The 115,343-nt window shown below is 72.3% G+C and carries 89 protein-coding genes, 2 tRNA genes and 3 pseudogenes (2 of these 94 cut by a window edge); 65 read left to right on the top strand and 29 right to left on the bottom strand.

Annotated features, from left to right (window positions below; genetic code table 11):
- Together IH48_RS0130235 and IH48_RS0130230 are read right to left on the bottom strand one after the other, a co-directional pair.
- Positions 1-1,299, bottom strand: partial view of an FtsX-like permease family protein gene (locus tag IH48_RS0130235; protein WP_051840875.1) — the 5' portion only. It extends 1,515 nt beyond the left edge of the window; the window shows 1,299 of its 2,814 coding nt (coding positions 1-1,299); its start codon is at positions 1,297-1,299; its stop codon lies off the left edge, out of view.
- Positions 1,300-1,312: 13 nt separating this feature from the next.
- Positions 1,313-4,648 (bottom strand): FtsX-like permease family protein, encoded by a 3,336-nt coding sequence (locus tag IH48_RS0130230; RefSeq protein ID WP_030911732.1) that lies wholly within the window; start codon positions 4,646-4,648, stop codon positions 1,313-1,315.
- A 410-nt stretch (positions 4,649-5,058) separates the two neighbouring features.
- Between IH48_RS0130230 and IH48_RS0130225 the strand changes: the two genes are divergently transcribed.
- The 7 genes from IH48_RS0130225 (at position 5,059) to IH48_RS0130190 (ending at position 15,915) form a co-directional block, all read left to right on the top strand.
- Positions 5,059-6,465, top strand: coding sequence for a hypothetical protein (locus tag IH48_RS0130225; RefSeq protein ID WP_030911728.1), 1,407 nt, complete (start codon positions 5,059-5,061; stop codon positions 6,463-6,465).
- Positions 6,466-6,476: 11 nt separating this feature from the next.
- Positions 6,477-7,574 carry a glutamate ABC transporter substrate-binding protein gene (locus tag IH48_RS0130220; protein ID WP_030911725.1) on the top strand — a complete coding sequence of 366 codons (1,098 nt, stop codon included), beginning with the start codon at positions 6,477-6,479 and terminating at the stop codon, positions 7,572-7,574.
- A gap of 66 nt (positions 7,575-7,640) precedes the next feature.
- Positions 7,641-8,918, top strand: a complete 1,278-nt coding sequence (locus IH48_RS0130215) for a hypothetical protein (RefSeq protein WP_030911722.1) — start codon at positions 7,641-7,643, stop codon at positions 8,916-8,918.
- Positions 8,915-11,473: a serine/threonine-protein kinase gene (locus IH48_RS0130210; protein WP_030911719.1), complete on the top strand. Its 2,559-nt coding sequence runs from the start codon at positions 8,915-8,917 to the stop codon at positions 11,471-11,473. The genes IH48_RS0130215 and IH48_RS0130210 overlap by 4 nt, the downstream gene beginning before the upstream one ends.
- A 273-nt stretch (positions 11,474-11,746) precedes the next feature.
- Positions 11,747-13,312: a PP2C family protein-serine/threonine phosphatase gene (locus IH48_RS35400; RefSeq protein WP_420705556.1), complete on the top strand. Its 1,566-nt coding sequence runs from the start codon at positions 11,747-11,749 to the stop codon at positions 13,310-13,312.
- Positions 13,313-13,336: 24 nt separating this feature from the next.
- A complete protein-coding gene (locus IH48_RS0130195) occupies positions 13,337-14,683 on the top strand; it encodes a VWA domain-containing protein (protein ID WP_030911712.1) in 1,347 nt (448 codons plus the stop codon).
- A gap of 80 nt (positions 14,684-14,763) precedes the next feature.
- Positions 14,764-15,915 carry an FHA domain-containing protein gene (locus tag IH48_RS0130190; protein WP_030911710.1) on the top strand — a complete coding sequence of 384 codons (1,152 nt, stop codon included), beginning with the start codon at positions 14,764-14,766 and terminating at the stop codon, positions 15,913-15,915.
- A gap of 31 nt (positions 15,916-15,946) precedes the next feature.
- Here IH48_RS0130190 and IH48_RS0130185 read toward each other — a convergent pair whose 3' ends face one another.
- Positions 15,947-16,879 (bottom strand): methyltransferase domain-containing protein, encoded by a 933-nt coding sequence (locus tag IH48_RS0130185; RefSeq protein WP_051840900.1) that lies wholly within the window; start codon positions 16,877-16,879, stop codon positions 15,947-15,949.
- A 154-nt stretch (positions 16,880-17,033) separates the two neighbouring features.
- Between IH48_RS0130185 and IH48_RS0130180 the strand changes: the two genes are divergently transcribed.
- Positions 17,034-17,438 (top strand): globin, encoded by a 405-nt coding sequence (locus IH48_RS0130180; protein ID WP_030911704.1) that lies wholly within the window; start codon positions 17,034-17,036, stop codon positions 17,436-17,438.
- Positions 17,439-17,680: 242 nt separating this feature from the next.
- Here IH48_RS0130180 and IH48_RS0130175 read toward each other — a convergent pair whose 3' ends face one another.
- From IH48_RS0130175 to IH48_RS0130145, 7 genes are all read right to left on the bottom strand, one after another.
- Positions 17,681-18,712, bottom strand: a complete 1,032-nt coding sequence (locus IH48_RS0130175; RefSeq protein ID WP_107059410.1) for an N-acetylglucosamine kinase — start codon at positions 18,710-18,712, stop codon at positions 17,681-17,683.
- Complete coding sequence (locus tag IH48_RS0130170; protein ID WP_030911698.1) at positions 18,709-19,974, bottom strand: 6-phospho-beta-glucosidase; 1,266 nt, start codon at positions 19,972-19,974, stop codon at positions 18,709-18,711. The genes IH48_RS0130175 and IH48_RS0130170 overlap by 4 nt, the downstream gene beginning before the upstream one ends.
- 6 nt (positions 19,975-19,980) lie before the next feature.
- Positions 19,981-20,883, bottom strand: coding sequence for a carbohydrate ABC transporter permease (locus IH48_RS0130165; RefSeq protein ID WP_030911695.1), 903 nt, complete (start codon positions 20,881-20,883; stop codon positions 19,981-19,983).
- A gap of 3 nt (positions 20,884-20,886) precedes the next feature.
- Entirely contained in the window at positions 20,887-21,819 is a 933-nt protein-coding gene (locus IH48_RS0130160; protein WP_030911692.1) for a carbohydrate ABC transporter permease, read from the bottom strand.
- Between the two features lie 76 nt (positions 21,820-21,895).
- Positions 21,896-23,239: an ABC transporter substrate-binding protein gene (locus IH48_RS0130155; RefSeq protein ID WP_030911690.1), complete on the bottom strand. Its 1,344-nt coding sequence runs from the start codon at positions 23,237-23,239 to the stop codon at positions 21,896-21,898.
- A 110-nt stretch (positions 23,240-23,349) separates the two neighbouring features.
- A complete protein-coding gene (locus IH48_RS0130150) occupies positions 23,350-24,486 on the bottom strand; it encodes an ROK family transcriptional regulator (protein WP_078850139.1) in 1,137 nt (378 codons plus the stop codon).
- A 191-nt stretch (positions 24,487-24,677) separates the two neighbouring features.
- Complete coding sequence (locus IH48_RS0130145) at positions 24,678-25,754, bottom strand: mechanosensitive ion channel family protein (RefSeq protein WP_030911686.1); 1,077 nt, start codon at positions 25,752-25,754, stop codon at positions 24,678-24,680.
- A gap of 239 nt (positions 25,755-25,993) precedes the next feature.
- Between IH48_RS0130145 and IH48_RS0130140 the strand changes: the two genes are divergently transcribed.
- The 4 genes from IH48_RS0130140 (at position 25,994) to IH48_RS0130130 (ending at position 29,660) form a co-directional block, all read left to right on the top strand.
- Positions 25,994-26,530, top strand: a complete 537-nt coding sequence (locus IH48_RS0130140) for an HNH endonuclease (protein ID WP_030911684.1) — start codon at positions 25,994-25,996, stop codon at positions 26,528-26,530.
- A gap of 485 nt (positions 26,531-27,015) precedes the next feature.
- The gene (locus IH48_RS35395; RefSeq protein WP_078850151.1) at positions 27,016-27,219 is read left to right on the top strand and encodes a hypothetical protein; all 204 of its coding nucleotides are present in this window, start codon (positions 27,016-27,018) and stop codon (positions 27,217-27,219) included.
- Complete coding sequence (gene malQ, locus IH48_RS0130135) at positions 27,220-29,361, top strand: 4-alpha-glucanotransferase (RefSeq protein WP_030911683.1); 2,142 nt, start codon at positions 27,220-27,222, stop codon at positions 29,359-29,361.
- A gap of 20 nt (positions 29,362-29,381) precedes the next feature.
- The gene (locus IH48_RS0130130) at positions 29,382-29,660 is read left to right on the top strand and encodes a hypothetical protein (RefSeq protein WP_030911681.1); all 279 of its coding nucleotides are present in this window, start codon (positions 29,382-29,384) and stop codon (positions 29,658-29,660) included.
- 126 nt (positions 29,661-29,786) lie between these two features.
- Here IH48_RS0130130 and IH48_RS0130125 read toward each other — a convergent pair whose 3' ends face one another.
- The 3 genes from IH48_RS0130125 to pepN (IH48_RS0130115) all read right to left on the bottom strand — a co-directional run bounded on the left by IH48_RS0130125 (position 29,787) and on the right by pepN (IH48_RS0130115) (position 34,353).
- A complete protein-coding gene (locus IH48_RS0130125) occupies positions 29,787-30,596 on the bottom strand; it encodes a helix-turn-helix domain-containing protein (protein ID WP_037843713.1) in 810 nt (269 codons plus the stop codon).
- Positions 30,593-31,408, bottom strand: a complete 816-nt coding sequence (locus IH48_RS0130120; protein ID WP_030911677.1) for a helix-turn-helix domain-containing protein — start codon at positions 31,406-31,408, stop codon at positions 30,593-30,595. The genes IH48_RS0130125 and IH48_RS0130120 overlap by 4 nt, the downstream gene beginning before the upstream one ends.
- Before the next feature lie 365 nt (positions 31,409-31,773).
- Positions 31,774-34,353, bottom strand: a complete 2,580-nt coding sequence (pepN, locus tag IH48_RS0130115; RefSeq protein ID WP_030911673.1) for an aminopeptidase N — start codon at positions 34,351-34,353, stop codon at positions 31,774-31,776.
- Between the two features lie 117 nt (positions 34,354-34,470).
- Between pepN (IH48_RS0130115) and IH48_RS0130110 the strand changes: the two genes are divergently transcribed.
- The gene (locus tag IH48_RS0130110; RefSeq protein ID WP_030911670.1) at positions 34,471-34,992 is read left to right on the top strand and encodes a DUF1203 domain-containing protein; all 522 of its coding nucleotides are present in this window, start codon (positions 34,471-34,473) and stop codon (positions 34,990-34,992) included.
- Between the two features lie 59 nt (positions 34,993-35,051).
- Here the strand turns inward: IH48_RS0130110 and IH48_RS0130105 are convergent, their stop codons facing one another.
- Entirely contained in the window at positions 35,052-36,086 is a 1,035-nt protein-coding gene (locus tag IH48_RS0130105; protein WP_030911667.1) for an aspartate-semialdehyde dehydrogenase, read from the bottom strand.
- A gap of 302 nt (positions 36,087-36,388) precedes the next feature.
- Here IH48_RS0130105 and IH48_RS0130100 point away from each other — a divergent pair, with 302 nt between their 5' ends.
- A complete protein-coding gene (locus IH48_RS0130100) occupies positions 36,389-37,141 on the top strand; it encodes a putative protein N(5)-glutamine methyltransferase (RefSeq protein WP_030911665.1) in 753 nt (250 codons plus the stop codon).
- 40 nt (positions 37,142-37,181) lie between these two features.
- Here the strand turns inward: IH48_RS0130100 and IH48_RS0130095 are convergent, their stop codons facing one another.
- From IH48_RS0130095 to IH48_RS0130085, 3 genes are all read right to left on the bottom strand, one after another.
- Positions 37,182-37,604: a hypothetical protein gene (locus IH48_RS0130095; RefSeq protein WP_030911662.1), complete on the bottom strand. Its 423-nt coding sequence runs from the start codon at positions 37,602-37,604 to the stop codon at positions 37,182-37,184.
- Positions 37,605-37,673: 69 nt separating this feature from the next.
- Positions 37,674-38,495 (bottom strand): Fpg/Nei family DNA glycosylase, encoded by an 822-nt coding sequence (locus tag IH48_RS0130090; RefSeq protein WP_030911658.1) that lies wholly within the window; start codon positions 38,493-38,495, stop codon positions 37,674-37,676.
- A gap of 12 nt (positions 38,496-38,507) precedes the next feature.
- The gene (locus IH48_RS0130085; protein ID WP_030911655.1) at positions 38,508-38,996 is read right to left on the bottom strand and encodes a ribose-5-phosphate isomerase; all 489 of its coding nucleotides are present in this window, start codon (positions 38,994-38,996) and stop codon (positions 38,508-38,510) included.
- 152 nt (positions 38,997-39,148) lie between these two features.
- On the opposite strand from IH48_RS0130085, the gene IH48_RS0130080 reads away from it, so the two are divergent.
- A complete protein-coding gene (locus tag IH48_RS0130080; protein ID WP_051840869.1) occupies positions 39,149-40,654 on the top strand; it encodes an amino acid permease in 1,506 nt (501 codons plus the stop codon).
- A gap of 69 nt (positions 40,655-40,723) precedes the next feature.
- Here the strand turns inward: IH48_RS0130080 and IH48_RS33760 are convergent, their stop codons facing one another.
- The 3 genes from IH48_RS33760 to IH48_RS0130065 form a co-directional block, all read right to left on the bottom strand.
- The gene (locus IH48_RS33760) at positions 40,724-41,512 is read right to left on the bottom strand and encodes a hypothetical protein (protein ID WP_234434429.1); all 789 of its coding nucleotides are present in this window, start codon (positions 41,510-41,512) and stop codon (positions 40,724-40,726) included.
- A 97-nt stretch (positions 41,513-41,609) separates the two neighbouring features.
- Entirely contained in the window at positions 41,610-42,200 is a 591-nt protein-coding gene (locus IH48_RS0130070) for a biotin transporter BioY (RefSeq protein ID WP_030911646.1), read from the bottom strand.
- Between the two features lie 574 nt (positions 42,201-42,774).
- Complete coding sequence (locus IH48_RS0130065; protein WP_030911643.1) at positions 42,775-43,404, bottom strand: DsbA family protein; 630 nt, start codon at positions 43,402-43,404, stop codon at positions 42,775-42,777.
- A gap of 156 nt (positions 43,405-43,560) precedes the next feature.
- Between IH48_RS0130065 and pepN (IH48_RS0130060) the strand changes: the two genes are divergently transcribed.
- Together pepN (IH48_RS0130060) and IH48_RS0130055 are read left to right on the top strand one after the other, a co-directional pair.
- Positions 43,561-46,137 (top strand): aminopeptidase N, encoded by a 2,577-nt coding sequence (gene pepN / locus IH48_RS0130060; protein WP_030911639.1) that lies wholly within the window; start codon positions 43,561-43,563, stop codon positions 46,135-46,137.
- A gap of 149 nt (positions 46,138-46,286) precedes the next feature.
- Positions 46,287-47,366, top strand: coding sequence for a hypothetical protein (locus tag IH48_RS0130055; RefSeq protein ID WP_030911636.1), 1,080 nt, complete (start codon positions 46,287-46,289; stop codon positions 47,364-47,366).
- Here IH48_RS0130055 and IH48_RS0130050 read toward each other — a convergent pair.
- Both IH48_RS0130050 and IH48_RS0130045 read right to left on the bottom strand, forming a co-directional pair.
- The gene (locus IH48_RS0130050; protein WP_030911633.1) at positions 47,355-47,801 is read right to left on the bottom strand and encodes an NUDIX hydrolase; all 447 of its coding nucleotides are present in this window, start codon (positions 47,799-47,801) and stop codon (positions 47,355-47,357) included. The two genes, IH48_RS0130055 and IH48_RS0130050, sit on opposite strands and share 12 nt — an antisense overlap.
- 86 nt (positions 47,802-47,887) lie before the next feature.
- A complete protein-coding gene (locus IH48_RS0130045) occupies positions 47,888-49,123 on the bottom strand; it encodes a GNAT family N-acetyltransferase (RefSeq protein WP_030911630.1) in 1,236 nt (411 codons plus the stop codon).
- A gap of 100 nt (positions 49,124-49,223) precedes the next feature.
- Here IH48_RS0130045 and IH48_RS0130040 point away from each other — a divergent pair, with 100 nt between their 5' ends.
- On the top strand, positions 49,224-50,381 hold the full coding sequence (locus IH48_RS0130040) for a PP2C family protein-serine/threonine phosphatase (protein ID WP_030911627.1): 1,158 nt from the start codon (positions 49,224-49,226) through the stop codon (positions 50,379-50,381).
- Positions 50,378-50,908, top strand: a complete 531-nt coding sequence (locus tag IH48_RS36420) for a DinB family protein (RefSeq protein WP_051840867.1) — start codon at positions 50,378-50,380, stop codon at positions 50,906-50,908. The genes IH48_RS0130040 and IH48_RS36420 overlap by 4 nt, the downstream gene beginning before the upstream one ends.
- 24 nt (positions 50,909-50,932) lie before the next feature.
- Here IH48_RS36420 and IH48_RS0130030 read toward each other — a convergent pair whose 3' ends face one another.
- Positions 50,933-51,691 carry a hypothetical protein gene (locus IH48_RS0130030; RefSeq protein WP_030911620.1) on the bottom strand — a complete coding sequence of 253 codons (759 nt, stop codon included), beginning with the start codon at positions 51,689-51,691 and terminating at the stop codon, positions 50,933-50,935.
- Positions 51,692-51,745: 54 nt separating this feature from the next.
- Complete coding sequence (locus tag IH48_RS0130025) at positions 51,746-52,891, bottom strand: acyltransferase family protein (protein WP_030911617.1); 1,146 nt, start codon at positions 52,889-52,891, stop codon at positions 51,746-51,748.
- A gap of 565 nt (positions 52,892-53,456) precedes the next feature.
- On the opposite strand from IH48_RS0130025, the gene IH48_RS0130020 reads away from it, so the two are divergent.
- On the top strand, positions 53,457-53,651 hold the full coding sequence (locus tag IH48_RS0130020) for a hypothetical protein (protein ID WP_030911614.1): 195 nt from the start codon (positions 53,457-53,459) through the stop codon (positions 53,649-53,651).
- A gap of 114 nt (positions 53,652-53,765) precedes the next feature.
- Here IH48_RS0130020 and IH48_RS0130015 read toward each other — a convergent pair.
- Positions 53,766-53,836: transfer RNA gene (locus tag IH48_RS0130015), tRNA-Gly, on the bottom strand.
- A 160-nt stretch (positions 53,837-53,996) separates the two neighbouring features.
- On the opposite strand from IH48_RS0130015, the gene IH48_RS0130010 reads away from it, so the two are divergent.
- The 5 genes and pseudogenes from IH48_RS0130010 to clpX all read left to right on the top strand — a co-directional run bounded on the left by IH48_RS0130010 (position 53,997) and on the right by clpX (position 59,528).
- A tRNA-Pro gene (locus IH48_RS0130010) sits at positions 53,997-54,073 on the top strand.
- A gap of 190 nt (positions 54,074-54,263) precedes the next feature.
- Entirely contained in the window at positions 54,264-55,685 is a 1,422-nt protein-coding gene (tig, locus tag IH48_RS0130005) for a trigger factor (protein ID WP_030911611.1), read from the top strand.
- A 918-nt stretch (positions 55,686-56,603) separates the two neighbouring features.
- Complete coding sequence (locus tag IH48_RS0130000; RefSeq protein WP_030911608.1) at positions 56,604-57,209, top strand: ATP-dependent Clp protease proteolytic subunit; 606 nt, start codon at positions 56,604-56,606, stop codon at positions 57,207-57,209.
- 58 nt (positions 57,210-57,267) lie between these two features.
- A pseudogene (locus IH48_RS0129995) lies at positions 57,268-57,933 on the top strand (ATP-dependent Clp protease proteolytic subunit); the annotation flags it as partial.
- Between the two features lie 302 nt (positions 57,934-58,235).
- Positions 58,236-59,528: an ATP-dependent Clp protease ATP-binding subunit ClpX gene (gene clpX / locus IH48_RS0129990; RefSeq protein WP_030911602.1), complete on the top strand. Its 1,293-nt coding sequence runs from the start codon at positions 58,236-58,238 to the stop codon at positions 59,526-59,528.
- A gap of 49 nt (positions 59,529-59,577) precedes the next feature.
- Here the strand turns inward: clpX and IH48_RS0129985 are convergent, their stop codons facing one another.
- Positions 59,578-60,633, bottom strand: coding sequence for a hypothetical protein (locus tag IH48_RS0129985; RefSeq protein ID WP_030911599.1), 1,056 nt, complete (start codon positions 60,631-60,633; stop codon positions 59,578-59,580).
- A 147-nt stretch (positions 60,634-60,780) separates the two neighbouring features.
- On the opposite strand from IH48_RS0129985, the gene IH48_RS0129980 reads away from it, so the two are divergent.
- The 11 genes and pseudogenes from IH48_RS0129980 (at position 60,781) to IH48_RS0129930 (ending at position 76,945) form a co-directional block, all read left to right on the top strand.
- The gene (locus IH48_RS0129980) at positions 60,781-63,405 is read left to right on the top strand and encodes a valine--tRNA ligase (protein WP_030911596.1); all 2,625 of its coding nucleotides are present in this window, start codon (positions 60,781-60,783) and stop codon (positions 63,403-63,405) included.
- Between the two features lie 100 nt (positions 63,406-63,505).
- Positions 63,506-65,014 carry a bifunctional tetrahydrofolate synthase/dihydrofolate synthase gene (folC, locus tag IH48_RS0129975; protein WP_030911593.1) on the top strand — a complete coding sequence of 503 codons (1,509 nt, stop codon included), beginning with the start codon at positions 63,506-63,508 and terminating at the stop codon, positions 65,012-65,014.
- 9 nt (positions 65,015-65,023) lie between these two features.
- Positions 65,024-65,377 (top strand): annotated as a pseudogene (locus IH48_RS0129970) (DUF4233 domain-containing protein); the annotation flags it as partial.
- An 803-nt stretch (positions 65,378-66,180) separates the two neighbouring features.
- Positions 66,181-66,597: a nucleoside-diphosphate kinase gene (gene ndk / locus IH48_RS0129965; RefSeq protein WP_030911587.1), complete on the top strand. Its 417-nt coding sequence runs from the start codon at positions 66,181-66,183 to the stop codon at positions 66,595-66,597.
- Positions 66,598-66,871: 274 nt separating this feature from the next.
- Complete coding sequence (locus IH48_RS0129960; RefSeq protein ID WP_030911584.1) at positions 66,872-67,891, top strand: rod shape-determining protein; 1,020 nt, start codon at positions 66,872-66,874, stop codon at positions 67,889-67,891.
- A gap of 121 nt (positions 67,892-68,012) precedes the next feature.
- Positions 68,013-69,062, top strand: coding sequence for a rod shape-determining protein MreC (mreC, locus tag IH48_RS0129955; RefSeq protein WP_078850136.1), 1,050 nt, complete (start codon positions 68,013-68,015; stop codon positions 69,060-69,062).
- A gap of 16 nt (positions 69,063-69,078) precedes the next feature.
- A complete protein-coding gene (gene mreD / locus IH48_RS0129950; RefSeq protein ID WP_030911577.1) occupies positions 69,079-69,759 on the top strand; it encodes a rod shape-determining protein MreD in 681 nt (226 codons plus the stop codon).
- Entirely contained in the window at positions 69,756-72,026 is a 2,271-nt protein-coding gene (gene mrdA / locus IH48_RS0129945) for a penicillin-binding protein 2 (RefSeq protein ID WP_078850135.1), read from the top strand. Before mreD ends, mrdA begins: the two co-directional genes overlap by 4 nt.
- A 2-nt stretch (positions 72,027-72,028) precedes the next feature.
- Entirely contained in the window at positions 72,029-73,228 is a 1,200-nt protein-coding gene (gene rodA / locus IH48_RS0129940) for a rod shape-determining protein RodA (RefSeq protein WP_030911571.1), read from the top strand.
- A gap of 66 nt (positions 73,229-73,294) precedes the next feature.
- Positions 73,295-74,881 (top strand): CYTH and CHAD domain-containing protein, encoded by a 1,587-nt coding sequence (locus IH48_RS0129935; protein WP_030911569.1) that lies wholly within the window; start codon positions 73,295-73,297, stop codon positions 74,879-74,881.
- Positions 74,882-75,022: 141 nt separating this feature from the next.
- Complete coding sequence (locus IH48_RS0129930; protein WP_030911566.1) at positions 75,023-76,945, top strand: TIGR03960 family B12-binding radical SAM protein; 1,923 nt, start codon at positions 75,023-75,025, stop codon at positions 76,943-76,945.
- 31 nt (positions 76,946-76,976) lie between these two features.
- Here the strand turns inward: IH48_RS0129930 and IH48_RS0129925 are convergent, their stop codons facing one another.
- Positions 76,977-78,200, bottom strand: coding sequence for an FAD-dependent monooxygenase (locus IH48_RS0129925; RefSeq protein WP_030911563.1), 1,224 nt, complete (start codon positions 78,198-78,200; stop codon positions 76,977-76,979).
- Between the two features lie 132 nt (positions 78,201-78,332).
- Here IH48_RS0129925 and IH48_RS0129920 point away from each other — a divergent pair, with 132 nt between their 5' ends.
- From IH48_RS0129920 to IH48_RS37215, 3 genes and pseudogenes are all read left to right on the top strand, one after another.
- A complete protein-coding gene (locus IH48_RS0129920; RefSeq protein ID WP_030911560.1) occupies positions 78,333-78,845 on the top strand; it encodes a MarR family winged helix-turn-helix transcriptional regulator in 513 nt (170 codons plus the stop codon).
- A 75-nt stretch (positions 78,846-78,920) separates the two neighbouring features.
- Positions 78,921-79,514, top strand: coding sequence for a hypothetical protein (locus tag IH48_RS0129915; protein WP_158710372.1), 594 nt, complete (start codon positions 78,921-78,923; stop codon positions 79,512-79,514).
- 68 nt (positions 79,515-79,582) lie between these two features.
- Positions 79,583-79,747 (top strand): annotated as a pseudogene (locus IH48_RS37215) (IS256 family transposase); the annotation flags it as partial.
- A gap of 503 nt (positions 79,748-80,250) precedes the next feature.
- Here IH48_RS37215 and IH48_RS37545 read toward each other — a convergent pair.
- On the bottom strand, positions 80,251-80,523 hold the full coding sequence (locus tag IH48_RS37545; protein ID WP_324604338.1) for an ATP-binding protein: 273 nt from the start codon (positions 80,521-80,523) through the stop codon (positions 80,251-80,253).
- A 194-nt stretch (positions 80,524-80,717) separates the two neighbouring features.
- Between IH48_RS37545 and IH48_RS0129895 the strand changes: the two genes are divergently transcribed.
- The 26 genes from IH48_RS0129895 to IH48_RS0129770 all read left to right on the top strand — a co-directional run bounded on the left by IH48_RS0129895 (position 80,718) and on the right by IH48_RS0129770 (position 114,673).
- Complete coding sequence (locus IH48_RS0129895; RefSeq protein ID WP_078850133.1) at positions 80,718-81,602, top strand: helix-turn-helix domain-containing protein; 885 nt, start codon at positions 80,718-80,720, stop codon at positions 81,600-81,602.
- On the top strand, positions 81,603-81,827 hold the full coding sequence (locus tag IH48_RS0129890) for a DUF397 domain-containing protein (protein ID WP_030911552.1): 225 nt from the start codon (positions 81,603-81,605) through the stop codon (positions 81,825-81,827).
- 116 nt (positions 81,828-81,943) lie between these two features.
- Positions 81,944-82,858 (top strand): glutaminase, encoded by a 915-nt coding sequence (locus IH48_RS0129885; RefSeq protein WP_030911549.1) that lies wholly within the window; start codon positions 81,944-81,946, stop codon positions 82,856-82,858.
- Between the two features lie 133 nt (positions 82,859-82,991).
- Positions 82,992-83,981 (top strand): hypothetical protein, encoded by a 990-nt coding sequence (locus tag IH48_RS0129880; RefSeq protein ID WP_234434427.1) that lies wholly within the window; start codon positions 82,992-82,994, stop codon positions 83,979-83,981.
- A gap of 110 nt (positions 83,982-84,091) precedes the next feature.
- Complete coding sequence (locus tag IH48_RS0129875) at positions 84,092-84,883, top strand: TIGR03936 family radical SAM-associated protein (RefSeq protein WP_030911544.1); 792 nt, start codon at positions 84,092-84,094, stop codon at positions 84,881-84,883.
- A gap of 233 nt (positions 84,884-85,116) precedes the next feature.
- Positions 85,117-88,902 carry a ribonuclease E/G gene (locus tag IH48_RS0129870; protein WP_030911543.1) on the top strand — a complete coding sequence of 1,262 codons (3,786 nt, stop codon included), beginning with the start codon at positions 85,117-85,119 and terminating at the stop codon, positions 88,900-88,902.
- Between the two features lie 264 nt (positions 88,903-89,166).
- Complete coding sequence (gene rplU, locus IH48_RS0129865; RefSeq protein WP_030911540.1) at positions 89,167-89,487, top strand: 50S ribosomal protein L21; 321 nt, start codon at positions 89,167-89,169, stop codon at positions 89,485-89,487.
- 14 nt (positions 89,488-89,501) lie between these two features.
- Positions 89,502-89,756: a 50S ribosomal protein L27 gene (gene rpmA, locus IH48_RS0129860; RefSeq protein ID WP_030911538.1), complete on the top strand. Its 255-nt coding sequence runs from the start codon at positions 89,502-89,504 to the stop codon at positions 89,754-89,756.
- A 127-nt stretch (positions 89,757-89,883) separates the two neighbouring features.
- Complete coding sequence (obgE, locus tag IH48_RS0129855) at positions 89,884-91,323, top strand: GTPase ObgE (protein WP_030911535.1); 1,440 nt, start codon at positions 89,884-89,886, stop codon at positions 91,321-91,323.
- Between the two features lie 196 nt (positions 91,324-91,519).
- Positions 91,520-93,277, top strand: a complete 1,758-nt coding sequence (locus IH48_RS0129850; RefSeq protein WP_030911532.1) for a stealth family protein — start codon at positions 91,520-91,522, stop codon at positions 93,275-93,277.
- Complete coding sequence (locus tag IH48_RS0129845; RefSeq protein ID WP_030911529.1) at positions 93,274-94,266, top strand: hypothetical protein; 993 nt, start codon at positions 93,274-93,276, stop codon at positions 94,264-94,266. Before IH48_RS0129850 ends, IH48_RS0129845 begins: the two co-directional genes overlap by 4 nt.
- The gene (locus tag IH48_RS0129840) at positions 94,263-97,088 is read left to right on the top strand and encodes a stealth conserved region 3 domain-containing protein (RefSeq protein ID WP_030911526.1); all 2,826 of its coding nucleotides are present in this window, start codon (positions 94,263-94,265) and stop codon (positions 97,086-97,088) included. The genes IH48_RS0129845 and IH48_RS0129840 overlap by 4 nt, the downstream gene beginning before the upstream one ends.
- A 181-nt stretch (positions 97,089-97,269) precedes the next feature.
- Positions 97,270-98,238: a UDP-glucose 4-epimerase GalE gene (gene galE, locus IH48_RS0129835; RefSeq protein WP_030911523.1), complete on the top strand. Its 969-nt coding sequence runs from the start codon at positions 97,270-97,272 to the stop codon at positions 98,236-98,238.
- A 405-nt stretch (positions 98,239-98,643) separates the two neighbouring features.
- A complete protein-coding gene (locus tag IH48_RS0129830) occupies positions 98,644-100,137 on the top strand; it encodes an SDR family NAD(P)-dependent oxidoreductase (protein ID WP_420705554.1) in 1,494 nt (497 codons plus the stop codon).
- Between the two features lie 135 nt (positions 100,138-100,272).
- On the top strand, positions 100,273-102,408 hold the full coding sequence (locus IH48_RS0129825; protein WP_078850132.1) for a hypothetical protein: 2,136 nt from the start codon (positions 100,273-100,275) through the stop codon (positions 102,406-102,408).
- A 171-nt stretch (positions 102,409-102,579) separates the two neighbouring features.
- Positions 102,580-103,647 carry a glucose-1-phosphate thymidylyltransferase gene (locus IH48_RS0129820; RefSeq protein ID WP_030911513.1) on the top strand — a complete coding sequence of 356 codons (1,068 nt, stop codon included), beginning with the start codon at positions 102,580-102,582 and terminating at the stop codon, positions 103,645-103,647.
- A complete protein-coding gene (gene rfbB, locus IH48_RS0129815; RefSeq protein ID WP_030911510.1) occupies positions 103,644-104,630 on the top strand; it encodes a dTDP-glucose 4,6-dehydratase in 987 nt (328 codons plus the stop codon). Before IH48_RS0129820 ends, rfbB begins: the two co-directional genes overlap by 4 nt.
- A gap of 107 nt (positions 104,631-104,737) precedes the next feature.
- A complete protein-coding gene (gene rfbD, locus IH48_RS0129810) occupies positions 104,738-105,640 on the top strand; it encodes a dTDP-4-dehydrorhamnose reductase (RefSeq protein WP_030911507.1) in 903 nt (300 codons plus the stop codon).
- A gap of 93 nt (positions 105,641-105,733) precedes the next feature.
- Positions 105,734-106,528, top strand: coding sequence for a methyltransferase type 11 (locus IH48_RS0129805; RefSeq protein WP_030911505.1), 795 nt, complete (start codon positions 105,734-105,736; stop codon positions 106,526-106,528).
- 190 nt (positions 106,529-106,718) lie between these two features.
- Positions 106,719-108,686 carry a glycosyltransferase family 2 protein gene (locus IH48_RS0129800; protein WP_030911502.1) on the top strand — a complete coding sequence of 656 codons (1,968 nt, stop codon included), beginning with the start codon at positions 106,719-106,721 and terminating at the stop codon, positions 108,684-108,686.
- A gap of 47 nt (positions 108,687-108,733) precedes the next feature.
- On the top strand, positions 108,734-109,336 hold the full coding sequence (gene rfbC, locus IH48_RS0129795; RefSeq protein ID WP_030911499.1) for a dTDP-4-dehydrorhamnose 3,5-epimerase: 603 nt from the start codon (positions 108,734-108,736) through the stop codon (positions 109,334-109,336).
- A 191-nt stretch (positions 109,337-109,527) separates the two neighbouring features.
- Positions 109,528-110,631, top strand: a complete 1,104-nt coding sequence (gene proB, locus IH48_RS0129790; RefSeq protein ID WP_030911497.1) for a glutamate 5-kinase — start codon at positions 109,528-109,530, stop codon at positions 110,629-110,631.
- Positions 110,632-110,781: 150 nt separating this feature from the next.
- The gene (locus IH48_RS0129785; protein ID WP_030911494.1) at positions 110,782-111,300 is read left to right on the top strand and encodes a hypothetical protein; all 519 of its coding nucleotides are present in this window, start codon (positions 110,782-110,784) and stop codon (positions 111,298-111,300) included.
- 115 nt (positions 111,301-111,415) lie between these two features.
- Positions 111,416-112,699, top strand: a complete 1,284-nt coding sequence (locus tag IH48_RS0129780; protein ID WP_030911491.1) for a glutamate-5-semialdehyde dehydrogenase — start codon at positions 111,416-111,418, stop codon at positions 112,697-112,699.
- An 82-nt stretch (positions 112,700-112,781) separates the two neighbouring features.
- A complete protein-coding gene (locus IH48_RS0129775) occupies positions 112,782-113,399 on the top strand; it encodes a hypothetical protein (RefSeq protein ID WP_030911488.1) in 618 nt (205 codons plus the stop codon).
- 134 nt (positions 113,400-113,533) lie between these two features.
- Positions 113,534-114,673 carry a hypothetical protein gene (locus IH48_RS0129770; protein WP_051840860.1) on the top strand — a complete coding sequence of 380 codons (1,140 nt, stop codon included), beginning with the start codon at positions 113,534-113,536 and terminating at the stop codon, positions 114,671-114,673.
- 6 nt (positions 114,674-114,679) lie between these two features.
- Here IH48_RS0129770 and IH48_RS0129765 read toward each other — a convergent pair whose 3' ends face one another.
- Positions 114,680-115,343 carry the 3' portion of a M48 family metallopeptidase gene (locus IH48_RS0129765; RefSeq protein WP_030911481.1) on the bottom strand. It continues 434 nt past the right edge of the window, so 664 of the gene's 1,098 nt are visible here — the last part of the coding sequence; its start codon lies off the right edge, out of view; it ends in the stop codon at positions 114,680-114,682.

The raw sequence follows: 115,343 nt of genomic DNA, 5'->3' as shown, positions 1-115,343 counted from the left end.
CGCCGCGAGCAGGCACGGCGTCAACCGGGTGCCCGGCACCAGTGCGACGGCCAGGGCGCAGCCGATCGCGGCGGCCAGCACCGCCGGCACGGCGGTCTCGGCCAGCAGCCGGCCGGCGATCCCGCGCACCGAGGCGCCGCGCGCCCGCAGCAGCGACAGTTCGCCGTGCCTGCGTTCGGCGGCGAGGCCGCCCGCCATCAGCAGCACCACGGCGCCGACGGCGGCCACGCCGAACGCCCCCACGGCCACCACGGGCGTCACGGAGCCGAGCAGGGAGGTGAAGTCGTCGAAAACGGTGTCGAGCCCGGTGACCACGGACACGTCCGGGTTGACGGCCCGCCCGAGCGCGGTCAGCCCGGGGCCGTGCGTGATCGAGCCGACCGCGGATCGCAGCGGCCCGAGGTCGTCCGAGGTCAGCCCCGAGGTGTCGGGCGACAGGCGCCAGAACAGCTCGCAGTCGACGACGGCGGGCAGGACGGGCCCCGCCTCCGGGGGCAGCACGACCGCCGCGTGCCAGTAGCGGGGGCCGACGCCGCTGGGAGACGGGTCGCCGAACAGCTCGGGCGCCGCGAGGTCGGGCTCGCCCTTCCAGTACGAGAGCGACGGGTGCAGCGGCGTGACGATGCCCGTGACGCGGACGGCCACTTCGGCGCCGAGGCGCTGCCTGGAGGGGAAGTGCAGCACGGAGCCCACCCTGATGTGCAGGTGCTTGGCGGTGGCCTCGGAGACGGCGCCCTCCACCTCGTGCGTGCGGTAGGTGACGGAGTCGCGCGCGGCGCGCGGCAGCCGCCCCGCGGCGAGGCGGGAGTGCGGGCCGAGATCGTCCTGGGTGGTGAGCGTGAACACGGGCGCCTTGCCCTCGGGCCGAGCCAGGTAGGTGTCGCGTGCGGACACCTGTCCCCTCGTGCGCACCCCGTAGGACGACTGGTCGCGGCGGGCTCGCAGCGGCGCCGGGAGCGTGGCGATCGCCCGGCGGTAGCGCGGTTCGATGTAGCCGGGCCGCAGCATCTCGGCGACGCGCTGCGCGTCGCCGTCCGTCGCGCCGCCGTACGCGACGGACAGCGAGACGGCGCTGCGGTCGATCGACGCGGTGTTCACGGCGTGCCGCAGCGCGTCGGTCTCGTACGAGGCGGTCGCCCGGGGGAAGGCGGCGGCCAGGAACGCGGTCACCAGCACCAGCAGGCCGAGCCCGAACGGCAGTCCTGGCGCGGCGCGCAACCGGGTGCGCACCCACGGCGCGGGGGCGCGCCGCGCCGCCCGGCCGCGCGGGGTCTCGGCCTCACCGTGCCGTCGTGCCACGCCACTCACCTCGCTACTCGCCTCCCTGGGCCCGCAGCGAACTCGCCGGGTCCGTGCGGTGCAGCGCGAGCGCCGCCACGATGACGGCCGGCGCCACCGCCACGCCGGCGAGCAGCAGCACGACCTCGCCGGCAGGCAGCAGGATGTGCACGGCGGGCACCGGCTGGGTCGCCTTGCCCGTCAGGACGATCAGCGGGACGACGGCGCGGGTCAGCACCACGCCGAGCACCACGCCCACGGCGAGTCCGATGCCGAGCAGCAGGGAGTGCTCCGCCGCGAGGAGCCTGGCCAGCTGGCGGCGGGGCGCGCCGAGCGCCCGCAGCACCGCGAACTCCCGCGAGCGCTCGCGCAGGGCCGCGACCGTGCCGACGGCGAAGCCGACCGCGGCGAGCGCGGCCGCGGCGATCGCGGCGGCCAGCAGGGCGGCCTGCGGGCCCGCGCCCAGCGGGTCCCGGTGCAGCCGGCCGGAGATCTCCGTGCGGACGAGGATCTGGCCCGGGTCGATGTCGGTGCGCTCGCGCAGCGCGGCCGCCACCTGCCCGGCCTTGCCGGGCGCCGGGTAGAACCACCACTCGGTCGGGGCCGGCGTCTGCGCGTCCTTCACCGCGAACGCCCGGTCGACGGCGCGCAGGTCGAGCAGTACGGCGCCGCTGTCGGTGGCCGCGGGCACGCCCTGGCCGTCCACCGCGGCGCTCGGGCCCGTCGTCGGGATCTGCCTGACCGTGCCGGCGACGCGTACGGAGAGCGTGTCGTTGCCGAGCGGCACCCGGATCACGGATCCCTTCTTCGCGCCGGTCGCCGACGCGAACGAGTCCGTCACCAGCGCCGCCGGCAGCGGCGCCGCCTGCGCGGGCGTGGTGACGCGGATGTCGTCAAGGGCCTGCGGCCCGTACGGCTGCCCGTGGTACGAGCTGGCGTCGTACGTGAGCGAGAGGGGTGTGTGCGTGTCACCCCGTACGCCGGTCACCTTGGCGGGGGAGGCGTTCGGCTGGGCGGAGAGGTCGGCGCCCGAGGTGGTCACCGAGGTCCCCCAGTGCGGGGACGGCAGGGACACCGGGCGGTCGCCGTGCGGGGTGTGGGCCGTGACGGAGGCGATGGTCAGCTCGTAGCGCTGCGCGTGCGCGGGCGAGGCCGGGGTGTCGAACTCGAAGCCGGTGATCCGCAGCGGCCCGGCCGGCTCGCCGTCGGGCGCGCCGGCCGCGCCCGCCAGGTCGACGCCGAGGGTGTGGGTGGCGCCGTCGGCGTGTATCTGGTCGAGCTGCATCGGGTAGCGCACCCCGTAGCGGTCCTCAAGCGTGACGAAGCCGAGCGCCGCGTCGTCGGCCGACGACGGCGCCGGGTCGGCCGTCAGCCGTATCGCCAGGTCGAGCCGGGTCGTGCCGTCGGGCACCGGCAGCCCGGTCGCCCGCACGTCGGCGGGGTGCAGCGCGGCGACCTCGCGGGCGGCGTCCCCGCCGGCCAGATCGTCGCGCATGCCGATGCCGGGTGCCGCGTCGCCCGTGTCGAGGGCGAGCACCGTCGCCTCCCTGCTGCCCGACAGGCTCATGGTGTCGCGCACGGCCGGCGCGAGCCCGCGCACGCCGGGGATCGCCGCGAAGGCGCCGCCCTGGCCGAACACGGGCGTGCGGCTGCCGACCACGCGCACCGGCGCCCCGGCCTCAAAGCCGGCCTGGTCGCTCTGCGAGGCGTCCCAGGAGGCGCCCTGCCCGATGGCGAGCACGCCCATGGCGACGGCGAGCACCAGCAGCAGTACGGGGCCCGCGCCCCGCAGCGGCCTGCGGCTGAGCTGCCAGCCCGCGAGCGCGGCAGGCAGCCCGCGGCCCCTGGCGGCCCGTCGCTCGGCGAGCCGCGCGACGGGCGGCAGCAGGCGCAGCGTCAGGACCGTGCCGGCCAGCAGCGCGAGCGCGGGCGCCACGACGAGCAGCGGGTCGATGGACAGCCCGCCCGAGCCGCCGGCGCTGAGCGCGCCGCTGCCGGACGTCTGCCGGTCGAGCTGCCAGTACGCGACGCCCGCGATCACGAGCAGCCCGAGGTCCGCGCCCGCGCGCACAGGTCCCGGCAGCGACGCGGCACGCCCCGGCCGCCCGTACCCGCGCGCGGTCAGCGCGGGCAGCGCGACGGCCAGCGCGCACGCCAGCGCGGCGGCGCCGCCCGCGAGCCACACGGAGCCGGTCGGACGGTCGTCGAGGCGCAGCCCGAGACCCGCGAGCGCGCCCTGCCCGCCCAGCATGCGCGTGAGCGGCCCCGCGAGGAGCGGCGCGACGACCGCGGCGGGCACCGCGAGCAGCAGCGCCTCCAGAGCGGACAGCGCGGCGATTCGGCCGCGCGAGCCGCCGCGCGCCAGCAGCAGCCGGGTCTCCTCGGTGCGGTCGGTCGCGAGCAGCCTGGCCACGAGGAGCAGCGCGTACCCGGCGAGCAGCACCAGTTGCAGCGCGACGATCAGCAGCGTCGAGCGGGCCACGAGCAGTGCCCGGTGCGCCGAGTCGAGCAGGTCGGGCAGGGAGGTGCGGCTGAGGACGCTGCCCTTGAAGACGGGTTCGGCGGCGAGGAAGTGCTTGGCGCGCGCGGACGTCGCGCGCAGCGCGCCGATCCGGCCGGCGGTGAAGTGCGAGAAGTCGGCGGTCGCCAGCCAGGACACGTCACCGCGGGAGACCTTGCCGCTCTCCAGCAGCGCCGGGTCAGCGACGAGCGGGCCGTACGTCGTGAAGGAGTCGGTGCGCACACCGCGGCCGCGGAGCTGGTCGAGCTGCCAGTACGGGTCGGTGGTGTCGGCGGGGCGGTAGACGCCGGTGACGCGGATCTTGAGGTGCCCGCCGTTCAGCCGGTCGGCGAGGGTGAGGACGGCGGGCCCCGGCTTGAGCTTGAGGCGCTCGGCCGCCACCTGGGGCACGGCGACCTCGGCGACACCACGCGCGTCCGTGGCCTGCCCCTTGGCGGGCCACGAGCCCTTCACGAGCCGCACGCGCGAGCGGTCGAGGGCCGCCAGCTGCGTCAGGTCGGGGTCGCCCTTGCGTGCGGCGGGCGGCTGGAGGCCGCGCGGCAGGCCGTAGGGTCCTGAGGCGTCGAGGGCCCGCATGCGCACAGGCAGCCCGTCGTACGTGCGCGAGGCCGCGCGGCGCGCGGCCGCGTCCAGCGCGGGGCGGCCCGCGTCGGGGGTCTGCGCCGTGATGACGAGCGAGGCGGAGGCCGAGTCGTCCGAGCTCAGGGCATGCCTGAGGCCCGCGTCGCCGATGGCGCCCGCGAACGCGGTGAGCGTGGCGAGCACGGCGGTGGTCAGCACCACCGCGAGCAGCGCGGCAGCGAGCAGCAACCGGTGCGCACGCACACGCAGAAACAGGAACCTCGTCAAGCCTCCCCCTGGCACCGCCTGCACGGAGGCCCCCTGCGCCCCCGGCGTTCCCCTGATGTTCCACGGCGTTCCCCCGAACGCCGATTCGGATGCTGTCAGGATGAGCGCCGGGAGAAAACGCTTGCAGAAGGAAGTGACGAGATCGTGACCGGAAATCGACCGCGCCGCACCCGGTAGCGGACGCTCCGCATCCGTGCCGCTACCGGCCCCGGCGCGGAGGGGAACCACCCGGCGCCCGACGGCGTATCCAACTACGGGAGGGTGCCGTACGCTTCACCGGACGCCGGGCGGGCAAGATCGCGACCGAACGCCGGGCAGACGCCGAAGCCGCGCCGAGACCAGGGCCCGTACGCCCACGTCACGACGTGCGGGGCCCGTACACCGACGTCACGACCTGAGGGGGAGGTCGAGTGACCCATCCGCCGAACGTGCGCGAGACGCGCTCGCCCGCTCCCGTACCCGCGCGCCCGCAAGGGCCGCCGCAGGCGGGCGCGCCGGACGAGGGACGCCGGAAGGCGTGGCGCGAGGGCGCCGAGCGGCTGCGGCACGCGGCACGCACGGAGCCCGGCAGGCTCCGCCTCATCGGCGCGGCGCTCGCGCTCGCCGTGGTCGTCTTCGGCGCCGTCACCGCGTGGCAGGGCTCGGACCGGTACGCCTCCGCGGACGACGTGGTGGGCCGCGGGCAGACCGTCAAGGACACCGCCGACCTGTACGACGCGCTCGCCGACGCCGACACGCAGGCGGCCACCGGCTTCCTCGCGGGACCCACCGAGCCGTCCGACGTGCAGAGCGCGTACCGCGGCGACATCGCGCGCGCCGCGACGCTGCTTTCCGGCCTCGCGGAGAACGTGGCGCCCGGCAGCCGCTCGGCCGGCCTCATCGCCCGTATCAACGGCCGGCTCCCCGTGTACACCGGCCTCATCGAGCGGGCGCGCGCGGCCAACCGCCGCGACCTCCCGCTCGGCGGCGCCTACCTGCGCTACGCCAACGAGCGGATGGCCGGCTCCGACGGCATCCTCCCGGCCGCGGAGGACCTCTACACCGCGCAGAGCGCCCGGCTGAACGCGGACTCGGGCAGCGCGCGCACCTGGCCCCGCGCGGCCGTCGCGCTCGGCATACTCGCGCTCCTGCTCCTCGCCGCCGCGCAGTACCGCAACTACCGCATGACGAACCGGGTGTTCAACCGCGGAATGCTCTGCGCGACCGTCGCCTGCACGGCCGTAATGCTGTGGCTCGTCGCGGCCCAGACGGCGGGTGACATCGGCCTGCACAGGGCCGACCGCGACGGCCAGCAGTCGCTGATCGTGCTCAACGACGCCCGCGTCAACGCCCTGAAGGCGCGCGCCGACGAGAACCTGACGCTGATCTCGCGCGGCTCCGTCGTCGCCGCCGACGGCAGGACCGACCTGTACGAGGTCGACTTCGGCGCCAAGACGGCGAAGCTGTGGGCCGACCTCGACGGCGCCCGAGAGCTCGCGGACGACGCCGCCGGCCGCAGGCCCGTGCTCGCCGCCATCGACGCCGTCACCACGTGGCGGGAGCGCCACGCGGCGGGCAGCAGGGCCAGTGCGGACGGCGAGTTCGCCCGTGCGCGCAAGGAGGTCAACGGCCGCGGGCAGACCAGCGAGCAGGCGTTCGCGCGCGTCAACACCGCGCTCACCACGGCCATCGCGCACGAGCAGGACGAGTTCACGGCCTCCGCGAAGAACGGCCGCGGCGCGCTCGCGTGGCTCTGGCTCGGCGCGGCCGTGCTCGCCGTGCTCGCGGCGGTGAGCGCCATCCTCGGCGTGGGCCGCAGGCTTTCGGAGTACCGGTGAGAGGGGCGGCCATGGGTCACGCGTCCGGCAGGCTGTCCGGAAGGCTCCGCGGCTGGGGCGGCGTCACGGCCATGGGCGCCGCCTGCGCCGTGACCGCCGCGCTCACCCTCGTACCCCTGTCCCAGCACGGCACCGGGTCCGCGGGCCGGTCCGCCGGGCCACCCGTCCACCGGGTCGAGGCAGCCGCACGCGAGAGCGCGGACGCGGGCACAAAGGCCCCATGCCCGTCCACGGGCAGGCCCGCCGAGGCCAGCCTGCCCCCGTCGAGCGGCAGCGGCCGCACCATCGACAAGATGCTCGGGCGCAAGGGCGACGAGCGGAAACTGATCGTCGGCGTCGACCAGAACAGCTACCGGTGGGGCTATCTCAACCCGGCCACCGACGCCTTCGAGGGCTTCGACATCGACCTCGCGCACGCCATCGCCAAGAGCATCTTCGGCGACGCGGACGCCATCACCTTCAAGCCCGTCTCCACGAAGGAGCGGACCACGGAGCTCGCCAACGGCTCGGTCGACATAGTCGTCAGGACGATGACGATCTCCTGCGACCGTCTCAAGGAGGCCGAGTTCTCCACCGCCTACTTCACGGCGGGCCAGCAGGTGCTCGCCCCGCGCTCCTCCACGATCACCGGTTACAACAGGACGCTCGCGCACAAGCGCGTCTGCACCGCCACGGGTTCGACGGGCGTCCAGGAACTGGAGAAGGACAACCCCTACGGGGCGTATTTCTGGGATGCGAGCCGGAACGTGGGCCACAACCCCGATCATGTGGACGTCGACGACCTCAGCGTGCCCAACCAGCTCGACTGCCTGGTCAGGCTCCAACTGGGGCTCGTCGACGCGGTCATCACGGACAACGCGCTGGCCGCCGCGCAGGCCGCGCAGGACCCGGCGGTGGAGCTGAAGGGAAAGCCGTTCACGACGGAGTACTACGGTGTCGCGGCCAGGCGGGGTGCCGACGACCTGGTCGCCAGGATCAACTACGTACTGGAGCAGTACCGTTCAGGAGGAGCGGACAGCGCCTGGCAGAAGTCGTACGACAAGTGGCTGAAGGCCGAACTCGGGCCGACGACGGGCCCGCCCGCGCCGCGCTACCTGCCCGGTCCATGAGCGGGAGCGGCACGGTGACAGGAGCCGGCACGGCGTCGGGTGCCGGCAACAGCGGAGAGGTGATCGATGGGCGCCACGGGCTCCTTCCCCGACCCTGCGGGGACACCGCCAGGACCGGTGTTCGACCGGGACGAGGCGGACCGCGCCCTCGCGCGCATGCGGGCCGAGCACGAGGCGATCGAGACGTCACTGCTCTCGCTCCAGGACCACGCGGGGCGCAGGCTGCTCGAAGGCGCCGAGCTCACCGGCGTCACCAAGAGCCGCTGGGCCGCTACGGAAGCGTCGATCACCGAGCTGTGGACGTACTACGACGCGTACACCAAGGAGCTCGACGCCGCACTCGAAGTGCGCGCAAGGCGCCGCTCGCCCTCGCGGGACGAACTGGTGTCGCTGACGGACCGGCTGCGCGGCGCCTCCGTCGCGGTCGGTGCCGTCGGTGACAGGCCCGCCGAGCGGTTCACCCTCGCACAGCTCGTGGACCGGATGAACGACCTGTACGCGACGTCGCTCGACACGATCGTGGCGGCCGACGCCGTCTGGTCCGCGCTCCCCGCCAGGATCGACCTGCTCGCCGCCGAACTGCGCCGCACCCGCTCGCTCGCGAACTCGGCCGGGGTGCGGCCCGGCCAGCACCCGGCGGGCGACGACCTCGACGACATCACGGACGAGCTGGCCACGCTGCGCGCCGAGGTCGTCTCCGACCCGCTCGCCTACTGGCGCCCGGCGCGCGGCAGTTCGGCACCGGGCGGCGGCGCGCCCGACACCGGTCGCTACGACAGGGCGGCCCGCGCCCTGGAGGACGTACGGCGGGAGATCGAGGCGGTCCTTGAGGTGCGCAAGGACGCGGAGGACCGCCTGCTGCGGCTGCGCGACGTCATCTCGCGTGCCGACCGCACGCTCGACGAGGCGCGCGCGGCACGCGGCGAGGTACTCGCGAAGATCGCCGCCACGGAGGTGCCGGCCGTCAGCGGTCCTTCCGCCGTCCTGCACGAGCGGCTGGCCACGGCCGCCGGGTACCGCAGGAACGCGCAGTGGCACCGGCTGTCCCCGCTGCTCGACTCGCTGGAAAGGGAAGCCGAGGACGAACTGCTCAAGGCGCGCGAGTCGTTGACGGCCGTGACGGCGCCGCTCGCGGTCCGCGCCGAGCTGCGCGGCAGGCTCGACGCGTACCGGGCGAAAGTGTCACGTCTCGGCCTCGCGGGGGACCCGTTCCTCACCGAGCGCTACGACGCGGCGCGCCGGATGCTGTGGAGCGCGCCGTGCGACCTGCGGGTCGCGGAGCAGGCCGTGCTGCGCTACCAGCGGTTGGCCGCCGAGCTGCTCGACCGTGGGAGCGGCGCATGACGGGCCCCGCACGCATGGCGCCGTGCCAGCGCCCCGACTGCGAGGGCGCGTACGAGGACGTCGGCGACGGAGAGCTGTACTGCGACATGTGCGGACTCGCGCCCGTCGTCGGTCCCGACGGCGCCATCTCCTCGCCGCCGACGGGGCTGGCCGCCGGCCGGAAGGGACGTTCGTCGACGGCCTCGTCGACGTCGCCCTCTTCCCCACCGTCGCACTCGGCGCCGTCGCGCTCGCCCGCGTCGCGGCGCTCCGTCTCAGGGCGGCTGACGCGGGAACGCGGCGTGGCCACCTCCGCCGCGTCGGTGTCCGTGCGCAGCTCCGGGTCCTCGGAGTCGTCGTCGGGGCGCGGCAGGCTCGGCGCGGGGCTCGTCTCCGTCCCGGACGTGCCGAAGCCCGACCCGCGCGAGGCGGTGATGGTCCACGCGGAGGTGCCCGAGCGCAAGCGGTTCTGCTCGCGCTCCGACTGCGGCGCGCCGGTGGGCCGTTCGCGCGGCGGCCGGCCGGGCCGCACCGAGGGGTACTGCACCAAGTGCGGCCACCCCTACTCCTTCGTGCCGAAGCTCGGCGAGGGCGACGTGGTGCACGACCAGTACGAGATCGCGGGGTGCCTCGCCCACGGCGGCCTCGGCTGGGTCTACCTGGCCGTCGACCTCGCGGTGGACGGCCGCTGGGTCGTCCTCAAGGGCCTGCTCGACACGGGCGACGCGGACGCGATGGCGGCGGCCATGGCGGAGCGCCGCTTCCTCGCCGAGATCGAGCACGCGAACATCGTCCGCATCTACAACTTCGTCGAGCACCTCGACCGGCGCACCGGCTCCATGGACGGCTACATCGTCATGGAGTACGTCGGCGGCAAGTCGCTGAAGCAGATCGCCAACGACCGCCGCGAGGCGGACACCGGCAGGCGCGACCCGCTGCCCGTCGAGCAGGCGTGCGCCTACGGCATCGAGGCGCTCGAGGCGCTCGGCCACCTGCACAGCCGGCACCTGCTGTACTGCGACTTCAAGGTCGACAACGCCATCCAGAGCGAGGACCGCTTCAAGCTGATCGACATGGGCGCCGTCCGCCGGATGGACGACGACGTGTCACCCACCTACGGCACGGTGGGCTACCAGGCGCCCGAGGTCGCCGAACTCGGCCCGTCCGTCGCGTCCGACCTCTACACGGTGGCACGCGCGCTCGCGGTGCTGACGTTCGATTTCCAGGGCTACACCACCGTGTTCGCGGACTCGCTGCCCGACCCCGCCCATATCGAGGTCTTCCGCAGGTACGAGTCCTTCTACCGCCTCCTGGTGCGCGCGACGGACCCCGACCCCGCGCGCAGGTTCGCCTCGGCCGACGAGATGGCGGAGCAGCTGACGGGCGTGCTGCGCGAGGTGGTCGCGCTGGGCTCGGGACGGCCGAGGCCCGCGCTGTCGACGGTGTTCGGGCCCGAGGTGCGCGTCACGGACGGCCGCCTCTTCGCCGACCTCGACGACGACGTCTCGCTGCTCGGCGCCCGGGGCAAGGGCGCGTCCGCGCCGCGCGTGCCCGTGCCGCGCAGCCCCGAGGCGTACGGCGCCGCGCCGGGGCCTTCCGGCGGGATGTCCGCGCTGCGGCTCCTGCCCGTCGACGTGCCGGCCGCGGCCCTCGCCCTGCCTGTTCCGCGCATCGACGCGCACGACCCCCATGCGGGCTTCCTCGCGGGGCTGCTCGCCTCCTCCGCGTACGACGAGCTGATCGCCGCCCTCAGGGCGGCCGAGAGCCACGAGCCGGGCGCGACCACGGAGCTGCGGCTGCGCGAGGTGCGCGCCCACCTGGACCACGGCGTTCACGCGGCGGCCACCACCGCCCTGGAGGACCTGCGGGCCCGCCACCCGGACGTGTGGCGTGTCGTCTGGTACCGCGGCCTCGTGGGGCTCGTCACCGGCGACCATCCCTCGGCCGCCATGGCGTTCGACGCGGTCTACGACGCGTTCCCCGGGGAGCCCGCGCCGAAGCTGGCGCTCGGCCTGTGCGCCGAGGTGCTGGGGCAGTTCGACAACGCTGAGGAGTACTACCACCTCGTGTGGGTGACGGACCCGAGCTATGTGAGCGCGGCCTTCGGCCTCGCGCGCGTCCGGCTCGCGGCGGGCGACAGGACCGGCGCCGTCGCGGCCCTCGAGTCGGTGCCCGAGGCGTCCATCCACTACACGGCCGCGCGCGTCGCCGCCGTACGGGCGCGGCTTCGGCGACGCGCCGCCTCCGAGCCGCTGCTGCCCGACCTGGCGGCCGCCGCCGTGCAGGTGGAGGCGTTGCGCAGGCTCGGCCTCGACGCGGTGCGCGGGCAGCGGTTGTCGACCGAAGTACTCGGGACGGCCCTCGACTGGGTAATCTCCGGGGGCCGGGGCGGTCGGGCAACAGCTCCTCAGGAAGCAGCCGCCACGACCCTGCTCGGCAGCCGTCTCGACGAGCGGAGCCTGCGCTTCGCACTGGAGCGCTCGTACCGGGCACTCGCCCGGCTCGCCCAGCGCGGCGAGGAGAGGATCGAACTGGTGGAGCGGGCCAACCGCTTCCGCCCCCGGACGTGGGTGTGATTGATGGCGCACGAGCACCAGCGGGACAGCGGCCCCTCGCCCTGCCCCAACCCGGAGTGCGGCGAGCCGGTCGAGCGCGGTGACCTGTTCTGCGGCGCCTGCGGCTACGACCTGACGGCCGCCCCGCCGCGCGGCGCCGGCACGGACGTGCCGACGGTCGCGCTGAGCGTGCCGGGGACCGAAGGCGCGACGAGGACGGTCCGGCCGGACACGGCGCGTGCGGCCGTACGGGAGCCCGGCGAGCTGCCGGGCGGGGACGCGCCGGGTGACCGCATCCCCGCGCAGGAGGGCGACTTCACGCTGGAGCCGCCGCAGGCCGGGCCGTACGCGGGCGCGCCCGGGGGCGCGGCCCCCGCCGGCCACGGCGGCCGGCCGGCCGGGCCCGAGCACGCGGCGCAGCACCCGGCAGAGCCGGCCCCGTCCGACCCCCGGCAGCCCACCCCCACCGAAGCGCCGCCCGCGCAGGCACCGCCCGCCGGGGCGTCGCCCGCGCCTGCCGCATCCGGCCCCGCGCCCGTCGGGGCGCAACCCGCGCCTGCCGGATCCGGGCCCGCGTCTGCCGGGGCGCAAGCCGCGCCTGCGGGATCTGGACCCGCGTCCGCCGGGGCGTCATCCGCGCAGGCAGGGCCTGCCGGACCGCCGCCGGCACCCGGGTCTGCCGGGGCGCAACCCGCGCCTGCCGGATCTGGACCCGCGTCCGCCGGGGCATCACCCGTGTCTGCGGGGCCCGGACCCGCGCCCGCCGAGGCGCAACCCGCGCAGGCAGGGCCTGCCGGACCGCCGCCCTCGGCACCCGCGTCCGCCGGGGCGTCACCCGTGTCTGCGGGGCCCGGACCCGCGCCCGCCGGGGCGCAACCCGCGCCTGCCGCACCCGGACCCGCGTCCGCCGGGGTGCAACCCGTGCCGGGTGCCGTCTGCGTGGCGTGTCGGGCCGGCCGGGTCGACACCGACGGCTACTGCGAGCGCTGCGGCCACGCCCAGCCGCGCGAACGCGACCACATGGAGCAGGAGTCGGGCACGGCCGCCGCCGTCAGCGACCGGGGCCTGCGCCACCACCGCAACGAGGACGCCTTCGCCCTGTCGACGGCGACGGTCGCGGACGGCGCACCCGCGACCGTCGCCGTGGTGTGCGACGGGGTGTCGTCGGCGGCGCGGCCCGACGAGGCGTCGGCCGCCGCGTCGGCCGCCGCGAACCAGTCGCTCCTCGCGGCGCTGCCGCGCGGCACGCACCCCCAGCAGGCCATGCACGACGCGATCGTCACGGCCGCCCACGCCGTCAACGCGCTGGCGGCCGAAGGACACGGCGCGCAGGAGCACGATTCCCAGCGTCGGCGCAACGCGCCCGCCTGCACGTTCGTCGGGGCCGTCGCCACCGGCGGACTCCTCGTCATCGGCTGGGTCGGCGACAGCCGCGCCTACTGGGTGCCCGACGACCGTGCCACGCCCGGCGCGCGGCTGACGGAGGACGACTCGTGGGCCGCGCAGATGGTCGCCGCGGGGCTGATGAACGAGGCGCAGGCGTACGCGGACGAGCGTGCCCACGCGATCACCGGCTGGCTCGGCGCGGACTCGTACGAACTGGAGCCGCACACCGCCTCGTTCGAGCCCGAGCAGCCCGGTGTCGTCATCGTCTGCACCGACGGCCTGTGGAACTACGCGGAGAGCGTGCGGGAGATGGCACGCGCGGTGCCCGCCGACGCGGCGGGAAGACCGCTGCACGCGGCGCAGGTCCTGGTCGGGCACGCGCTGGACGGCGGGGGCCACGACAACGTAACAGTGGCGGTCGTCCCGTTCGCCCCGCCGTCGGCGGGGGCAGGATCCGCGTACACCGCGCCCTGACCCTCCGTGTCGAGGAGCCGACCCATGGCGAACTTCTCCAAGTCGAACGTGCCGCACTTCTGCGTCGACGTGTACCAGAACGAGTACCTGGCCGAGGGCGCCCGCGAGGTCAACGCGATCGTGACGGTGACGTCGACGGGCGGCGGCACGGGTGTCTCGGGCGGATCGGGCGGATCGGGCGGCGCCGGGCCGGGGGCTGCCGTGGTCGTCATGGTGGACTGCTCGGGCTCCATGGACCAGCCGCCGGCGAAGATGCGCGGCGCGCGCGAGGCGACGGCCGCCGCCGTCGACACCCTGCGCGACGGGGTCTCGTTCGCCGTGGTCGCCGGGACGCACGTGGCCCGGGAGGTGTACCCGGGCGGCGGCGCGCTCGCCGTGGCGGACGAGCGGACACGCTCGGAGGCCAAGCGGGCGCTGCGGGCGCTGAGCGCGGGCGGCGGAACCGCCGTGTCCACCTGGCTGCGGCTGGCAGGCAGGCTGCTCGCCACGGCCACCGAGCCGATCAGGCACGCCGTCCTGCTGACCGACGGGCGCAACGAGCACGAGTCGCCCGAGGACCTGCGTGCCGCGCTCGGCGCGTGCGCGGGCCACTTCACCTGCGACGCGCGCGGCGTGGGCACGGACTGGGCGGTCGGGGAGGTCACCGCCGTCGCCTCCGCGCTCCTCGGCACGGCGGACATCGTGGCGGAGCCCGAGAACCTCGCCGCGGACTTCACCGCCATGATGGACACCGCGATGGGCAAGGAGATCGCCGGAGTGTCGCTGCGGGTGTGGACGCCGACGGGCGCCGCCATCCGCTTCGTCAAACAGGTGGCACCGGCCGTCGAGGACCTGACCGGGCGGCGTACGGACGCCGGCCCGCGCGCCGGCGACTACCCGACCGGGTCGTGGGGTGACGAATCTCGCGATTACCACATCTGTGTAGAGGTGCCCGCGACGGCGGTCGGCCGGGAGATGCTGGCCGCCCGGGTCCTGCCCGTGCTGCCCGCGGCGGACGGCGGCACGGCGGAAGTGCTTGCGCAGGGCCTGGTCAGGGCCGTGTGGACGGACGACACGGCGGCGTCGGCCGCGATCGATCCGCAGGTCGCGCACTACACGGGGCAGGCCGAGCTGGCCCGCGCCATCCAGCAGGGGATGGATGCGCGTAAAGCGGGTGAAATGGACATCGCCACGGCCAAGTTGGGGCGGGCGGTGCAGCTGGCGGAGTCGTCGGGGAACGCGGATACTGCGAAACTCCTTTCGAAGGTGGTGGACGTGGTCGACGCGGTGGCAGGTACTGTGCGACTCAAGGCGAAGGTCGCGGAAGCGGACGAGATGACCCTCGAGACCCGCTCCACCAAGACCGTCCGCGTCAAGAAGCAGCACCACTGAGCAGCACCACCGAGTAGCACCACTGAGCAGCACCGAGCACGACGGCCGTGAGGCCGGACGAGGAGAGGGGGAACGAAGCCATGCCGACCTGCCCCAACGGACACCAGTCGGGCTCCGACGACTGGTGCGAGGTCTGCGGCCACCGCATGGGCGGTCCCGCCGTGCCACCTCCCCCCGCGCAGCCCGGCCCCGGCTACGGCTACCACCCGCAGGGCCAGGAACCGGCGCGGCAGCCCGAGCTCTGCCCGCAGTGCCGCACTCCGCGGGAGGCCAACGCGCCCTACTGCGAGGAGTGCCGGTGGAACTTCCTGACGAACACCGCCACCTCGTACACGCCGCTGGCGCCGCCGCAGCGCACCCCGCAGGGCCCGGGCCCGCGCGGCGCGGTGAACCTGCCGCCCGGCTTCCAGAACCAGCCGCCCGCACCGCCGCAGGTGCCGGGCCCCGCCGAGCCGTACGAGCCCACGGGCACGCGCCCCTCGCAGATCAACCGGCCCGCCGAGCCGCTGATGTCCGAGCAGGCGCCCGGGCCTTCGGGCGCGGTTGACGACGGGTGGGGCGCGCCGCCGCCCCCGCCGCCGTTCGAGCGCGTCTCGCCGCCCCCGCCGCCCTTCGAGCGGGTGTCGCCGCCCCCGTCGCCCACCGCCGACGGCTGGGCGCAGGGGACGCCTGCCGCGCCGCCGTTCGAGCAGGCGTCCGCGCCGGCCCACCAGGGCCCCGGCCCCGCCGCCGACTGGGGGTCCCCCCGGCCGGAGGTCGGGGGAGACTGGACGCTCCCGCCGCCGTCCGAAGCCGAGCACCAGCAGCAGCCGCGGTTCCCCGGCACCGCACGGTGGAGCGTCGTGATCGGCCCCGACCCCATCTATTTCCAGGCGATGATGCAGCGCAGCGGGCCGGAGGCCGCGGGGCTCAACCTGCCCGCGTACTCCCCGGAGCAGCAGATGCCGCTCACCGGCAACCAGGTCTCCATCGGCCGCCACAGGCACTCCACGGGCGAGGCGCCCGACATCGACCTGTCGCTGCCGCCCGAGGACCCCGGGGTGTCGCACCAGCACGCGATCCTCGTGCAGCAGCCGGACGGCGGCTGGGCGGTGGTCGACCAGAACTCGACCAACGGCACGACGGTCAACGGCGGCGAGGAGCCGATCCAGCCCTTCGTGCCGGTCCCCCTGGACGACGGCGACCGGGTGCACGTGGGCGCCTGGACGACGCTCAGGGTCGTACGGGACTGAGCGGGACTGAGCCCGCGAGCCCGCCCCGGCGTCAGGCGCACGGCAGCGGCCAGGTGTGCGGGCCGCCCGGGTCGTCGAGCCAGGCCCACTGGGCGTCCGGCATGACCGTCACGCCGTAGCGCTCCCTGCCCGGGCGGTGCTCCCGGCGCCACAGCGCGTACGCCTGCTCGGGTTCGAGCGCGCCGGCGCTCAGCACCAGCAGGAACTGGAACAGGTCGTTGCGCAGCGCGTGCCTGGGCACCCCGCCGATCCCGTCCTCCGGGTCGCCGCCGGCCGCCACCGCCCCGCGCAGCGCGACGAAGTACGCCGCGGTGTGCAGGAACCGCCCCTGCGCGACGCGGCCGTGCACGCCGTCCGCCACGCGCAGGGACAGCAGCCCGGTCGCGAGCGGCGTCAGGATACGGGCGCCGCTCGCGCACTGGTCGACCCAGGCGTGCGGCACCGAGGACAGCGCGCACGTGGCGATGATCCGGTCGAACGGCGCCCGTTCCCGGCAGCCGCGCGCGCCGTCACCGGTGACGACGGTGGGCCGGTGGCCGGACGCCGCGAGGTGGGCGCGGGCCGACTCGGTGATCTCCGGGTCGAGGTCGACGGTCGTCACCAGGCCGTCGCCGAGGCGGTGGGCGAGCAGCGCCGCGTTGTAGCCGGTGCCCGCGCCAATCTCGAGGACGCGGTCGCCGTCGCGCACGTCCAGTTCGTCGAGCATCCCCGCCATCAGCGACGGCTGGCTGCTGGACGAGACGAGCCGCCCGTCCCGCATCCGGGTGGCGAGCGCGGTGTCGGCGTACGCGCCGCGCAGCCAGCGCCCGCGCGCCTCGGGGTCGGTATCGCCCGACCACAGCAGCCGCCCGCCGCCGCCGTCCGCGTAGTAGTAGGGCACGAAGAGATGGCGCGGCACCTCCGCGAACGCCGCGCGCCAGGCGGGATCGGCGGGCACGCCGATCGCGGCCATGCCCCGCACCATCTCGGCCCGCGCCTCGGCGGCACGTGCGTCCTCGTCCTCTGCGGCCACACCCCCACTGTCCCGCCCGAGCGGTCCCGGGGCGAACCTGGCTGGAGAGCGGGGGAGAGGTCCTAGGCCCAGGGGCCTGGGCCCAGGCGTCTGAGACCATGGACGGGTGACAGAGATCCCGCGCGGCACGCTGAGCGAGCAGACGTTCTACGAGCAGGTCGGCGGCGAGGAGACGTTCCGCCGCCTGGTGCACCGCTTCTACGAGGGCGTCGCCGAGGACCCGCTGCTGCGGCCGATGTACCCGGAGGAGGACCTCGGCCCGGCCGAGGAGCGCTTCCGGCTGTTCCTGATGCAGTACTGGGGCGGCCCGCACACCTACAGCGAGCAGCGGGGGCACCCGAGGCTGCGGATGCGCCACGCGCCGTTCGCGGTCGACAGCGCGGCGCGGGACGCGTGGCTGGCGTGCATGCGGGTGGCCGTGGACGATCTCGGCCTGGCGCCCGAGCACGCGCAGCAGCTCTGGAACTACTTCACGTTCGCCGCCGAGTCGATGATCAACACCCCCGGCTGAGCGCGGGTGGCCGCGCCTCCCGGCTCGCGCGGCCCAGCCGACAGGGCCGGGCCCCGACCGGGAGACGGCCGGGGGCGCCCGCACTGCCGCACGGCGCATCAGCGGGCCGTCCGGCGGTGCCAGGAGGTGGGATGCGGGTCCATGTACGCGACCTGGCACCGCCTGAGTCGGCCTGCGCTCGCCTGTACCGGCCCGTGCGCGGGCCCGCCCTGGCCGACGCCCCCGCGCGGGCGGAAGTGACCTTACGAGCCCGCAGCGTCCGGGCGCGGGCGGCCGGCGGCGTCCGCGTACTGCGCCGCGAGGCGCACGTGCGCCTCGGGCGGTGCGCCCAGGTGGTCGAGGCCGAGCAGCCCGGAGCCCAGCACGGGCGGGGCCGTCACGACGTCCGCGACGGCCTTCGGGGCCCGCACGGCAAGACGCTCGGTGATCATGGCGTCGAGCTGCGGATGGCGTGCCGCGAGCACGCCGCCGCCGAGCAGCACCGGGGCGGGCTCGTCCAGCAGGCCGAGCTTGCCGAGTGCCACCGCGGCCATCACGACGACCTCCTCGGCGAGCCGCTCCACGACCGAGGTGGCGACCGCGTCTCCGGCCGCCGCGACCTCGAAGAGCACGGGCGTCAGCTCGTGGCGGCGCCGCGGCTCCACCCGGCCGAGGTGCAGCGCCTCGATCAGCTCGTACATGGTGCTCAGGCCGAAGTGGGCGGGCAGCGCCCGTACCAGCTCCGTGCGGCCGCCCCTGCCGTCCTCGGCGCGTGCCGCGTGCCACAGCGCCTCCGTCGCGAGGTGGCTGCCGCCGCCCCAGTCGCCGGAGATCTGGCCGATGGCGGGGAACCGCGCGGTGCGGCCGTCGGGCAGCATGCCCACGCAGTTGATGCCCGCACCGCACACGACGGCCACCCCGCGCGGCGCGTCGCCGCTCGGCAGGCCCGCACGCAGTATCGCGAACGTGTCGTTGCGCACGTCGGTGGTGGTGCCCCAGCCCCGTTCCTGCACCGCCTGTGCCAACTGCCGCTCCTCGACGGGCAGGTCGGCGTTGGCGAGGCACGCCGACACGTGCGAGGCCACGCCCGACGCGGGCAGCCCCGCGTCCGCGGCGGCGGCGGCCACCGCCACCGCGAGGGTGTCGATGGCCGCCTGGACGCCGACGATCGGCGGCTGGAAGCCGCCTCCGCGTGCCGCGCCGAGCACCGAGCCGTCGGCGCCGATCACGGCCACGTCGGTCTTGCTGTTCCCCGCGTCGACCGCGAGCACGGCCGACGGGGGAGTGTCGCTCATGCCCACGCCAGGTACTCCCGGTTGTGGGCGATCAGCTCGTCGGTCAGCTTCTCGGCGTACTCGAACTGGCCGACCAGCGGGTTCGCGAGCAGCGCGTCGTACACGCGGTCGCGGCCGCCGCGCAGCGCCGCGTCGAGCGCCAGGTTCTCGTACGCGGTGGCGTGCGCGATCAGCCCCGCGTACAGCGGCTCGACCGGCGCGACGGCGAGCGGCTCGGCGCCCGCGGTGGTGACCTTCGCCTGCACCTCGATCACCGCGTCGTCCGGCAGGAACGGCAGCGTCCCCCTGTTGAACGTGTTGACGACCTGCACGGGGCTCCCCTGCCCCCGCAGCAGTGAGGCGGCGAGGTCCACGGCCGCCTCCGAGTAGTACGCGCCCCCTCGCTTGGCGAGCAGCGCGGGCTTCTCGTCCAGCTCGGGGTCGCCGTACATCTCCAGCAGCTGCTTCTCCATCGCCGCCACCTCGGAGGCACGGGACGGCTTCGTCCGCAGCTCCCGCACCACCTCGTCGTGCGCGTAGTAGTACCGCAGGTAGTACGAGGGGACGACGCCGAGCCGTTCGACGACGGCGCGCGGCATGTGCAGGTCCTCGGCGATCGCCGCGCCGTGCTCGGCGAGCAGCTTCGGCAGCACGTCCTCGCCCTCGGGGCCGCCGACGCGCACCCCGCGCTCCCACGTGAGGTGGTTGAGGCCGACGTGGTCCAGGTGGACGTCGGACGGCGAGACGCCCAGGCGCTCGGCGAACTTGCGCTGGAAGCCGATGGCGACGTTGCACAGCCCGACGGCCTTGTGCCCGGCAGTGAGCAGCGCCCGCGTCACGATGCCCACCGGGTTGGTGAAGTCGATGATCCAGGCGTCCGGGTTGGCGCGCCGCACCCGCTCGGCGATGTCCAGCACCACGGGCACGGTGCGCAGCGCCTTCGCGAGCCCGCCGGCGCCCGTCGTCTCCTGGCCGACGCAGCCGCACTCCAGCGGCCACGTCTCGTCCTGGTTCCTCGCGGCCTGGCCGCCGACGCGCAGCTGGAGCAGCACCGCGTCGGCTCCGTCCACGCCCGCGTCCAGGTCGGCTGTGGTGACGATGCGTCCGGGGTGGCCCTGCTTGGCGAAGATGCGCCGGGCGAGGCCGCCCACCAGATCGAGGCGTTCGGCCGACGGGTCGACGAGCACCAGCTCCTCGATCGGCAGGGTGTCCCTCAGCCGCGCGAATCCGTCGATGAGTTCAGGTGTGTAGGTGGATCCTCCGCCTACCACTGCGAGCTTCATGGTTCCTTAGCCCTTTACTCCGGTGAGGGTGACGCCTTCCACGAAGGCCTTCTGTGCGAAGAAGAACACCAGGATGACGGGTGCCATGACGAGCAGGGTCGCCGCCATCGTGATGTTCCAGTTGACGCTGTGCGCGCTCTTGAAGGATTCCAGCCCGTAGCTCAGTGTCCAGGCGGCGGGGTTCTGCGAGGCGTAGATCTGCGGTCCGAAGTAGTCGTTCCAGCAGTAGAAGAACTGGAACAGCGCGACGGCCGCGATGCCCGGCTTCGCCATCGGCACGACCACCCGCAGCAGCGTGCGCAGCTCGCCGCAGCCGTCGACCTTCGCCGACTCGATGTACTCGTTCGGGATGGTCAGCAGGAACTGCCGCAGCAGGAAGATCGAGTACGCGTCGCCGAACGCCATGGGGATGATCAGCGGCCACAGCGAGCCGGACAGGTGGAACTGCTGCGCCCACACCAGGTACATGGGGATCACGATGACCTGCGGCGGCAGCATCATCGTGGAGATGACGAGGATCATCGCCGTACGGCGGCCCTTGAAGCGGAACTTGGCGAGCGCGTAGGCGACGGGCGTCGACGAGACGACCGTGAACACCGTGCCGAGCACCGCGTACATCAGGGAGTTCTTCCACCAGGTGAGGAACCCGGGGGTGTGGAAGACGGTCGAGTAGTTCGACCAGTGCCACGACCTCGGCCACAGGTCGCTGGTGAGGGCCTGCTGGTCGCTCATCACCGAGGTGAGGAAGACGAACACGAACGGCAGGACGAAGAACAGCGCGGCGGCGATCGCCAGCGCGTGCACCGCGACCCAGTGGAGGAACCTCCTCCTGCGGTGCGCTCCCGCGTCGCGCCCGCCGGAGGCCGGCGCCCGGACGGAGCGTGGCGGATTCAGGGTGGAAGTGGCCATCTGTCAGTCCTCCGCCGGGATCAGGCCCGCGCCCTTGCGCATCAGCAGCAGGGTCACGGCCATCGCGATGACGAACAGCACGAGCGAGAGCACGCACGCCGCACCGGTGTTGAAGTTCTGGAAGCCCAGCTGGTAGACGAGCTGGGGCACGGTCAGGGTCGAGTGGTCGGGATAGCCGGGCTGCACCACGGAACCCGGGCCGATCGAGACGCCGGAGGCGATCTTCCCCGCCACGAGCGCCTGCGTGTAGTACTGCATGGTCTGCACGACCCCGGTCACCACCGCGAACAGCACGATCGGGGTGATCGACGGCCAGGTGACGAAGCGGAACTTGGTCCAGGCTCCCGCGCCGTCCAGGTCGGCCGCCTCGTACTGCTCCTTCGGCACGTCGAGCAGCGAAGCCATGAAGATCACCATCAGGTCGCCGATGCCCCACAGGCTCAGCAGCACCAGCGAGGGTTTCGCCCAGTGCGGGTCGTTGAACCAGGTCGGGCCGTGGATGCCGACCCAGCCGAGCACCTGGTCGACGGGGCCGGTCGACGGGTTCAGCAGGAAGACGAACGCGACGGTCGCGGCCACCGGCGGCGCCAGGTAGGGCAGGTAGAACGCCGTGCGGAAGAATCCGACACCGGTCTTGATCTTCGTGACGAGCAGGCCGATGCCGAGGCCGAACACGACACGCAGCGCCACCATCACGACGACGAGCCAGATCGTGTTCCACAGCGCGGGGCCGAACAGCGGCATCTGCTCCAGCACGTACTTCCAGTTCTTCAGCCCCACGAACGTCGGGGACTTGATCTGGTTGTAGTGCATGAAGGAGAAGTAGACGGTCGCGATCAGCGGGTATCCGAAGAACACGGAGAACCCGATGAGCCAGGGGGAGAGGAACCCGAGTACCTTCCACCGGTGCCTGACCCGCTTGCGCTTGAGCGACATGTCAGGACGGGTGTCCTGGCCGGTACGCGCGGACGCGCCGGCCGAGGACGAGATCGACAGTGCCATGCCCTGCTCCTCAGCTCTCCGACTGGAGGTTGTCGGCGTCTATCTGCTTGTCGAGCTTCTTGAGGCCCGCGTGGAGGTTCTTCTCGCCGCCCTCCTCCTCGGAGTAGGCGAAGTCCTGGAAGGACGTGATGTACATGCCGCCGTTCTCGGACGGCGGGATCGCCGAGCTGTACTTGTTCTGGGCGATCTTGATGAAGGCGCGGAAGTTCGGGTCGGGCGTCAGCTTCGGTGACGCGAGCGCCGCCTTCGTCGACGGCACGTTGTGGATGTCGTTGGCGAAGTCCACGACCTGATCGGTGTTGGTGGTCAGGTACTTGACGAGCTCCCAGGCCGCGTTCTGGTGCTTGCTGCTGTGCGCGATGCCGGTGACCGTGCCGGTCAGGTAGCCACGCCCGTACGTGTCGGCCTGGTCGTCGGGGACGGGCAGCGGGGCCACGCCCCAGTGGAACTTCGCCCCGGCGTCCTTGAGCATGAGGCCGCGCCACTCGCCGTCCATGTGCATCGCGAGCTTGCCCTGCAAGAACGCGTTGCCGTCCGAGTACTCGTCGCCGAAGCCCGACCGCAGCTTCTCCAGCTTGCCGTGGCCGCCCTCGGCCGACGAGATGGCGTTCATCTCCTTGAAGAACGCGGTGACCTTGGGGTCGTCGGCGAGCCGCGCCTTGCCGTTCTCGTCGAAGTACTTCGGGCCCCACTGCGCCAGCATGCGGTCGGGACTGTTCTGGTACAGGCGGAAGTTCGGCATGAAGCCCGCGCGGGTGATCGAGCCGTCCTTGCCGTGTCGCGTCAGCTTGACGGCGTCGGCCTTGAACTCGGACATCGTCCTGGGCGGCGAGGCGATCCCGGCGGCCTTGAAGTCGTCCTTGTTGTAGTAGAGCCCGTACGCGTCGGCGAGCAGCGGCAGGGCGCACTGGTCGCCCTTGTACTGCGTGTAGTCGAGCAGCGTCTTCGGGAAGACGGTGTGCTTGTCGATCCCGTCCTTCTTCATGAAGGGGTCCAGGTCCACCCACATGCCGGACGAGCAGTACTGGCCGACGTTGTTCGTCGTGAACGACGTCACCACGTCGGGGGTGTCGCCGCCGCCCGCGCGCAAGGCCTGGTTGATGGTCGCGTCGGTGACGTTGCCGGTGGAGCGCACCTTGATGTTCGGGTGCAGCTTCTCGAAGCGGGCGATGCTCGCGTTGATCGCCTTGACCTCGTTGGGATCCGACCAGCCGTGCCAGAACTTCAGCGTGACCGGCTTCGTCGGGTCGTCGTTGGCGCTGCCGGTGCTCGGATTCGCGCATCCGGCGAGCAGCAGTGCCGTGGCGGCGCCCAGGGCCACGGGCACGCAGGAGCGTATACGCCGACCTGCCATGGCGGACTTCCTTTACGAGGAGGAGGACAGGGATGGGAGGCACGTGCGTGCGGCCGTGCCGGCGCGCAGCGCAGTGCGGTGTGGTGTGGCGTGTTCTTCGGCCTGTTCGGCTACTTGGCCGTGTCGAAGCGTGTGGTGTCGAAGACCGCGTCCCGTGCCTGCGTGAGCGCCGTGCGCAGCGCCCCCGTCAGGATCGGGTCGCCGTCGATGTCGCTGATCCGCAGCAGGGGTCTCGGCAGCGCGAGGCCGGACAGTTCCGCGTGTACCCTGGCGCGCAGCGCCTCGCCGCCCGCCTGGGCCACCGACCCCGACAGCACGACGAGTTCGGGGTCCACGACCGCGACGACCGCCGCGATCCCGGTCGCGAGCCGCTCGGCGACCGCGCCGAGTACGCCCTCGTCCGCCAGCGCCTCGCCGAGCGGCGCGCCGCCCGCGAGGGCCCGTACGGCCGTCGCCGACACCTGGCTCTGGAAGCCGCCGCCCGCGTCGTCGCCCGCCCACGCGGCGGAGCCGCCCCGGGCCAGCGGCGCGCCCGGCAGCGGCATGTACCCGATCTCGCCCGCGCCGCCCGTGGCACCGCGCAGCAGGGTGCCGCCCAGCACGATCGCGGCGCCGACGCCCCGGTCGAGCCAGGTCAGCACGTAGTCGTCGTAGTCCTGCGCCGCGCCCTCGTACTGCTCGGCGATCGCCGCGAGGTTCACGTCGTTCTCGATGACGACCGGCGCGCCGAGCACCTCGGCGAGGTCCGCGAGCAGGGTGCGCGAGTGCCAGCCGGGCAGGTGCGGGGCGTAGCGCAGTTCGCCGGTGGCCCGGTCGATGGCTCCCGGCGTGCCGATGACCGCGCAGTGCAGGTCGTCGTGGCCGAGCCCGGCCTCGGCGAGCGCGCCGTCCACCGCCTCCGCGACGAGTTGCGCCGTCCTGCCGCGCACGTCCTCGTCCACCGCGTCCGCCTCGACCCGGCAGGAGCCGACGACGGCGCCGGTGATGTCGGCGACCTGGGCGCTGATGCCCGTGTGCCCGACGGCCAGGGCGGCGACGTGCGCGGCCTGCGGGTGGATCTCGTAGAGCGCCGCGTTCGGTCCCGGCCGGCCGCTGACCCTGCCGGTGGTCCGCACCAGTCCCGCGGCCTCCAGGCGGGCCAGCAGCTGGGACGCGGTGGGCTTGGAAAGACCGGTCAGCTCACCGATCCGGGTCCTGGTCAGCGGGCCGTGGGCGACGAGCAGGTCGAGCGCGGCGCGGTCGTTCATCGCCCGCAGCACCCTGGGTGTGCCAGGTGAAGGTGGTGTCGTGCTCACGCCCGGTCCCGTTTCCTCGACATCATTGTTAGGAAGGTTTCCTAACCGGCTGCGAGGAAGGTATGACCCGCGCAAGGGAGCCGTCAATACCCGAAAGCGTCCTTTTCCCGCCGGGCGGCCGAACCGTTACGCGCCCGCAGGGGCTACTTGTGCCGATCCGGCTGCGACGGCGGCGGGGACGCCTGGACGGACCGCCGGGAGGCGGGGGCGGACAGCGCGTACGGGGCGGCGCCCCCGGCCGACGTGTCGGGCGCGAAGTCCTCGGCCAACAGCGGCAGCGTGCCGCCCACGATCTGGACGCCCGCCTCGTCGAGCGCCCGCTTGACCCGCCAGCGCAGCTCGCGCTCCACGCCGGCCGACTGACCCGGCATGGTCTTGGCGGACAGCCGCAGCGTCATCGAGTCGAGCCGCACCGAGTCGAGGCCCAGCACCTCGACGGGCCCCCACAGCCGTTCGTTCCACGGGTCCTCCTCGGCCATCCCCTCCGCCGCGCGCGCGATGGCCGCCTTCACCTCGCCCAGGTCCTCCGACGGCCGCACGGTCACGTCGAGCGCCGCCGTGGCCCAGCCCTGGCTGAGGTTGCCGATCCGCTTGATCTCGCCGTTGCGCACGTACCAGATCGCGCCGTTGTCGCCGCGCAGCTTCGTGACGCGCAGGCCGACCTCGATCACCTCGCCCGACGCGACGCCCGCGTCGATCGAGTCGCCCACGCCGTACTGGTCCTCCAGGATCATGAAGACGCCGGAGAGGAAGTCCATCACGAGGTTGCGCGCCCCGAAGCCGAGCGCGACGCCGGCCACCCCCGCCGACGCGAGCAGCGGCGCGAGGTTGATCTTCAGCGCGCCGAGCACCATGAGCGCGGCCGTCCCGAGCACCAGGAACGAGGTCACGGACCGCAGCACGGAGCCGATCGCCTCCGACCGCTGCCTGCGCCGTTCCGCGTTGACCAGCAGCCCGCCGAGCGCCGTGCCCTCCACCGCCTGCACACCGCGGTTCATGTGGGCGATCAGCCGGGTCAGCGCCTTGCGTATCAGGTGCCGCAGCACCAGCGCGATCACGATGATCACGATGATGCGCAGCCCGATCGACAGCCATGTGGACCAGTTCTGCCCCACCCAGCTCGCCGCGTCGCTCGCCCGGTCCGTGGCGTCGCCGACGGTGAGGGGCGTCGGGTGCGGTGCGGGTGAGGGCGAGGCGGCCTGCAGGGCGGACCAGGACACGGCGGGGACCTCCAGGATGCGCCGGGCGGGTCCACCACACTACGGCCGGCGGAAGGGGGCGAGGCGCCGTTCGGGGGTGCGAGAGACGGGGCTCACGCGGCGCCGCGGCCGGGGCTGTGGCCGAAAACACCAGGAGCCCGTTACCCGGCCGTGGTGGCGTTTCGACCAGGCATGAGGAGAGACTGAGAGCAGATCGTCCCGGCGCGAGCCACGCGTCGCCGGCGTAATAGGAGGCATCCGTGCCGCATGTCCTGGTCCTGAACGCGTCGTACGAGCCGCTCGGCGTCGTACCGCTCCGCCGCGCGCTCGTCCTCGTCCTGGAGAACAAGGCGATCTCCCTCGAGGACTCCGGCGCCTTCCTGCACAGCGCCACACGGGTCGTGTCCGCGCCCAGCGTGATCCGGCTCAAGCGCTTCGTGCGGGTCCCCTACCGGGGGCCCGTACCGCTGACCCGCCGTGCCCTGTTCGCCAGGGACGGCGGACGCTGCATGTACTGCGGTGGCGTCGCGACCAGCGTCGACCACGTCGTTCCACGCAGCCGGGGCGGGCAGCACGCGTGGGAGAACGTGGTGGCCGCCTGCCGCCGCTGCAACCACGTCAAGGCCGACCGCCACCTGCGCGAGCTGGGCTGGCGGCTGCACCAGCAACCCGCCCCGCCGTCCGGTCTCGCGTGGCGGATCATCGGGACAGGGCACAGGGATCCGCGCTGGCTGCCCTATTTGCAGCCGTACGGCGCGGAGGACGCGATGGCCCGGATCGACGGCGTTTCAGCCTGACACCGGGTCATCGTCGTAAGCCGCGGTCCCCGCCGGCCCGGCGGGGCGGTGCGCAGCCGTAAGCCGCCACTGGACGGCCACTCGCCCACCCGACGGACCACGGCGCCCTCGCGTACCCGGCCGCGCCGGGCCTTCCCGTCCCGTCCTTCAGTCCCTGGCGGATTCCGTTCCCGGCCGGGAGCGCCGCGCGTGGCCCCGTGTCCAGGGAGAGCGGTATCCGGCCCGCGCCGGCGCGGGCATGCGCGGCAGTGCGTGACCGCACGCGTGCGCCGGCGTTGTGGTAGGCAGGACGTCCATCCGGCGGCCCACCCCTCAGGACCCGTACGCCGGCCGGCGGCGCACGCCGCCGGATGCCCCGCGTCACGTTCTCGCACCGGCAGGTCTGCGAACGTCCGCGCTGGGTAGGGCTGACTGGGTCCGGATTCCTCATGCTGGGAGACAGAGCCGTGACCGCTACCATCCGTGAACACTCCAAACGACGGGCACTGTGTGCACCGGCCGTACCGGTACAGGCGCACACAGTGCCGACGTTCGCCCCGGCCTTTGTGCCGGCTCCCCTCACCAGTGAGCCACCCCTCGCCGACGCCGCCCCGCTGACGAGCGAGCCGCCGCTCGCGGAGACGGCACCCTTGACCAGCGAACCGACCGCGCCCCTGACGGCCGTCGGCCCGGAGTCCCCAGGAGTCTGAATGGGCCTCGCCCGCCTCGCCGAGCTGCACGGTGTCGCCACGACGTACGCGCCCTCGCCGGCGACGGAGGTCCACGTCGACGACGCCACGGTCGTGGCGGTGCTCGCCGCACTCGGGGTCGACGCCTCGACCCCGGCGGCGATCGCGTCGGCGACCGGCGCGGCGGAGCGCGAGGCCGCGGCCCGCCTGCTGCCCCCGACCGTGGTGTGGTGGGCGGGCGAGCCGCCGCCCGCCTGGTCGGCGCGGCTCCCGGCGGGCACGGTGCTCGGCGTCGACCTGGAGGACGGCGGCCAGGCGCGACTGCGTGCCGACGCGGGCACCCTCGGCCTCGCCGCCGCGGAGGACGGCCCCCCGCTCGGCGTGCACCGGCTGCGCGCCGAGGCCCCCGGCGGCCGCACCGCAGAAGCCACCCTGATCGTCGCGCCGCCGCGCGCGCCGCAGCCGCCGGGCCGGTGCCACGGGTTCCTCGTCCAGCTCTACTCGCTGCTGTCCTCCCGATCCTGGGGCATGGGGGACCTGGGGGACCTCGCCGAGACGGCCTCCTGGGCCGGACGCACGCTCGGCGCGGGATTCGTGCAGATCAACCCGGTGCACGCCGCCGTGCCCACCGTGCCGAGCGACCCGTCCCCCTACCGTCCCTCGTCGCGCCGCTTCCCCGACCCCGTGCACCTGCGCGTGGAGGCGGTCCCCGAGTACGCGTACGTGACGGGCCCCGACCGCGGGCGCCTCGACGCGCTGGGCGAGCGCGCCGCGGCGCTGCGGGCGGCCGTGCTCCACGAGGACGCGCACATCGACCGCGACGCCGTCTGGGCGCTCAAGCGCGAAGCCCTGGAGATCGTCCTCGCCGTCCCGCTCGGCCCCGGCAGGCGCGCCGAGTACTGCGACTACCTCGCCTCCCAGGGCAGGGCACTCGACGACCACGCGACCTGGTACGCGCTCGCCGAGGTCCACGGCCCCGACTGGCACGCGTGGCCCGAGGGCCTGCGCGACCCGCGGTCGGCCGAGACCGCCGCCGCGCGGGGCGAGCTGCTCGACCGCGTCGAGTTCCACAGCCGCGCCGCGTTCCTCACCGACCAGCAGCTCGGCGCCGCGAGCCACGCCGCCGCCGAGGCGGGGATGGCCGTCGGCATCGTCCACGACCTGGCCGTCGGGGTGCACCCGGACGGCGCCGACACCTGGGCGCAGCAGGGGGTGTTCGCCGACTCCATCTCCGTCGGCGCGCCACCCGACGCGTTCAACTCGCTCGGGCAGGACTGGGGCCTGCCGCCCTGGCGTCCCGACGCGCTCGCCGCCACCGGCTACGCGGCCTACCGCGGCCTGCTGCGCGGCCTCCTGAGGCACGCGGGCGCGCTGCGCATGGACCACGTGATGGGGCTCTTCCGCCTCTGGTGGATCCCGCGTGACGCCGAGGGCGGCGACCCCACCCGGGGAACGTATGTGCGCTACGACGCCGAGGCGATGCTCGCCGTCCTCGTGCTGGAGGCGCACCGCGCGGGCGCGCCGGTGGTGGGGGAGGACCTCGGGACCGTCGAGCCCGGCGTGCGCGAGGCGCTCGCGCGGCGCGGCATCCTCGGCACGTCCGTCCTCTGGTTCGAACGCCACTGGGACAAGGACGGGCAGCCGCCCCTCGACCCCGCCGAGTGGCGGCCAGGCTGCGTCGCGACGGCCACCACGCACGACCTGCCGTCCACCGCCGCCCGCCTGACGGGCGAGCACGTCGCCCTGCGCCACCGGCTCGGCCTGCTCTCCCGCCCGCTCGCCGAGGAACAGGCCGAGGACCGCGCGGAGGTGTCGGCCTGGCTGCGCGACCTGGCTGTACTCGGCCTGCTGCCCGACCGGGCGCTCGGGCACGGCGCGGACGACGAGGAGGACGAGATCGGGGCCGTCCACCGCTTCCTGCTGGCCACCCCCGCGGCGATGGTCGGCGTCTGGCTGCCCGACACGGTCGGCGACAGGCGCCCGCAGAACCTGCCGGGCACGTCGGACGAGTACCCCAACTGGCGGCTGCCGCTCGCTGACGCGGCGGGTCGTCCCGTGACGCTGGAGGAACTGGCCGCCTCGCCCCGCCTGCTCCGCCTGATGGAGGTGGTGGAACCCCACCTTCCGGCGCGTACACCACCCCCGCCCGCGCGTCCCGCGTAGGCGTTCGCTACGTTTGCACCGTGGACAACAAGAACGCTCTGCGCGCCGGCGCCGTCGCGGCCGGTACGACGCTGATGATCCTGCTGATGTCGTCCCCGGCGCTGGCCGTGACCAAGCCCCAGGGCAGCGACCCGGGCCCGGGCCTGAGCGCGATCCAGACCGTCGGCCTCTTCGTACTGTGCCCGCTGGCGCTCTTCGCGATCATCGCGGGTCTCGTCACGGTCCTCGACCGCGGCAGGAAGGCCGACGCGCTGACCACGGTCACCAAGCCGAAGAAGCGGGCCAAGGCCGGGGTCTGACCCCGCAAAGGGCGCGAACCGCACCGACGCGCCGGCGCACAGCGACACCGATGCACCGCCCTGACCACCGGGCGGTGCATCGTCGTGTCCGCGCCCGGTACCGGGGCCCGTGCGCCGTGCTGCCGGTCAGGGACGGAAGCACTCCCGTGGCCCGGCGCCCACCGGGTCGAAGCACACCCGCAGGCCGGTGAGGTCGCTCGCGTCGACCATGTGCGTGAAGAGGTAACTCTTCGTGTCGCCGCCGCCCGTGGCCTCGGCTCGCCGGGGTGGGCCGCCGGGAGCGGAGACCTCGATCGCGTCCCCGATCCGCGCGTGCCAGAAACGGCCCCAGGCCGCGGCGCACGCCTTGCTGTACCTCAGTTGCACGAACGCGCCCGTCCGGGTGCGGTGCCGCGGCCCCAGCACCTCCGAGCGGTCGGGCAGTGCGCACGACATGGGTCCGGGGTCCTTCCCCTCGCACGTCCTTCCGCGGCATCCCGGAGTGGGGCTCAGCGCCGGAGACACCACGGTCCGATGGCCGGTGTCCGCGCCGCTCAAGGACAGTGCTGTCAGCGCCGCGACCGCGGCCAGCGCGGCCGCCCCGGCGCCGATGAGCAGCGGGCGCCTGTGCCCGGCCCGGCGCGGCAACTCCGCGGCTTCCGCGGTGCCGGCTGCCGGTGGGGCAGCCGCCGCCGGAGCGGCACTCGAACGCCCGCTCCACTGCGCGTCCGCCAGTTCCCACAGGGCGATCAGCGGCCCGGAGTCCTCTCCCGCCAGCGCGCACAGTGCCTGCACGGCCTGCCGGGGCGCCGGCTTCTTCCCGCCCAGATAGCGGTCCCACGAGGACTTGCTGTACGCGGTGCGCTCGGCCAGTGCCGCCAGGCTCAGGCCCGTACGGGCCCGCAGCTCCCGCAGGCGTTCGGCCAGCAGAGCGCATTCTGCCGCCGTCCCGGTCACCTGCGCAGCACCCGCCAGGTGTCCGGGCCCGCCACGCCGTCGACCGGCAGCCCTGCCTTCTCCTGTAACCGCGCCACGGCCGCGATGGTCTGCTGCCCGTACACGCCGTCGACGGCGCCCGGATCCATCTTGTGGTACCTGAGCAGGCACTGGGCCTCCACCACGTTCCAGCCGGGACCCGCGAGGATGGCGGTGCGTGTCGCGCTGTAGCCCGCCTCCAGACCCCCCTGCTTCCCGTGTGCCCTCGTGACCTCGCAGGGGTACGTCTTGCCCAGCTTGTAGACGTACGGCCCCGGACCGCCGGCAGCCGTGCTGCCCGGATGGGGGCTGCTCACGGCTGTCCGCGCGCTGCCGCCCGTTCCCTCGTGGCGCGGCCAGGACGAGACGATCAGCATCCCGGCACCCAGACCCACGAGCGCGGCGGCCACGACGGCGGCCAGGACGACGGACCCCCGCACCTCGGCCGGGCGCACGGCGCCCACCGCGTTCACTGCCTCCTGCTCGCCGCCTTCGCCCACGCCGGGCGAAAGGGACGGAGCAGCCCGCTCCTCCCTGGCGCGGGCGGCCACCTCGTGCAGCACCAGCAGCCTGGCGGGGTCGGTGCCGGCGACGTGCGCCAGTGCCTCGACCGCCTGCCTCGGGGGCACGGCCCTCCCATTGAGATAGCGCTCCCACGACGAGCGGCTGTACGCGGTCTTCGCCGCGAGGGAGGCCAGGCTCAGCCCGCTGCGGTCCTTGAGCCTCCTCAGCTGCACGACGAGCTGCTGATCCCTGTGGTCCAGCGTGTCCGGCAGTCGCTTCCAAGCTGCCACGGTCCACCCCCGGTACGCGTGCCTTCTGCCAATGCGTTGGTACACCCCGGCGCACGGTCCCGTGGCCGCACCCGGACGTTGCCGTCCGCGTTTTCGGCCAGGGCAGGACCCGGCGGGCGTCCCGGGAACGCCTCATCCCGGGCCACGCCCCAGCAGGTCAACGCGGTGTCGTCCCGTCCCGTCCGCACATCGCCGCCGCCGACGGCGGCCCGTCAGATTGGCCTGCATTCTCTGTAGGCAGCAGCACGGCACCACGAGAGCCGGAGGTCAGGACGTGCCGACTTGAGGCACACATGGACGGCCGGAACGGCCGAGCGGCCGTGGGCCGGCCCCCCCGCCGGGGAGGGGGCCGGCCCACGGTCCGGTCAGGCGCGGGCCGCCGACTCGTCCGCGCGCCTCGCGCCCAGCGCGCGGGCGATGCCCGACCTGGACTCCGTCATCAGGCGGCGCAGCGCCGCGTTGGGTCCGGCCTCGGCGAGCCACGCGTCCGTCGCGTCCAGCGTCTCCTGGGAGACTTGCAGCGCGGGGTACAGGCCGATCGCGACCTGCTGCGCCATCTCGTGGGAGCGGGTGTCCCACACGTCGGCCACCGCCGCGAAGTACTTCTCCGTGTACGGCGCGAGCAGCTCGCGCTGATCCGTCTGGACGAACCCGGCGATCACCGCTTCCTGTACCGCGTTCGGCAGCTTGTCGCCCTCGACGACCGATTCCCAGGCCTCCGCCTTCGCGTCCGGCGTCGGCCTGGCCGAGCGGGCCGCCGCCGCGTGGCGCTCGCCCGCCGCGGTGCGGTCGCGCTGGTACTCCGTGTCGATCTCGTCCTCGTCGAAGTCGCCCGTGGCCGCGAGGCGCTGCACGAACGCCCAGCGCAGCTCCGTGTCGACCGCGAGGCCCTCAATCGCCTCCGTGCCGTCGAGCAGGGCGCGCAGCAGCTGCAGCTGCTGCGGCGTGCGCGCCGTCGCCGCGAACGCGCGCGCCCACGCGAGCTGGTGGTCGCTGCCCGGCTCCGCGGCCCTGAGGTGCGCCAGCGTCGCCTCCGTCCACTGCGTCAGGCCCGCCTCGCGCCACGAGGGCGCCGCGTACTGGTCGAGCGCCAGCTTCGCCTGCCGGTGCAGCGACTGCACCACGCCGATGTCGCTCTCCTTGCCGATCCCCGAGAGCACCAGCTTCAGATAGTCGCGGGTGGCCAGCTCGCCGTCACGCGTCATGTCCCACGCCGACGCCCAGCACAGCGCGCGCGGCAGCGACTCGGTGAAGTCGGCGAGGTGCTCCGTGACGACCCGCAGCGACTCCTCGTCCAGCCGGACCTTCGCGTACGACAGGTCGTCGTCGTTGAGAAGGATCACCGCGGGCCGCGCACGGCCGGCCGGGAAGGGCACCTCGGTGCGCTCGCCGTCCACGTCCAGCTCGACGCGGTCGGTACGCACCAGCGCGCCCTCGCCGTCGAAGTCGTAGAAGCCGACCGCGATGCGGTGCGGCCGCAGCACCGGCTCGCCCTTCGCGCCCTCGGGGAGGGCCGGCGCCTCCTGCCGCACGGCGAACGACGTGACCGCGCCGGACGCGTCCGTCTCGATCTGAGGGCGCAGGACGTTGATGCCCGCCGTCTCGAGCCACGCCTTCGACCAGGCCTTCAGGTCGCGGCCCGAGGTGCGCTCCAGCGCTCCCAGCAGGTCGGCCAGGCGCGTGTTGCCGAACGCGTGCGCCTTGAAGTACGCCTGCACGCCCCGGAAGAACTCGTCCTCGCCGACGTACGCGACGAGCTGCTTGAGCACCGAGGCGCCCTTGGCGTACGTGATGCCGTCGAAGTTGACGAGCACGTCGTCGAGGTCGCGGATCTCCGCCATGATCGGGTGCGTGGAGGGCAGCTGGTCCTGGCGGTAGGCCCAGGTCTTCTCCGAGTTGGCGAACGTCGTCCACGAGTGCGGCCAGCGGCTGCCCGGCGCGGCGGCCTGGCAGGCGACCGACGTGAACGTGGCGAACGACTCGTTCAGCCACAGGTCGTTCCACCACTCCATGGTGACGAGGTCGCCGAACCACATGTGCGCGAGCTCGTGCAGGATGGTCTCCGCACGCCGCTCGTACGCCGCGTCCGTCACCTTCGAGCGGAACACGTACTGGTCGCGGATCGTCACCGCGCCCGCGTTCTCCATCGCGCCCGCGTTGAACTCCGGCACGAAGAGCTGGTCGTACTTCGCGAACGGGTAGGCGTGGTCGAACTTCTCCTGGAACCAGTCGAAGCCCTGCCGCGTCACGTCGAAGATCGCGTCGGCGTCGAGGTACTCGGCGAGTGAGGGGCGGCAGTAGATGGCGAGCGGTACCGTGCGGCCGTCCTTCTCGTACGTGCTGTGCACGCCGTGGTACGGGCCGGCGATCAGCGCCGTGATGTACGAGGAGATGCGCGGCGTCGCCTCGAAGCGGTGCACGCCCTCCGCGTCCGCCTCGGGCGTCGGCGAGTTGGAGATCACGGTCCAGCCCTCGGGCGCGCGCACCGTGAACCGGAACGTCGCCTTCAGGTCGGGCTGCTCGAACACCGCGAACACCCGCCGCGAGTCCGCCACCTCGAACTGCGTGTACAGGTAGGCCTGCTGGTCGACCGGGTCGACGAACCGGTGCAGGCCCTCGCCGGTGTTGGTGTACGCGCAGTCCGCGACCACGCGCAGCTCGTTGCGCCCCTGGCGCAGGCCGCGCAGGGCGATCCGCGAGTCCTCGAACACCTCGCCCGCGTCCAGCGAGGCGCCGTTCAGCACGACCTCGCGGACGGCGGGCGCCACCAGGTCGATGAAGGTGCCGGCGCCGTCCTCCGCGCTGTCGAACACCACCGTCGTGACGGACGCGAAGGTGCCACCCTCCTGTGCGCCGCCGAGATCGAGGTCGATCTCGTAGCTGTCCACGCTGAGCAGGCGAGCCCGCTGCCGGGCCTCGTCGCGTGTCAGGTTCGTACCAGGCACCCGGGTCATCTCCTCGTTGAGTCTCGCTGTACGAGTGCCATCCTTCCACGCGGGTACGACAGCACGCCGTCGTATATCCGCCGGTGACGGGCTCCGCGCACGTCCAGCATCGTGGGCATGGCATCCACCACGCGCGCGGCAGCGCGCCACACGCCCTCGCCCATCGACGCCGCGACCTTGCGCGAGCTGCGCGTCCGCGACGACGCGGGCGCCGCGATGACACCGTTCACCGACGAGGAAGGCGGCGCCCCGCTGCGCTGCTGCCTGCGGCGCAGCGAGACCGGCGAGCGCATCGCCCTCGTCTCGTACGCACCGCTGCGCCGGTGGGCGGCCCGCACCGGCGCGCGCCCCGGCGCCTACGACGAGCAGGGTCCGGTCTTCGTCCACGCCGGCGCCTGCGGGGGGCCGGCGGCCACCGTGCGGCGCTACCCGTTCGCGCGCCCCGGCGCCCTGCGCACGCTGCGCCGCTACGACGCACGCGGGCACATCGCGGGCGGCCGGCTCTTCGAGGTCCCCGGCGACGCGGACGCCGGCTTCGACGCGGCGCTCGCCGAGGCGTTCGCCGACCCGGACGTCGTGCTCGTGCACGTGCGCGCGTTGGAGTACGGCTGCTTCCAGTTCGAGGTGCGGCGGCCCTGATGCCGGGAACGGTGCGGGCCGCGGGGCACGTGCCCCGCGGCCCGCACCGTCAGCCGCGGCTACGCCGCGAGCTCCCGGGCGACGAGCTCCGCGATCTGCACCGCGTTGAGCGCCGCGCCCTTGCGCAGGTTGTCGTTGGAGACGAACAGGGCGAGGCCGCGGCCGTCCGCCACCGTCTCGTCCACCCGGATGCGGCCCACGTACGACGGGTCCTGCCCGGCCGCCTGCAGCGGCGTCGGGATCTCGGCGATCTCCACGCCGGGCGCCTGCGCCAGCAGCTCGTACGCGCGCTCCACGCTCAGCGGCCGCGCGAACCGCGCGTTCACCTGGATCGAGTGGCCCGTGAAGACCGGCACCCGCACGCAGGTGCCGGACACCGGCAGCTCCGGGATCTCCAGGATCTTGCGCGACTCGTTGCGGAGCTTCTGCTCCTCGTCCGTCTCGTGCGAACCGTCGTCGACGATGCTCCCGGCCAGCGGCAGCACGTTGAACGCGATCGGCCGCTTGTACACGGACGGCTCGGGGAAGTCGACCGCGCCGCCGTCGTGGGTGAGGCCGTCCGCCTCCGCGGCCACCTTCTGCACCTGGCCGTGCAGCTCCGCCACGCCCTTCAGGCCCGAGCCCGACACCGCCTGGTACGTCGTCGCGACCAGCGCTTCGAGGCCGGCCTCCGCGTGCAGCGGCTTGAGCACCGGCATCGCGGCCATCGTCGTGCAGTTCGGGTTGGCGATGATGCCCTTGGGCCGGTTCGCCACCGCGTGCGGGTTGACCTCGCTGACCACCAGCGGCACGTCGGGGTCGCGGCGCCAGGCCGACGAGTTGTCGATCACGACCGCGCCCTGCCCCGCGACCTTCTCGGCGATCGCCTTCGACGTGGCGCCGCCCGCGGAGAACAGCACGATGTCGAGGCCGGTGAAGTCGGCCGTCGCGGCGTCCTCGACGGTGACCTGCTCGCCCTTCCACTCCAGCGTCGTGCCGGCCGACCGGGCGGAGGCGAACAGCCGCAGTCCGGTGACCGGGAAGTCGCGCTCCGCGAGGATCCTGCGCATGACCGTGCCGACCTGACCGGTGGCTCCGACGATTCCGACCTTCACGGGGTCTCCTTAGCTGTGACGTGCGTACGGATCGTTCCGCGCGTACGTACGGCGCTGTGCGTACGACGGTGGTGAGAGGCTGCCCATCATGCGGGCCCCACACCTCACGTTGTCCACCCCATTGTCCGACAGGTCACAGAGATGCCCAACCGTGGTGATAGCGTTACACGCCCGTCGACCGAGGAGGTGAGTCCCGTTACCGCCGTCGTGCCGCAGTGTTCCACCGGACTCACCCGGTCCCGCTGATCCTTCCCCCGGGACGGGGACGTCCGGTCCTCCCGGAAGGTCAAGGCATCACACCGATGTCCATCGTCGCCACGCTCCGCGCCGCGGGGTGCGTGTTCGCGGAAGAAGAAGCCGAGCTCATCCTGTCCACCGCCGACGGTCCGGGCGAAGCCGCCGCCATGGCCGGGCGCCGTGCCTCCGGGCTGCCGCTCGAACACGTGCTCGGCTGGGCCGGCTTCTGCGGCCTGCGGATCGCCGTCGGCCCCGGCGTCTTCGTGCCGCGCCGCCGCACCGAGCTGCTCGCGGCCCATGCCGTCCGCCTCCTGCCGCCCGACGGCACGGCCGTGGACCTGTGCTGCGGCTCGGGCGCGCTCGGCGCCGTGCTCGCCACCCGCACCAGCGGCGAGGTGCACGCCGCCGACCTCGACCCCGGCGCGATCGCCTGGGCGCGCCGCAACCTCGAACCCCTCGGCGGCCACGTCCACCAGGGCGACCTCTACGCCGCGCTCCCACCAGGGCTGCGCGGCCGCGTCGACGTGCTCGCCGCCAACGTCCCGTACGTACCGACGGACGAGGTGCCGCTGCTGCCCGCCGAGGCGCGCGAGCACGAGCCGCTGCTCTCCCTCGACGGCGGCGGCGACGGCCTCGGCGTCCTGCGGCGGGTGGCCGCGGGCGCGCCCGGCTGGCTCGCCCCCGGCGGGACCCTGCTCAGCGAGACCGGCGAGCACCAGGCGGCGGCCGCCCTCGCCGCGTTCGCGGCCGCGGGCCTCGACGCGCGCCTTGCCGAGGACGACGAGACGGGCGCGACCGTCGTCATGGGCACGCGGTAAAGCCCGGCTCCGGGCCCGGCCCCGGGAGACGCCGCGTGCCTCACTCGTCCGCTGTCAGCGCGCGCTCCCAGGGGGCCGGTGGCGCCGCCCCCTCCTCCGGGAGCCGCTTCGTGGCGGAGTAGCGGGCACGTCCGGCGCGCACACGCAGCACACGCACCGGCAGGACGAGGAGCGCGCGGCCCCTGCGGATCTCCGCGCCGCCGTCCGGGCCCGGCGCCCCGGAGAACACCGCCGTGAGGACGTCGCCGACATGTCCGACGGCGACGTCCTCGAGGATCCAGTCGTCCAGGACGAGCCGCACCTTGCGCGCGGACGCCGACTTGCCCATGACCGCGATGTACACGTCCGAACCCGCCAGCCCGCCCGACCAGTCGGCGAACCAGTGCCCGCGCCCCGCGGGCCGCTCGTCCAGGGTCGCGCGGCCGGCCCCGAGTCCGCGCAGCGCCGCCTGGGCACCGCTCACCGCCGGGAGTGGATCGCCATCGCCTCGCGCCATGGCCCCGACGATCTCACAGCGACGAGGCCGTGGCCGTCACCGCGCGGCCTGGCAGCCCGGGCACCAGAACAGGTTGCGCGCCGCGAGCGGAGCGGTGCGGATCGGCGTTCCGCACACGTGGCACGGCAGGTTGGCCCGCCGGTACACGTACACCTCGCCGCCGTGGTCGTCCACGCGCGGCGGGCGGCCCATCGCCTCGGGCTCGTGCTCGGGGCGCACCGTGTCGATGCGGCCCGCGCGCACGCCCGTGCGCATCAGCCCCACCAGATCGGCCCAGAGCGCGTCCCACTCCTCGCGGGCGAGGTCTTTCCCGGGCAGGTACGGGTCGATGCCGTGCCGGAACAGGACCTCGGCGCGGTACACGTTGCCCACGCCGGCGACCACTTTCTGGTCCATCAGCAGCGTCGCGACCGGCGTGCGCGAGCGCGAGACACGGGGCCACGCGCTGTCCGCGTCGTTGCCGGGCTCCTGCGGGCGCAGCGGGTCCGCGCCCAGCCGCTCGTGTATCGCCTTCTTCTCGCCTTCCGTGATCAGCGCGCACGTCGTGGGACCCCGCAGGTCCACGTACGCCGTGTCGTTGACCAGGCGCAGCCGCACGGTGTCCGCCGGGGCCGGCGCGGGCGGCCGACCGAAGGCGACCTTCCCGAACAGGCCGAGGTGGACGTGGATCCACCCGGTGGCCTCGAAGGCGAGGAACAGGTGCTTGCCGTGGGCGTCCACGCCGTCCAGCACCCGGCCGTCGAGGAGCGCCGCGCTGTCGGCGAACCTGCCCTGCGGGCTGGCCACCCGTACCGTCCGGCCGCCGAAGCGGTCCAGGTGGTCGAGGGCCAGCCGGTGGATGGTGTGACCTTCTGGCACAGGGGCGGCCGATCAGTCCTGCCGCGGGTGGTGCGCGGGGACCGGCGGCAGCTCGCCCGTCTCCTCGTACGCCGTGAGCATGTCGATGCGGCGGGTGTGCCGCGCCTCGCCCGAGTAGGGCGTCTTGAGGAAGACCTCGACGAACGACGTCGCCTCGTCGCGGCTGTGCATCCGCGCGCCCACCGACACCACGTTCGCGTTGTTGTGCTCGCGGCCGAGCCGCGCGGTCTCCTCGCTCCACGCGAGGGCCGCCCGCACGCCCTTCACCTTGTTCGCGGCGATCTGCTCGCCGTTGCCCGAGCCGCCGATCACGATGCCGAGGCCGTCGGGGTCGGCCGCCGTGCGCTCCGCGGCGCGCAGGCAGAACGGCGGGTAGTCGTCCTGGTCGTCGAGGATGTGGGGGCCGCAGTCGACCGGTTCGTGGCCGTGCGAGGTGAGCCACTGGACGAGGTGGTTCTTCAGTTCGTAGCCCGCGTGGTCGGAGCCGAGGTAGACGCGCATGGACCGAGTGTGGCACGGGAACAGGCGGGTATCGGACGGGGGCTCGCCTCATGTTGATCTGAGCCCGACAATGCCGTCAGCAGTCAGCACGCCGAGGGCGGACCGGCCCAGTCCCGGCGCCGTCCCACGACAACAGAACCCGAGGTTGCCCTATGACTCGCCCCCCCACCCTCACCGCGGAAGGCGGAGATCCCGCCAAGTCCGGGCCCGAGGCCCCGCCGCCGGGCCCCGAGGGCGGTCTGCGCCCCGGACTCAGGAGCCGCCACCTTTCGATGATCGCGATCGGCGGCATCATCGGCGCGGGCCTCTTCGTCGGCTCGGGCTCGGGCATCGCCGCCACGGGCCCCGCGATCCTCGTCTCGTACGCGCTGGTCGGCCTGATCGTCGTCCTCGTCATGCGGATGCTCGGCGAGATGGCCGCCGCCAACCCCACGTCGGGGTCGTTCTCCGCGTACGCCGACCGGGCGCTCGGCCGCTGGGCGGGGTTCTCGATCGGCTGGCTCTACTGGTTCTTCTGGGTCGTCGTGCTCGCCGTCGAGGGGACGGCCGGCGCCACGATCCTCAACGGCTGGCTGCCCGCGGTCCCGCAGTGGGCGTGGGCGCTGATCGTCATGTGCGTGCTCACGGTGTCGAACCTGTCGTCCGTGTCGTCCTACGGTGAGTTCGAGTTCTGGTTCGCCAGCATCAAGGTGGTGGCGATCGGCGCGTTCATCGTCATAGGCCTGCTCGCCGTGTTCGGCGTGCTGCCCGGCTCCGACAACCCGGGAGACGGCTTCGGCCACCTCACGGACGCGGGCGGGTTCCTGCCGAAGGGGCCCGGCGCCATCCTCACCGGCGTGCTGCTGACGGTGTTCTCCTTCATGGGCAGCGAGATCGTCACCCTCGCGGCCGGCGAGTCCGCCGACCCGCGCCGCGCCGTGTCCCGGGCGACCAACAGCGTGATCTGGCGCATCTGCATCTTCTACCTGGGCTCGGTGTTCGTCGTGCTGTGCCTGGTGCCGTGGAACGACAAGTCGATCACCGACGACGGCAGCTACGTCGCCGCGCTCAACACGATCGGGATCCCGCACGTCGGCACCGCGATGGACGTGATCGTGCTGACCGCCGTGATGTCCTGCCTCAACTCCGGCCTGTACACGGCCTCCCGCATGGCGTTCTCGCTGGGCCTGCGCGGCGACGCGCCCCGCGCCTTCCACCGCACCAGCGGGCGCGGCGTGCCGCACGTGGCGATCCTGTGCTCGGTGGCGTTCGGCTTCCTCGCGGTGTGGTTCAACTACCAGTGGCCCGACACGGTCTTCCAGTTCCTGCTCAACTCGTCCGGCGCGGTCGCGCTGTTCGTCTGGCTCGTGATCTGCCTCGCCCAGCTGCGCATGCGCCGGGTCATCCTGCGCGAGTCGCCGGACAAGCTGGTGGTGCGCATGTGGCTGTTCCCGTACCTGACGTGGGCGACGGCCGCGGTGATCGTGTTCATCGTCGGCTACATGCTGACCGACGACTCCGCGCGCAGCCAGATGCTGCTCTCGCTGCTGGTCGCCGCGATCGTGGTGGCGGTGGCGCTGGTTCGTCGCGCGATGGGCAAGGAGACGCCGGCGGCGCCGGCCGTCGAGCCGGCCGGGGCCGCCCGGGCGGCGGGCGCCGCGCCGGACGACCGGCCGTAGGGGAACGGGCCGTGAGGCGCGTCGGCCGTCGTCAGGACGCGCCTCACGGCATGCCCCGGCGGCGTGCCCTCACGCCCCGGGCGCGGGCACCCGCCGCCTGGCTCGGCGCAGCAGCGCCGCGAGGGCGAGCGCCGCGACGACGGTCACGGCGGGCGGCACGGCCCACCACGGGGCGCCGGTCGCCACCGCGAGCAGCCCCACCACGGCGCAGCCGGTGAAGATGGCGCTGAGCGTCCTCGCGCCGTACGGCCTCCACGCGAACAGCGGGGAACGGGGCCTGAGGAGGCGGACAGCGCCGAACGCGAACGCCTCGGCCGCCAGGAGCCCGGCGAACGTGCCGACGGCGGCGTCCACCTGTAGCCCTTCATGCGGCACGTCGCTGGTGTTCTGCCGGACGCCGTCCTTGCCGAGCACCATGATCTGGCCGCGCCACGCGGTGGCGGTGACCCTGTCACCCGCCTTCAGCCGGTCGAACAGCGGCTCTGAGCCGCCGAAGTACACCTCTCCGCGCCAGGAGTGCCTGCGTCTCAGGGTCGCCCTGTAGGTGTTGCCCTCGCCGTTGTGCTTGGTCACTGCCTCCACGACGGTGAGGTGCCAGGTACTCAGGCACTCCTGGCGCGGCCGGTGCGGCTGGACGCGGCAGGGCAGGGCCGCTCGGTAGTCCTGGTAGCGCGCCCCGTCGTAGGGCAGCCACTGGGTGAACACGACGTAGGATCCCGCGGCCAGTGCCAGCGACAACAGGATCAGCAGCCCGCCGGCGAACCGCGTCAGCCCCGGTGACCGACGGCCGTGACCGCCGCCGGCCCATTGCCCGGCCGCACTGTGTCCCGTTGCCCTGGCCCGCGTCGACTTCGCCATAACAGCCCCCATACCCATGCTTCCATGGGCGAGACCCCGCCCGCCGCGCGTTACGCGGGGAGCGGGGCCTCGACGGAGGTCCTGCGGGGGCAGCCGATCAGCCGCGGCGGCCCGCCAGCCTCCAGGCGCCGGGCAGCGCACCCATCGCCAGGGCGGCCTTGAGCGCGTCGCCGAGCAGGAACGGCACAAGGCCGGCCGCGATCGCGGCGCTCGCCGACATGCCGGCGGACAGGGCGAGGTACGGCACGCCTATCGCGTACACGACGGCGGAGCCCACCACCATCGTGCCCGCCGTGCGCAGCACGGAGCGGTCGCCGCCGCGCTTGGCCAGCGCGCCGACGACGGCGGACGCGGCGAGCATGCCGAGCACGTAACCGAACGACGAGCCGCCGGGACCCGAGGTGCCGCCGGAGAACCACGGCAGGCCCGCCATGCCGAGCACCGTGTACAGCGCGAGCGACAGGAACCCGCGGCGCGCGCCGAGCGCGGTGCCGACGAGCAGTGCCGCGAAGGTCTGCCCCGTGACCGGCACGGGGGAGCCCGGCACCGGCACGGACAGCTGCGCGGCCAGCCCGGTGAGCACGGCGCCGCCGGCGACGAGCGCGATGTCGCGGGTACGGCTTGCGGGGATCAGGTCGGCGAGTACGCCGGCGCGGGACGCGACCGCTGTGGGCGCGACGGTGCTCATGGGGACTCCGCGGGGGGTCGGGGACGGACGGTCGGCAATCGTCTCGACGTTAACCCACGGCGCACGGCCGCCTGCTCGTCGGAGCCCCACAAATGCGGGGGCACGGCGTTGTGGACCGCGCGCCCCGCGCCCGCGCCGGCCCGTACGGACCCGCTGGTCCCGCGGCCGCGGCAAGCCCCCGGGACACCTCGCGCGGAGGGCGCCACGCCTCGCGCACATGCCGCGCCGCCCGGACGCCCTCCGTCGCAGGCGCCGCGTGCCGCATGCGGCCGACGCCGAAGACGCACCGCGTCGCGGACAGCCCGCACCGGAGGCACCACATGCTGGGGGGCGCCAGGCGCCCCCGGTGCCACGCTCCAGGCGCAGCCCGTGCCGCGTGCACCGTGTGTCACGGAGGGTCAGCGCCGGGGACGGGCGCGTCGCGGGTCATGCGTTCCGCGGGTCATGCGTTCCGCGGGTCATGCGTTCCGCGGGTCATGCGTTCCGCGGGTCATGCGTTCCGCGGGTCATGCGTTCCGCGCGTCATGCGTCCCGCGCCGGGGCGCTGCGTGCCCGGCGCGGGGCGGCGGCCGTGTCAGTCGAAGATCGGGCCCTGCGTCCTCGTCCGCTTGATCTCGTAGAAGCCCTTCACCGACGCCACCATGAGCGTCCCGTCCCACAGCTTCAGCGCCTCTTCGCCCTTGGGCGCCGGCGTCACCACGGGCCCGAAGAAGGCGATCTGCCCGCCGTCCTCGCCCGGCACCGCGATGACCGGTGTGCCGACCTCCTGGCCCACCTTGTCGATGCCCTCCTTGTGCGAGGCGCGCAGCTGCGTGTCGTACGTGTCCTTGTCCGCGTACTCGATCAGCTCGGCCGGCAGGCCCGTGTCCGCGAGCGCCCCGGCGATGGCCTCGCGCGTCGGGCCCTCGCCCTTGTTGTGGAAGCGCGTGCCGAGTGCCGTGTACAGCCTGCCGACCACCTCGTCGCCGAACTGCTGCTGCGCCGCGATGACGACGCGCACCGGCGCCCACGCCTTGCCCATCGTCTCGCGGTACGACTCGGACATGTCGTCGAGCCGCGGCTCGTTCAGCACCGCCAGGCTCATCACGTGCCACCTGATGTCCAGGTCGCGGGCGCTCTGCACCTCCAGGACCCAGCGCGAGGTCATCCAGGCCCAGGGGCACAGCGGGTCGAACCAGAAATCGACGGGCGTTTTCTCCGGCATGTCTCTCCTCGAAAGTGACACCTCTTACTACGGCAACGCGCTCGGCCGCTTCCCCCATTCCCCCGCCCCCGGTGCCCGCATGCCGGTCACCCGGCACCGACATGCGAGGATCGACCCCGTTCCAAGACGTCCGCGAGCTGCGAAGGAGCTGCCCCCGTGCCTGGAGAGAACCTGTCCCGCGACGAGGCCCGTGAGCGGGGAGAACTGCTCTCCGTCACGGAGTACGAGGTCGCCCTCGACCTCACGTCGGCGATCGGGGAGTGGCAGGGCGCAGGCGCCCGCACGTTCCGCTCCGTCACCACCATCCGCTTCGCCTGCGCACGCCCGGGCGCCGCGACCTTCGTGGACCTGATCGCCCCGTCCGTGTCCGCGGTGACGCTCAACGGCCGCGCCCTCGACCCCGCCGCCGTCTTCGACGGGGCGCGCATCGCCGTCGACGGCCTCCAGGCGGAGAACACGCTCGTCGTGGACGCGCAGTGCGCCTACAGCAGGACCGGCGAGGGCATGCACCGCTTCGTCGACCCCGAGGACGGCGAGGTCTACCTCTACACGCAGTACGAGCCCGCCGACGCCCGCCGCGTGTACGCGAACTTCGAGCAGCCCGACCTCAAGGCGCCCTACACGTTCGAGGTGACCGCGCCCGACGGCTGGCAGGTGTGGAACAACGGCGCGGGCGAGCGCGGCGCCGACGGCGTGTGGCGCTTCGCGCGGACCAAGCCCATCTCCACGTACATCACGGCCGTCGTCGCCGGCCCCTACCACTACGTCACCGACACCTACCGGCGCGCCCTGCCGGACGGCGGCGAGCTGGAGATCCCCCTCGGCGCGATGTGCCGCAAGGGCCTGGCCAGGCACTTCGACGCGGACGACATCTTCCTCGTCACCAAGCAGGGCCTGGACTTCTTCCACGACAACTTCGACTTCCCCTACCCCTTCGGGAAGTACGACCAGGCGTTCGTGCCCGAGTACAACCTCGGCGCCATGGAGAACCCGGGCCTCGTCACCTTCCGCGAGGAGTTCATCTACCGCGGCAAGGTGACCGAGGCGTCGTACGAGCGCAGGGCCAACGTCATCCTGCACGAGATGGCGCACATGTGGTTCGGCGACCTCGTCACCATGCGGTGGTGGGACGACCTGTGGCTGAAGGAGTCGTTCGCGGACTTCATGGGCTGCTTCTCCATGGTCGAGGCGACCCGCTTCAAGAACGGCTGGATCACCTTCGCCAACAACCGCAAGGCGTGGGCGTACCGCGCCGACCAGCTGCCCTCCACGCACCCGATCACCGCCGACATCCGCGATCTGGAAGACGCGAAGCTCAACTTCGACGGCATCACCTACGCCAAGGGCGCGGCCGTGCTCAAGCAGTTGGTGGCGTACGTCGGCAGGGACGCGTTCCTCGAAGGCGCGCGGCGCTACTTCAAGCGGCACGCCTACAAGAACACCGAACTGGGCGACCTGCTGGCCGTCCTCGCGGAGACCTCCGGCCGCGACATGGCGGGCTGGGCGCGCTCGTGGCTGCAGACCGCAGGCGTCAACTCCCTGACCCCGCAGGTGGTGTACGGCGAGGACGGCCGCGTCGCGGAGCTCGCCGTCGTCCAGGACGCCCCCGAGTCGCACCCCGAACTGCGGCCGCACCGGGTGGCCGTGGCGCTCTACCGGCTCACCCCGGAGGGCGGGCTGACCAAGTACGCGAGCACCGGCGCCGACGTGACCGGGCCGCGCACCGTCATCGCCGAGCTCGCCGGAGCCGAACGCCCCGACCTGGTGCTCGTCAACGACGAGGACCTCACCTACTGCAAGACCCGCCTCGACGCCACGTCCCTCGACACGCTCCGCGCCCACCTCGGCGCCCTGGCCGACCCGATGGCGCGTGCGCTGTGCTGGTCAGCGCTGTGGAACATGACGCGCGACGCGCTGCTGCCCGCACGGGACTTCGTGGCGCTGGTCCTCGCGCACGCGGGCCGCGAGAGCGACATCGGCGTGCTGCAGATGGTGCACGCCTGGGCGCGTTCGGCGCTGAACCACTACGCGGCGCCCGCCTGGCGCGCCGAGGGCGGGCGGATGCTCGCCGAGGGCGCGCTGCGCGAACTGCGGGACGCCGAGCCCGCGGGCCCGCACCAGCTCACCTGGGCCCGGTTCTTCGCCCAGGTCGCCGAGTCCGACGCGGACCTGGCGCTCGTCGAGGGCCTGCTGTCCGGCAACGAGGACGTGCCGGGGCTCGACGTGGACCAGGAGCTGCGGTGGGCCCTGCTCGCCGCGCTGGCCGCGCACGGCCACGCCGACGAGAAGGCCATCGAGGCCGAACTCGCCCGTGACGACACGGCGTCGGGGGAGCGGCACAAGGTGCGCTGCCTCGCCTCGCGCCCGTCGGCCGAGGTGAAGGCGGCCGCCTGGGACGCGGTCGTCGAGTCGGACGCGCTGTCCAACGCGCTCGTGGAGGCGACGATCGCCGGGTTCGCCCAGCCGGGGCAGCGCGAACTGCTCGCGCCGTATGCGGAGAAGTACTTCGCCGCCGTCGAACGCGTGTGGGCCGAGCGCTCCATCCAGATCGGCGTCCTCGTCGTGAGAGGCCTGTTCCCCGACCTGCAAGACGATCCGGCGACCCTCGAAGCCGCGCGTGCCTGGCTCGCCGCACACCAGGAGGCTGCGCCCGCGCTGCGCCGCCTCGTGCTGGAGGCGCAGGACGACCTGGCGCGTGCGCTGCGCGCACAGGAGTGCGACGCCACCGCCTGACGCCCCGGTGCGACCTCGTCGTGTGTAGGCCGAACGTGGCAGCCTGCTCGGCACTCGAACGCCCGTACTTTAGGACGGTCTTGTCCGGTTTGGGCTACACGCTTGTAACAGCGGTTAGCGCGGTGGCGGGCAGCGGGGAGACCCGGGACATGAACAACAACAGCGCCCCGCTCTCCCCCTCCCACCGCCCGGGTTGCGACGCCCACGGCGCCCACGCTGCGGCAGCGCACGCGGACGTCGCCGACGCCGCGGTCCCGGACCTGCTGACCGCGGCGCAGCTGCGCGAGCGCGGCCTGACCTCGGCGAGGGCCGCGGCCTACTGCCGTCCCGGCGGCCCGTGGCAGCACCTGCTGCCCGGCGTCTACCTGCTGCACCGGGGCCCGGCCTCCGGCCAGGAGCGGCTGCGCGCGGCGCTGTTGTACGCGGGGCGTGCCGTGCCCGCCCAGTCGCGCGGCACCTCGGGTGCCGTGCCACCGGCCGCGGCGGTGACGGGGCTCGCCGCGCTCGCCGTCCACGGGTTCGAATCGGCGCCGCCCGCGGCGTCACTCGACGCCGTCGACGTCCTGGTGCCGCGCACCAGGAGGCTGCGCTCCGCCGGGTTCGCGCGGCTGATCAGGACGGCCGCGATGCCGGAGCCCGAGCGCGTCGGCGGCATCGCCGTGGCGCCGGTCGCACGCGCACTCGCCGACGCGGTGGCCGCACTCGCCGACGCCGGCCGCGTGCGGCTGCTGCTGACCGAGGCCGTGCGCGACGGCTACTGCGAACCGGGCCCGGTCGTCAAGGAACTGGCCGAGGCGCGGCTGCTGTCCAGGCCCCATGTGGTGGGCGCGGTCGACGCGCTGCTCGCCGAGGGACGTGCGCGCGCCGAGGAGCGGCTGTACGCCCTCGTGCGGCAGGGCGGCCTGCCCGAGCCGTTGTGGAACGTCGAACTGCGGCTGCCCGGCGGCCCCTGCCTCGGCGGTGTGGACGCCTTCTGGCCCGAGCAGGGCGTCGCCGTCGAACTCGACACGCGCGCACCGCGGTTCTGCGGCAGCTTCGACGACGACGCACGGTGGGAGGCGTGCGCGGCCAAACGCGAACACCTGGAGCGGCTCGGGATCACCGTCGTCCACCTCACACCGAAGAAGCTCCGCGAGACGCCGGGACAGCAGGCCACCGTGGTGCGTACGGCCCTCACCGCGGCGGCCGAGCGCGAACCCGCCGCCTACCTGGTCGTGCTACCGAGGTGACGCCGCCCGCACACTCCCCAGCGCGGGCCGCTCCCGCCACAACCGCAGCGCCGTGTCGACCTGCTGGACGTGCGGGAGGTCCGCGACCGCGTCGAGCGGGTGCCAGGCCGCCAGGTCGGTCGACCCGTCGGCCTCCGGGCGCAGCACGCCGCCCGTCACCTCGCCCGCGTAGAAGACGCGCACCTCGTGGAAGCCGTCCCGCGTGTGCGAGTCGATCCCGAGGAGCGCGGTCATCCTGGACGCGTGACCGGTCTCCTCGCCGACCTCGCGCACGACGGTGTCCAGCGGGTCCTCGCCGTGGTCCATCCCGCCACCGGGCAGCGTCCACCGCCCGGCGGCCGACCCGTCCCTGAGGTGGGGGACGAGACGGGACAGGAGTATCCGCCCGTCGTCCACCAGCACGGCATACGCGGCGACGCGAAGTGAGGTACGCACGGCCGCAGCGTACCCAGGCCCCCGGCACGGCCGCCCGCCCTTTTCGGCCGCGCGGCTCGACGGCTCGTACGACCCGCGGCCGCCCGTCAGAAGCCGTGCGGCAGCCAGGGCGCCACGTCGGAGCCGAACGCGAGCGACGCCTCGGCGAGCGCGCCGGGACGCAGTTCCGTCACCCGCCCCGCGTCCGCCAGCGCGCGCAGCGTCACGCCGCCCAGGTAGGCGGAGCCCAGCTCCCGCACGCTCAGCGCCAGGTCGGCCGCGTCCCCGGTGCGCGCGCAGGCCGCGCCCTCCGCGTCGCCGCTCAGCCGCCAGCGCCCCTCGTTCCACGGGCAGAAGGCGTCGCGTACGTCGAGCACCACGTCGACGGGCGCACGGTAGGCGCGCGCCGCGAGCGCGCCGCCCACGTCGACCGGCCGCGCGTACGCGACGTCGCGCACCCGCAGCCCGCAGCGCCGCACGTCCGACAGCAGGTGCAGCACCGGATCGTCCACCGGGCGGCTGCCCACCGACACCGTCCACGTCAGGTCGATCTCGCACAGGAAACGCCACAGCGCCGCGTACGAGGCGGGGTCCCCCGTGTACACGTCACGGACCCGCACCACGCACTTCGCGCCCGCCATGTCCGCCTCGCCCGTCATGTGGAAGAGGGCGAAGCCGGCGACCTCGCCGCCGCGCCGCGCGAGCACGCACCGGAGCGGCGAGGCGCCCTCGCGCTCCTGCGGCGGGTCGAGCAGCGGCAGCCGCTCCCAGCCGGGCTGCCGGGCGAGCATCCCCGGGCGCGCCGGCACGGCGCGGGCGTAGACGTCCTCGATCGCGCGCCCCACTTCCGGGTCGGTGGGCGAGGCGTACCGCAGCTCCACCGCGTCCGCGCCCTCGGGAAGCGACGCGACGCGCACGCGCGTGGTGTCGATCTCCATCGCCAGCTTCGTCGTCGCCAGCCCGTATCCGAACCGTCCGTAGATGTCCGGTTCCGACGCGGTCAGGACGGCCATCGGCTCGCCGCGCTCGCGCACGTCGTCCAACTGCCGCCGCATCATGGACCGCAGCAGCCCGCGCCGCCGGTGCGTGGCCGCGACGGAGACCATGGTGACGCCCGCGGCCGGCACGAGCGAGCCGCCCGGGACGGACAGGCGGAACGAGAACGCGCCGGCCGTACCGACGCAATCCGCACCGTCCCAGACGCCCAGGGAACGGTCCTGCTCGGTCAGTTCGTTCAGCAGGGCACGCCTCTTCGGAGCCTCGCCCGCCCCGCCGAACGCACGGTCCAACGTCTCGTCCCAGCGGTCCCAGTCGTCCTTGCACAGCACCCGCAGCTCTGTCATGCACCCATCCCTACCAGCCGTCCGCCGCCGTGACGATCCGATATCGAACACACGGGGGCCCTCTGCACGGCGGCCGGACAGATCGATAGGGTCCACTCCAATGGCCGGTGTCGCGGAAGCGGAGTCGTCGACCGCCCGGATGCGCAGGAGACTGCACCGGGTGCGCATCTCCGTGCGCCGGGCCGGTGTCGACTGGTTCCGCGGCGAGGGATCCGACCTGATCGCCATGGTCGGCCTGCTGGCGCTCGTGCCCGCGATCACCGTGACGACGCTCGCCGTCCCGATGTGGTGCGCGCCGGCCGCGCTCGCCGTGCCGATCGTCGCGGGCGGCCTGCTGCTGCGGCCCGCCAGCCTGCTCGGCCTGTACGCGGCGTCCGCGGCGGCCCTGATCGTCGAGGCGATCGTGCTCGGCCCCTACCAGCACGGCCCCGCGCGCGTAACGCCTGGCACGGTACTCGTGGTGGCCGCTTGCGGCCTCTTCGGCCTGCTGCTCGCCCAGTTCAGGGCGCGCGTCGGGGTGCCGTGGCGGCGTGGCGGCACCATGCTCTTCGACCTGCGTGAACGCATCCGGGTGCAGAGCGCGCTGCCGAGCCTGCCGGGCGGCTGGTACCGGGAGTGGTCGCTGCGGCCCGCGGGCGGCCAGTCCTTCTCCGGCGACTTCGTCGTCGCGGCCCGCACGGGCGGCGGCCGGACGCTGGAGATCGTCCTGACCGACGTGTCGGGCAAGGGCATGGACGCGGGTTCGCGCGCCCTGCTGCTCTCGGGCGCGTTCGGCGGGCTGCTCGGCTCGCTGCCGCCGCACGGCTTCCTGCCCGCGGCCAACGGCTACCTGCTGCGCCAGAACTGGGAAGAGGGGTTCGCGACCTCGATCCACCTGGTGCTCGACCTCGAATCCGGCGACTACGAACTCCTGTCCGCAGGCCACCTCCCGGCACTCCAGCTGCACGCGGGTACCGGCAGGTGGGAGGAGAAGTCCGGCGAGGGACCGCTCCTCGGGGTCTACGACGGCGCCCAGTTCGACCCGGCGAAGGGCGCGCTGCGCCCCGGCGACGTGCTGATGCTCTTCACCGACGGCCTGGTGGAGGCGCCGGGCCGCGACCTGAGCGAGGGCATCGACCGCCTGACGGGCGCCGCCGACCGCTACGTGAAGGGGGGCTTCGAGGGCGCGTCCTGGCACCTGATCGAAACGGTCGCGAAGGACGTCAACGACGACCGCGCGCTGCTCCTGCTCGCCCGAGACGCCGACACGGCCCCGTGACACCGGGCGACTGGCGCACCCTGGCCGCGCGGCAGTTCGCGCTCCTGCACGCCGACCTGACCGTGCTGTACACGGACGCCGTGGACGACTGGCTGCACGCCGCGCCACCGTACCCCCCAGGCGCCAACACGCCCGCGTGGCTGATCTGGCACATCGCACGCGGCCAGGACCGCAACATCTCCGAACTCCTCGGCCGCGCCCAGCTGTGGACGGCGGACGGCTGGGCGGACCGCTTCCAGCGCCCGCGCGACCCCGCCGACACCGGGCTCGGCCACACGACCGCGCAGGCCGCCGCCTTCCGCGTCCCGCCGGCGTCCGGCGAGAACCTCGCCGCGTACGCGGCGGCGGCGCACGCCCGCACCCTCGGCTACCTTGCGGCCGCCCCGCCGAGCGACGCGGCGCGCCCCGTGACGAGCCCCACACTCCGCAACACCCACACCGTGGAGGAGCGCCTGGCCGCCCTGGTGCGCGACGGATTCGAGCATGCGGGCCAACTCGGCCTGTGTGCCGCGGCGGTCCGCCGCTGAAGGAGGGCGCGGCCGGCCGCGCCCTCAGCTCTCGCGCGTCCGCCTGCGCTGCCGCTCGCCCACCTGAAGGAGTACGTCCGCGACGGTGAAGTTCTCCAGCAGCGCGGCGCGCAGGGTTTCGACCGCCTCACGTATCCCCGCCAGCTGCTCGCGCGGCTCCCGCGCCCGCAGGAACCACCTGGCGAAGTCCGCCGTCGGCGCGGTCCCGGCCCTCTCGCCCGAGCGGAACCACTCGCCCTCCGAGGCGTCGACGACATCGTCGCCCGCTGCCAGGACCATGTCCGTCGCGATCCGGCCGCGAGAACCCGTGCGGCGGGCGAGGTCGACCGCCCATGCGTCCACCTCGGCCTGGGTCGGCCTGGTGGGGAAGCCGCCTCCCGACATCACCGTGCCGACCGCGGCCAGCGCGCCGGACTTGAAGCCGATGAGCGGCACGAGCCGGTTGTAGGCGCGGGGCTCGATGATCTGGAGGAGAACCGAGTTCTCGTCCAGCAGCTCCGAGGCGCGCCGCAGCTGGTCGCCCTGGTGCAGGACGAGTTGCCGCACCGCCTCCTGGGAAGGCGGAACGCGCGCGAAGGCGTCGGGCCCGCCGGACGCGTACCCGGCCAGCCCCTCGAAGGCCCGCACGATGTCCTCGGCCGTGACCAGGATCTGGTTGATGTGCGTGTACAGCAGGAAGAGCTCGGCCGCCACCTCGCGCCGCCTGCGTTCCTCGCGGAGCTGGACCGCTCCCGTCCAACTGCCGGCCAGCGCCTCGATCAGGGACTTGATCACCTCGAGCACTCGCTCAGCGTAGAGCCTGCGGCGGCCGTCAGGGAGGGGCCGGGCGGCCCCCGCTCACTCCTGCGTGCGGAACGCCCAGGCCATGTCGGGCTCCACGGCCCAGCGGAAGGCCCGCCGCACCGGCGGGCTGCACAGCAGCGTCACCGCCACCGCCGCCAGCAACGTGACGACGACCTCACCGGCAGGTGCGCTCAGCCACGGGTGGTCGTCGAAGACGCCCGCGAAACCGGCGCCCTTGATCAGGAAGCCGTGCAGCAGGTAGCCGCAGATGGTGCCCGCGCCGAGCACGGTGAACCACATGGGCCGGCTCGGCACCCACGAAAGGAAGCACGCGGTCAGCGCCAGCGAGCAGGCGAAGAGCCCGAGCTGCATCGCGGGCCCCGTCCACCAGGCCTGGCCGAGATCCTCCGCACTGGTGTTGTGGTAGAGCCAGCCGGACGCGAACCTCGGCGCGATCCCGTACGAGAAGGCCACCGCGCACAGGAAGACGGGCGCGCTCAGCAGCCGTACCTCGCGCCGCCGCACCAGCCGGAAGTGCTCGGGCTTCAGGCAGAGGCCGAGCACGAAGTACGGCAGGAACTGCAGCACGCGCGGGAGCGCGAGGTCGCCGCTGATCGACGGGCAGAACGACGCGAGCATCGCGACGACGAGCGCCACCGGCAGCGGATGCCGGATCGCCCGCCACAGCGGCGTCGTCAGCCGCCAGACGAACAGCGCGATCAGGAACCAGGTCAGGAACCACGGGTCCTGGAGGCTGACGCTCAGGTGATGCGGCTTCTCGCCGGCCCAGCGCAGCAGCGAGTACGCCGTCTCGAAGACGATGTAGGGCACGGCGACGCCGGTCACCAGGCGCTTCAGTTGGCGCGGGGTCGCGGTGAAGCTGCGCGAGAAGTAGCCGGAGATGATGATGAAGGCCGGCATGTGGAACGTGTAGACGACCATGTACAGCGCCTTGGTCGCCCGGCTGCCGTCCATGAGGGGCTCCCACGAGTGGGCCACGGCCACGAGCACGATCGCCAGGTACTTGGCGTTGTCGAAGAATGCCTCGCGCCGCTTCGGCCGCGCCGCCGCCTGCTGCCCGGAGCCGGCCTCCGGGCTCGCCTCCGAGCCGGTCTTCGCGGCCGGGACGGACTTCTCCGCGGTGTCGGCGACAGCCGTTCGCGCGGCAGGACCGTTCGGATCCGGCGGCGTGTCGGCCACCGCTCCCGATGCGTTCGCGACGGCCGGATTCGCCGATTCCCGCCTGCCGTTACGTGACCCGGAAGCCTTCTCATATCCCTGTGACGCCTGAACCATTCGACGCACCCTAGACGGGTCCCAGGCAATCGGTAAAACCACCCTGCCGCCCGGCAAGGTGGAAAAGGAAACGAGTCGTGACCGCACCAAATGCCCCGATTAATCCGCATTGAATCGGGCAAATCGTCACCGAATCGAAGGCCTGGCGACGTGCATGCATTCCTGTTTCGGATGCCCGTGCGCTTACCGTTCACGCCTCCTGTGAATTATCTGTGTGACCCACGAAACGATTGCGCGAGGCCATTGGCGATTCCCCTACGCATTGATCATGCGTGTTCGGCGGGCAACGGCGGTTCGTTGCGGATGCGACGGTTTGCGGCGCCTCGGGGTTGGCGCGTTCTGGTCGTCGATGATGCGTCACCCGGCAGCGCGCACACAGAGGTTGATGGCACCATGGTGACCAGCGGGAAGCGGGATGGCACGCGGTCCCGCGGCCGGCTAGGCGGACCGACCGAGGGTGTGATCAGTTATGGCCGTTTCAGTGTCCGTGGCGGTGGTGTTGGCGATCATCCTTGTGCTGATGATCCGCGGTAAGTCCATCAAGGCCGGGCCCGCCATCGTGGCGATCCTGTTCGGCTTCTTCCTTGCCTCGACGAACATCGCCCCGTCCGTGAACAGGTTCATGAACTCGGTGGCCGACACCATCAGCCAGATCCACTTCTGAGGCGGATCGGGACCGTCACGACAACAGCCCGGTCGGCGAGGAAATCGCCGGCCGGGCCGTGGTCGTACGTACCGGGCGCGTGAGGAGCGCACCTGGGAGGCAGCGGCCTCCGAGAGCGGGCGACGGGAATCGAACCCGCGTAGCTAGTTTGGAAGACTAGGGCTCTACCATTGAGCTACGCCCGCGCGAGCCCGGGAATCCCGCAGGGGGACCGAGCGCGTACGCAGAGCATCGTAGCGGTTCCGGCGCCCCGTCCGCACACGGGTGTGCGCGCCGCTCCCGCCCACCCCGCGAAACGGGGTCCGACGCAGTGCCTTCGGGCATGTACCCTACGTGTCGCACCGACGGGGTGTGGCGCAGCTTGGTAGCGCGTCCGCTTTGGGAGCGGAAGGTCGTCGGTTCGAATCCGGCCACCCCGACCAGCCGCGCACGCGCGCGCACCGGAAGATCGCGTTGTGGGCCTGTTCATGCTTGCGGTTACTATGCAAGCTGCGTGCCCGCGTGTCTGACGAGTCTCCGAGGACCCCAAGAGCCGGGCCGATGTGCAGGCCGACGCCGATCATGAGCGCGCGGCATGCGAACCCCAGAATCAGCCACCAAGGAGACCGAACCGTGAAGAGCGCCGTGGAGACCCTGAACCCGACCCGGGTTCGGCTCACTGTCGAGGTGCCCTTCGAGGAGCTCAAGGACAGCCTCGACGCGGCGTACAAGAAGATCAACCAGCAGGTCACGGTGAAGGGCTTCCGCAAGGGCAAGATCCCGGCCCGCGTCATCGACCAGCGGTTCGGCCGCGGTGCTGTGCTGGAGGAGGCCGTCAACGACGCCCTTCCGAAGTTCTACACCGACGCGGTCAACGAGGGTGAGCTGAACGTGCTCGGCCAGCCCGAGGTCGACATCAAGGAGCTGAAGGACGGCGAACTGCTCTCCTTCACCGCCGAGGTCGACGTCCGCCCCGAGATCACGATCCCCGACTACTCCGGCATCGAGGTCACCGTCGACGCCGCCGAGGTCAGCGACGAGGACGTGGACAAGTCGGTCGAGCAGCTGCGCGACCGCTTCGCCTCGACCAGCGCCGTCGAGCGCGCCGCCGCCGACGGCGACGTCGTGACGGTCGACCTGGAGGCCAGGATCGACGGCGAGGTCCTGGAGGACGGCGTCGCGAACGGCATCGACTACGTGATCGGCTCGGGTGACCTGCTCGACGGCATCGACGCCGCCGTCACCGGCCTTGAGGCCGGCGGCGAGGCCACCTTCACGTCCGAGCTGAAGGGCGGCTCCGCCGAGGGCAAGGCGGCCGAGGTCACCGTCAAGGTCAGCGAGGTCAAGGCCCGCGAGCTGCCCGAGCTCGACGACGACTTCGCGCAGACCGCCAGCGAGTTCGACACGCTGGAGGAGCTCAGGGCGGACAGCCGCAAGCGCCTGGTGTCGATGAAGCAGTACGACCAGGCCACGCAGGCGCAGGAGCGCGTGCTCGACGAGCTGGTCAAGCTCGTCGAGGTGCCGGTCCCCGAGAAGCTGCTCGCGGACGAGATCGAGACCCGCACGCACAACCTGGAGAACCACCAGCTGCCGCAGATGGGCATGGACCTCGCGCAGTACCTCCAGATCCAGGGCAAGACCCGGGAGGAGTTCGACTCCGAGACCGAGGAGCAGGCGGTCAAGGGGATCAAGACCCAGTTCATCCTGGACGAGCTCGTCAACCGGGAGAAGCTGAACGTGAACCAGGAGGAGCTCACCGAGCACCTCATGCGCCGCGCGCAGTCCTCCGGCATGAGCCCCGACCAGTTCGCGCAGGCGGTCGTCGAGGGCGGCCAGGTGCCGATGCTGGTCGGCGAGGTCGCCCGCGGCAAGGCGCTCGCCGCGGTCGTGGAGGCGGCGAAGGTCGTCGACACGAACGGCGAGACGGTCGACCTGGACGACGAGGAAGGCGACGCCGAGGCCACCGAGGCGGCCACGGAGACGGTCGAGGCGGCGGAGTCCGCCGAGGCCCCCGCCGCCGAGTCCGGCGATGACGAGGCCAAGCCCACCGCCTGACCGCACCGCACGCAGGACGGGCCCCGGACGCACCAGCGTCCGGGGCCCGCCGCGTCCGCCCCGGCCACCCGGCGCAGCCCCGCCCCGGACCGCTGCCGAGCCATGGCCGTGAGGAGCCACCGCTCGTGCCCCCGTCCGATCCGGCCCGCCGCCCGCCGCCCGCCGCCCGCCGTACCCGCCCGCGGGCGCGCCCCGCACGGCCTGCCGTCTGTCGCCCGCTGGGCCCCTCCGGCGGCATGGCGCGGATCGACTGCCGCCGGGCACAACAGCCTGCGGCACCCGTCGGTCCCGCCGCGCGGCCGGTCCGTCGGCTCACCGCCGCCGGGTCACGGCCCGGCCGGCCCGCCGCCCGGCGGCCGCCGACGGGGCACCGTACTGCCTGCCGCCTGCCGCCTGCCGCCTGCCGCCTGCCGCCTGCCGCCCGCTCCGGCCCGCGGCCGCCGCGTGGACTGCCTCGTCCGGCCTGCCTCGCATACCCTCGCGGCCGTCCCGTCCCGCCATCGGGCGCCGCGTCGCACGCCGGTCGGGCAAGCGCCGGTTGCTCGGCCGGGATCCGCCGAGACCATGCCCCGCGGGCCGAGCCGCCGCGTGACCGTGCCCGCGCATCGGGGCGTCACCGGGCCGCACAGGCGTGCGGGGCATCGCGCGTCCGGGCCGGTGGCCGGGGGGTGTGCGCGGGGCGGGACGCCCCGCGATACGGTCGGCGGCACCGCGCGCACGCGGGCCAACTACCTTGCGCTCCGAGCGAACAGCTACGGAACCGGGATGGCGCCCGCCGACCAGGGGGTTAGGGTCCATGAGTACGAGAGCCGGAGAAGCCGTCCGGGAGCAGACCGGCCGGCCTTTCGGATCTCGGGACGAAGACGCTGAGACGGCCGAGGCCGTCAGAGACGAGCAGGTGGACACGTGACGAATCTGATGCCGCATGCCGCAGGAGAGCCGTCCATCGGTGGGGGCCTCGGCGACCAGGTCTACAGTCGGCTGCTCGGCGAGCGGATCATCTTCCTCGGCCAGCAGGTCGACGATGACATCGCCAACAAGATCACCGCGCAGCTCCTCCTCCTCGCGGCCGAGCCCGAGAAGGACATCTACCTCTACATCAACAGCCCGGGTGGCTCCGTCACGGCGGGCATGGCCGTCTACGACACCATGCAGTACATCCCGAACGACGTCGTGACGATCGGCATGGGCCTCGCGGCGTCCATGGGCCAGTTCCTGCTGACCGGCGGCACCGCGGGCAAGCGGTTCGCGCTGCCGAACACCGACATCCTCATGCACCAGGGCTCGGCCGGGCTCGGCGGTACCGCGTCCGACATCAAGATCCAGGCCCAGCAGCTGCTGCGCACCAAGAAGCGCATGGCCGAGATCACGGCGCGGCACACCGGCCAGACCGAGGAGACGATCATCCGCGACGGTGACCGCGACCGCTGGTTCTCCGCCGAGGAGGCCAGGGAGTACGGCATCATCGACGAGATCATCACCGCTGCTTCGGGTGTCCCGGGCGGCGGCGGCACCGGGGCCTGAGGGCCCCGTCCTCCCCGTCATCAAGCCCGTCCTCCGCAGGTCACCCAAGGTCACAGGAATGGTGAACACCCAGATGAACGACTACTCCGCGAGCGGCCTCCACACGGGCCCGCAGGTGGACAACCGTTACGTCGTCCCGCGCTTCGTCGAGCGCACCTCGCAGGGCGTCCGCGAGTACGACCCGTACGCCAAGCTGTTCGAGGAGCGCGTGATCTTCCTCGGCGTGCAGATCGACGACGCGTCCGCCAACGACGTCATGGCGCAGCTGCTGTGCCTGGAGTCGATGGACCCGGACCGCGACATCTCCATCTACATCAACAGCCCCGGCGGCTCGATGACGGCGCTCACCGCCATCTACGACACGATGCAGTTCGTGAAGCCGGACATCCAGACGGTCTGCATGGGCCAGGCGGCCTCCGCCGCCGCCGTGCTGCTGGCCGCCGGCACGCCGGGCAAGCGTCTCGCGCTGCCCAACGCGCGCGTGCTGATCCACCAGCCGTCCAGCCAGACGGGGCGCGAGCAGCTCTCCGACCTGGAGATCGCGGCCAACGAGATCCTGCGCATGCGCTCGCAGCTCGAGGAGCTGCTGGCGAAGCACTCCACGACCCCGATCGAGAAGATCAGGGACGACATCGAGCGCGACAAGATCCTCACCGCTGAGGAGTCGCTCGCGTACGGTCTGGTCGACCAGATCGTGTCGACCCGCAATGTCAGATCCAAGGCGGAGGAGGGAGTCGACGCGGAGCGTCGGCGACTGACGACAACGCCGGAGATGGCTGTGCCAGGCGACTCGGGCCCCGCAGGGGGCAAGACAACAGCTTCCGGCCCGGCGCGCACCCTTGGCGCGGCTGGTCACAGGCGCCCCGCAGGTCCCGCAAGGGCCGCGTACCGCGCCGCGAGGCCGGGCGGGGAGTGTGGTGAACCGCGCCAAGGGGGGCCCGAACACGGGGCCGGGCAAGGTACCGTCGGGTATGAGGCACAGGAGCCGCTGAACCAGGCTGCTCCCAGGCGAAGGGGATCCACCTCGTGGCACGCATCGGTGATGGCGGCGACCTGCTCAAGTGCTCGTTCTGCGGCAAGAGCCAGAAGCAGGTGAAGAAGCTCATCGCAGGGCCCGGTGTGTACATCTGCGACGAGTGCATCGACCTCTGCAACGAGATCATCGAGGAGGAGCTCGCCGAGACCTCCGAGGTGCGGTGGGAGGAACTGCCCAAGCCGCGCGAGATCTACGAGTTCCTCGAGGGGTACGTCGTCGGGCAGGAGCCCGCGAAGAAGGCCCTGTCGGTGGCGGTCTACAACCATTACAAGCGGGTGCAGGCCGGCGAGAACGGCGGCGGCTCGGGCCGTGAGGACGCGATCGAGCTCGGCAAGTCGAACATCCTGCTGCTCGGGCCGACCGGCTCGGGCAAGACGCACCTCGCCCAGACACTCGCCCGCATGCTCAACGTGCCGTTCGCGATCGCCGACGCGACCGCGCTGACGGAGGCCGGGTACGTCGGCGAGGACGTCGAGAACATCCTGCTCAAGCTCATCCAGGCCGCCGACTACGACGTCAAGAAGGCCGAGACCGGCATCGTCTACATCGACGAGATCGACAAGGTCGCGCGCAAGAGCGAGAACCCGTCGATCACGCGCGACGTGTCGGGCGAGGGCGTGCAGCAGGCGCTGCTGAAGATCCTTGAGGGCACCACCGCCTCCGTCCCGCCGCAGGGCGGACGCAAGCATCCGCACCAGGAGTTCATCCAGATCGACACGACGAACGTGCTGTTCATCGTGGGCGGCGCCTTCGCGGGCCTGGAGAAGATCATCGAGGCGCGGGCCGGCGCCAAGGGCATCGGGTTCGGCGCGACGATCCGCTCCAAGCGCGAGATCGAGGAGCGCGACCTGTTCCAGGAGGTCATGCCGGAGGACCTGGTGAAGTTCGGGATGATCCCCGAGTTCATCGGCCGCCTCCCCGTCATCACCTCCGTGCACAACCTGGACCGCGAGGCGCTCAAGCGCATCCTGGTCGAGCCGCGCCACGCCCTGGTCAAGCAGTACCAGCGGCTGTTCGAACTCGACGGCGCCGAGCTGGAGTTCGACGAGTCGGCGCTCGAAGCCATCGCGGACCAGGCGATCCTGCGCGGCACCGGCGCGCGCGGACTGCGGGCGATCCTCGAAGAGGTGCTCCAGTCGGTGATGTACGAGGTGCCGTCGCGCAAGGACGTGGCACGCGTGGTCATCACGGAGGAGGTCGTGCACTCGCACGTCAACCCGACGCTGGTACCGCGCGAGCCGAGGATCGTCAAGAACGACGGACGGCACGAGAAGTCCGCCTGAGAGGCGCCCGGCCGGCCGGCTCATGGCCGGACCGGCCGGACGCCCGGCGTCAGGCCTTGACGCGCACGTCGCCCCGGAGCTTCGCCGCGAGGTCCGCGACGTCCGAGACCGGCTCCGACTTGCCCGTCGCGAGCGACGCGATGTCGAAGTGGACGACGAAGCCGAGCGTGCTGTGGTCGGCCCACACGCAGATCGGCGTCGTGAACTCCTTGGGCCCCGACGCCGCGCCGCTGCCGGCGTCCGAGTTGGTGCTCTTGACGTTCTGGCACTTCATGACCGCGTCCTTGAGGCCGGCCGGCTTGACCTCCTTGGGCTGCCCGACCAGCCGGCTCTCCTTGTCGCCCTTCGACTCCTTGTTCGCCGAGGCGAAGAACGCGTCCAGCGTCTTGCGGGGATCGTCGATCTGCCCGTAGACGCCGCCGAACTCCAGGAGCGACTGGGCGAGCGGGTTCGACTCGTCGCCCTTCATGTACGCGGAGGAGACGTCCTTGGGGTTCTTCACCCCTGCCTTCTTCGCGTCGTCCAGGTCGCTCGACGTCGAGGACGAGTCGGTGTCCTTGGCGTCCTTCTTGTACTGGCCGCCCAGCACCGAGGCCGGCGTGATGAGCTTGTGCGGGCCGTCGTCCGCGACGTCGGAGCCGCTGCCGCCTGACGTCAGGAAGTACGCGCCGCCGGCGATCACGGCGCACGCCACGACCACGGCCGTGACGATGAGGCCTGTCCGCTTCTTCTTCGGCGGGCCGCCGGCCGGGCCGCCCGCGTACGGGCCGGCGCCGTACGGCGGCTGCCCCGGCTGGCCGTACGGGTTCTGCCCGTACGGCGGCTGCTGCGGCTGCGCGTACGGGTTGGGCCCGCCCTGCACGCCCTGCTGCGGCGGCGGTCCGTACGGTCCTGGCGCGGCCGGCGGCTGCTGCGGGTGGCCGTAGCCGGGCTGTGCCGGGACGCCCGGCTGCTGCGGGTAGCCGTACCCCGGCTGCGGTCCGCCCTGGGGCGGCTGTCCGCCCTGCGGGGGCTGCCCGTAGGGGCCGGACTGGCCGTAGGGCCCGGGCTGCTGCGGCTGCTGAGGCTGCGGCCCCCCGTAAGGCCCGGGCTGATCGTTGCTCATGTCGTCGGTTCCCCTCCGAATGGATGTGACTCGGGACATCCTGTCGGATGTGAGCACGACACGTGCCCCCCGGGGCCGGACCTTTACGCCCGCAGACGCCCCGCAATCGGTTTCGGGACGCGCCCGTGACACCTCTAAACTGAACCGGTGACCGAGAACTCAGCGCAGCAGCCACCAGCAGGCCCCCGTGAATTGCCGACGCAGTACGCGCCGGCGGAGGTAGAGGGGCCGCTGTACGAGCGCTGGGTGGAGCGGGGTTACTTCGAGGCGGACGCGTCGAGCGACAAGCCCCCGTACACGATCGTCATCCCCCCGCCGAACGTCACAGGATCCCTGCACCTCGGCCACGCCTTCCAGCACACGCTGATGGACGCGCTCACGCGCCGCAAGCGCATGCAGGGCTACGAGGCGCTGTGGCTGCCCGGCATGGACCACGCGGGCATCGCCACGCAGAACAAGGTCGAGCAGCAACTCGCCGAGGAGGGCAAGTCGCGCCACGACATCGGGCGCGAGGAGTTCGTCAGGCGCACGTGGCAGTGGAAGGACGAGTACGGCGGTCGGATCCTCGGGCAGATGCGCCGCCTCGGCGACGGCGTCGACTGGTCGCGCGAGCGCTTCACGATGGACGAGGGCCTGTCGAAGGCCGTCCTGACCATCTTCAAGAAGCTCTACGACGACGGGCTGATCTACCGCGCCGAGCGCATCATCAACTGGTGCCCCCGCTGCCTCACCGCCATCTCCGACATCGAGGTGGACTACCAGGACGACGAGGGCGAACTGGTCTCCCTCAAGTACGGCGAGGGGGACGAGACGGTCGTCGTCGCGACGACCCGCGTCGAGACGATGCTCGGCGACACCGCCGTCGCCGTCCACCCGGACGACGAGCGGTACGCGCACCTCATCGGCAAGCGCATCAAGCTCCCGCTGACGGACCGTACGATCCCCGTCGTCGCGGACGCGCACGTCGACCCCGAGTTCGGCACGGGCGCCGTCAAGGTGACCCCGGCGCACGACCCCAACGACTTCGCGATCGGCCGCCGCCACGGCCTGGAGTCGCTGACGGTCATGGACGAGCGCGCGGTGATCACCGTGCCGGGTCCTTTCCAGGGCCTCGACCGCTTCGAGGCGCGCGCCGCGATCGTCGAGGCGCTGCGCGAGCAGGGCAGGATCGTCGCCGAGAAGCGCCCCTACGTGCACAGCGTCGGCCACTGCTCGCGGTGCCGCACGACCATCGAGCCGCGCCTGTCGCTGCAGTGGTGGGTCAAGGTCGAGCCGCTGGCGAAGGCCGCGGGCGACGCGGTGCGCGACGGCCGGGTGAGGATCCACCCGGAGGAGCTGTCGAAGCGCTACTTCGACTGGGTCGACAACATGCACGACTGGACGATCTCGCGCCAGCTGTGGTGGGGCCACCGCATCCCCGTCTGGTACGGGCCGAACGGCGAGACGGTCTGCGTCGGCCCCGACGACGAGGCACCCGCGGGCGAGGGGTGGACGCAGGACCCGGACGTCCTCGACACCTGGTTCTCGTCCGGCCTGTGGCCGTTCTCGACGCTCGGCTGGCCGGACGAGACCGCGTCGCTGGAGAAGTTCTACCCGACGGACGTCCTGCTCACGGGACACGACATCATCTTCTTCTGGGTCGCCAGGATGATGATGTTCGGCCTGTACGCGATGGACGGCGTCCCGCCGTTCCACACGATCGCGCTGACGGGCCTCGTCCGCGACGAGCACGGCAAGAAGATGTCCAAGTCCAACCCCAACTCGGTCGACCCGCTCGACTGGATGGACGCGTACGGCGCCGACGCCGTCCGCTTCACGCTCGCCAGGGGCGCCAACCCCGGTGCGGACGTGCCGATCGGCGAGGACTGGGTCCAGGCGTCCAGGAACTTCGCCAACAAGGTGTGGAACGCGACGCGTTTCGCGCTGATGAACGGCGCGACCGTCGAGGGCGAACTGCCGCACGCCGAGACGCTGTCCGCGACGGACCGGTGGATCCTCTCCCGGCTGAACCGCACCGTCGGGGCCGTCGACGCGTACTACGACGACTACCAGTTCGCCAAGGTCAGCGACGCCCTCTACCACTTCGCGTGGGACGAGGTCTTCGACTGGTACGTCGAGCTGTCCAAGACGACGTTCGCCGCCGGGGGCGACGGCGCCGCCGCCTCGCGCCGTGTCCTAGGCGAGGTCCTCGACGTCACGTTGCGCCTGCTGCACCCGGTGATGCCGTTCGTGACGGACACCCTGTGGACGACGCTGACCGGCCGCGAGTCTGTGGTCGTCGCCGAATGGCCCGCCGACAGCGGCTTCCGCGACGAGGCGGCCGAGCGGGAGATCCAGCTGCTCCAGGAGGTCACGACGGAGGTCCGCCGCTTCCGCGCCGACCAGGGCCTGCAGCCCGGCCAGCGCGTCCCGGCCCGCCTCGACCTGTCGGGGACGTCCCTTGCGGCGCACGAGCCGGCGATCCGGCAGCTGCTGCGCCTCCAGCCGGAGGGCGACGGCTTCCAGGCGACGGCGACGCTCCCGATCGCCGGCGCGACGGTGGCGCTCGACCTGTCGGGCACCATCGACGTGGCGGCGGAGCGCAAGCGCCTCACCAAGGACCTGGGCGCGGCGGAGAAGGAGAAGTCGCAGGCCACGGCGAAGCTCGGCAACGAGGCGTTCCTCGCGAAGGCGCCCGACCAGGTGGTCGGCAAGATCCGGGGCCGCCTCGCCAAGGCGGAGGAGGACATCGCCCGCATCACCGCGCAACTGGCGAACCTCCCGGCCGCCTAGCGGCGCGGGGCCGCACGACGCGAGCCGCGCCACCGGGCCGCGCTTCCCACGGGCAGAGCCGTGGGAAGTGCGGCGCCGGGCGGTCCGTAGACTGGACGGCGTGAGTGAGACCCCCCAGCACGGCGACGACGGCGACGACGGCTTCGAGGACATCGTCGCGAACGAGACCACGCGCGACCCCGACCTCGCCGCCATCGAGGCCGGCAGCCGCACCCTCAGGGCGCAGGCCGGCCCTCCTGCGGGCGACATCCCGGCACGCCCCGAGGACCCCGAGGTCGACGCGGCGCTGCGCGCCGTGGAGCAGGAGCTCGCGGGCCGCTGGGGCGAGACGAAGCTCGACCCGTCGGTCGAGCGGATCAAGGCGCTGATGGACGTGCTGGGCGACCCCCAGCGCGGCTACCCGTCCATCCACATCACCGGCACCAACGGCAAGACGTCCACGGCCCGGATGATCGAGGCCCTGCTGGGCGCCTTCGACCTGCGCACCGGCCGCTACACCAGCCCGCACGTCCAGTCCATCACCGAGCGCATCAGCCTGGACGGCGCCCCGATCTCCGCCGAGCGCTTCATCGAGACGTACGCGGACATCAAGCCGTACGTCGAGATGGTCGACGCGGCCAAGGAGTACCGGCTGTCGTTCTTCGAGGTGCTGACGGGCATGGCGTACGCCGCGTTCGCCGACGCGCCCGTCGACGCCGCCGTCGTCGAGGTCGGCATGGGCGGCACCTGGGACGCGACGAACGTCATCGACGCCGGCGTCGCCGTCGTCACCCCCATCGACCTGGACCACACCGACCGGCTCGGCTCGACGCCCGGCGAGATCGCGGGGGAGAAGTCCGGGATCATCAAGCGGGACGCGACGGTGGTGCTCGCGCAGCAGCCCGTCGACGCGGCGCAGGTCCTGCTGCGCAAGGCCACCGACCTCGACGCGACCGTGGCCCGCGAGGGCCTGGAGTTCGGCGTGCTCGCGCGCGAGGTCGCCGTCGGCGGGCAGCTGCTCACGCTGCGCGGCCTCGGCGGCGAGTACGGCGAGGTCTTCCTGCCGCTGTACGGCGCACACCAGGCGCACAACGCGGCGGTGGCGCTCGCCGCCGTCGAGGCGTTCTTCGGCGTCGGCGCCCAGCGGCCCGGGCCGCTCGACGCGGACACGGTGCGCAAGGCGTTCGCGTCGGTCGCCTCACCCGGACGCCTCGAGGTCGTGCGGCGCTCGCCCACGGTCGTCCTGGACGCCGCGCACAACCCGGCGGGCGCACGCGCCGCCGCCGACGCCGTCACCGAGGCGTTCGGCTTCAACCGGCTGATCGGCGTGGTCGGCGCGAGCGCGGGCAAGGACGTCAAGGGCATCCTTGAGGCGCTTGAACCGATCTGCGCCGAGCTCGTCGTCACCCGCAACTCCAGCCACCGCGCGATGGACGCCGACGAGCTCGCCGGCGTCGCGGTCGAGGTGTTCGGCGACGAGCGCGTCCAGGTCGAGCCGCGGCTCGACGACGCGATCGAGGCGGCGATCACGCTCGCGGAGGAAGAGGGCGGGTTCGCGGGCGCGGGTGTGCTCGTGACCGGCTCGGTCATCACGGTCGGCGAGGCCCGGCTGCTGCTCAGGAGGGGCTGACACAAGGCCATGCGTACGCTCTGCTCGTCGACGCTGCTCGCCGAGTTCTTCGTCATCGGATTCGCGGGCCTGGTCGCGATGAAGTCGGACTCGCTGACCATGACGGCCGTCTGGACCGTGTGCGGCGCCGCGATGCTGCTGTCGCTGCTGCTGTGCGGGGTGATCACCCGCCCGGGCGCGGTGCAGCTCGGCTGGGTGCTCCAGGTGGCGCTGCTGCTGAGCGGCTTCGTGGTCCCGGTGATGTTCATCCTGGGCGCCGCGTTCTGCGCGCTGTGGTGGGCGTCCGTGCACTACGGGCGCATCGTCGACGTCCACAAGGCGCGCTGGGCCGAACTCGCCAGGTCCCAGGAGGCCGAGGCGGCGTCGGGCGCGCCCGCCGCAACCCCGTCGGGCTCCGCCCCCGCTCCCGCCGCCGACCACACGCCCCCACCCGCCGAGTAGCCCCGCCCCCGGGCGCCCGGCCCGCGCCCCGACCTGTCCGCTCCGCCATGCCCGGGCCTCGCCACGTACAGTCCGCCCCCGCGGGCCGGGGGCATGCTCGTCGCGCCGCCGCTGTGGCGCCCTGGCGTGCCCGTCGGCGCGACTCGCCGCCTTGGGCGGATCCGGCCCGTGCCGCGCGTCCGCCATACCGCTCTCACGTCCATGAGGGCGCCACCGCTGTCGCGGATCGGCCCGCCAGGGCCGAGACCGCCCGCGCCCGCGCGGTGCCACCCCCCGCCGGACATGCTGCGGCGCCGCCGGCGCCACCCGCGGCCGCCGCCGCACCGCCCAGACCGCGCCCGCCCGGGTTCGCCGGTGCCGTGCCCGCCTGGAGCAACCGCGCTTGCGCCGCGCCCGCCTGCGCCGTGCGCCGGGCTCGCGTCGAGCCGGGTCCCACGCCGCGGGCCGGTGTTGCACGGGCCCGCCGCGCTGCCGGCCCCCCGCCCGCACCCGCCGGTGCCGTGGCTGCCCGGGGTCCTCGGCCCGCGCACCGGTTGCGAGCGGGCCGTTCGCCGAGCCCCGCCCTGCCCGGTCGCCGGCCGGGTGCCGTGCGCCGGGCCGGCCCGCATGCCGGGGGCGCGGGCCGCATGCCGGGGTGCGGGCGCGTGCCGGGCCGCGCGGCAGCCCCGGTAACCTCGCAGCACTGTTCCGCTCAGCGTCACCCCGTTACCCAAGGAGCCGCACCCATGACGACCCAGCGCACCCTCGTCCTCCTCAAGCCGGACGCCGTGCGGCGCCACCTCGTCGGCGAGGTCATCGGACGTATCGAGCGCAAGGCCGGCTGGAGCATCGCCGCCATGGACCTGCGCTCGCTCGACCAGGACACCCTTGAGCAGCACTACGGCGAGCACAAGGGGAAGCCGTTCTACGAGCCGCTGGTGGAGTTCATGGCGTCCGGGCCCGTCGTGGCGCTCGTCGTCGAGGGCGAGCGGGTCATCGAGGGCGTGCGCGCCCTCGCCGGGCCCACCGACCCGATCGCCGCTGCGCCCGGGTCCATCCGGGGGGACTTCGGCACCATTGTCCGGGAGAACCTGATCCACGCCTCCGACTCGGAGGAGTCCGCCATTCGGGAACTGAAGATTTTCTTTCCCGGCCTTTCCTGACCGGCTGTCAGCCGAATAGCCTGTTGGCCTGGGGCGACCGGAGGAATTCGGTCGCCCGAGGGAATGTCTTCCGTCCGCGCGGGAACGCGTCGCGAAGACACTTCGTCACCCATACTGAGGTGGGCCAGCGCGCAGATCCGGGGTCGTCGGCACTACGATGAGCTCCACGCCACGCAAGCCTTCGGCTTCGAGCGCTCCACCACCCACCTCGCCATCCTGAAAAGCCATCAATGCTCGATTTGGGAAGGCCAGACGCATCCTCATGGGGAACAACATGTCGTTCATCGGCCGTGACATGGCTGTCGACCTCGGGACCGCCAACACGCTGGTGTACGTCAGAGGCCGGGGGATCGTACTCAACGAGCCGTCCGTCGTCGCCATCAACACCAACACAGGCGGCATTCTCGCGGTAGGCGCCGAGGCCAAGAAGATGATCGGCCGGACACCGGGCAACATCGTCGCCGTCCGGCCGCTGAAGGACGGTGTGATCGCCGACTTCGAGATCACCGAGCGCATGCTCAGGTACTTCATCCTGAAGATCCACAAGCGCCGCTACCTCGCCAGGCCCCGCGTCGTCATCTGCGTGCCCTCGGGCATCACCGGCGTCGAGCGCCGCGCCGTCATCGAGGCGTCCACCCAGGCGGGCGCGCGCCAGGTGCACATCATCGAGGAGCCGATGGCCGCGGCGATCGGCTCCGGGCTGCCGGTGCACGAGGCCACCGGCAACATGGTGGTCGACATCGGCGGCGGCACGACCGAGGTCGCCGTGATCTCGCTCGGCGGCATCGTCACGGCGCAGTCCATCCGGGTCGCGGGCGACGAACTCGACAACGCGATCATCCAGCACATCAAGAAGGAGTACTCGCTCCTCCTCGGCGAGCGCACCGCCGAGAGCATCAAGATCACCATCGGCTCCGCGTACGACCTGGAGAAGGACGAGCACACCGAGATCCGCGGCCGCGACCTGGTCTCCGGGCTGCCCAAGACCGTGGTCATCTCCGCGGCCGAGGTGCGCAAGGCCATCGAGGAGCCGGTCAACGCGATCGTCGACGCCGTCAAGACGACGCTCGACAAGTGCCCGCCCGAGCTGTCGGGCGACGTGATGGACCGCGGCATCGTCCTCACCGGCGGCGGCGCGCTGCTGCGCGGCCTCGACGAGCGGCTGCGCCGCGAGACGGGCATGCCGATCCACATCGCCGAGGACCCCCTGGACTCGGTGGCGCTCGGTTCCGGCAAGTGCGTCGAGGAGTTCGAGGCGCTCCAGCAGGTACTGGACGCGCAGCCACGCCGCTGACCCCTGCGGCGCGGTGACCCGACCCGGGCGGCGACCCGCCGTTCGCACGTTGCCCTGCCGCACGGCGGGTCGTTGATACACAGGCAGAGACATTCCTACGAGGAAGGCACGGCCGCCGCACGTGAGGGACACAAAGGAGAGCCGGCTGCTCCTGGTGCTGCTGATTGTCGTCGCGTTCGCCCTGATCACCGTCGACATCCGCGGCGGGGAGAACTCGCCGGTGCAAGGTGCGCGCCGCGCGGCCGCCGCCGCGTTCGGCCCCGTCGAGAACGGCGTGGCGGGCGCCGTCGACCCGGTGGGCAACGCCATCGCGGCGGTACGGGACTCGAACACCCGTCACAACCGCATCACCGCGCTCGAACACCAGAACGCCAAGCTGAAGCGTGAGCTCGGCACCGGCGATGCCAACCGCGCGAAGGCCCAGGAGCTCGACAAGATCCTGCGGACGGCGGGCGCGGGGCAGTACGGCGTGAAGGGGGCGCAGGTCGTCGCCATAGGGGCCGCGCAGGGCTTCTCGTGGACCGTCACCATCGACATCGGCAGCAACGACGGCATCAAGCGCGACATGACGGTACTCAACGGCGACGGACTCGTCGGCAGGGTCACCACGGTCGGCCCCAGCACGTCCACCGTGCTCCTCGCCAACGACCCCGACTTCACGGTCGGCACGCGCCTGGAGAAGACCAACGAGCTCGGCTTCGCGACGGGCCAGGGCGACCGGCCCCTGTCCGTCCAGCTGCTGAACACCAAGGCGAAGGTCAAGGTCGGCGACCGCATGGTCACCTTCGGCTCCAGCAAGGACAAGCCGTTCGTGCCCGGCGTCCCCGTCGGCAAGGTCGTGCGGATCGACCCGTCGGCCGGCAACCTGACGCGCACGGTGTACGTGCAGCCGTTCGTGGGCTTCACCAAGCTCGACGTGGTCGGCGTCGTCGTCCAGGCCCCCAGGAAGGACCCGCGCGACACGGTCCTGCCGCCGAAGCCGAAGGTCCGGCCCACGCCCACCGTGACGGTCACGGTCACCCCGTCGGCCGGCGCAGGACAGGACCAGAACACGGGCCAGGACCAAGGCCAGGGCAACGGCCAGGGCCAGGGCACGGGCCAGGGGACGGCCGACGGCGGCGGAGTGCTGCCCGACCCGAACGCCGGGCAGAACGCGAACGCCGGAAACTAGGAAGAGAGCCGACCCCATGCGCATCAACAGGATCCTGCTCTCGGCGGCACTGGTCATCGTCGCCCTCGTCCTCCAGGTGTCCGTACTCGCGAGGCTCCATCTGCCCGGCGCCGTGCCCGACCTGATGCTCCTCGTCGTCCTGGCACTCGCGTTCGTGTACGGGCACGTCGGCGGCGCCCTCATCGGCTTCTTCGCGGGTCTGCTGACCGACCTCGCGCCGCCGGCCGACCACGCGGCCGGGCGCTACGCGCTGGTCCTGTGCGTGATCGGCTACCTGGCCGGACTCGTCAAACCCGAGAAGGGCCAGATGAGATCGGCGCTCGCGCCGATGCTCGCCGTCCTGTGCGCCGCGCTCGGCTCGACGCTGCTGTACGCGGGCGTCGGCGCCCTCGTCGGCGACACCGCGGCCCGCCACGTGGGCCTCGGCGGCCTGCTGTTCACGGCCGCCGTGTACGACCTGCTGCTCGCGCCGTTCACCGTGCCGTGGATCATGGCGCTCGCCAGGAAGGCGGACAACGACCCGCTGGCCGAGCCGCACAAGAGCAAGGGCCCGGGCGCGGGCTCGGACGTCGCGGCCGGCTGGATCAGCTCGGGCACGGGGCTCAGCATCGGGGGGCAGCGCGGCGGGCTGCGGGTGCGTGCGGCCCGTAACCGCGCGGCGAAGGCGGGACGCATCAAGGGGGTCAAGCGGCTGTGAGCAACATTCCCGAGACCGGCAGGACGCCCCGGGTCAAGATCCGGGTCATCACCATCCAGATCCTGGTCTTCTCCCTGCTGCTCACCCTCGGCGGCCGCCTGTGGTACCTGCAGATCCGCAACGGCCAGCAGTACACGCAGGAGGCCAACAACAACCACGTCCAGCAGGTCGTCAAGCCCGCCGTGCGCGGCTCCATCGTCGACGACCGCGGCGTGCCGCTCGCCGACAACGCGACCAGGCTCGTCGTCTCCGCCAACCGCACCGCACTGCTGAAGCAGCCCGACGACGGCAAGGCCGTGCTGACGCGTCTCGCCGGCATCCTCGGCCTGAACCCGGCGGACGTCATGGACCGGGTCAGGCTCTGCGACGCGAAGACACCGCAGCCCTGCTGGAACGGTTCGCCCTACCAGCCGATCCCGATCACCGACAAGGCCACCACCAAGCAGGCCCTGCAGATCATGGAGCAGCGCGAGGACTACCCCGGCATCACCGCCGAGCCCACCGCCGTGCGCAGCTACCCGGGGCCCGTCGGGGTCAACGCCGCCCAGGTACTCGGCTACCTCGGCCCCGTCACCGACAAGGAGGTCGCGGCGTCCGAGAAGACCGACAACCCGCTGCTGCGCTCCGACAACGTCGGCAGGGCCGGCCTGGAGAGCGAGTACGACCAGCAGCTGCGCGGCAAGTCGGGCGTCACGCGCTACGAGGTCGACAACCTCGGGCGCGTCATCGGCAAGGCCGGCGCGACGCCCTCGCAGCCCGGCAGCAACCTCGTCACGAGCATCGACTCCCGGGTCCAGGCGCTGACCGAGAAGGAGCTCGCGCAGGCCATGAAGAACCTCCGCAAGCAGTACGACCCGGTCAGCGGCGAGAACTTCAAGGCGGACTCCGGCGCAGCCGTCGTGATGGACGTGCACACCGGGCAGGTCATCGCGATGGCCAGCAACCCGACCTACAACCCGAACGTGTGGACCGGCGGCATCTCCTCCGCCGACTACAAGAACCTCACCGACAAGAAGTCGAACTACCCGCTGCTCAACCGCGCCACCCAGGGCCAGTCGGCCCCCGGCTCGACGTTCAAGGTCATCTCCACCAGCGCCGCCCTCGACGCCGGGTACCCGGAGAACGGCGGCTACCCGTGCACCTCGTCCATGAACGTCGCCGGCCGCACCTTCAAGAACTACGAGAGTGAGAGCTTCGGCCCCATCAGCCTGGCCAAGGCGCTCGAGGTCTCCTGCGACACCGTCTTCTACGGCATCGCCTACGACCAGTGGAAGAAGGACGGCGGCATCCACCCGAAGCACCCGAAGGACTGGTTCTTCAAGACGGCCCACCGGTTCGGCCTCGGCAAGAAGACCGGCATCGACCTGCCCAACGAGGTGTCGGGGCGCGTCCCCGACCGCCAGTGGAAGCAGGACTACTGGGACGCCAACAAGGCGAGCTGGTGCAAGAACGGCAAGAAGGGCGGCTCGTACGTCGAGCAGATCGAGTACGAGAACTGCAAGGACGGCTACCAGGTCAGGCCGGGCGACTCGCTGAACTACGCGATCGGGCAGGGCGACACGCTCCTCACGCCGATCCAGGAAGCCGTCATGTACTCGGCCATCGCCAACGGCGGCACGATGTACCGGCCGAGCATCGGCAAGGCCGTCGTGAGCGCAGACGGCAAGCACGTCACCCCCATCAAGCCCAAGGTCGCCGGGCACCTGCCGGACTCGAAGAAGAGCATCTCGTACATCAACAAGGCGCTCGCGGGCGTGGTCACCAGCGGAACGGCCGCCTGGCAGTTCGGCGGCTGGCCGCAGGACAAGATCACCCTGCACGCCAAGACCGGTACGGCCGAGGTCGCCGGCAAGCAGACCACGTCATGGCTCGCCACGTACACCAAGGACTACGCGGTCATCATGACGATCTCGCAGGGCGGCACCGGCTCCGGCGGCTCGGGCCCCGCGGTCCGCAAGATCTACGAGGCGATGTACGGCATCGGCGCGGACGGCAAGGTCGACCCGAAGGCGGGCATCCTGCCCAAGCCCGTCACATCCCTGCCGAAGGTCGGTTCCGACGGCTCGATCGACGCGCCCAAGCTCAAGCCCTACTCCCCGCCGAAGAAGAAGGAGCCGGTCGACCCGAACGCGTCGGCCGACCCCAACGCCACGGCGAACCCGAACGCCTCACCCGATCCGAACGCCTCAGGACAGCCGGCCGATACCGGGGGCGGCACCCAGCAGGTGGCGGCCGGGCCGCCCGCGACACTCCCACGGAGGGACTGAGCATGGCCGGTACCAGTGGTTTCTCGGTCTCCGGCTACGGGCCGCGCCGCTCGGCGTGGGCCCGGATGGCGGCGCGCGACTCGATCGTGCGCAAGCTGGACTGGCCCCTGCTGCTGTCCGCGATCGCGCTGTCCCTCATCGGCTCGCTGCTCGTGTACTCGGCGACGCGCCACCGCAACTCGCTCACCCACGGCGACCAGTACTACTTCTTCATCCGCCACCTGATGAACGCCGGCATCGGCCTCGCCCTGATGATCGGCGTCATCTGGCTCGGCCACCGCACCCTGCGCGGCGCGGTGCCGATCCTCTACGGCCTTTCGATCCTGGCCATGCTGGCGGTACTGACGCCGCTCGGCTCCACCATCAACGGCGCGCACTCGTGGATCGTCATCGGCGGCGGCTTCTCCGTCCAGCCGTCCGAGTTCGCGAAGATCACCATCCTGCTCGGGATGGCGATGATCCTCGCGTCGCGGGTGGACGCGGGCGACACCGAGCACCCCGACCACAGGACCGTCGCCAAGGCGCTGGGGCTCGCGCTCGTCCCGATGGTCGTCGTCATGCTGATGCCCGACCTCGGTTCCGTCATGGTCATGGCGGTGGTCGTGCTGGGCTGCCTGATGGCGTCCGGCGCGGCCAAGCGGTGGATCTTCGGGCTGATCGGCGCCGGCGTCCTCGGCGCCGTGGCCGTCACGTCCCTCGGCATCCTCGACCAGTACCAGATCAACCGGTTCGCCGCGTTCGCCAACCCCAGCCTCGACCCGGCGGGCGTCGGCTACAACACCAACCAGGCGCGGATCGCGATCGGCTCCGGCGGCCTGCTCGGCAAGGGCCTCTTCCACGGCACGCAGACCACCGGCCAGTTCGTGCCCGAGCAGCAGACCGACTTCGTCTTCACCGTGGCCGGCGAGGAACTCGGGTTCGTGGGGGCCGGCTTCATACTGCTGCTTCTCGGCATCGTGCTGTGGCGGGCCTGCCGCATCGCCCGCGAGACGAGCGAGCTGTACGGAACGGTCGTCGCGGGCGGGATCATCGCCTGGTTCGCGTTCCAGTCCTTCGAGAACATCGGCATGACGCTGGGCATCATGCCGGTGGCAGGCCTGCCGCTGCCGTTCGTCTCGTACGGGGGCAGTTCCATGTTCGCGGTGTGGATCGCGGTGGGGCTGCTGCAGTCGATCAGGGTGCAGCGGCCGATAGCGGCATGACGCCCCGGACGCGAAGCCCGGTCGCACGGGCGCTTGGGGACGGCGCTTCCCGGATACCCGTCAGGTATGGCCGACACCAGATGCGAGATCGGACGCACTTACCTCATCCCCGATCCGGCGGCCGGTGACCCGCCCGCGGCACCTGACCTGGCCGCCGCCCTCGTCCGTGCCGGGGGAGCCCGTGCCGAGGCCGGGGACGTGACGGAGACGGCCGCCGTCCACCATGACACCGCCGGCCTCCGCCTCGCCGCGTGCGACGTCACCCTGTGGCGCGGCGAGGGCGGCCACGACGAGGGCTGGCACCTGCGGCTGCCCGCCGTCCTCGGCGTGCGGGGTGAGCTGAGCGCCCCGCCGTCGCCCGCCCCGCCCGGCGACCTCGTCCGGCTGCTGCGCTCAAGGACCAGGGGCGCGGCCCTCGTCCCCGTCGCGCGCCTGCGCACGTCCCGCGAGACCACCAGCCTGCTGCGGCGGGACGGCAGGCCCCTGCTGCGCCTGACCGTCGACGCGGTACGCGCGGAGCGCCTCGACGCACCCGGCGGCGGCCCACCCGCCGTCACCGCCTGGACCGAGGTCCGGGCCCGGCTCGCGCAGGGCGCGGAACCCGCGCTGCTCGACCGCGTCGACGAACGGCTGCGCGAGGTCGGCCTCACCCCGTCGGCCTCCCCGTCCCCACTCGCCAGGGCGCTCGCCCGCACCGACGCCCGCGACGCCCGCGACGCTCGCGCCGAAGGACGAGGCCGCGGGCCGCACGGCGCCCCGCCGGAGCCCGTGACAGCGGGCGACCACCTCCTCGCCTGCATCGGACGGCAGACGGACGCGATCGTCGCGCTCGATCCCGCCGTACGGCGCGGTCTGCCCGACGCCGTGCACCAGCTCCGAGTCGCCGCGCGCCGGTTGCGCTCGGTCCTGCGCTCCTACCGCAGGCTCCTCGACCGCCGCCGCACCGACCCCGTGATCGCCGAGTTGCGGTGGCTCGGCGCCCAGCTCGCCGCCGACCGCGACAACGAGGTCCTGACGGGGCGATTGCGGGCCCGCGTGGCCGAACTGCCGCGGACACTGGTGCTCGGCCCGGTCGAGGCGCGCCTGCGGCTGTGGAGCGTCCGCCGTGAGGCGCGTTCCCGCGACCTCGCCCTGACCGCGCTCGACAGCGACCGCTACCTCGCGCTGCTCACCACGCTCGCCGCGCTCGCAGCCGACCCACCGCTGCGCGAGAGGGCGGACCGAGAAGCGGCGAAGGCGCTGCCGGAGCCCGTGCTGAACGAGTACGCCGGACTGGCGCGGCGCGTCGGGCAGGCGCTCGCCCTCCCGCCGGGCGAGGAGCGCGACATCGCCCTGCACAGCGCCCGGAAGGCGGCCAAACGCGTCAGGTACGCCGCCGAGGCCGCCGAGCCCGCTCTCGGCCCACCCGCGGAGAGATTCGCCCGGCGGATGAAGAACGTCCAGCAACTGCTCGGCGACCACCAGGACGGCGTGGTCGCGCGCGGCGCTGCCCGCGACCTGGCCGTGGCCGCCCACGCGGCCGGCGAGTCCGCCTTCACCTGGGGGCTGGTCCACGCCGCCGAACACGAGGGTGCGCTGCGCTGCGAGCGCGACCTGCCGCGCGTATGGGCGAAGGCGTCCGAGCGGCGGCTGCGCGCGGCCCTGACGGCATGATCCCCGGGCGGGCGGTGAGTGGCGCCCGCGGTGCGGGGTACGCTGGTTCATCGTCCCGGCAGCGGGTTCACGGCTCACCACGCACGGGGAGGCGAGCTGCCCGCCGGGAGCGCCACCCAAGCCGACCACGAAAGATCAGCGATGTCTGCCGATTCGGTCTTCCCGCAGCTCGAAGCTCTGCTCCCGCATGTACAGAAGCCGATCCAATACGTCGGTGGTGAGCTGAACTCCACGGTCAAGCCGTGGGACGAGTGCGACGTGCGCTGGGCGCTGATGTACCCCGACGCGTACGAGGTGGGACTGCCCAACCAGGGCGTCATGATCCTCTACGAGGTGCTCAACGAGCGCCAGGGAGTGCTCGCGGAGCGCACGTACAGCGTCTGGCCCGACCTGGAGGCGCTGATGCGGGAGCACGGCGTCCCGCAGTTCACGGTGGACAGCCACCGTCCGGTCTCCGCCTTCGACGTGCTCGGCCTGAGCTTCTCCACGGAGCTCGGCTACACGAACATGTTCACGGCGCTCGACCTCGCGGGCATCCCGCTGGAGGCCAAGGACCGCACGCAGGACCACCCGATCGTCATCGCGGGCGGCCACTCCGCGTTCAACCCGGAGCCGATCGCCGACTTCATCGACGCGGCCGTGGTCGGCGACGGCGAGCAGGCCGTCCTCGAGATCACCGAGATCATCCGGGCCTGGAAGGCGGAGGGACGCCCCGGCGGCCGCGAGGAGCTGTTGCTGCGCCTCGCGAAGACCGGCGGGGTGTACGTGCCGGGCTTCTACGACGTCGAGTACCTGCCGGACGGCCGCATCGCACGTGTCGTGCCGAACAGGTCGGGCGTGCCGTGGCGCGTGGCCAAGCACACGGTGATGGACCTCGACGAGTGGCCCTACCCGAAGCAGCCGCTCGTGCCGCTCGCGGAGACCGTGCACGAACGCATGTCGGTGGAGATCTTCCGCGGCTGCACGCGAGGCTGCCGCTTCTGCCAGGCCGGCATGATCACGCGCCCCGTGCGCGAGCGCTCCATCACCGGCATCGGCGAGATGGTCGACAAGGGCCTGAAGGCGACCGGCTTCGAGGAGGTCGGCCTGCTGTCGCTGTCGTCCGCCGACCACAGCGAGATCGGCGACATCGCCAAGGGGCTCGCGGACCGGTACGAGGAGGACAAGATCGGCCTGTCCCTCCCGTCCACCCGCGTCGACGCGTTCAACGTCGACCTGGCGAACGAGCTCACACGCAACGGCCGCCGCTCCGGGCTGACGTTCGCGCCCGAGGGCGGCAGCGAGCGGATGCGCAAGGTCATCAACAAGATGGTCTCCGAGGAGGACCTGATCCGCACGGTCGCCACCGCGTACGGCAACGGCTGGCGCCAGGTGAAGCTGTACTTCATGTGCGGGCTGCCGACGGAGACCGACGAGGACGTCCTCCAGATCGCCGACATGGCGATGAACGTCATCCAGAAGGGCCGCGAGGTCTCGGGCTCCAACGACATCCGCTGCACGGTGTCCGTCGGCGGCTTCGTGCCCAAGCCGCACACGCCGTTCCAGTGGGCGCCGCAGCTGTCGGCCGAGGACACGGACGCGCGCCTGGAGAAGCTGCGCGACCGCATCCGCGGCAGCAAGAAGTACGGCCGCTCCATCGGCTTCCGCTACCACGACGGCAAGCCCGGCATCGTCGAGGGCATGCTCTCCCGCGGGGACCGCCGTGTGGGCGCGGTGATCCGCGCGGTCTACGAGGACGGCGGCAGGTTCGACGGCTGGCGCGAGCACTTCTCGTACGACCGCTGGATTGCGTGCGCCGAGAGGACGCTGCCCGCGTACGGCGTGGACGTGGCCTGGTACACGACCCGCGAGCGCTCCTACGAGGAGGTCCTGCCCTGGGACCACCTGGACTCCGGCCTCGACAAGGACTGGCTCTGGGAGGACTGGCAGGACGCGCTGGACGAGACCGAGGTCGAGGACTGCCGCTGGACGCCGTGTTTTGACTGTGGCGTCTGCCCCCAGCTCGACCTCGACATCCAGGTCGGCCCGACGGGCAAGAAGCTGCTGCCGCTGACGGTCGTCTGACGGCCCTGCCCCGCACAGCCCGCGGCTGGACTCAGGCGGCGTCCGGGTAGTCCGGCAGCGCCATCGCGGTGTGCGCGGCGTGCGCCTCGTCGGTCTCCGCGTGGGCGCGCATCGCGGATGATCGGGGAGCGCGCAGGGCCGCGTTGCGGGCGTCGAGCTGCTCGCGTGTCGTCGGCGTCACCACGGTGCCGCCGGCGCCGGCGAGCGCCTGGTTGCGCTCCGCGAAGGGCCGCATCCGCTTCTCGTACGCCGCGAAGGCCTCGGCGTGGTCCGCGTGCGTGGCCAGTTCGCCCGCCAGGACGTACGCGCCCACGAGGGCCACGCTGCTGCCCTGACCGGACAGGAACGACGTCGCATGGGCCGCGTCCCCGGCCAGGGCGACACGGCCCCGGGACCACACGGGCATGTGGATCTGGCTGACGATGTCGAAGAAGAGGTCGTCGGCCTCCCGCATCGCCTCCACCAGGCGCGGCAGGTGCCAGACCTGCTCCGGGTAGCGCGACGCCACCAGGTCGCACTGGGCCTGCGGGTCGCGGAACGCCTCGTAGGGCGGGGCCTCACTGGTGAAGGCGAGGAAGCCGTGCAGGTACTGGGACGGCTCGTGGGCGTAGAGGATGGCGGCGCGCCCGGGCTCGTTCCAGGCGAGGCCCTCGTGGGCGAGTCCGAAGTCGTTCGGCAGGGTGAAGCCGGCGAAGACGTGCCCGAGGTAGTGGTGGAAGGGCTCTTCGGGGCCGAAGACGAGGCGGCGCGTGTTCGAGTGCAGGCCGTCCGCGCCGATGACGAGGTCGAAGGTGCGGCGCGCACCGCTGTCGAAGACGACGTGGACGGCGTCGCCGTCGTCGTCAAGCGTCGCGATCGAGTCGTCGAAGAGGAACTCGACCCGGTCCTTGATCGGCGTGTACAGCACGTCGGCCAGGTCTCCCCGCCGTACCTCCAGGTCGAGGTTGCCCTCCCCGCCGGTTATCCCGTTGGGGTCGACCGAGCCGATCGGCTCGCCCGCGGCGTCCACGAAGCCGAGGCGCTGCGTGTTGACGTGCGCCGCGCGCAGCTGGGGCAGCAGGCCCATGCGGTCGGCGACGTCGCGGGCAGTGCCGCGGATGTCGATCGCGTATCCGCCGCCGCGGACGGCGGATGCCTTCTCGACGACGGTCACGTCGAATCCGTAGCGGTCGAGCCAGTAGGCGAGCGCGGGGCCCGCGATGCTGGCTCCGGAGATCAGTACGCGGCGTGCGTGGGGAGCTGCTGAGTGGTCCATGACGTCTCACCTCTCGCTACCGGGCAGCAAATATGCGTACCTCAGGTATATTGTTTGCGGCCATACGGACCCCCGTGGGCCGACTGCCCCTCACCATACAGATACCTAACTCAGGTAAGCAAATGGAGTGTCATGACCCCGGAGCCCCACGAGCCGCCACGGCCGGAGGACGCACAGGCTGACCTGGCCGCAGTGCTCCCGCGCATCACGCAGCTCAGCGCCGCCATCTCCAAGGGCCGGCTCCCGGAGCGGGCCGCCGAGGCGGCCGGCCTCAGCCTCGACCGTCCCGCCCTCGGCGTGCTGCTGGAAGTCTGCCGGGCCGAGAAGCCGCTGCGTGTCGGCGAGATCGCCGACCGGATGCAGGTCGTGGGGCCGCACGTCACCCGCCAGGTCCAGAACCTGGAGCGGCGCCGCCTCGTCCGCCGGGTCGCCGACCCGGACGACCGGCGCGCCAGCATCATCGAGCCGACCCCGGCGGGCGCGGACGCGGCGACCCGCTACGTGACGTCCCTGCTGGGCTGGTTCGCCGAGGCGATCGCCGACTGGCCGCGCCAGGACCGCGAGGACCTCGGCCGCCTCCTCGGCCGGCTGGCCGACGACGTGACCACCCGGCTGGAGCGCCTGGACGAGGGGGAGAGCGACTGAGGGCCGCTCTGCCCCCGGAATCCGCTGAGGGCGCCGCCCCCGGCCCCGCTACTGTGGAAGGCGGGAGGGGGTGCGGTGGGACGGGAAGGACGCGGGTTCGCAGCCATGGTCGCCGGTGTCGCTCTGGGACCCCTCGCCGCAGTGGTCGGAGTGCGGGGGCTGCCGTCGGTGCCCAACGCGGTCTTCGTGTGGTGGGTGGGAGTCGCCCTGGCGGCGGCGGGTGCCGTCCTCTGGCTGCTTCTGCGTTTCCTGCCGCCGCACGAGCGGACGTGGCGTCCCGCGTTCGCTGTCTCCGTCGGGTTCCTGGGCCTTTACGCCGCGGCCTTCCCCGTCGCGATGTTCGTGCTGTTCTTCGCGCCGCTGGTCACTCTGCTCTGGCTGATGGCGGCGGCGTTCGGTCTGGCCGGAACCATCGGGCTGCACGGTGGCAGGCTGCGGGGTGCGTGGCTGTCCGCGACACCGGCTGCCGCGTTGGGCGTGATGGGCGTGACGGTGGCTGGTGCGGCCGCGGGCGGTGGCTGGACGGCCCTTGCGGGCTGGGCCGCGCTGGATGCCTGCGCGGTCATGCTGCTGCTGTCCGCACGGGCCGCCCGGCGGGGCGGGACGGACGGGGCGTCTCAGAACCACAAAATGCCCCCGTCGGCACGTTCGGCGCGGCAGTCCGTATAGCCGCGGTGGGCCGTGACCGGCCGGACAACCGAGGCCCTTGATGGCACTGATACGGGCACGGTGGCCCCGGATTCGGCGTCCCGGCCACGACCCTGGCGATGGTGTTCAAGTTGGTCGAGTCCGCAAAGGCCCGCTGGCGCGCGATCACCGGCGCCCACCTCGTCGCCCTGGTCCGCTCAGGTGCCCGGTTCGAGAACGGAGTCCTGGTCGAGAGCGAGGAAACCGCTGCCTGATCACGCCGCATCGGTGATCTAATCCTCGCCGATTGTCGTCACGGAGGCGGTACGTGACCGGGCGGAAGCTCGCCACGCTCGGGGGACCAGAGCTCTCCGCCCGGCAGATCCTGGCGAGCCTCTATGAAGTACTCAAGCTTGCGGTCGAGCCGGACTCCTGACACAAGATCAGCGATCGTTGGCAGGACAGCGTCCGGAACGGGGTAGACGTTGTACATCCACACGTCGTCGCCTCGGTCAAAACCTCCGCGGACCTGAACGATGTCCTCTCGGCTCAGTACGGCGACCGTGACCCGGTCAAATTCGCCGCGCCAGACCACGAGGTCCCATGCGACGTTCTCTCCCCCATGGAATGGATACGGCCGCGTGCTCACAGTTGTCCCCTCGGGTCGGGTCACCCCAACTTACCCAACTCCGTCGATGGTCCGATCGCCGTCCCGTGATCCACAAGTCTTGACGATTGCTCGGCGGGGAGGGGCCACGCTGGCTGCTCGCAGGGCCCATCACGCGGGTTCATCCTCTGCGAGGAGATCCACCCACACGATCTTCTTCCCACGGCGCAGGTCGGTTCCCCACCGGTCGGCCAGTGCGTCGACGAGTTGCAGCCCGCGTCCCGTTGTGTCGTCCTCGCAGGCCTCTTGTTTCACGGGGACGGTCGTCGACGTGTCCGACACGGAGAGCCGCACGCGGCCGGGACCGGTCAGGGACACGCTGACGTGCACGAGACGGCAGTTGCTGTGCCGGACACTGTTGCCGACCAGCCCTGAGACGATCAACGTTCCATCGTCGATGAGCTGTTCGAGTTTCCATGAGTAAGGCAGCCCGGACGAGTGAGCGAGCGCGTGCCGCGGACTTCGCCTCGCAGGGACAGGTCTCGCTGTACCCGGGAGCGCCCGTTGCGTGCGGACGGGAGGCGGTTGTTGTCACGAGCTGTCCCTCCGAGGCGAGTGCGCAGTGGGCAAGTGAGGCGATGCCTCGCTGCGAGGAAGCCGTGGCGGAAGCACGACCGAACGTCCACAGGCGCCGCTTCGGATCGGCTCTGCGGTCCTTGCGCGTCGCCGCCGGACTGGGCATGGACGAGGCTGCGGAGAGACTTGGCCTGGCCGGAAAACCGGCGTTGAGCAAGATCGAGAACGGTAAGCAGCGGGTGTCCGGGCTCGGCTTGACGGCCTTCTTGAAGGTCTACGGGGTCGACTCGGAGGAGACCGTCGCGAAGACGAAGGCGATGGCCTCTCTTGCCGCGTCCAGCAAGCGCACGAACCTCTTGGACGAGTACAAGGAGTCCATCCAGACCGAGGGGTTCGACGACTTCCTGCACTTGGAAGAGATGGCCTCGAAGGCGGAGTTGTACCTGCACATGGTTCCCGGCCTGCTCCAGACGCGGGAGTACGCCACTTCCGTCGTTGAGCGAAGCCACCTGTGGACGTCGAAGCGGGAGGCCGGCCGCTTCGTTGACCTCCGCTTGGCCCGGCAGGCGGCTCTGACTCGAGAGGCACCACTCAGCGTGTGGTGCATCCTCGATGAGTCAGCCCTGCGGCGCACCGTGGGCGGGCCCGATGTGATGCGTGCTCAGCTCCAACTGCTACTGCATGTCGCTGAGGAGTATGCCCACGTAGGGATACAGGTGCTTCCGTTCGATGTGGGCGCCTTCGCGGGTATGGATGGAGCCTTCCAGCTCCTACACTTCGAGGTGGGCTCACCGGTTGCCGTCGTCGAGATGAAGACGACCTCCCTGTACTTGGAGGAGGATGGGGATGTGGACCGCTATCGGACCGCTTTCGACGCTCTCCGTACACAGGCGCTCGATGAGCAGAAGAGCCAGCGCTGCATCCGCGAGCTGATCAAGGACTGCTAAATGAACAAGAAGGTTGACCTCTCCAACGCCGTGTGGGCGAAGAGCGAGATGTCCAATGGCGGCGACAACTGCCTGGAAGTCGCCTTCGTCGACGGAGTCGTGGCCCTGCGCGACTCCGTGGACGTGGGCGACCCCGACGCCCAGGTCCTGGTCATCTCCAAGAAGGACTACGAGCTCTTCACCAGGAGCGTGCAGGCCGGACAGCGGAACCTTCTCCTGCCCTGAGCTCGCTCTCCTGTCATCCTCGGCCCCCGCTCGCCTTCTGAGCGGGGGCCGGGTCGCGCCTGGTGCGCGGGCGCGAACCCGGCAGGTGGGCCGCGGGGACCTGGACAATGGCGTCCATGGACTACGAGGAACCGCTTCGCGAGGCGATGCGCGCCGCCCGGGCCACCGCGGGCCGCGGGCGGATCGCGGACTACATCCCGGCCCTCGCCGACGCCGATCCCCACGCGTTCGGCATGGCGATCGCCACCGTGGACGGCCAGGTGCACGGCGTCGGCGACTGGGAGCGGCCGTTCTCCATCCAGAGCGTTTCCAAGCTGTTCACTCTCGCCCTTGTCCTCTCCCATGGCGGCGGCGACACACTCTGGCGACGGGTGGGCCGCGAGCCGTCCGGCAACCCGTTCAACTCGCTCGTCCAGTTGGAGACCGAGCAAGGCATTCCGCGCAATCCGTTCATCAACGCCGGAGCCCTGGTCGTCACCGACCGGCTGCTGAGCCTGACCGGTGATGCAGCCCAGCAGGTGCGGGCGTTCCTGCGTGCCGAGTCCGGCAATCCGGACCTGGCGACCGACCGTGACATCGCCGCTTCCGAGGCGGCGCACGGACATCTGAACGCGGCCCTCGCTCACTTCCTGGCCAGCCACGGCAACCTCGACAACGAGGTGGAGCAGGTCCTTGAGCACTACTACGGCCATTGCGCGATCGCGGCGTCATGCCGCGACCTGGCCCTGGCATGCCGCTTCCTGGCACGCCATGGCCTGCGCGCCGATGACACTCGGCTGCTGTCGGGCAGCGACGCCAAGCGCGTCAACGCGGTGCTGTTGACCTGCGGAACCTACGACGCGGCCGGCGAGTTCGCCTACCGCGTCGGGCTGCCGGGCAAGAGCGGGGTGGGCGGTGGAGTGCTGGCGGTGGTGCCCGGACGGGCCGCGCTGTGCGCCTGGGGGCCTGCGCTGGACGCGGCGGGCAACTCGGTCGCAGCGGTGGCGGCCTTGGACGCGTTCACCACGGTGACCGGTCTGTCGGTGTTCTGACGCCCTGGCGTGACTGCCGGAGAAAGGGAGTTGCGACCGGATCCGCGCGGAGCGCTGCGGCGTCCCTGTTCGTATGGAGCGCGGACAGCATGAGGGGGCCGGCGGCACCGGCGACGGCGGTGCGGGGTGCCTCGTGGCGGCCGTGCGGTTGCCGCTGCGGATCGTCGTGTTCGTCGTGGTGCTGCCCGTGCGGATGGTGTGGGACGCCCTCGGCTGGTCGGTACGGGCCGTCAACCGCGCTGTGTTGCGGCCACTCGGACGTGGACTCGTCTGGGCGGTAAGGGTGTTGGTGGGCCTGCCATTGCTGTGGGCCGGCGCCGCGTTGTGGCGGTGGGTTGTGGTGCCGGTGGTGCGCTATGGGGTGGTGGTGCCGTCGGTGTGGTTGTACCGGCATGTGTTGACACCGTTCGGGCGTGGTGCGGCGTACGTGTGCGGCCTGTTGTACATGTGGGTGTGCGTGCCGGTGGCGAATGCGCTGGCGTGGCTCGGCATGGCGGTGTTCTGGTGGCCATGGGGCGCGTTGTGGCGGTGGGTTGTGGTGCCTGTGGTGCGTTACGGGGTGGTGGTGCCGTTGGGGTGGGCATACCGGAGTGTGCTCATACCGGTCGGGCGCGCGGCGGCGTGGCTCGCGCGGGCGGTGGGCGCCGGGATCGCGTTGCCGGCCACCGCCCTGCTCGTCGTTCTGCTCGGGTGGCTGTGGCGGACCGTCCTCGTCCCGTTGGGCCGTGAGCTGGGCGCGGCGCTGGCGCTCGGCCGGCGCGCGGCCGGGTTCGTCTCGCGCGCGGTGGGCCGGGCCGTCGCCTGGATCGCGTGGCACGCCGTGGGGCGCCCGGTGCGCTGGATGTACCGCGCCGTGGTCAGGCCGCTCGCCGTGCCCGTGCTCCTGGCCGTACGGGACGCGGCGCGTGCGGCCCGCGCCACGCTGCGGCACGCGCGGGCCGACCTGCGCCGCGCGGTGTTCGGTGCGCCACCCGCCCAGCGGGGCGACAGCGGCCACGGCCCCACCGCCCGGTTGCCGGAGCCTCGGGAACCGAACGGAGGCCCTGCGCGTACTCTGGGTAGTAAGAAAACCGTCCCCGGCGCGGCGCCCGCACCCGAAGTCACCTTGAGCGATCAGGGCTGATGCCGGGAGACCACGAAAGGCCCACGGGCCGTGCGTCACCGCGCGGCCCCGCACCGAGGAGTAAACCACTGGGCAAGCGACAGCCCGAAGGCCCGCCGCCCGCACCCACGGTGCAGCGCATCAGACTGCGCTACACCAAGCGCGGCCGCCTCCGGTTCACCAGCCACCGCGACTTCCAGCGCGCTTTCGAGCGGGCGCTGCGCCGCGCCGAGGTGCCCATGGCGTACTCGGCCGGCTTCACGCCGCACCCGAAGGTGTCGTACGCCAATGCCGCACCCACCGGCACGGGCAGCGAGGCCGAGTTCCTGGAGATCGCCCTGGTGGAGCCGCGTGACCCCGAGGCGCTGCGGGAACTGCTCGACGCGTCGCTGCCCACGGGCCTCGACGTCGTCGACGCGGTGGAGGCCCGGGTCGCCGGGCTCGCCGAGCGGCTGACGGCCTCCGTGTGGGAGCTGCGGCTCGACGGCGTGGCGGACGAGGAGGCCGAGCGCGCCGTGGCCGCGTTCCTCGCGGCGCCTGCCGTCGAGGTCGAGCGCCGCACGAAGAACGGGGTCAGGACGTTCGACGCCAGGGCCGCCGTCGCCGAACTGCACGTCGTGGCGGAGCCCGGCGGGGACGTCGGCCGCACCGGGGCGGGCCCCTGTGCGATACTGCGACTGGTTGTTCGGCACGAGACACCCGCCGTTCGACCCGACGATGTCCTGTCCGGTCTCCGAGCTGTGGCCGACCTGGCGCCGCCGGTCCCCGCAGCGGTGACCAGGCTGGCGCAGGGGCCCCTCGACGAGGAGTCCGGCACGGTGACCGACCCGCTCGCGGCCGACCGCGAGGCGGTACCCGCGGGCCACTCGAAGGCCCCTGGAGCCGCCGCCGCGACGGTGCGGACGGGCGCGGCCTCCGCTTAGGACAGTCGTCGGGCGCGGCCCTTGAATCCGGGAGCCACCTGGATCGGGCGGCGCACAGACCAGAAGACTTTCGCCAGGCCGCACCCGCGTGACAAGCGGGTGGGGAACCGGCGAGCCAGACAAGCCCCCGTGCGGCGCCCGCGCCCCGGGCGGCGGCGGACGCGCACAGCGCGGACCGCCGCTGGACCGGAACCAGGCGCGGCGCCCGGGAGCGTGACGGGAGAAACGCCCGGATGCCCATCGAGCCCACGTCCTCCGGCACGGCCGGAGAGACGACACAAGAGAACAACAGCCCCAGCGACACGCTGCCGCCGCGCCGTAGGCGCCGCGCCGCATCGCGCCCCGCCGGGCCCCCCGCCGGCAGCGCCGAAGCCACCGAGGCCCCCGAGGCCACGGCCGCGCAGGCCCCCGCCGCGGCCGAGCAGGCGGATGAGGACCCCGAGGCCGAGGCCGCCCCCCGCCCGCGGCGCCGCGCCACCCGCAGGGCGACGTCGCCCGCGGGCGCGCCGCAGGCGCAGGACGAGCAGTCCGCCGAGACGGCACAGAAGACGACTGCGCAGGCTTCGGCGAGCGAGGCCCCGGCGGACGAGGCGCCCGCGCCGCGTACCCGTCGCCGCGCCACGCGGAAGGCCACCGCGCCGGTGGCGTCGGCCGAGCCGGCGGAGCAGCCCGCCGCCGACGCCGGGTCCGGCGCCGCTGACGCGCCCGCGGACGAGGCCCCCGCGCCGCGCACCCGTCGCCGCGCCACCCGCAAGGCCACCGCGCCCAAGGCCCCGGCCGCGCCCGAGCCCGAGCAGGCTCCCGCCACCGAAGAGGCGGCCGAGGCGGTCGCCGTCCCGCAGGACGCGGAGCCCGAGGCGCCGCGCACCCGTCGTCGCGCGACCCGCAAGGCCACCGCCCCCGCGGTAGAGACCGAGGAGACGAAGGAGCCGGAGGCCGAGGCCGAGCGCCCCGCGCGCTCCCGTTCCCGCCGCCGGGTCGCCGAGACCGAGGGCGGCGCCGTGGTCGAGGAGGAGGCGGCCCCCGCGCGGGGCAGCCGCAGGACGGCACGGCCGGCCACCGCCGTCTTCCAGCAGCCCGTCTTCGCCGAGCCGATGTTCCAGACCCCGGAGACCGCGGCCGCCGCGGCCGCGTCGGACGGCCCGTCCACCGCGAAGCACGACGACGAGCAGGACGCCGCGGCCGAACAGCCGGCCGGCCGCCGCAAGCGCCGCCGCCGCGGCGAGCCCGAGGCGGCCGCCGAGCAGCAGCAGCCCGCCGCCGAGCCGGAGGAGACCGCCGACGAGGCCGACGCCTCGCAGGACGCCGACACCCGGGACGGCGCCGAGGACGAGGACCGCCCGTCGCGCCGCCGCCGCAGGGGCGGGCGCAGGCGCCGCCGAGGCGAGTCCGCCGACGACGGCGGCTCCGAGCAGGACGAGACGTCCTCGCGCGAGGACCGCGACGACCGCGACGACCACCGCGAGCGGGCCGAGAAGGCCGACCGCGCCGGCCAGGACGAGCGCGGCGAGCACGCCGACCAGGACGGCCAGGCGGACGGTGAGGCGCGCGACGACGCGGACGCGTCCCACGACGATGAGCACGGCGAGCACGACGACGCGGGCCGCGCCGGATCCGGCTCGTCCAGCAGCCGCCGCCGGCGCAGGCGCCGCCGCCGTGGCGGCGACCTCGGCGCGGAGGCCGAGTCGGGCGACGACCCGGAGCGCACGGTCGTCAAGGTGCGCGAGCCGCGCAAGAAGGAGGAGCGCACCGGCTCGGACGAGGTCCAGTCGATCAAGGGCTCCACACGCCTCGAAGCGAAGAAGCAGCGCCGCCGGGAGGGCCGCGAGCAGGGCCGCCGCCGCGTGCCGATCATCACGGAGGCGGAGTTCCTCGCACGCCGCGAGGCCGTCGAGCGCGTGATGGTCGTACGGCAGAGCGGCGAGCGCACGCAGATCGGCGTGCTCGAGGACGACGTGCTCGTCGAGCACTACGTCAACAAGGAGCAGGCCACCTCGTACGTCGGCAACGTGTACCTGGGCAAGGTGCAGAACGTGCTGCCGTCCATGGAGGCCGCGTTCGTCGACATCGGCAAGGGCCGCAACGCCGTCCTGTACGCGGGCGAGGTGAACTTCGAGGCGCTGGGCATGTCCGGCGGCCCGCGCCGCATCGAGACCGCGCTCAAGTCGGGCCAGTCCGTGCTCGTCCAGGTGACGAAGGACCCGATCGGCCACAAGGGCGCGCGCCTGACCAGCCAGGTCTCGCTGCCCGGCCGGTACCTCGTGTACGTGCCCGAGGGCTCGATGACGGGCATCAGCCGCAAGCTGCCCGACACCGAGCGCGCCCGGCTCAAGACGATCCTCAAGAAGGTCGTCCCCGAGGACGCGGGGGTCATCGTCCGCACGGCCGCCGAGGGCGCCAGCGAGGACGAGCTGCGCCGCGACGTCGAGCGGCTCCAGTCGCAGTGGGACGAGATCAAGAAGAAGTCGAAGTCCGGCGGCGCGTCGAACGCGCCGACGCTGCTGTACGGCGAGCCCGACATGACGGTCCGCGTCGTCCGCGACATCTTCAACGAGGACTTCTCGAAGGTCATCGTCAGCGGCGACGAGGCGTGGGACACCATCAACGACTACGTCTCCTACGTGGCGCCCGACCTGTCCCAGCGGCTGCAGCGGTGGACGAGCGAGGTGGACGTCTTCGCGACGTACCGCATCGACGAGCAGCTGATGAAGGCGCTCGACCGCAAGGTCTGGCTGCCCAGCGGCGGCTCCCTGGTCATCGACAAGACCGAGGCCATGGTCGTCGTCGACGTCAACACCGGGAAGTTCACCGGCCAGGGCGGCAACCTGGAGGAGACCGTCACCAGGAACAACCTGGAGGCGGCCGAGGAGATCGTGCGCCAGCTGCGCCTGCGCGACCTCGGCGGCATCGTCGTCATCGACTTCATCGACATGGTGCTTGAGTCCAACCGCGACCTCGTGCTGCGGCGGCTGCTGGAGTGCCTGGGCCGCGACCGTACGAAGCACCAGGTCGCCGAGGTGACCTCGCTCGGCCTCGTGCAGATGACCCGCAAGCGCGTCGGCCAGGGCCTGCTGGAGTCGTTCTCCGAGACCTGCGTGCACTGCAACGGACGCGGGGTGATCGTCCACATGGAGCAGGCGTCGACCCCGGCGGGCGGCGGCAGCACGGGTGGCGGCAAGCGCGGCAGGAAGCGCCGCGGCGGCTCCGGCGGCGCGGACCACGAGCACGAGTACGCGGCCGAGAAGGCTCCGGCGGTGGAGGCCGCGGCCGAGGCCGGGTCCGCGCAGGAGGCAGGGCCCGCAAGGACCGAGACGGCCGCCGAGGTCGCGGCCGAGGTGGCGGCCCCCGCGGCGCTGCCCTCGCCGGCCTTCACGCCCGACGAGGAGCTGTACAACAGCGTCGCCGAGGCGGAGGCGGCCGCGAGCAGGGGCGGCCGTTCCCGCCGCAGGGCCACCCGCAAGGCCTCCGCGCCGGCCGGGTCCCCGCGCACGGCGGACACGGCGGCGCCCGCCGAGGTCGTCGTCCCCGCGGCCGAGACAGGTGCGGCGCCGCAGGCCCCCGAGCCGGCCTCGGCCGAGCCCGATGCCTCGGCGGCGCAGGAGCCGGTCGCGGCACCGCCGCGAGCGCGCCGCAGGGTGACGCGCAAGGTCACCGCCCCCGCGGGCGCGCCCTCGGGCGACGGCGGCGCTGTCGTGGTCGTCCCGTCCGCAGGCCAGAAGGCGGACGGTGCCCCCGAGACGGAGGCGCCCGAGGCGGAGGCGCCCGTCGAGGAGGCCGCCGCGCGGGAGCCGGCGGCCAAGAAGACGGCGAAGAAGGCGGCCGCGAAGAAGGCTACGGCGAAGAAGGCCACCGCCAAGAAGACGGCGGCCAAGAAGACCGCCGCCAAGAAGACGACGACGGCCAAGAAGGCCGCCACGAAGAAGACGACGACGAAGAAGTCGGCCGCGAAGAAGACCGCGGCGGCCGAACAGGCCGCGCCCTCGGGCGTGGTGTCCGCGACGGACGCCGCGGACGACTGACCGGCCGGTGACCCGCGACCGGTCCCGGGCCGCCTCGCACCTCAGCGGTGCGGGGCGGCCCGGGACCGTTCAGGGGCCGGTTTGACCCTCTGCTCCGGCGCCCCGTATTCTTACCCTTCGGCGTGTCTGTGTGCACGCCCGCCTCTGAGCACCCACCTCCCGGTCCCCGGGGGAGGCCGCTCATCCACTCCGGACTGTCATGGCCCTCGGCCGTGCGGGCGGCTGGCGTCAGAGGTTTCCGTTCCTAGTGAGAGTGAGATGCGCGTGTACGCCATCGTGCGCAGCGGTGGCCGCCAGCACAAGGTTGCTGTCGGCGACATCGTTGAGGTTGACAAGATTTCCACTGCCAAGGTGGGCGACACGGTCGAGCTCTCGACCCTGCTCGTGGTCGACGGGGAAGCCGTCACCAGCGACCCGTGGGTCCTGGACGGCATCAAGGTCACGGCCGAGGTCGTGGACCACCACAAGGGTGCGAAGATCGACATCCTTCGCTACAAGAACAAGACCGGCTACCGCCGTCGTCAGGGTCACCGCCAGCAGTACACGGCGATCAAGGTCACCGGCATCCCCACGGCCGCGAAGTAAGGGACTGAGGATTCATGGCACACAAGAAGGGCGCATCGTCCTCCAGGAACGGGCGCGACTCCAACTCCCAGCGGCTCGGCGTGAAGCGCTTCGGCGGTCAGGTCGTCCTCGCCGGTGAGATCATCGTCCGCCAGCGCGGCACGCACTTCCACCCCGGCACCGGGGTCGGCCGCGGCGGCGACGACACCCTGTTCGCGCTCAACGCCGGCGCGGTCGAGTTCGGCACCAGCCGTGGCCGCCGCGTCGTGAACATCGTTCCGGTCGCCTGAGAAGCAATCCGGACCGATCAGCGGTTTCGCGCTCAGGGCGGGCCCCCTTCCCTCGGGAAGCGGGTCCGCCCTTTGCGTGTTAGTCAGGAGAGGCCATCTCCGCGTACGTGCTTGGAGGCACCACACCATGACCACCTTCGTGGACCGCGTCGAGCTGCATGTCGCCGCGGGTAACGGGGGCCACGGCTGCGCCTCCGTGCACCGGGAGAAGTTCAAGCCGCTCGGCGGCCCCGACGGCGGCAACGGCGGCCGCGGCGGCGACGTCGTGCTCGTCGTCGACCAGTCCGTCACGACGCTGCTCGACTACCACCACGCGCCGCACCGCAGGGCGACCAACGGCAAGCCGGGCGAGGGCGGCCACCGCTCGGGCAAGGACGGGCAGGACCTCGTGCTGCCCGTGCCGGACGGCACCGTCGTGCTCGACAAGCACGGCGAGGTGCTCGCCGACCTCGTCGGCCAGGGCACGACGTACGTGGCGGGCCAGGGCGGCCGCGGCGGCCTCGGCAACGCGGCGCTCGCCTCGACGCGCCGCAAGGCACCCGGCTTCGCGCTGCTCGGCGAGCCGGGCACCGGCGGCGACGTCGTCCTCGAACTGAAGACGGTCGCGGACGTCGCGCTCGTCGGCTACCCGAGCGCCGGAAAGTCCTCGCTGATCTCGGTGCTGTCCGCGGCCCGCCCCAAGATCGCCGACTACCCGTTCACCACCCTCGTGCCGAACCTCGGCGTGGTCACCGCCGGTTCCACCGTCTTCACCATCGCCGACGTGCCGGGCCTCATCCCGGGCGCTAGCCAGGGCCGCGGCCTCGGCCTCGAATTCCTGCGGCACGTGGAGCGCTGCTCGGTACTCGTGCACGTGCTGGACACCGCGACGCTGGAGTCCGACCGCGACCCGCTGTCCGACCTCGACACCATCGAGGAGGAACTGCGGGAGTACGGCGGGCTCGACGACCGGCCCCGCCTCGTCGTGCTCAACAAGGTCGACATCCCGGACGGCCGGGACCTCGCCGAGATGATCAGGCCCGACCTCCAGGCGCGCGGCTACCGCGTCTTCGAGGTGTCGGCGGTCGCGCACCTCGGCCTGAAGGAGCTGTCGTTCGCGCTCGCGGAGATCGTCGGCAAGGCGCGCGAGAGCGCACCGCCTGCCGAGGCGACCCGGGTCGTCATCCGCCCCAAGGCCGTGGACGACACGGGCTTCACGGTGACGCTTGAGGACGACGGCATCTACCGCGTGCGTGGCGAGAAGCCGGAGCGCTGGGTGCGCCAGACAGACTTCAACAACGACGAGGCCGTCGGCTACCTCGCGGACCGGCTCGGCCGCCTCGGCGTGGAGGACGAGCTGATGAAGGCGGGCGCCAGGCCGGGTGACGGCGTCGCCATCGGCCCCGAGGACAACGCGGTCGTCTTCGACTGGGAGCCGTCGATGGCGGCCGGCGCGGAGATGCTCGGCAGGCGCGGCGAGGACCACCGTTTCGAGGCCCCGCGCCCCGCGGCGCAGCGCCGCAGGGACCGCGAGGCGGAACGGGACGAGGCGGCACGCGAGTTCGACGGCTTCGACCCGTTCAGCTGACGGCGCCGTGCCTCCACGGGCATCCGCTGCGCGGGAGGGCCGGACAGCCGTCCGGCCCTCTGCTCGTGTTTGCGTAATGTGTAACACCTTTATGACCGCTTGGTTAACGTATCCTTATATCCATATGATTTACTACACGAAGTAGTGTTCGTGTGGCGGCTGTTGTCTGGTCGCACAGGCAGCAGGAGCCGTCAGGGTGCAGAATCCGGAAGCACCGCGTTTGGTGGGCGCGTACAGACGTATTCTCCCCGAGGAGGCGCGGCGTCTGGTGGCCGGCAGAGTCGGCTCGGACCTGCGGCGCCGGGTCAAGCTCGGTCTCGCCACGGCCGAGTCCACCCGGGAGCGGATGCGCAAGGTACGTGCCGCGCGCAAGTACGGCTCGCACATGCTCGGTTCGCGCCGCCGCGTGGTGGCCGTCGAGGAGGCCATCCGCCTCGCGATCGCCGAGAAGGGCATGACACCGCTGCGCGCTCGGCGGAGCAATCTGCGCGATGTACTCGCCGTGCTGGACGCCGCCGGCGTCGGCCACTTCTGTGTACGCGGTGCGTCGCAGACCGCGGCCGCCGTGGCGGTCGCCGCGTCCGACCGCGGCACCGTTCTCGCCGAACTCCTCAAGTTCTGTGCCGTGCAGCCCGGTTACGTGGCCGCGGTGCGGCGCGGCGAGCCGGACGATTCGGATGTCCACCCCGTGGAGTCTTCCGGCGCCTGGCGGCGCGTCACCGCCGCGTCCGTCCTGCGGCTCGTCTGGTACCGCACCGACCCCACGGGGAAGCTGGTCCTCGGTGCGTCCTACGGCTGTGACCTGGAGTTCTGGACGGAGGATGACGAGCGGCTCATCTCCCCCCGTGCCGGACGGGTCACCGATTCCGTGCCTGTGAAGGGCGATGTCCAGGAGGCGGACGAGGACTACTTCACCGACCTGGTGCCGCGTTTCGGCCCGATGGCCGAAACGGTGCGGGTGCCCACCCGCCCCGAATTCGTCGCGCGCACCACGCACCAGCCGGACTTCCCGATCGATGTCGTGTACACGTGGGTCGATGGCTCCGACCCGGAGTGGCAGCGCAAGCGGGCGCGGTACTCGGGTGCCGCGTACCACGAAGAGGCGGCGAACGACGCGCGCTACCTCAGCCGCGACGAACTGCGGTACTCCCTGCGGTCGCTGAACATGTACGCGCCCTGGGTGCGCAAGGTCTACCTCGTCACGGACGGGCAGGCCCCGTCCTGGCTGAACACGGAGCACCCGGGGATAGAGCTCGTCGACCACCGGGACGTCTTCCGGGACCCGAACTGGCTGCCGACGTTCAATTCGCACGCCATTGAAAGTCAATTGCATCACATAGACGGGCTTTCCGAGCATTTCCTGTACTTCAACGACGATGTGCTGCTGGGCCGCGAAACAGTCCCGGGTGATTTCTTCTTCGCCAGCGGGATAAGCCGCTTCTTCCCGTCGCCGGCTCTCGTCCCGCTCGGCCCTGTGGTCGACGACGACCCGCCCGTCGCGGCCGCGGGCAAGAACAACCGCCGGTTGATCGAACGCAGCTTCGGCGCCGTCCTCGTGCAGAAGATGAAGCACATGCCGCACGCCCTCAACCGCTCCGTGCTCACCGAGATCGAGGTGCGCTACGCGGACGAGTACCGCGCGACCGCGGGCAGCCGCTTCCGCAGCATGGCCGACCTGTCCATCACCTCGTCGCTCCACCATTACTATGCTTTCCACACTGGCAGGGCGGTCCCGTCGAACGAGCTGCTCTACAACTACGTGGACCTTTCGCGTGACGGAGCGGAGCGCAGGCTGGGCCAGCTGATCGCGCACCGCAAGCGACACGTCTTCTGCGTCAACGACACCGGCTCCACGGTCGCGGACACGGAGAAGCAGAGCGCGCTGCTGCACGGCTTCCTCGCCGATTACTTCCCCGTGCCCAGCCCGTTCGAGCGCGACCAAGGAGAAAAGTGAGACCTCTCGTCACGCCCCATGAGGCCTTGCGTCAGGGATACGCCCGGCTGCGGTCGGTCAAGCAGCGCTGGGGCGGCCGCGTTCACCTGCTGCCCCAGGCCGACGACTGGCCCCGCCTCGTGCCCGGGCACCTCTCCGTGCTGGACGGAAGGACGCTGAACGTCTCCGTGGCAGTGCCGCGCGACATCGCGGCCTCGGCGGCGCGACTCGTGCTCGGCGACCGGAGCGAGCGGACCGTCGTCCCGCTCAGGCTCAGGGAGCAGGACGGGGGTGGCGCGAGCGCGGACGGCACGGCCGTCGTCGAGCTCCGCGGCGCCGCGGAGGCGGCCGGCGTGCTCCCGGCCGGGATCGACCGCCACCTGCTGGACGAGGGCAACTGGAAGGTCTCCGTCGAGTTCACCGACGTGGAGGGCGGCAGCCGGCACTTCGCGCTCGCCACGCCGCCCCCGCTGATGGAGGACGGGCCCACGGTCCCCGACCCGGTGCGCGAGGACGGCACGTCCTGCCGCCTCGGCACGTCCGCCACGGGCCGGGTGCACCTGACGATCGGCAGGGACGGACCCGGCGCCGAGGTCAAGCTGGTGCGCTTCGACTGGACGGGGATCACGCTGCGCGGCCACCTGGTGAACGCGCCGGCAAACGCCTACGCCGGCGGCACGGTGGAACTCGTGCGCCGCTCCGGGAAACTCAGCCACAGCGTCCCGATCCACTGGGACGGCGAGTACTTCGAGGCGTCCGTCAGGACCGAGGACCTGCCGGGTGTGACCGGGCGCGAGCAGGTGTGGGACGTGCGGCTGCACTGTCCCGGCCTCAAGCCCCTGAAGGTCGCCCGAACCCGCCACGACGTGCGTGTACCCAAGAAGGTCCACCGCATGCCGGTCAGGCTGCTGACCGGCGAGGACGACCGCAGCATCCGGGTCAACCCCTACTACACACCTGTCGGCAGCCTGGCCCTGCGGGGCGCTCTCGTCGCGGGGGGAGAGAAATGAAGATCACCTTCCTGCTCACCTGGGGTGACGAGATGGGGGGCACCGAGCAGGCGGCCTACACCCAGGCCGCGCATCTCGCGCCCCGCCACCAGGTGGAGATGGTCAGTGTGTTCCGAACACGGGACGCACCGTTCTTCAAGCCCGACGAGCGGGTTCGCGTGCGCTACCTGGTGGACCGCACTCGGCGCCCGCAGCGGCCGGTACGGCAGAGCGACCTGACGGCGCAGGAGTGCGAGGAGCTCGCCGGTGTCCCGAGCTCCCTCGTCGACATCTCCTGGGAATCCACCTTCGACGCCCTCTCCGACATCGAACTGCGCTACGCCCTCAGCACCGTCGACACGGACGTGCTGATCTCGACGACACCCGCCCTCATGAGCCTGATGGCCGACCTGGCTCCGCCGGGGGTCGTCACCGTCCACCAGGAGCACCGCTGCTCGCAGCTGCGCGGCACGAGTGGCGAGCCGCTGCTGCTCAGAGCTCCGGAACTCGATGCTGTGGTCGCCCTCACCGAGCGGACATGCGACTGGTTCGCGGAGTCCCTGGGCGCGGCGGCGCCGCGGCTGGCCGCGATACCGAACGCTGTCCCGGGCGGTTTCCGTCCGCGGTCGAGCCTGACCGGGCAGACGATCGTCCTGCCCTCCCGGCTGGTGCCGGAGAAGCAGATCGACCATGCGATCCGCGCGTTCGGCATCGCGTCCGAGGAGCATCCCGGCTGGCGGTTGCGGCTGTTCGGGGAGGGACCGCAGGCGAGTCGGCTGCGCTCGCTCGTCGAGGGCCTCGGCCTGCACGACAGTGTGGAGATCCTCGGCGCCAGCGGACACATGAAGGACGAGTGGTCCCGTGCCTCCTTCAGCGTGCTGCCCTCCCGTGGCGAGGCGTTCCCCCTGGTGCTGCTCGAGTCGTTCGCCGCAGGCGTGCCCGCCGTGGCCTATGACGTCCTGACCGGTCCCGCAGAGATCATCCGGCACGAGGTCGACGGGCTCCTCGTCTCGTCGGGCGACATCGAAGCGCTCGCTGCCGCCATGGGCCGGCTGATGGGCGATCCCGAACTGCTCGCCCGGATGGGCACCAACGCCCTGGAGGGCACGCAGCGCTTCTCCGCCGAGACAGTGGTGAAGCAGTGGGAGGAGCTGTTCGGCGAACTCGTCGCGCGTCGGGACGATCCGGTGCGTCAGGCGCAGCGTGCTGATCGGTCCGCGCACCAGGCGCTGCATCTGGGGGCCGGCCGGTTCCGGCTGTCCGCCCAGGCCGACCGCACCGCGCCCTCGACGGGCGACCAGCGGGCGCGCGAAGTGGTCATCCAGGCCGGCAACCGCGCGCTGGTCCGCTCCTCGGGCCGGCTCAGCGAGGTGCGCGACGACCTCTTCGTGCACGATGTCCTGCAGCGGAACCTGGACGCCGTCGTCACCGTACTGGAGGAGCACGAGATCCCGTACGTGGTCGTGCGGGCCTCCGACAGCGTGGTGCGCCACCGCGTCGCGGTCGATGCCGACCGTTCCGCCGAAGTGCGTGCCGCATTCGCCAAGACCCACCACGGCAGTGCCGTCTACGCGGAACTGCTCAAGCCCAGGACGCATGCCCCGGGCGTCGTCCTCGCGGAGCGGCTGACAGAGGTCGGCGAGTCCGCGGGACTCCGTGTGTTCCGTCCGGTCGTGACCTCCGGCCGCACTCTGCGCTTCGGCCCGGCATACGGCTGCGACCTTGAGTTCTGGCCCCGGCTCCCCGAGGGCGAGGCGGATGCCGGGCTGTTCGCCGCCCCGCTGGGCAGAACTGCTCTCGGTACCCTCCTTCCCTCGCTGACCGCCGACGCGACAGTCACCATCCGCGAGCGCGACTACCCGACGCTGGCGCCGTTCAGCAAGCAGCTGGTCGGTGACGTGTCCTTCCCTGTCGACGCGGTGTACACGTGGGTCGACGGTGGCGATCCGGCCTGGCAGGAGCGCAAGGCCAAGCGGATGGCGGAGCTCGGGCTGCCGACAGCCAAAGCCGACTCGGGCGACGTGCGTTTCCGCGACCGCGACGAGCTGAAGTACTCCCTGAGGTCACTGGCCATGTACGCCCCATGGGTGCGCAAGGTCTACCTGGTGACGGACGACCAGGTGCCGAGTTGGCTCAACGAGGAGCATCCCGGTATCGAGGTGGTCCCGCATCGCGCGGTGTTCACCGACCCGGACTGCCTGCCGACCTTCAACTCGCACTCCATCGAGAGCCAGCTCCATCACATCCCCGGGCTGTCCGAGCAGTTCCTCTACCTCAACGACGACTTCTTCTTCGGCCGTCCCGTGGTGCCGCGGGTGTTCTTCCACTCCACCGGCGTGCCCAACTTCTTCTGGTCGCCGACCACGGTCCCGGTGGGTGAGGCGACGCAGGCGGACGAGGGTTACTTCGCGGCGGCCAAGAACAACCGGCGCCTGTTGGAGGACCGGTTCGGGGCGACCGTGACCAACGGTTTCCTGCATGCCCCCCACGCTCTTCGCAAGAGCCTCCTCGAAGAGATCGAGCAAGCCTTCCCCGAGGACATGGCCAGAACGGCGGCCGCGCCCCTGAGGGGCTGGCGGGACATCTCGGTCGTCTCGTCGCTGCACCACCACTTCGGCTACTTCTCGGGCAAGGCGGTACCCGGGGCCATCCGGTGCTCCTATGTCGACGTCGGCAGCTACACCGGGCATCCCGACCTGACGCGGCTGCTCTCCGGGCGCGGCTACGACGTTTTCTGCCTTGGCGAATCCCCGGACGCGGACGTGCCGGCCGAGGAGCAGGCGCGGGTGGTGAAGGCATTCCTGCGGGCCTACTTCCCGGTGAAGAGCCCGTACGAGCGTTGACGGCCGATAACGCGGTCATGTGAAAATTTGGTGATCACATGCCTGAGGGCCGGGCGCGAGATCATTGGCCCTGCCGGTCCGGCATGAGAAAAGCATGAGAATCACGCGCCCGTGATGATCTCCACGAGCGGCGCCGACTGGTGCGACCGGGCGCGGGCGAGTGAGGAAGGGACTGACCGGCATGTGGATGGTCACCGGAGGCGCCGGATACATCGGCTCGCACGTACTGCGGGCGCTGCGAGCCGGCGGTGAGGCCGTCATGGTGTACGACGACCTGTCGACGGGCAGCGCCGACCGGGTGCCCGACGGGGTGCCGCTGGTGGTCGGCAGCGTGCTCGACGGAGCGGGGCTCGAAGCGGCGATGCGCGAGCACGCCGTGGAGGGCGTCCTGCACATCGCGGCGAAGAAGCAGGTCGGTGAGTCGGTCGAGCAGCCGCTCCACTACTACCGGGAGAACGTGGCCGGGCTCACCACGCTGCTGGAGGCGATGGCGGCGACCGGCGCGGACCGGCTCGTCTTCTCGTCCTCGGCCGCGGTGTACGGCATGCCGGACGTGGATCTGGTCACGGAGGACACCCCGTGCGAGCCGATCAACCCGTACGGCGAGACGAAGCTCATCGGCGAGTGGCTGATCCGCGCCGCCGCGCGGGCGCACGGAATCCGGGCGGCAGCGCTGCGCTACTTCAACGTAGCGGGGGCGGCGTCCCCCGAACTCGCGGACGCGGGGGTGTTCAACCTCATCCCCATGGTGTTCGAGCGGCTGGAGGCGGGGAAGGCCCCGCTGATCTTCGGGGACACCTACCCCACCCCGGACGGCACCTGCGTACGCGACTTCATCCATGTGAGCGATATCGCGTCCGCCCACCTCGCGGCGGCGGTACGCCTGCGGGACGCGGAAGCGGGCACGATGCTCACGCTCAACATCGGCCGGGGTGAGGGCAGCTCCGTGCGGGAGACCGTGGAACGCATCATCAAGATCACGGGCGCGGCCGGGGCCGTTCCCGAGGTCGTCGACGCCCGGCCGGGTGACCCGGCGCGCGTGGTGGCGTCCGCGGACCGGATCGAGCGGCAGCTCGGATGGTCCGCCCGGTACGGCCTCGACGTGATGATCGAGTCCGCGTGGCACGGGTGGAGGCTGCGTCACCCGTAGGGACGGCACGTGCCGTCGTTCTTCCGTAGCAGCGTCTGCCGCTCTCACGGGTCCCGCGACCTGTGGGAGCGGTTTGCTGTGCGGCGGCATCGCCGTGAGCAGGCATCTTGCCGGCGCGCCAGGGCTCTGGAAGTCGTGAAGTCGACCACCACAGGTATGCATTCCCGGTGATCGTTCCGTGAAATCGGACACCCGCTTCACGGGCGCTATGAATTCCCTGTGCGGCAGCCCAGTGTGACGTGTGCACGAGCCTCTCGTGCAATTTGATTATTTTCCCAATGGAAGCGTTATGTTGGCCTCCACGGAAGCCGGAGGCCGCCTGCGCTCGCCTTGCATGCCGGTCACTGAGAGTGCAACTATCGTGCTGCTTCCCCCGTTCTTTGCTAGGTAGGTTCCCCTGTGTCTGTGTCGCGTGACGCTCGTACCCGTACCACGGCAGTCGTTCTCGCCGGTGGCACCGGCCAGCGCGTGGGCCTCTCGATCCCGAAGCAGCTGCTGAAGATCGCCGGCAAAGCCGTCATCGAGCACACGCTCGCGATCTTCGAGCGTGCGGAGTGCATTGACGACATCGTCGTCCTGATGGCGCCCGGCTTCGTGCCCGATGTGGAGAAGATCGTCGCCAAGGCGGGGTTGACGAAGGTCAGCCAGGTCATCGAGGGCGGTGCCACGCGCAACGAGACGACCGAGCGCGCCATCGCCGTGCTCGGCGAGGGGCTCGCCGAGGGCGAGGACCGCAACCTCCTCTTCCACGACGCGGTGCGCCCGCTGCTCTCGCAGCACGTGATCGCAGCGTGTGTCGACGCGCTGGAGCGCTACCAGGCGGTGGACGTCGCCATCCCGTCGGCCGACACGATCATCGTGACGCGGACGCACGGTGACGACGGCGAGTTCATCACGGACATCCCCGACCGTTCGCGGCTGCGCCGCGGCCAGACGCCGCAGGCGTTCAAGCTCTCCACCATCCGCAGGGCCTACGAGGTGGCCGCGGGCGACCCCAACTTCCAGGCCACCGACGACTGTTCGGTCGTGCTGAAGTACCTGCCCGACGTCCCGGTGCACGTCGTCGCGGGTGACGAGTACAACATGAAGGTCACGCAGCCGGTCGATGTCTTCATCGCGGACAAACTCTTCCAGCTCGCGTCCACCGCCGCGCCCGCGCAGGCCGACGAGGCCGCGTACCGCGAACTGCTTTCGGGCAAGACCATGGTCGTCTTCGGCGGCTCGTACGGGATCGGCGCGGACATCGCCGACCTGGCCCGGCGCTACGGCGCCACGGTCTACGCACTCGGCCGGTCCACCACGGGCACCCACGTGGAGAACGCGGACGACGTGGACGCGGCGCTGGCGAAGGCGCACGCGGAGACCGGCCGCGTCGACTACGTGGTCAACACCGCCGGCGTGCTGAGGATCGGCAAGCTCGCGGAGACGGACAGCGCCACCATCCAGGAAGCGCTGAACGTCAACTACCTGGCGCCGGTGCAGATCGCGCGGGCCTCGTACAGGTATCTGGCCGCGACCAAGGGCCAGCTGCTGCTCTACACCTCAAGCAGTTACACGCGGGGCCGCGCCGAGTACAGCCTGTACTCGTCCACCAAGGCCGCCATGGTGAACCTCACGCAGGCACTCGCCGACGAGTGGGCGGGCGAGGGTATCCGCGTCAACTGCGTGAACCCGGAGCGCACGGCGACGCCGATGCGCACGAAGGCGTTCGGCGAGGAACCCGCGGGTTCCCTGCTGTCGTCCGAGGCCGTCGCGCGCACCTCGCTCGACGTGCTGCTGTCCGAGCTCACCGGCCACGTCATCGACGTGCGCCAGCAGGATCCGACGCGCGGCGCCGCCGAGGCATCGGGTTTCGAGCAGGCGCTGGCCTCCGTGCTCGATCGACATGGAGATGTGTAATAATCCGCCTCTAGTTGTACTTTTCGGGCCTCTGTGATCGCTGCCGCGCGGACGCAGAGGCCCGAGTGCGTAAATTGCAATTTCACATTTTCCGCAAATCGTGTAATAACCGGCACCCTATGGAGCAGGTTCCTCGTGTTTTCGACCGCCATTCGACTGGCCCGTGTAGGTAGCGGATCCGAGCTGGCCGCGGCAGCCCTCATGGGGCTGGGCTATCCGTGCGTCATGCTCGCCGCGCTGATCCCGAACGTCTGGTTCTTCGCGGCATCGGCAGCAGTCACGTACGTTGCCGACCGCTATCTCCACCATCGCGGCAGCTACTTGATAAACCGCCTGGAGAAGGTGCGGGCCGGCCTGGCGATCCGCTTCCTCGCCCGCCAGCTGCTGCTCATCCTGCTGCTGACGCGGGTCGGCCTGACCAACGTGGGGCTGACGTACGTCGCCGTCGCCGGGTTCCTGGTCTTCTACGGGCTCAACGCCGTTCAGGGCGCGCTGGTGACACTGATCAGGAAGCGCCGCTCCCTGCCGGTCGTGACGCGGAACATCGACCTGAGCGGCCTGCGGATCCCGGACGCGCCGAAGCGGTTCCTGATGGCCCAGTCCGTCCCGAAGATGCTCCACCTCGACCTCCCCATGGAGATCGGCGTCTTCGTCGCCGCCGCGACGGGCGTCTTCGCCTACGGGTACGCGGGCGTCTCCGCCTCGATCGCGCTGGGCCTCGCCTACATCCTCGCGCTCGCGCCCACGCTGCGTCCGAAGCGCATCGTGCCGTCGCCCGCCAAGGTGCTGGAGGCGATCGACGAGTGGCTGCGCGACTACCGGCCGCACACCGTCCTGTACTTCTCCGGCTCCAAGGAATCCGCCTACCAGGTCAACATGTGGCTGGAGACCATGGAGCAGATCGAGCGGCCGCTGGTCGTCCTGCGGGAGCGGACCATCGCGGGCCAGCTCGCGCCCACGTCCGTGCCGGTGATCTGCGTGCCGGGCGGCACGCACCTGATGAACCTCGACCTCTCCACGGTGCGGGTGGCGCTCTACGCGGCCAACGTCGGCAAGAACATCCACCTGCTGCGCGTGCCGACGATGAAGCACGTCTTCATCGGCCACGGCGACAGCGACAAGATCGCCAGTGTCAACCCGTTCTCGAAGGTCTACGACGAGGTCTGGACGGCAGGCCGCGCGGGCCGCGACCGGTACGCCCTCGCCGACGTCGGCGTGCGCGACGACGACATCGTCGAGGTGGGCCGCCCGCAGCTGGCCCCGATCCAGGCGGGCACCGGCCGCCCGGCCAACCCCGTCCCGACGATCCTCTACGCGCCGACGTGGGAGGGCTGGGACGACAATCCGGGCAACACGTCCCTGCTGCTCGCGGGAGAGAACATCGTCAAGCGGCTGCTCACCGCTCAGTCGCCCGTACGGGTCATCTACAAGCCGCACCCGTTCACCGGGATCCGCGACAAGAAGGCGAAGGCCGTCCACCAGCGGATCACCGCCATGGTGCGGGACGCCGCCGCGGCCCGGGCGGGGGAGCCGCGCTGGGTGGAGGCGGCGGCCGCCGCCGCGAGCGACCAGGCCGCCGCGCGCGCCGAGCTGGCCAGGGTGGAGGCCCGGCTGGCCGAGCTGGCCACGTCGGGACACGCAGGCGGTGACGAGGCCGAGGTGGCGCGCAGGTCGGTCGGCGACCAGGCGCGCCTCGACGAGGCCAAGCGGCTGCACACCGAGTGGAACGACGCGTACTGGCGCTCCTTCGGCTGGTGGGAGCACCGGGTCGTGATGGGCGCGGAGCCGAAGCTCTACGACTGCTTCAACCAGTCCGACGGCATGGTCTCGGACATCTCCAGCGTGGTGTCCGACTTCATCGCGAGCGGCAAGCCGTACGCGGTCACCGACTCGGCGGAGATCGGGGCGGACGAGTTCCGCCGGCAGAACACCGCCGTACGGGCCGCCGTCGTCCTGTCCAACAGCGCGCGGGAGATCGGCGAACTGCTCGACGCGGTCGCCGACCCGTCGGCCGACCGTTTCAAGGAACGCCGCGGCGAGCTCAAGCGGTACCTGCTCGGCCCCGGGGAACCGACGTCCATCGAGCAGTTCGGCGCGGCGGTCGAGGCGCTCGCGGTCAAGTCGGAGGGGCGCAACAGCGGCGTCGCCAAACGCCTCGCGGAGCCCGAGGAGGCCGCGGGCCTCGACGACTCGGCCCCCGGCGGCCCCGGTGCGTCCGCCGCCGTGGACGATCCCGAGCGGGACGCGCACGACTCACCGGTCGGCGGCTGACGGTCAGGCAACCGCCAAGCGAATTTCCCAGTCTTACTTTCCGATGAAAATCAAGCAGGAGAACGGCCTGTACCCCCCTCGGAGCCCCTCGTCCGGGTCGACCGCATGGGTAGAGTCGGGTCGTCGGGCCATGCCCGTACCGCATCGTCGTGTCGGCAGGGGATACGCATAGTGAAGGCTCTCGTACTTTCCGGAGGAGCGGGCACGCGCCTGCGTCCCATCACCCACACCTCGGCGAAACAGCTGGTCCCGGTGGCGAACAAGCCCGTGCTTTTCTACGGGCTCGAAGCCATCGCCGAGGCCGGCATCACCGACGTCGGCGTGATCGTGGGCGACACGGCGGACGAGATCCGCGAGGCGGTCGGTGACGGGTCGCAATTCGGCATCCGCGTCACGTACCTCCCGCAGGAGGCACCGCTCGGGCTCGCGCACGCCGTGCTGATCGCACGCGAATTCCTCGGTGACGACGACTTCGTGATGTACCTCGGCGACAACTTCATCGTCGGCGGCATCACCGGCCTGGTCGAGGGGTTCCGCGAGGACCGGCCCGACGCGCAGATCCTGCTGACCAAGGTGGTCAACCCGACGGCCTTCGGCGTGGCCGAACTCGACGCCGAGGGCGCCGTGGTGGGGCTTGAGGAGAAGCCCGAGAAGCCCAAGAGCGATCTGGCGCTCGTCGGCGTCTACCTCTTCACCCCGGCCGTCCACGAGGCCGTGCGGTCCATCGAGCCCTCCTGGCGCGGCGAGTTGGAGATCACGCACGCCATCCAGTGGCTGATCGACCGGGGCAGCGACGTGCGCTCCACCACCATCTCCGGGTACTGGAAGGACACCGGCAACGTCACCGACATGCTGGAGGTCAACCGCTCGGTGCTGGAGACCGTCGAGCCGGCCTGCGAGGGCTTCGCCGACGACGCAAGCGAGATCGTCGGCCGGGTCAGGATCGAGGAGGGTGCCACGATCACCGGCAGCCGCGTCGTCGGCCCGGCGATCATCGGCAGGGACAGCGTCGTCAAGGACGCGTACGTCGGCCCGTTCACGTCCGTCAGCGAGGGATGCCGGATCGAGGACAGCGAGATCGAGTACTCGATCGTCCTGCGCAACTCCTCGATCTGCGGGGTACGCCGGGTGGAGACCTCCCTGATCGGCCGGGACGTCGAGGTCACGCCCGCGCCCCGCAACCCCTCCGTCCACCGTCTCGTACTCGGCGACCACAGCAAGGTGCAGATCTCTTCATGACGACTCGCATTCTGGTGACCGGCGGCGCCGGCTTCATCGGCTCTCACTACGTCCGCACGGTGCTCGGCCCCGAGGGCCCCGGCGACGTCCGTGTCACCGTGCTCGACAAGCTCACGTACGCGGGCAACCCCGCCAACCTCGACGAGGTGCGCGACCACCCCTCCTTCTCGTTCGTGCAGGGCGACATCTGCGACGCCGAACTCGTCGCGAAGCTGATGGCCGAGCACGACCAGGTGGTGCACTTCGCCGCCGAGTCGCACGTGGACCGGTCCATCGACGGCGGCGCCGAGTTCGTCCGCACGAACGTCGTCGGCACGCACACCCTGATCGACGCGGCGCACCGGGCCGGCATCGCGACGTTCGTGCACATCTCCACCGACGAGGTGTACGGCTCGATCGACAAGGGCTCCTGGCCCGAGACCGACCCGCTGGCGCCCAACTCGCCCTACTCGGCGGCCAAGGCGTCCAGCGACCTGATCGCGCTCTCGTACCACCGCACGCACGGCCTCGACGTGCGGGTCACGCGCTGCTCCAACAACTACGGGCACCACCACTTCCCCGAGAAGGTCATCCCGCTGTTCATCACGAACCTGCTGGACGGCAAGCAGGTGCCGCTCTACGGCGACGGCGCGAACGTGCGCGACTGGCTGCACATCGACGACCACGTGCAGGGCATCGAACTGGTCCGCACGAAGGGCCGTGCCGGCGAGGTCTACAACATCGGCGGCGGGACCGAGCTGTCCAACAAGGAGCTCACCCGGCTGCTGCTCGACGCATGCGGCGCCGACTGGGACACCAGCGTCGAGTACGTCGCCGACCGCAAGGGCCACGACCGCCGCTACTCCGTGGACTGCGCCAAGATCCGTGAGGAGCTCGGGTACGAGCCGCGCAAGGACTTCGCCACGGGCCTCGCCGAGACCGTCAGGTGGTACCGCGACAACCGCGCCTGGTGGGAGCCGCTCAAGGAGCGCGCCGCGCTCTGACGCCGGCGGACGGCACAAGGCGGACTGACGGACGGCACGGACGGCACCGGCGGACAACGGACAACGGACAACGGACAACGGACAACCGGCTGAGGAGCGGAGCGGCGATGAGCGGTGGCTGGCTGATCACGGGCGCGGGCGGGATGCTGGGGCAGGACCTGCTCGCGAGACTCGCGGCGGACGGCGACCCCGCGACCGGGCTCGACCGCGCCGCCCTCGACATCACCGACCCGGGCGCCGTGCGCGCCGCGCTCGAAGCGCACGCGCCCGCCGTCGTCGTCAACTGCGCCGCGTGGACCGCCGTCGACGACGCGGAGGCCAAGGAGGACGAGGCGCTCGCCGTGAACGGCCGGGGCCCGCTCGTGCTCGCCGAGGCGTGCGCGGCCGCCGGCGCCGTGCTGATCCAGATCTCCACGGACTACGTCTTCGCCGGCGACGCGACGGCCCCGTACGCGGAGGACGCCCCGCTCGACCCGCGCTCCGCCTACGGGCGCACGAAGGCGGTGGGGGAGAGAGCCGTGCTCACGACGCTGCCCGACACCGGCTACGTGGTGCGCACGGCCTGGCTCTACGGCGCGGGCGGCGGCAACTTCGTCCACACGATGATCCGCCTCGAAGGCGTCAAGGAGGCCCTCGATGTGGTGAACGACCAGCGCGGCCAGCCCACCTGGACGGCTGACCTGGCGGGGCTGCTCGCGCGGCTCGGGCGCGCGGCCCTCGCGGGCACCGCGCCCGCCGGTGTCTACCACGGCACGAACGCGGGCGACACGACGTGGTTCGGCCTCACCCGGGAGATCTTCCACCTGCTCGGGGCCGACGCCGCGCGCGTGCGGCCCACCACGAGCGAGGCGTTCGTACGGCCGGCCCCCCGGCCCGCGTACAGCGTCCTCGGCCACGACCGGTGGCGCGCCGCCGGCATCGAACCCCTGCGGAGCTGGCACGATGCGCTGACCGACGCGTTCCCGGCTCTGCTGGACGCCAAACGTGAGACGACACACCATGGCGGTTGATGTGTGCCGGGAGTTTACGAGCCGTCCGGTCAGGGGCTAACTTCGCTGGGAATCGAGGAAAATCTTGAGTGATTCTCAGCGAAGGGCACCACAGTGGACCGCCACGGCTTCCTACGCCAACTGCACCGCGTGTACAAACCCCGGAACTACTTCGAGATCGGGGTCAATGACGGGCGCAGCCTGACCCTCTCCCGCGTACCGTCCGTCGCCGTCGACCCGGCGTTCAAGGTCGTCACGGAGATCGCCTGCGACGTCCACCTGGTCAAGCAGACCAGCGACGACTTCTTCGCACGCAAGGACCCGCTGCTCCACCTGCGCCCCGGCCGCAACCCGTTCCGCGCGCTGGCGCGCCGGGACCCGCTGTCCCTGTTCGGCGGGGACCCCAGGCTCGACCTGTCGTTCATCGACGGCATGCACATCTTCGAGTACGCGCTGCGCGACTTCATGAACGTCGAGAAGCACGCGCAGTGGTCGAGCGTCGTCGTCTTCGACGACATGCTCCCGCGCGACATCGACGAGGCGGCCCGTGACCGCCACACGAACGCGTGGACCGGCGACGTCTACAAGGTCGCGCAGGTGCTCAGGCGCTTCCGCCCCGACCTCGTGGTCGTCGAGGTCGACACCGCGCCCACCGGCGTGCTCGTGGTCTTCGGCATGGACCCGACGAGCACGGTCCTGGCGCACAACTACGACGCGATCCTCAAGGAGTACGTCGTCGACGACCCGCAGGACGTCCCCGAGGAGGTCCTGACGCGCAAGACCGCCGTCTCTCCCGAGGCGCTCCTCGGCGCGAGCTTCTGGCGCGAACTGACCCGCGCCCGCGACCTGCGCAAGTCGCGCTCCGCGTTCACGCCGATCCGCCGGCACATCGAGGCCGTCGGAAACTGACCGTGTGACGGCGGGCCGCGAGCGGTCCGTCCCGCCGCCGGGTCGGCACCGATTCAACGGTGTCCTCCCGGCGGTTTCTTTTCCCACACGAAATCGTCACACGAATTCGCGATGCGAATACTGCCTATACCCTGGACGCTACGCAGACCCGGATCCCGGGGCGTTTTCCCGACCAGTTGGGGCTTGGTGCATGTCCGTCAAGGTGAGCGTGATCATTCCGGTGTACAACCCAGGTGCGTACATCGAGGACTGCATCTCGTCATTGCTGAGACAGAGCCTCCCCGACGACGAATACGAAGCCATCTTCGTGGACGACGGGTCGAGCGACGAGACGCCCGCGCGACTGGACGAGCTGGCCGCGGCGCACCCGCACATGCACGTCGTCCACCAGGAGCCCTCGGGCTGGTCGGGTCGCCCGCGCAACGTCGGAATCGCCCGCGCACAGGGCGAGTTCGTGATGTTCGTCGACAACGACGACTGGCTCGGCGACGAGGCGCTCGAGCGGATGTACGACTACGGCACGGCCAACGAGGCCGACGTCGTCGTGGGCAAGATGGCCGGCAAGGGCAGGCCCGTTCCGCTGGAACTCTTCCGGGTGAACCGCCCGAAGGCCACCGTCGACAACGCGCCGCTGATCGACAGCCTGACCCCGCACAAGATGTTCCGCAAACGGTTCCTCGAAAAGAATAAAATCCTCTTCAAGGAGGGCCGCAGGCGTCTTGAGGACCACGTCTTCGTCGCCGAGGCATATCTCCTGGCCTCGAACGTCTCCGTCCTCAGCGATTACGTGTGCTACTACCACGTAAAACGCGAGGACGCGTCGAATGCCGGATTCCAGCGCTTCGATCCGGTCGGATACTTCCGCAATCTGCGCGAGGCGCTCGACGTGGTCGAGCACAACACCGAGCCGGGACGGCTGCGCGACAAGCTCTACCGCCGCTGGCTTCGCAACGAGATGGTGGAGCGGCTGCGCGCGCAGCGTTTCCTGTCGCTGCCCGATGACTACCGCAAGGAGCTGTACGACGAGATCCGCGCGGTGGTCGGTGAGCGCATGGGCCCCGGCGTGGCGGCCGGCCTCCAGCCGACCCAGCAGGTCGTCGCCGCACTGATCTCCACCGGTCGCTTCGAGGACGTCGGGACGTACGCCCGCTGGGAGGCGGGGATCAAGCCCACCGGGCGTCTCGAGACCATGGAGTGGGGCGAGGCGGGCCTGTCCCTCGGCTTCTCCGCCGAGTTCCAGATCGAGGGCGAGCCCCTGCGGTTTCGCACCGAGGACGGCGAACCCCTGCTCGACCTGCCGTTCGGCCCCGAGGCACTCGCCGCGATCACCGAGGCGGGCGCGAGCACGCGCGCCACCGTCGACGGCGCCCGGGTCGGCCTCGTCGTCAAGGAACGCAGCAGCGCCGCCGAGTTCTACCAGCCGATCGAACTCACGGTGGAGCGCGTGCCGCTGGAAGGCGACGGCGACTTCCGCATGGTGCTGCGCGCACGCGCCACCGTCGACCCGGCCACGGCCGCGGGCGGCGGCCCGCTCGGCCCCGGCATCTGGGACATCCACGTGCGCATCATCGCCTGCGGCTGGTCCAAGGCCGCCCGTCTCGGCTCCGTGCGCGACGAGACCGTCGACAAGGCCCGCAGGGGCGCCCTGACCGGCGAGCCGCGCCGCCTGGTCATGCCGTACTGGACGCAGGGGTACGGGAACCTCTCCCTCGACGTCGACTGCGAGACGAACTGGATCGACCGCGACCTGGCCCCGCTCACCCCGCAGGACATCACGCTCGCGGGCGGCGCCGTGCGCCTCCCCGTACCGCTGCACGTGGCGGCCGGGCAGGGGGCCGACCTGCGACTCAAGCCCCTCAAGGGCGGTTCCGCCACCCGCGTGCCCGCGTCGCTCGCGCCCGGGGACGGCGGCGCCGTCCTGACCGCGACCCTCCCGACCGCGGAACTGGCCCGCCGCACCTGGAAGGTGGAGCTGGGCGTGCCCTCGGCGCGGCGCGGCGCCCCGCGCTGGACGCCGCTGCCCGTCGGCGTGCGCGTGCGCGCCGACGGACGGGCCGCCTTCGCGCCCGCTTCCGCCCTCACCGGCGACCCCCGTAAGCGGGCATCGCTGCCGCAGCGGATCATGAGAAGGCTGCGCCGCGCCCTCTCCCGGGCGTGACGGACCCCACCACAAGCACCGACGCGAGCCAGAAAGCTGAGTCAGTCATGCGACCCCTGTCCATCGAAGGCGCGTGGATCCACGAACCGAAGGTCTTCCCCGACGACCGCGGCTCCTTCCACGAGTGGTTCCGCGCAGCCGACCTCCGGGACGCCGACGGGCACGACCTCGACCTCGCCCAGGCCAACTGCTCCGTGTCGCGGCGCGGCACGCTGCGAGGCATCCACTACGCCGACGTGCCGCCGAGCCAGGCCAAGTACGTCAAGTGCGTGCGCGGCGCGGTGATCGACTTCATCGTGGACATCAGGACCGGCTCTCCCACGTACGCGTCGTGGGAGGCCGTGCGCCTGGACGACGAGACGCACCACGCCGTGTACCTCTCCGAGGGGCTCGGGCACGCGTTCTTCGCGCTCACCGACGACGCCACCGTCGTCTACCTGTGCTCCTCGGGCTACGCGCCGGAGCGCGAGCACGGCATCGACCCGTTCGACCCGGACCTCGGGATCGAGTGGCCCGAGGGCATCGAGCCGCTGCTGTCGTCGAAGGACGCGCAGGCGCCCTCGCTTGCCGAGGCGGCGCGGCGCGGACTCCTGCCGACCTACGAGGAGAGCACGGCCTTCCGCGCGTCGCTGCGCCCCGCGGCCCACTGAGCGCACCGGCCGGGCCGTGAGGGCCGGCCGCACCGCCGCGGGACCCACCGTCCGGCAGGTGGAAAGGGTGTCCGCCGCCACGGACCGTACGCGTACGCTGACCGGCGCAAGGCGGCGGACGGTGAGCGGGAGAGCAGGGGCGACGGGACGTGGCAGCGGCACGGCAGCAGGCGCAGACGCGGCGGGACGCCGTGACGGGCGCGCGGAGGATCGTCGTCAAGGTCGGCTCCTCGTCCCTGACGACCGCCGCGGGCGGGCTCGACGCCGACCGGGTGGACGCCCTGGTCGATGTGCTCGCCTCGGTGCGCGGCGGCGAGCGCGAGGTCGTGCTCGTCTCCAGCGGCGCCATCGCGGCGGGCCTCGCCCCGCTCGGCCTGGGGCGCCGCCCCCGCGACCTGGCCCGCCAGCAGGCCGCCGCCAGCGTCGGCCAGGGGCTGCTGATCGCCCGCTACACGGCCTCGTTCGCCCGCTACGGCGTGCGCGTGGGCCAGGTGCTGATGACGTCGTACGACACCAGCAGGCGTAGCCACTACCGCAACGCGTACCGCACCCTCGAACAGCTCCTGCGGATGGGCGCGCTGCCCGTCGTCAACGAGAACGACACCGTCGCCACGGACGAGATCCGCTTCGGCGACAACGACCGCCTCGCCGCCCTCGTCGCCCACCTCGTACGCGCCGACCTGCTCGTGCTCCTGTCCGACGTGGACGGCCTCTACGACGGCGACCCGGCCACCCCGGGCGCCTCGCGCGTCGGCGAGGTGCGCGGCCCCGGCGACCTCGCGGGGATCACGATCGGCAGCGCCGGCAAGGCCGGGGTGGGCACCGGCGGCATGGCCACCAAGGTCGAGGCGGCCAGGATCGCCACGGGCGCGGGCGTCCCCGTCGTCCTGACCTCCGCGAGCCGCGCCGCCGACGCTCTCGCGGGACGCGAGAGCGGCACGTACTTCCACCCCACGGGGCGGCGCTCGCGCGGCCGGCTGCTGTGGCTCGCGCACGCCTCCACGCCACGCGGCGCCCTCACCCTGGACGACGGCGCGGTGCGCGCCGTCGTGGAGCGCCACACGTCGCTGCTCGCCGCCGGGATCGCCGCGGTGGAGGGCGAGTTCGGCGCCGGCGACCCGGTGGAGCTGCGGGACATGGACGGCATGGCGGTCGCCAGGGGCCTGGTCAACTTCGACGCGAAGGAACTGCCGCAGCTGCTCGGACGCTCCACCCGCGACCTGGCCAGAGAGCTCGGCCCGGCCTACGAGCGCGAGGTCGTACACAAGGACGATCTGGTGGTGCTCCAGCGCTGAGGCGGCCCCCCGATGGGCTGAGAAAGGGTGTGGGAGGCGTTCCGGCGGCGTGGAGGTTGCCGAAAACGCCCCCAAGGGCGGCCTCGGGCTGGTCAACTCTATGGGGGGACAGGGGAAGCAGCAGCACCGATCAGCAGGAGGAGGCCGCCGGTGAGACGAGTGCGTCCAGGCACGGCGATCCGCCCGGGCGGAGGCGTCCACGCCCGGCGGACGGCGGGACACGAGACGATCCTCACGAGTGTCGACGCCGGCGACGACTTCGGCGCCCCCGGCGGGCACGGGCGGCCCGCCGGCGAGCCCGAGGGTTCCGACGGCGGGGCACGTCCGGTGTCGCGGCTGTGGCACGTCACGCTCAGCGTCTCGGGCGACGAGGCGCCGCTCACCGACGTCAGGCGGGCGCTCGAACAGCTGGCGCACGACCACCCCTTCCTGCTGACCAGCAGATACGCGGGCGATCACGCCGAGATCAGGTACTGGGAAGAGGCCAGGGACCTGCACGACGCGGCGGCCGTCGCGCTGCGGCTGTGGGGCGAGCACAGGTCGAGCGCGAAGCTGCCGCCCTGGGAGATCGTCGGCCTCGAGGTCATCGACCGGGAGACGTACCACCAGCGCGTGGCGGAGGGGTACGGGCCGCCGCCCGCGGCCCGCGTCGGCGTCCACCCGTTCTGACCGCGGGCGCGCCCCCGGAACCGTCCCCCGCCGCCTCGGCGGACGGGGACGGGGGGCGTCTCGCAGTGCGGGATACGGGCGGAAAGCCTGCTCCGCGCGCACTACGCTGCGGTTCATGACCTCGCTCTCGCCCTACGACAACCTCTCAGCGGTCGCCAGGGCCGCCTACCGGTCGAAGTCGGCCGCTGAGGACCTCGCACCGCTGCCGCGCGCGGCCAAGGACGACGCGCTGCTCGCGATCGCCGACGCGCTCGAGGTGCGCACCCACGAGATCGTCACGGCCAACGCCGAGGACGTCGAGCGGGCCCGGCGTGCGGGCGCCGAGGAAGCGATGATCGACCGGCTGACGCTCACCCCCGAGCGGGTGCGGGCCATGGCGCGGGACGTGCGCGACGTGGCCGCGCTGCCCGACCCGGTCGGCGAGGTGGTGCGCGGCTCGACCCTGCCGAACGGCATCGACCTGCGGCAGGTCCGGGTGCCGCTCGGCGTGGTCGGCATCATCTACGAGGCGCGTCCCAACGTGACCGTCGACGCGGCCGCGCTCTGCCTGAAGTCGGGCAACGCCGTGCTGCTGCGCGGCTCCTCGTCCGCGATCGCGTCCAACACCGCGCTCGTACGGGTGGTGCGCGACGCGGTCGGCGGGGCTGGTCTTCCGGCGGACGCGGTGCAGCTGGTGCCGGGCGAGGACCGCGACTCGGCGCGCGAACTGATGCGGGCGCGCGGCCTGGTGGACGTCCTCATCCCGCGCGGCGGCGCCGCGCTGATCCGCACCGTCGTGGAGCAGTCCACGGTGCCGGTCATCGAGACCGGCACGGGCAACTGCCACGTGTACGTCGACGCCGACACCGACCTGGACATGGCCGTGTCGATCCTCGTCGACTCCAAGGCGTCCAGGCCCAGCGTGTGCAACGCCGCGGAGACGCTTCTCGTGCACCAGGACGTCGCGGCCGACTTCCTGCCGCGCGCGCTCGACGCACTCGCCGACGCGGGGGTGACGGTCCACGGCGACGAGCGCGTCGTGCCGTACGGCGAGCGGAGCAAGGCGACGGTCGTGGCGGCCACCGCGGACGACTGGGAGACCGAGTACCTCTCGTACGACATCGCGGCCGCGGTCGTCGACTCGCTGGACGCGGCGGTGGCGCACATCAGGCTCTGGTCGTCCGGGCACACCGAGGCCATCGTCACGACCTCGCAGGCGGCGGCCCGCAAGTTCACCCGGTTGGTGGATTCGACGACGGTCGCCGTGAACGCGTCCACCCGCTTCACCGACGGCGGCCAGTTCGGCTTCGGCGCCGAGATCGGCATCTCCACGCAGAAGCTGCACGCGCGCGGCCCGATGGGCCTGCCCGAGCTGACGTCGACCAAGTACATCGTCACCGGGGACGGCCACACCAGGTAAGTGGCGCGGTTCATACCGCGTGGCAGGGGAAGAAGACGGACTCTCCCTGCCCAAAGCGGCCCGGCGGGGATACGCTGGATCCGTGGCGGACGACGTGGGGGGCAGGCCGTTCCAGGACGGCTGGGAGCCCGACGACGACCGCGGAGCGGACGAGGAGTTCGCCTCCGTGGTGCTCGACGAGGCCTTCGTGCGGGCGGCCGAGTTCCATGAGCCGTCGGCGGTCGAGCGGCTGCTCGCCGCCGCCCAGGCCCGCGCCGAGGCCGACGCCGCGAGGTCGCGCGCCGGCAGGCACGCCCCTGAGGAGGAGCACGAGCTCTGGGACGAGCTGTACAGCCGCAGGCACCCGGAGGCCCGCGCGCACGGCGCGTACGACCCCGACGACCCGGATGCGCCGAGCCCGTACGGCCGCCACGGCGGCACGCTGTTCCCCTACCACGGCCGGGCGCGCTGGCACCGGCCGGTGGCCTGGCTGCTCGCGCTGCTGATCGGCATCGGCATGGTGGCGCTCGCGCTCTCCGCGGTCTCCCGGGGCTCGGGAGGCGGCAGCAGGCCGGGGCAGGCGCCGCAGCCGGCCTCCACGGGAATAGACGCGCCGCGCGTCGAGGGGCCGGACGACCCCGCCGACGGCGGCGACAAGGCGGGCGGTGGCGGACGGCGCCAGTCGGCACCGCCGGTCTCGGCCGTGCCGCGCACCCGCTGAGCCGACCCGGGCGCCGGGCGCCTCGGATGCGTAACCGGAACCCGCTCCAGCCCTGATCGCCGATGGCCGGTTCTGGTGCAAGTTGACCTCTACGGCCGCGTTTACCTCCGTCCGCCGCGGCCTACTCTGAAAATATGGCAGGGCATGGAGACCCGCCCGAGGGGACACCCGACGGTCCGCCCGGAGGCGACGACGAGTACCGGTCCGTCGTCTTCGACGAATCGTTCGTCCGCGCTGCCCGCATCCAGGAGCTCTCCGCGCGCGAGCGCATGGCAGGCAGCGAGCACGCGGTGCGTACGCGCGGCTCTCGCGCGGGCGCTGCCACGCGCGGCCCCAGAAGAGGCCCACACCCGCTCCTGACGCTGTTCGTGCTGCTCGCGCTGGCCTTCGGCGCGGCCGTCTACCTGGGCTTCCGCCAGCCGAGCAGGCCGCCGGGCACGCCGCGCTCCGCCGCGCAGCTGCGGATGACCGTCGTACCACTCGCCCCCACCGCCGATGTGCCCGGCGGCACCCCTGCCGAGCTGCTGGCCAACAGCCCCGCGAAGAGCTTCCACGTCGGAGGAGAGGGCATCCCGACGCCGGTGCCGAAGAGCACGGCCCACTTCTCCGCGAGCCAGGTGGGGACCGCGCTCGGAATCGCCAAGAGCTACCTGGTCGCCTCCGCGCTCAACCCCGACGTGCTCGCCGGCCGGGACCGCGACGCCGTCCGCGACCTGCTCGACCCGGCGCAGACCGGCCAGTTCGACCGCTCGTTCGCCGCGCCGGACGCGGACGGACTGCACGAGCCGGCGGGCTGGCTGGTGTCGTTCGACCCCGCCAAGGTGCGGCAGGCGGACGGCGCGGTGCGGGTGCACGGCTCGATGGCGTACCGGGAGAGCGCCGACCGGGCGCTGGAGGTCAGCACGCACCATACGTTCGTCTATCTGCTGCGCCCGGCCGGCAGCACGGCGAAGGACGCGGCGTCGCTGTTCACCGTGCGGCGTGAGCTGCGGTTCCGCTTCGACATGAGCGACCTGGAGACCAAGCGCGCCCGGCTCGTGCAGAGCGACGTCGACGCGGGGCCCGAGGCGTGCTCCGCGGCGGCCCGCAAGGCGTTCGCGCCGCTGCTCGCGGGCGCGAGCGCCCCGTCGGGCGATCCGGTGGAGGTCGACCCGTTCGCCCCTGGCCGCCTGACGGGGGACCTGTGCGGGGCGCTCGGCGCGCCGGGGCGCTCGGCGCCGGCGCACGCGGCAAGCACGCACGCGGCGCCGACGCACTCGCCCACCGCGCACTGACGCGGCTCAGGCGCCCGCCTGGCCGCCGTCCGTCGGCTCATCGCCCTGGCCGCCCTGGCCGCCCGCCGCGTTGCCGCCCTGGCCGCCCATGAAGCGGTCACGCAGCTTGCCGCCGAGGTCGCCCGCGCCGCCCGCGATGTCGCCCACCAGCTTGAACAGCGGGTCCTTGCTGCCCTTGACGGTGTCGGCGTAGTGCGACGCGGAGTCGCGGAACGAATCGGACACCGAGGCGTCCTTGTCCTCGTCCCTGCGCGGGTAGTGCCCGTCCATGATCCGCTGGTAGTCGCGGCTCGCGGCCCACTTCTTCAGCTCCGCCGCCCGCACCGTCGTGAACGGGTGCGAGCGCGGCAGCACGTTCATGATCTTCAGGACCGAGTCGCGCAGGTCGCCCGCGCTCTCGTACTCCTCGGCCTGGGCGAGGAACGCGTCCACGTTCATCTCGTGCAGGTGGTTGCCGCCCGCGATCTTCATCAGGCCGCGCATCGACGCCTGGAGGTCCTGCCCGACCAGCAGCCCCGCGCGGTCCGCCGACAGCTCCGACTTGCGGAACCACTCGCGCAGCGCGGTGACGATCGCCATGACCGCCACGTTCCCCAGCGGGATCCAGGCGACCTTCATCGCGAGATTCGTCAGGAACAGCAGGATCGTCCGGTACACCGAGTGCCCGGAC

The sequence above is a fragment of the Streptomyces sp. NRRL F-5126 genome (assembly GCF_000721265.1).
In the GTDB taxonomy this organism is placed as follows: domain Bacteria; phylum Actinomycetota; class Actinomycetes; order Streptomycetales; family Streptomycetaceae; genus Streptomyces.
Note: the sequence above shows the minus strand (reverse complement) of the source record. Positions and strands in the feature narration are given on the sequence as shown.

Coding starts and splice junctions, on each gene's coding strand:
- IH48_RS0130220 (WP_030911725.1), top strand. CDS start 6,477: ATGGGTCACGCGTCCGGCAGGCTGTCCGGAAGGCTCCGCGGCTGGGGC.
- IH48_RS0130215 (WP_030911722.1), top strand. CDS start 7,641: ATGGGCGCCACGGGCTCCTTCCCCGACCCTGCGGGGACACCGCCAGGA.
- IH48_RS0130210 (WP_030911719.1), top strand. CDS start 8,915: ATGACGGGCCCCGCACGCATGGCGCCGTGCCAGCGCCCCGACTGCGAG.
- IH48_RS0130195 (WP_030911712.1), top strand. CDS start 13,337: ATGGCGAACTTCTCCAAGTCGAACGTGCCGCACTTCTGCGTCGACGTG.
- IH48_RS0130190 (WP_030911710.1), top strand. CDS start 14,764: ATGCCGACCTGCCCCAACGGACACCAGTCGGGCTCCGACGACTGGTGC.
- IH48_RS0130185 (WP_051840900.1), bottom strand. CDS start 16,879: ATGGTGCGGGGCATGGCCGCGATCGGCGTGCCCGCCGATCCCGCCTGG.
- IH48_RS0130175 (WP_107059410.1), bottom strand. CDS start 18,712: ATGAGCGACACTCCCCCGTCGGCCGTGCTCGCGGTCGACGCGGGGAAC.
- IH48_RS0130170 (WP_030911698.1), bottom strand. CDS start 19,974: ATGAAGCTCGCAGTGGTAGGCGGAGGATCCACCTACACACCTGAACTC.
- IH48_RS0130165 (WP_030911695.1), bottom strand. CDS start 20,883: ATGGCCACTTCCACCCTGAATCCGCCACGCTCCGTCCGGGCGCCGGCC.
- IH48_RS0130160 (WP_030911692.1), bottom strand. CDS start 21,819: ATGTCGCTCAAGCGCAAGCGGGTCAGGCACCGGTGGAAGGTACTCGGG.
- IH48_RS0130155 (WP_030911690.1), bottom strand. CDS start 23,239: ATGGCAGGTCGGCGTATACGCTCCTGCGTGCCCGTGGCCCTGGGCGCC.
- IH48_RS0130150 (WP_078850139.1), bottom strand. CDS start 24,486: ATGAACGACCGCGCCGCGCTCGACCTGCTCGTCGCCCACGGCCCGCTG.
- malQ (WP_030911683.1), top strand. CDS start 27,220: ATGGGCCTCGCCCGCCTCGCCGAGCTGCACGGTGTCGCCACGACGTAC.
- IH48_RS0130110 (WP_030911670.1), top strand. CDS start 34,471: ATGGCATCCACCACGCGCGCGGCAGCGCGCCACACGCCCTCGCCCATC.
- IH48_RS0130100 (WP_030911665.1), top strand. CDS start 36,389: ATGTCCATCGTCGCCACGCTCCGCGCCGCGGGGTGCGTGTTCGCGGAA.
- IH48_RS0130085 (WP_030911655.1), bottom strand. CDS start 38,996: ATGCGCGTCTACCTCGGCTCCGACCACGCGGGCTACGAACTGAAGAAC.
- IH48_RS0130080 (WP_051840869.1), top strand. CDS start 39,149: ATGACTCGCCCCCCCACCCTCACCGCGGAAGGCGGAGATCCCGCCAAG.
- IH48_RS33760 (WP_234434429.1), bottom strand. CDS start 41,512: ATGGCGAAGTCGACGCGGGCCAGGGCAACGGGACACAGTGCGGCCGGG.
- IH48_RS0130070 (WP_030911646.1), bottom strand. CDS start 42,200: ATGAGCACCGTCGCGCCCACAGCGGTCGCGTCCCGCGCCGGCGTACTC.
- IH48_RS0130065 (WP_030911643.1), bottom strand. CDS start 43,404: ATGCCGGAGAAAACGCCCGTCGATTTCTGGTTCGACCCGCTGTGCCCC.
- IH48_RS0130055 (WP_030911636.1), top strand. CDS start 46,287: ATGAACAACAACAGCGCCCCGCTCTCCCCCTCCCACCGCCCGGGTTGC.
- IH48_RS0130045 (WP_030911630.1), bottom strand. CDS start 49,123: ATGACAGAGCTGCGGGTGCTGTGCAAGGACGACTGGGACCGCTGGGAC.
- IH48_RS0130040 (WP_030911627.1), top strand. CDS start 49,224: ATGGCCGGTGTCGCGGAAGCGGAGTCGTCGACCGCCCGGATGCGCAGG.
- IH48_RS0130020 (WP_030911614.1), top strand. CDS start 53,457: ATGGCCGTTTCAGTGTCCGTGGCGGTGGTGTTGGCGATCATCCTTGTG.
- IH48_RS0130000 (WP_030911608.1), top strand. CDS start 56,604: ATGCCGCATGCCGCAGGAGAGCCGTCCATCGGTGGGGGCCTCGGCGAC.
- IH48_RS0129985 (WP_030911599.1), bottom strand. CDS start 60,633: ATGAGCAACGATCAGCCCGGGCCTTACGGGGGGCCGCAGCCTCAGCAG.
- ndk (WP_030911587.1), top strand. CDS start 66,181: ATGACGACCCAGCGCACCCTCGTCCTCCTCAAGCCGGACGCCGTGCGG.
- IH48_RS0129960 (WP_030911584.1), top strand. CDS start 66,872: ATGTCGTTCATCGGCCGTGACATGGCTGTCGACCTCGGGACCGCCAAC.
- mreD (WP_030911577.1), top strand. CDS start 69,079: ATGCGCATCAACAGGATCCTGCTCTCGGCGGCACTGGTCATCGTCGCC.
- rodA (WP_030911571.1), top strand. CDS start 72,029: ATGGCCGGTACCAGTGGTTTCTCGGTCTCCGGCTACGGGCCGCGCCGC.
- IH48_RS0129935 (WP_030911569.1), top strand. CDS start 73,295: ATGGCCGACACCAGATGCGAGATCGGACGCACTTACCTCATCCCCGAT.
- IH48_RS0129930 (WP_030911566.1), top strand. CDS start 75,023: ATGTCTGCCGATTCGGTCTTCCCGCAGCTCGAAGCTCTGCTCCCGCAT.
- IH48_RS0129925 (WP_030911563.1), bottom strand. CDS start 78,200: ATGGACCACTCAGCAGCTCCCCACGCACGCCGCGTACTGATCTCCGGA.
- IH48_RS0129920 (WP_030911560.1), top strand. CDS start 78,333: ATGACCCCGGAGCCCCACGAGCCGCCACGGCCGGAGGACGCACAGGCT.
- IH48_RS0129895 (WP_078850133.1), top strand. CDS start 80,718: ATGCCTCGCTGCGAGGAAGCCGTGGCGGAAGCACGACCGAACGTCCAC.
- IH48_RS0129890 (WP_030911552.1), top strand. CDS start 81,603: ATGAACAAGAAGGTTGACCTCTCCAACGCCGTGTGGGCGAAGAGCGAG.
- IH48_RS0129885 (WP_030911549.1), top strand. CDS start 81,944: ATGGACTACGAGGAACCGCTTCGCGAGGCGATGCGCGCCGCCCGGGCC.
- IH48_RS0129870 (WP_030911543.1), top strand. CDS start 85,117: ATGCCCATCGAGCCCACGTCCTCCGGCACGGCCGGAGAGACGACACAA.
- rpmA (WP_030911538.1), top strand. CDS start 89,502: ATGGCACACAAGAAGGGCGCATCGTCCTCCAGGAACGGGCGCGACTCC.
- obgE (WP_030911535.1), top strand. CDS start 89,884: ATGACCACCTTCGTGGACCGCGTCGAGCTGCATGTCGCCGCGGGTAAC.
- IH48_RS0129840 (WP_030911526.1), top strand. CDS start 94,263: ATGAAGATCACCTTCCTGCTCACCTGGGGTGACGAGATGGGGGGCACC.
- galE (WP_030911523.1), top strand. CDS start 97,270: ATGTGGATGGTCACCGGAGGCGCCGGATACATCGGCTCGCACGTACTG.
- rfbB (WP_030911510.1), top strand. CDS start 103,644: ATGACGACTCGCATTCTGGTGACCGGCGGCGCCGGCTTCATCGGCTCT.
- rfbD (WP_030911507.1), top strand. CDS start 104,738: ATGAGCGGTGGCTGGCTGATCACGGGCGCGGGCGGGATGCTGGGGCAG.
- IH48_RS0129800 (WP_030911502.1), top strand. CDS start 106,719: ATGTCCGTCAAGGTGAGCGTGATCATTCCGGTGTACAACCCAGGTGCG.
- rfbC (WP_030911499.1), top strand. CDS start 108,734: ATGCGACCCCTGTCCATCGAAGGCGCGTGGATCCACGAACCGAAGGTC.
- IH48_RS0129780 (WP_030911491.1), top strand. CDS start 111,416: ATGACCTCGCTCTCGCCCTACGACAACCTCTCAGCGGTCGCCAGGGCC.
- IH48_RS0129770 (WP_051840860.1), top strand. CDS start 113,534: ATGGCAGGGCATGGAGACCCGCCCGAGGGGACACCCGACGGTCCGCCC.